The sequence below is a fragment of the Flavobacterium sp. GL_143 genome, assembly GCF_057834355.1.
The window spans coordinates 4,671,392-4,786,734 of record NZ_CM174401.1 but is presented as its reverse complement, the minus strand read 5'-3'; the positions used below and the strand labels follow the sequence as shown (position 1 = coordinate 4,786,734).

At 32.7% G+C, this 115,343-nt stretch carries 109 protein-coding genes and 1 pseudogene (2 of these 110 running past the window's edge); 54 read left to right on the top strand and 56 right to left on the bottom strand.

Translation table 11 applies throughout. The features are described 5' to 3' along the window. From AC3IPI_RS20145 to AC3IPI_RS20130, 4 genes are all read right to left on the bottom strand, one after another. On the bottom strand, positions 1-445 hold the 5' portion of the coding sequence (locus AC3IPI_RS20145; protein ID WP_489155260.1) for a GNAT family N-acetyltransferase. The gene continues 395 nt to the left of window position 1, outside the view; only the first 445 of its 840 coding nucleotides appear in the window; the start codon lies at positions 443-445; its stop codon lies beyond the left edge, outside the window. Between the two features lie 8 nt (positions 446-453). Continuing rightward, complete coding sequence (locus AC3IPI_RS20140) at positions 454-1,011, bottom strand: GNAT family N-acetyltransferase (RefSeq protein WP_489155258.1); 558 nt, start codon at positions 1,009-1,011, stop codon at positions 454-456. 65 nt (positions 1,012-1,076) lie between these two features. Next, complete coding sequence (locus AC3IPI_RS20135; protein WP_489155256.1) at positions 1,077-1,733, bottom strand: CatA-like O-acetyltransferase; 657 nt, start codon at positions 1,731-1,733, stop codon at positions 1,077-1,079. Positions 1,734-1,744: 11 nt separating this feature from the next. Next, complete coding sequence (locus AC3IPI_RS20130) at positions 1,745-1,972, bottom strand: aminoglycoside adenylyltransferase domain-containing protein (RefSeq protein ID WP_489155254.1); 228 nt, start codon at positions 1,970-1,972, stop codon at positions 1,745-1,747. A gap of 135 nt (positions 1,973-2,107) precedes the next feature. Here AC3IPI_RS20130 and AC3IPI_RS20125 point away from each other — a divergent pair, with 135 nt between their 5' ends. Further along, positions 2,108-3,007, top strand: a complete 900-nt coding sequence (locus AC3IPI_RS20125) for a helix-turn-helix transcriptional regulator (RefSeq protein WP_489155252.1) — start codon at positions 2,108-2,110, stop codon at positions 3,005-3,007. 20 nt (positions 3,008-3,027) lie between these two features. On the opposite strand, the gene AC3IPI_RS20120 is transcribed toward AC3IPI_RS20125, so the two are convergent. From AC3IPI_RS20120 to AC3IPI_RS20105, 4 genes are all read right to left on the bottom strand, one after another. Next, entirely contained in the window at positions 3,028-4,110 is a 1,083-nt protein-coding gene (locus AC3IPI_RS20120) for a DUF418 domain-containing protein (protein WP_489155250.1), read from the bottom strand. A gap of 73 nt (positions 4,111-4,183) precedes the next feature. Then, positions 4,184-4,756: a Crp/Fnr family transcriptional regulator gene (locus tag AC3IPI_RS20115; protein WP_489155248.1), complete on the bottom strand. Its 573-nt coding sequence runs from the start codon at positions 4,754-4,756 to the stop codon at positions 4,184-4,186. 88 nt (positions 4,757-4,844) lie between these two features. After that, positions 4,845-5,267, bottom strand: coding sequence for a GNAT family N-acetyltransferase (locus tag AC3IPI_RS20110; RefSeq protein ID WP_489155246.1), 423 nt, complete (start codon positions 5,265-5,267; stop codon positions 4,845-4,847). A 59-nt stretch (positions 5,268-5,326) separates the two neighbouring features. Then, the gene (locus tag AC3IPI_RS20105) at positions 5,327-5,905 is read right to left on the bottom strand and encodes a Crp/Fnr family transcriptional regulator (protein ID WP_489155244.1); all 579 of its coding nucleotides are present in this window, start codon (positions 5,903-5,905) and stop codon (positions 5,327-5,329) included. A 271-nt stretch (positions 5,906-6,176) separates the two neighbouring features. Between AC3IPI_RS20105 and AC3IPI_RS20100 the strand changes: the two genes are divergently transcribed. The 8 genes and pseudogenes from AC3IPI_RS20100 (at position 6,177) to AC3IPI_RS20065 (ending at position 12,032) form a co-directional block, all read left to right on the top strand. Then, positions 6,177-6,479, top strand: coding sequence for a thioredoxin family protein (locus tag AC3IPI_RS20100; RefSeq protein ID WP_489155242.1), 303 nt, complete (start codon positions 6,177-6,179; stop codon positions 6,477-6,479). A gap of 61 nt (positions 6,480-6,540) precedes the next feature. Further along, positions 6,541-6,840 (top strand): thioredoxin family protein, encoded by a 300-nt coding sequence (locus AC3IPI_RS20095; protein WP_489155240.1) that lies wholly within the window; start codon positions 6,541-6,543, stop codon positions 6,838-6,840. Between the two features lie 51 nt (positions 6,841-6,891). Next, a complete protein-coding gene (gene trxB / locus AC3IPI_RS20090; RefSeq protein ID WP_489155238.1) occupies positions 6,892-7,905 on the top strand; it encodes a thioredoxin-disulfide reductase in 1,014 nt (337 codons plus the stop codon). Further along, positions 7,902-8,912, top strand: a complete 1,011-nt coding sequence (locus AC3IPI_RS20085; RefSeq protein ID WP_489155236.1) for an NAD(P)/FAD-dependent oxidoreductase — start codon at positions 7,902-7,904, stop codon at positions 8,910-8,912. Before trxB ends, AC3IPI_RS20085 begins: the two co-directional genes overlap by 4 nt. A gap of 5 nt (positions 8,913-8,917) precedes the next feature. Beyond that, on the top strand, positions 8,918-9,418 hold the full coding sequence (locus AC3IPI_RS20080) for a DUF2938 domain-containing protein (RefSeq protein WP_489155234.1): 501 nt from the start codon (positions 8,918-8,920) through the stop codon (positions 9,416-9,418). 134 nt (positions 9,419-9,552) lie between these two features. After that, on the top strand, positions 9,553-10,041 hold the full coding sequence (locus AC3IPI_RS20075) for a GNAT family N-acetyltransferase (RefSeq protein ID WP_489155232.1): 489 nt from the start codon (positions 9,553-9,555) through the stop codon (positions 10,039-10,041). Positions 10,042-10,437: 396 nt separating this feature from the next. Continuing rightward, positions 10,438-11,099: pseudogene (locus AC3IPI_RS20070) on the top strand (IS6 family transposase). A 360-nt stretch (positions 11,100-11,459) separates the two neighbouring features. After that, positions 11,460-12,032, top strand: a complete 573-nt coding sequence (locus tag AC3IPI_RS20065; RefSeq protein ID WP_489155230.1) for a Riean_0653 family protein — start codon at positions 11,460-11,462, stop codon at positions 12,030-12,032. A 63-nt stretch (positions 12,033-12,095) separates the two neighbouring features. Here AC3IPI_RS20065 and AC3IPI_RS20060 read toward each other — a convergent pair whose 3' ends face one another. After that, positions 12,096-12,755: a carboxypeptidase-like regulatory domain-containing protein gene (locus AC3IPI_RS20060; RefSeq protein WP_489155228.1), complete on the bottom strand. Its 660-nt coding sequence runs from the start codon at positions 12,753-12,755 to the stop codon at positions 12,096-12,098. An 89-nt stretch (positions 12,756-12,844) separates the two neighbouring features. After that, positions 12,845-13,489: a carboxypeptidase-like regulatory domain-containing protein gene (locus AC3IPI_RS20055; protein ID WP_489155226.1), complete on the bottom strand. Its 645-nt coding sequence runs from the start codon at positions 13,487-13,489 to the stop codon at positions 12,845-12,847. 378 nt (positions 13,490-13,867) lie between these two features. On the opposite strand from AC3IPI_RS20055, the gene AC3IPI_RS20050 reads away from it, so the two are divergent. From AC3IPI_RS20050 to AC3IPI_RS20005, 10 genes are all read left to right on the top strand, one after another. After that, entirely contained in the window at positions 13,868-14,194 is a 327-nt protein-coding gene (locus AC3IPI_RS20050; RefSeq protein WP_489155224.1) for an SdpI family protein, read from the top strand. A 28-nt stretch (positions 14,195-14,222) separates the two neighbouring features. Beyond that, positions 14,223-15,239: an alpha/beta fold hydrolase gene (locus AC3IPI_RS20045; protein ID WP_489155222.1), complete on the top strand. Its 1,017-nt coding sequence runs from the start codon at positions 14,223-14,225 to the stop codon at positions 15,237-15,239. 307 nt (positions 15,240-15,546) lie between these two features. Further along, a complete protein-coding gene (locus AC3IPI_RS20040; RefSeq protein ID WP_039115345.1) occupies positions 15,547-16,380 on the top strand; it encodes a universal stress protein in 834 nt (277 codons plus the stop codon). A gap of 53 nt (positions 16,381-16,433) precedes the next feature. Then, a complete protein-coding gene (locus AC3IPI_RS20035) occupies positions 16,434-17,480 on the top strand; it encodes a 3-oxoacyl-ACP synthase III family protein (RefSeq protein WP_409416835.1) in 1,047 nt (348 codons plus the stop codon). A 61-nt stretch (positions 17,481-17,541) separates the two neighbouring features. Beyond that, positions 17,542-18,639 (top strand): sensor histidine kinase, encoded by a 1,098-nt coding sequence (locus AC3IPI_RS20030; RefSeq protein ID WP_409416834.1) that lies wholly within the window; start codon positions 17,542-17,544, stop codon positions 18,637-18,639. 1 nt (position 18,640) lies between these two features. Next, positions 18,641-19,396, top strand: a complete 756-nt coding sequence (locus AC3IPI_RS20025; protein WP_489155218.1) for a LytR/AlgR family response regulator transcription factor — start codon at positions 18,641-18,643, stop codon at positions 19,394-19,396. A gap of 407 nt (positions 19,397-19,803) precedes the next feature. Further along, positions 19,804-20,937, top strand: a complete 1,134-nt coding sequence (locus AC3IPI_RS20020; protein ID WP_489155216.1) for an efflux RND transporter periplasmic adaptor subunit — start codon at positions 19,804-19,806, stop codon at positions 20,935-20,937. A gap of 31 nt (positions 20,938-20,968) precedes the next feature. Continuing rightward, positions 20,969-24,121, top strand: a complete 3,153-nt coding sequence (locus AC3IPI_RS20015; protein ID WP_489155214.1) for an efflux RND transporter permease subunit — start codon at positions 20,969-20,971, stop codon at positions 24,119-24,121. A gap of 2 nt (positions 24,122-24,123) precedes the next feature. Beyond that, a complete protein-coding gene (locus AC3IPI_RS20010) occupies positions 24,124-25,533 on the top strand; it encodes a TolC family protein (RefSeq protein ID WP_323489362.1) in 1,410 nt (469 codons plus the stop codon). Positions 25,534-25,851: 318 nt separating this feature from the next. Then, positions 25,852-26,406, top strand: coding sequence for a fasciclin domain-containing protein (locus tag AC3IPI_RS20005; protein WP_039115355.1), 555 nt, complete (start codon positions 25,852-25,854; stop codon positions 26,404-26,406). A 443-nt stretch (positions 26,407-26,849) separates the two neighbouring features. Here AC3IPI_RS20005 and AC3IPI_RS20000 read toward each other — a convergent pair whose 3' ends face one another. The 5 genes from AC3IPI_RS20000 to AC3IPI_RS19980 form a co-directional block, all read right to left on the bottom strand. Beyond that, positions 26,850-26,990: a hypothetical protein gene (locus AC3IPI_RS20000; protein ID WP_039115357.1), complete on the bottom strand. Its 141-nt coding sequence runs from the start codon at positions 26,988-26,990 to the stop codon at positions 26,850-26,852. Positions 26,991-27,068: 78 nt separating this feature from the next. Further along, positions 27,069-28,517 (bottom strand): serine hydrolase, encoded by a 1,449-nt coding sequence (locus AC3IPI_RS19995; protein WP_489155211.1) that lies wholly within the window; start codon positions 28,515-28,517, stop codon positions 27,069-27,071. A 63-nt stretch (positions 28,518-28,580) separates the two neighbouring features. Next, positions 28,581-30,263: a M56 family metallopeptidase gene (locus AC3IPI_RS19990; protein ID WP_489155209.1), complete on the bottom strand. Its 1,683-nt coding sequence runs from the start codon at positions 30,261-30,263 to the stop codon at positions 28,581-28,583. A gap of 6 nt (positions 30,264-30,269) precedes the next feature. Then, positions 30,270-30,629 carry a BlaI/MecI/CopY family transcriptional regulator gene (locus AC3IPI_RS19985; RefSeq protein WP_035621639.1) on the bottom strand — a complete coding sequence of 120 codons (360 nt, stop codon included), beginning with the start codon at positions 30,627-30,629 and terminating at the stop codon, positions 30,270-30,272. 179 nt (positions 30,630-30,808) lie between these two features. Continuing rightward, entirely contained in the window at positions 30,809-32,029 is a 1,221-nt protein-coding gene (locus AC3IPI_RS19980) for an MDR family MFS transporter (protein WP_489155208.1), read from the bottom strand. 95 nt (positions 32,030-32,124) lie between these two features. On the opposite strand from AC3IPI_RS19980, the gene AC3IPI_RS19975 reads away from it, so the two are divergent. The 5 genes from AC3IPI_RS19975 to AC3IPI_RS19955 all read left to right on the top strand — a co-directional run bounded on the left by AC3IPI_RS19975 (position 32,125) and on the right by AC3IPI_RS19955 (position 36,021). Continuing rightward, complete coding sequence (locus AC3IPI_RS19975) at positions 32,125-32,727, top strand: DUF1684 domain-containing protein (protein ID WP_489155207.1); 603 nt, start codon at positions 32,125-32,127, stop codon at positions 32,725-32,727. Continuing rightward, positions 32,727-33,389, top strand: a complete 663-nt coding sequence (locus AC3IPI_RS19970) for a TatD family hydrolase (RefSeq protein WP_489155205.1) — start codon at positions 32,727-32,729, stop codon at positions 33,387-33,389. Before AC3IPI_RS19975 ends, AC3IPI_RS19970 begins: the two co-directional genes overlap by 1 nt. Before the next feature lie 34 nt (positions 33,390-33,423). After that, complete coding sequence (locus AC3IPI_RS19965; RefSeq protein ID WP_489155203.1) at positions 33,424-34,143, top strand: tRNA threonylcarbamoyladenosine dehydratase; 720 nt, start codon at positions 33,424-33,426, stop codon at positions 34,141-34,143. Positions 34,144-34,445: 302 nt separating this feature from the next. Continuing rightward, entirely contained in the window at positions 34,446-35,114 is a 669-nt protein-coding gene (locus AC3IPI_RS19960; protein WP_039115367.1) for an HAD family hydrolase, read from the top strand. 61 nt (positions 35,115-35,175) lie between these two features. Beyond that, positions 35,176-36,021 (top strand): DUF2911 domain-containing protein, encoded by an 846-nt coding sequence (locus AC3IPI_RS19955; RefSeq protein WP_489155201.1) that lies wholly within the window; start codon positions 35,176-35,178, stop codon positions 36,019-36,021. An 80-nt stretch (positions 36,022-36,101) separates the two neighbouring features. On the opposite strand, the gene AC3IPI_RS19950 is transcribed toward AC3IPI_RS19955, so the two are convergent. From AC3IPI_RS19950 to AC3IPI_RS19885, 14 genes are all read right to left on the bottom strand, one after another. After that, entirely contained in the window at positions 36,102-36,248 is a 147-nt protein-coding gene (locus AC3IPI_RS19950; protein WP_489155199.1) for a hypothetical protein, read from the bottom strand. A gap of 49 nt (positions 36,249-36,297) precedes the next feature. After that, complete coding sequence (locus AC3IPI_RS19945; protein ID WP_489155197.1) at positions 36,298-36,693, bottom strand: hypothetical protein; 396 nt, start codon at positions 36,691-36,693, stop codon at positions 36,298-36,300. Positions 36,694-36,736: 43 nt separating this feature from the next. Continuing rightward, on the bottom strand, positions 36,737-37,048 hold the full coding sequence (locus tag AC3IPI_RS19940; RefSeq protein ID WP_489155195.1) for a hypothetical protein: 312 nt from the start codon (positions 37,046-37,048) through the stop codon (positions 36,737-36,739). A 99-nt stretch (positions 37,049-37,147) separates the two neighbouring features. Then, complete coding sequence (locus AC3IPI_RS19935; RefSeq protein ID WP_489155193.1) at positions 37,148-37,786, bottom strand: hypothetical protein; 639 nt, start codon at positions 37,784-37,786, stop codon at positions 37,148-37,150. A 136-nt stretch (positions 37,787-37,922) separates the two neighbouring features. After that, positions 37,923-39,647 carry a sodium:solute symporter family protein gene (locus AC3IPI_RS19930; RefSeq protein ID WP_039114270.1) on the bottom strand — a complete coding sequence of 575 codons (1,725 nt, stop codon included), beginning with the start codon at positions 39,645-39,647 and terminating at the stop codon, positions 37,923-37,925. 121 nt (positions 39,648-39,768) lie between these two features. Then, complete coding sequence (locus AC3IPI_RS19925) at positions 39,769-42,300, bottom strand: PIG-L family deacetylase (protein ID WP_489155191.1); 2,532 nt, start codon at positions 42,298-42,300, stop codon at positions 39,769-39,771. A gap of 150 nt (positions 42,301-42,450) precedes the next feature. Continuing rightward, the gene (locus AC3IPI_RS19920; RefSeq protein ID WP_039118668.1) at positions 42,451-42,960 is read right to left on the bottom strand and encodes a hypothetical protein; all 510 of its coding nucleotides are present in this window, start codon (positions 42,958-42,960) and stop codon (positions 42,451-42,453) included. Between the two features lie 225 nt (positions 42,961-43,185). Beyond that, positions 43,186-45,009, bottom strand: a complete 1,824-nt coding sequence (locus AC3IPI_RS19915; protein ID WP_489155189.1) for a POTRA domain-containing protein — start codon at positions 45,007-45,009, stop codon at positions 43,186-43,188. 49 nt (positions 45,010-45,058) lie between these two features. Next, the gene (locus tag AC3IPI_RS19910; RefSeq protein ID WP_489155187.1) at positions 45,059-46,156 is read right to left on the bottom strand and encodes an AI-2E family transporter; all 1,098 of its coding nucleotides are present in this window, start codon (positions 46,154-46,156) and stop codon (positions 45,059-45,061) included. Positions 46,157-46,286: 130 nt separating this feature from the next. After that, on the bottom strand, positions 46,287-46,820 hold the full coding sequence (locus AC3IPI_RS19905) for a mechanosensitive ion channel domain-containing protein (protein ID WP_086894525.1): 534 nt from the start codon (positions 46,818-46,820) through the stop codon (positions 46,287-46,289). A gap of 11 nt (positions 46,821-46,831) precedes the next feature. After that, positions 46,832-47,416 (bottom strand): Maf-like protein, encoded by a 585-nt coding sequence (locus AC3IPI_RS19900; protein ID WP_489155184.1) that lies wholly within the window; start codon positions 47,414-47,416, stop codon positions 46,832-46,834. Further along, positions 47,409-48,335, bottom strand: a complete 927-nt coding sequence (locus AC3IPI_RS19895; protein ID WP_489155182.1) for a geranylgeranylglycerol-phosphate geranylgeranyltransferase — start codon at positions 48,333-48,335, stop codon at positions 47,409-47,411. Before AC3IPI_RS19895 ends, AC3IPI_RS19900 begins: the two co-directional genes overlap by 8 nt. 283 nt (positions 48,336-48,618) lie before the next feature. Further along, positions 48,619-49,146 (bottom strand): KdsC family phosphatase, encoded by a 528-nt coding sequence (locus tag AC3IPI_RS19890; protein ID WP_039114264.1) that lies wholly within the window; start codon positions 49,144-49,146, stop codon positions 48,619-48,621. Further along, positions 49,130-49,891 carry a Rossmann-like and DUF2520 domain-containing protein gene (locus tag AC3IPI_RS19885; protein WP_489155180.1) on the bottom strand — a complete coding sequence of 254 codons (762 nt, stop codon included), beginning with the start codon at positions 49,889-49,891 and terminating at the stop codon, positions 49,130-49,132. Before AC3IPI_RS19885 ends, AC3IPI_RS19890 begins: the two co-directional genes overlap by 17 nt. A gap of 142 nt (positions 49,892-50,033) precedes the next feature. Between AC3IPI_RS19885 and AC3IPI_RS19880 the strand changes: the two genes are divergently transcribed. From AC3IPI_RS19880 to AC3IPI_RS19870, 3 genes are all read left to right on the top strand, one after another. Then, positions 50,034-50,987 carry a hypothetical protein gene (locus AC3IPI_RS19880; RefSeq protein ID WP_489155178.1) on the top strand — a complete coding sequence of 318 codons (954 nt, stop codon included), beginning with the start codon at positions 50,034-50,036 and terminating at the stop codon, positions 50,985-50,987. A gap of 1 nt (position 50,988) precedes the next feature. Further along, a complete protein-coding gene (locus AC3IPI_RS19875; protein WP_489155176.1) occupies positions 50,989-51,948 on the top strand; it encodes a hypothetical protein in 960 nt (319 codons plus the stop codon). Positions 51,949-52,160: 212 nt separating this feature from the next. Then, a complete protein-coding gene (locus AC3IPI_RS19870) occupies positions 52,161-55,418 on the top strand; it encodes a cytochrome c biogenesis protein (RefSeq protein ID WP_489155174.1) in 3,258 nt (1,085 codons plus the stop codon). A 777-nt stretch (positions 55,419-56,195) separates the two neighbouring features. Here the strand turns inward: AC3IPI_RS19870 and arsB are convergent. Genes arsB through AC3IPI_RS19850 form a run of 4 tightly spaced genes read right to left on the bottom strand, consistent with a single transcriptional unit; the run spans position 56,196 to position 58,732 of the window. Beyond that, positions 56,196-57,254, bottom strand: coding sequence for an ACR3 family arsenite efflux transporter (gene arsB / locus AC3IPI_RS19865; RefSeq protein WP_489155172.1), 1,059 nt, complete (start codon positions 57,252-57,254; stop codon positions 56,196-56,198). Between the two features lies 1 nt (position 57,255). Next, positions 57,256-57,876: an arsenate-mycothiol transferase ArsC gene (locus AC3IPI_RS19860; RefSeq protein ID WP_489155170.1), complete on the bottom strand. Its 621-nt coding sequence runs from the start codon at positions 57,874-57,876 to the stop codon at positions 57,256-57,258. 18 nt (positions 57,877-57,894) lie between these two features. Next, complete coding sequence (locus tag AC3IPI_RS19855) at positions 57,895-58,380, bottom strand: DUF6428 family protein (protein WP_323489390.1); 486 nt, start codon at positions 58,378-58,380, stop codon at positions 57,895-57,897. 19 nt (positions 58,381-58,399) lie between these two features. Continuing rightward, a complete protein-coding gene (locus AC3IPI_RS19850; protein WP_039114258.1) occupies positions 58,400-58,732 on the bottom strand; it encodes an ArsR/SmtB family transcription factor in 333 nt (110 codons plus the stop codon). Between the two features lie 261 nt (positions 58,733-58,993). Between AC3IPI_RS19850 and AC3IPI_RS19845 the strand changes: the two genes are divergently transcribed. Continuing rightward, positions 58,994-59,635, top strand: coding sequence for a hypothetical protein (locus AC3IPI_RS19845; RefSeq protein ID WP_489155167.1), 642 nt, complete (start codon positions 58,994-58,996; stop codon positions 59,633-59,635). 226 nt (positions 59,636-59,861) lie between these two features. On the opposite strand, the gene AC3IPI_RS19840 is transcribed toward AC3IPI_RS19845, so the two are convergent. From AC3IPI_RS19840 to AC3IPI_RS19830, 3 genes are all read right to left on the bottom strand, one after another. Next, positions 59,862-60,242, bottom strand: a complete 381-nt coding sequence (locus AC3IPI_RS19840) for a DoxX family protein (protein ID WP_489155166.1) — start codon at positions 60,240-60,242, stop codon at positions 59,862-59,864. A 101-nt stretch (positions 60,243-60,343) separates the two neighbouring features. Continuing rightward, positions 60,344-61,132: an anti-sigma factor gene (locus AC3IPI_RS19835; RefSeq protein WP_039114255.1), complete on the bottom strand. Its 789-nt coding sequence runs from the start codon at positions 61,130-61,132 to the stop codon at positions 60,344-60,346. Continuing rightward, on the bottom strand, positions 61,132-61,662 hold the full coding sequence (locus AC3IPI_RS19830; RefSeq protein WP_039114254.1) for an RNA polymerase sigma factor: 531 nt from the start codon (positions 61,660-61,662) through the stop codon (positions 61,132-61,134). Before AC3IPI_RS19830 ends, AC3IPI_RS19835 begins: the two co-directional genes overlap by 1 nt. A 583-nt stretch (positions 61,663-62,245) precedes the next feature. Between AC3IPI_RS19830 and AC3IPI_RS19825 the strand changes: the two genes are divergently transcribed. Together AC3IPI_RS19825 and AC3IPI_RS19820 are read left to right on the top strand one after the other, a co-directional pair. Beyond that, complete coding sequence (locus tag AC3IPI_RS19825) at positions 62,246-64,459, top strand: TonB-dependent receptor (RefSeq protein WP_489155164.1); 2,214 nt, start codon at positions 62,246-62,248, stop codon at positions 64,457-64,459. Between the two features lie 145 nt (positions 64,460-64,604). Then, positions 64,605-65,192 (top strand): glutathione peroxidase, encoded by a 588-nt coding sequence (locus tag AC3IPI_RS19820; protein ID WP_489155162.1) that lies wholly within the window; start codon positions 64,605-64,607, stop codon positions 65,190-65,192. Between the two features lie 66 nt (positions 65,193-65,258). On the opposite strand, the gene AC3IPI_RS19815 is transcribed toward AC3IPI_RS19820, so the two are convergent. Next, entirely contained in the window at positions 65,259-66,401 is a 1,143-nt protein-coding gene (locus tag AC3IPI_RS19815) for a multidrug effflux MFS transporter (RefSeq protein ID WP_489155160.1), read from the bottom strand. Positions 66,402-66,502: 101 nt separating this feature from the next. Here AC3IPI_RS19815 and AC3IPI_RS19810 point away from each other — a divergent pair, with 101 nt between their 5' ends. The 8 genes from AC3IPI_RS19810 (at position 66,503) to AC3IPI_RS19775 (ending at position 80,160) form a co-directional block, all read left to right on the top strand. Beyond that, positions 66,503-67,270, top strand: a complete 768-nt coding sequence (locus AC3IPI_RS19810; protein WP_489155158.1) for an AraC family transcriptional regulator — start codon at positions 66,503-66,505, stop codon at positions 67,268-67,270. A 398-nt stretch (positions 67,271-67,668) separates the two neighbouring features. Next, positions 67,669-68,652, top strand: coding sequence for a helix-turn-helix domain-containing protein (locus AC3IPI_RS19805; RefSeq protein WP_039114249.1), 984 nt, complete (start codon positions 67,669-67,671; stop codon positions 68,650-68,652). Next, positions 68,652-69,656 (top strand): helix-turn-helix transcriptional regulator, encoded by a 1,005-nt coding sequence (locus AC3IPI_RS19800; RefSeq protein ID WP_039120060.1) that lies wholly within the window; start codon positions 68,652-68,654, stop codon positions 69,654-69,656. Before AC3IPI_RS19805 ends, AC3IPI_RS19800 begins: the two co-directional genes overlap by 1 nt. Positions 69,657-69,831: 175 nt before the next feature. Further along, positions 69,832-70,755: a PorP/SprF family type IX secretion system membrane protein gene (locus AC3IPI_RS19795; protein WP_489155156.1), complete on the top strand. Its 924-nt coding sequence runs from the start codon at positions 69,832-69,834 to the stop codon at positions 70,753-70,755. A gap of 30 nt (positions 70,756-70,785) precedes the next feature. Next, on the top strand, positions 70,786-72,723 hold the full coding sequence (locus AC3IPI_RS19790) for an OmpA family protein (RefSeq protein WP_489155154.1): 1,938 nt from the start codon (positions 70,786-70,788) through the stop codon (positions 72,721-72,723). Between the two features lie 35 nt (positions 72,724-72,758). Further along, the gene (locus AC3IPI_RS19785; protein WP_489155152.1) at positions 72,759-78,389 is read left to right on the top strand and encodes an Ig-like domain-containing protein; all 5,631 of its coding nucleotides are present in this window, start codon (positions 72,759-72,761) and stop codon (positions 78,387-78,389) included. 161 nt (positions 78,390-78,550) lie between these two features. Next, the gene (locus tag AC3IPI_RS19780) at positions 78,551-78,895 is read left to right on the top strand and encodes a hypothetical protein (protein WP_039114244.1); all 345 of its coding nucleotides are present in this window, start codon (positions 78,551-78,553) and stop codon (positions 78,893-78,895) included. Between the two features lie 29 nt (positions 78,896-78,924). After that, positions 78,925-80,160 carry a sensor histidine kinase gene (locus AC3IPI_RS19775; protein ID WP_323489399.1) on the top strand — a complete coding sequence of 412 codons (1,236 nt, stop codon included), beginning with the start codon at positions 78,925-78,927 and terminating at the stop codon, positions 80,158-80,160. A 729-nt stretch (positions 80,161-80,889) separates the two neighbouring features. Here the strand turns inward: AC3IPI_RS19775 and pip are convergent. From pip to AC3IPI_RS19760, 3 genes are read right to left on the bottom strand one after another with little or no spacing between them, the layout of a single operon-like run. Further along, entirely contained in the window at positions 80,890-81,807 is a 918-nt protein-coding gene (gene pip / locus AC3IPI_RS19770) for a prolyl aminopeptidase (protein ID WP_489155149.1), read from the bottom strand. A gap of 7 nt (positions 81,808-81,814) precedes the next feature. Further along, a complete protein-coding gene (locus AC3IPI_RS19765; protein ID WP_489155147.1) occupies positions 81,815-82,312 on the bottom strand; it encodes a GNAT family N-acetyltransferase in 498 nt (165 codons plus the stop codon). Between the two features lie 23 nt (positions 82,313-82,335). After that, positions 82,336-83,505, bottom strand: a complete 1,170-nt coding sequence (locus tag AC3IPI_RS19760) for a thioredoxin family protein (RefSeq protein ID WP_489155145.1) — start codon at positions 83,503-83,505, stop codon at positions 82,336-82,338. A gap of 135 nt (positions 83,506-83,640) precedes the next feature. Here AC3IPI_RS19760 and menD point away from each other — a divergent pair, with 135 nt between their 5' ends. The 8 genes from menD to AC3IPI_RS19720 all read left to right on the top strand — a co-directional run bounded on the left by menD (position 83,641) and on the right by AC3IPI_RS19720 (position 92,563). After that, positions 83,641-85,302: a 2-succinyl-5-enolpyruvyl-6-hydroxy-3-cyclohexene-1-carboxylic-acid synthase gene (menD, locus tag AC3IPI_RS19755; RefSeq protein WP_489155143.1), complete on the top strand. Its 1,662-nt coding sequence runs from the start codon at positions 83,641-83,643 to the stop codon at positions 85,300-85,302. 102 nt (positions 85,303-85,404) lie between these two features. Continuing rightward, on the top strand, positions 85,405-85,746 hold the full coding sequence (locus AC3IPI_RS19750; protein ID WP_039114238.1) for a DUF2853 family protein: 342 nt from the start codon (positions 85,405-85,407) through the stop codon (positions 85,744-85,746). 137 nt (positions 85,747-85,883) lie between these two features. After that, positions 85,884-86,738: a CvfB family protein gene (locus AC3IPI_RS19745; RefSeq protein ID WP_489155140.1), complete on the top strand. Its 855-nt coding sequence runs from the start codon at positions 85,884-85,886 to the stop codon at positions 86,736-86,738. A gap of 730 nt (positions 86,739-87,468) precedes the next feature. Beyond that, complete coding sequence (locus tag AC3IPI_RS19740) at positions 87,469-88,302, top strand: 1,4-dihydroxy-2-naphthoyl-CoA synthase (RefSeq protein WP_035681238.1); 834 nt, start codon at positions 87,469-87,471, stop codon at positions 88,300-88,302. 104 nt (positions 88,303-88,406) lie between these two features. After that, positions 88,407-89,369: a 1,4-dihydroxy-2-naphthoate octaprenyltransferase gene (menA, locus tag AC3IPI_RS19735; RefSeq protein WP_039114236.1), complete on the top strand. Its 963-nt coding sequence runs from the start codon at positions 88,407-88,409 to the stop codon at positions 89,367-89,369. Between the two features lie 27 nt (positions 89,370-89,396). Beyond that, a complete protein-coding gene (locus AC3IPI_RS19730; protein ID WP_489155137.1) occupies positions 89,397-90,074 on the top strand; it encodes a metal-dependent hydrolase in 678 nt (225 codons plus the stop codon). A gap of 140 nt (positions 90,075-90,214) precedes the next feature. Beyond that, complete coding sequence (locus AC3IPI_RS19725; RefSeq protein WP_489155135.1) at positions 90,215-91,417, top strand: tetratricopeptide repeat protein; 1,203 nt, start codon at positions 90,215-90,217, stop codon at positions 91,415-91,417. A gap of 102 nt (positions 91,418-91,519) precedes the next feature. Beyond that, the gene (locus AC3IPI_RS19720; RefSeq protein ID WP_489155133.1) at positions 91,520-92,563 is read left to right on the top strand and encodes an o-succinylbenzoate synthase; all 1,044 of its coding nucleotides are present in this window, start codon (positions 91,520-91,522) and stop codon (positions 92,561-92,563) included. Between the two features lie 138 nt (positions 92,564-92,701). Here the strand turns inward: AC3IPI_RS19720 and AC3IPI_RS19715 are convergent, their stop codons facing one another. Both AC3IPI_RS19715 and AC3IPI_RS19710 read right to left on the bottom strand, forming a co-directional pair. Then, positions 92,702-93,259 (bottom strand): hypothetical protein, encoded by a 558-nt coding sequence (locus AC3IPI_RS19715; RefSeq protein WP_086894502.1) that lies wholly within the window; start codon positions 93,257-93,259, stop codon positions 92,702-92,704. A 21-nt stretch (positions 93,260-93,280) separates the two neighbouring features. After that, positions 93,281-94,201, bottom strand: a complete 921-nt coding sequence (locus AC3IPI_RS19710) for an OmpA family protein (RefSeq protein ID WP_039120079.1) — start codon at positions 94,199-94,201, stop codon at positions 93,281-93,283. A 224-nt stretch (positions 94,202-94,425) separates the two neighbouring features. Between AC3IPI_RS19710 and AC3IPI_RS19705 the strand changes: the two genes are divergently transcribed. Both AC3IPI_RS19705 and AC3IPI_RS19700 read left to right on the top strand, forming a co-directional pair. Next, positions 94,426-94,902 carry a CYTH domain-containing protein gene (locus AC3IPI_RS19705; RefSeq protein WP_207621522.1) on the top strand — a complete coding sequence of 159 codons (477 nt, stop codon included), beginning with the start codon at positions 94,426-94,428 and terminating at the stop codon, positions 94,900-94,902. 5 nt (positions 94,903-94,907) lie between these two features. Beyond that, a complete protein-coding gene (locus AC3IPI_RS19700) occupies positions 94,908-95,879 on the top strand; it encodes a YpdA family putative bacillithiol disulfide reductase (RefSeq protein WP_489155130.1) in 972 nt (323 codons plus the stop codon). Positions 95,880-96,081: 202 nt separating this feature from the next. On the opposite strand, the gene AC3IPI_RS19695 is transcribed toward AC3IPI_RS19700, so the two are convergent. Both AC3IPI_RS19695 and msrA read right to left on the bottom strand, forming a co-directional pair. Then, the gene (locus AC3IPI_RS19695; protein WP_489155128.1) at positions 96,082-97,653 is read right to left on the bottom strand and encodes a protein adenylyltransferase SelO; all 1,572 of its coding nucleotides are present in this window, start codon (positions 97,651-97,653) and stop codon (positions 96,082-96,084) included. A 35-nt stretch (positions 97,654-97,688) separates the two neighbouring features. Further along, a complete protein-coding gene (msrA, locus tag AC3IPI_RS19690; protein WP_409416787.1) occupies positions 97,689-98,219 on the bottom strand; it encodes a peptide-methionine (S)-S-oxide reductase MsrA in 531 nt (176 codons plus the stop codon). 221 nt (positions 98,220-98,440) lie between these two features. Here msrA and AC3IPI_RS19685 point away from each other — a divergent pair, with 221 nt between their 5' ends. Next, entirely contained in the window at positions 98,441-99,928 is a 1,488-nt protein-coding gene (locus AC3IPI_RS19685; RefSeq protein ID WP_489155125.1) for an aminotransferase class V-fold PLP-dependent enzyme, read from the top strand. A 226-nt stretch (positions 99,929-100,154) separates the two neighbouring features. On the opposite strand, the gene AC3IPI_RS19680 is transcribed toward AC3IPI_RS19685, so the two are convergent. The 6 genes from AC3IPI_RS19680 to AC3IPI_RS19655 form a co-directional block, all read right to left on the bottom strand. Next, positions 100,155-100,604 carry a DinB family protein gene (locus tag AC3IPI_RS19680; protein ID WP_489155123.1) on the bottom strand — a complete coding sequence of 150 codons (450 nt, stop codon included), beginning with the start codon at positions 100,602-100,604 and terminating at the stop codon, positions 100,155-100,157. Further along, positions 100,604-101,074, bottom strand: coding sequence for a nuclear transport factor 2 family protein (locus AC3IPI_RS19675; protein ID WP_086894496.1), 471 nt, complete (start codon positions 101,072-101,074; stop codon positions 100,604-100,606). Before AC3IPI_RS19675 ends, AC3IPI_RS19680 begins: the two co-directional genes overlap by 1 nt. 60 nt (positions 101,075-101,134) lie before the next feature. Beyond that, positions 101,135-101,743: a hypothetical protein gene (locus AC3IPI_RS19670; protein ID WP_489155121.1), complete on the bottom strand. Its 609-nt coding sequence runs from the start codon at positions 101,741-101,743 to the stop codon at positions 101,135-101,137. A gap of 11 nt (positions 101,744-101,754) precedes the next feature. Beyond that, positions 101,755-102,231: a hypothetical protein gene (locus tag AC3IPI_RS19665; protein WP_039114224.1), complete on the bottom strand. Its 477-nt coding sequence runs from the start codon at positions 102,229-102,231 to the stop codon at positions 101,755-101,757. Between the two features lie 6 nt (positions 102,232-102,237). Next, the gene (locus AC3IPI_RS19660) at positions 102,238-102,915 is read right to left on the bottom strand and encodes a peptidoglycan DD-metalloendopeptidase family protein (RefSeq protein WP_489155119.1); all 678 of its coding nucleotides are present in this window, start codon (positions 102,913-102,915) and stop codon (positions 102,238-102,240) included. Between the two features lie 413 nt (positions 102,916-103,328). Then, positions 103,329-103,994 (bottom strand): spermidine synthase, encoded by a 666-nt coding sequence (locus tag AC3IPI_RS19655; protein WP_039114222.1) that lies wholly within the window; start codon positions 103,992-103,994, stop codon positions 103,329-103,331. A 62-nt stretch (positions 103,995-104,056) separates the two neighbouring features. Between AC3IPI_RS19655 and AC3IPI_RS19650 the strand changes: the two genes are divergently transcribed. Next, positions 104,057-104,608, top strand: coding sequence for a 1-acyl-sn-glycerol-3-phosphate acyltransferase (locus AC3IPI_RS19650; protein WP_039120091.1), 552 nt, complete (start codon positions 104,057-104,059; stop codon positions 104,606-104,608). A gap of 96 nt (positions 104,609-104,704) precedes the next feature. Here AC3IPI_RS19650 and AC3IPI_RS19645 read toward each other — a convergent pair whose 3' ends face one another. From AC3IPI_RS19645 to AC3IPI_RS19625, 5 genes are all read right to left on the bottom strand, one after another. Further along, positions 104,705-105,307 (bottom strand): PAS domain-containing protein, encoded by a 603-nt coding sequence (locus tag AC3IPI_RS19645; RefSeq protein ID WP_039114220.1) that lies wholly within the window; start codon positions 105,305-105,307, stop codon positions 104,705-104,707. Positions 105,308-105,380: 73 nt separating this feature from the next. After that, positions 105,381-105,725 (bottom strand): hypothetical protein, encoded by a 345-nt coding sequence (locus AC3IPI_RS19640; protein WP_489155116.1) that lies wholly within the window; start codon positions 105,723-105,725, stop codon positions 105,381-105,383. Between the two features lie 73 nt (positions 105,726-105,798). Beyond that, positions 105,799-106,656, bottom strand: a complete 858-nt coding sequence (locus AC3IPI_RS19635; protein ID WP_039114307.1) for an ATP-binding protein — start codon at positions 106,654-106,656, stop codon at positions 105,799-105,801. Between the two features lie 28 nt (positions 106,657-106,684). Further along, the gene (locus AC3IPI_RS19630; RefSeq protein ID WP_489155114.1) at positions 106,685-107,284 is read right to left on the bottom strand and encodes a TlpA family protein disulfide reductase; all 600 of its coding nucleotides are present in this window, start codon (positions 107,282-107,284) and stop codon (positions 106,685-106,687) included. 420 nt (positions 107,285-107,704) lie between these two features. Continuing rightward, positions 107,705-108,181: a helix-turn-helix domain-containing protein gene (locus AC3IPI_RS19625; RefSeq protein ID WP_086894493.1), complete on the bottom strand. Its 477-nt coding sequence runs from the start codon at positions 108,179-108,181 to the stop codon at positions 107,705-107,707. Between the two features lie 312 nt (positions 108,182-108,493). Here AC3IPI_RS19625 and AC3IPI_RS19620 point away from each other — a divergent pair, with 312 nt between their 5' ends. From AC3IPI_RS19620 to AC3IPI_RS19605, 4 genes are all read left to right on the top strand, one after another. Next, the gene (locus AC3IPI_RS19620; protein ID WP_489155112.1) at positions 108,494-109,648 is read left to right on the top strand and encodes a M14 family metallopeptidase; all 1,155 of its coding nucleotides are present in this window, start codon (positions 108,494-108,496) and stop codon (positions 109,646-109,648) included. A gap of 77 nt (positions 109,649-109,725) precedes the next feature. Then, positions 109,726-110,205 (top strand): Lrp/AsnC family transcriptional regulator, encoded by a 480-nt coding sequence (locus AC3IPI_RS19615; protein WP_007805990.1) that lies wholly within the window; start codon positions 109,726-109,728, stop codon positions 110,203-110,205. 96 nt (positions 110,206-110,301) lie between these two features. Continuing rightward, positions 110,302-112,887, top strand: a complete 2,586-nt coding sequence (locus tag AC3IPI_RS19610) for a phosphoenolpyruvate carboxylase (protein ID WP_489155109.1) — start codon at positions 110,302-110,304, stop codon at positions 112,885-112,887. An 11-nt stretch (positions 112,888-112,898) separates the two neighbouring features. Next, positions 112,899-113,414: a DinB family protein gene (locus tag AC3IPI_RS19605; RefSeq protein ID WP_489155107.1), complete on the top strand. Its 516-nt coding sequence runs from the start codon at positions 112,899-112,901 to the stop codon at positions 113,412-113,414. A gap of 516 nt (positions 113,415-113,930) precedes the next feature. On the opposite strand, the gene recQ is transcribed toward AC3IPI_RS19605, so the two are convergent. Beyond that, positions 113,931-115,343 carry the 3' portion of a DNA helicase RecQ gene (gene recQ, locus AC3IPI_RS19600; protein WP_489155105.1) on the bottom strand. 699 nt of this gene lie beyond the right edge of the window, so only the last 1,413 of its 2,112 coding nucleotides appear in the window; its start codon lies beyond the right edge, outside the window; it ends in the stop codon at positions 113,931-113,933.

Here is a 115,343-nt window from a genome sequence, read left to right as displayed (position 1 = left end):
GAGGTGTTTGTAGTTCACCTGAAAAACACAATAATTTGCGACGGATGGCGAATCCGTCTTTCTCATATGCACGAATGGCAGACTTGTTACTTTCAATTACTTCCAAAACGAGTTGATGCACCTGATTTTCTTCAAAATAAGGCTGGAGATAATCGTACATTTTCCCTACCAACCCTTGTCCTCGGTATTCAGGTAGCACTCCCGTTCCGGCATTGTATACTACGGTTTTGCCTTCTGATATCCGCATGCCGTGCATTATGAAAGCAATCAAACGGTCTGCTTCAAAAATTCCTACAGACCATTCCGGCAGAATATTTTCTGACATCATCTTAAATTGTAATTGCGTCGCATTCAGTTGAAACGGTACTATATAATCGGCAAAAGCACCGTTGATGGCATTTAATAAATCATTTGTATCTTGCGTTGTTAGTTTACGTATCTGCATTTTTACTTTTATTTAAGTATTTGACTATTCGTTGTTTTCTGTCGTATTTTTTCGTAAAATTCTTCTCGGGTAACGGTCATTTTATATGATGCCCAATTTTCATTGTTTACTTGTGTTGTTGCCTGATTGGTGTATATTTTTTTGAAACCAACGTTTTCATAAGATTTGATTGCGGAAGTATTGAAGTCATAAACGTTTAAATCAACAAAATTTGTGTTTAAGTTGTCAAAACTCCACTCGGTCAATATTTTTATCAAAATTGTTCCATAACCTTTACCACGAAAATTTTTGTCGCCAATAAGTATTCTGCAAAGCTTGCTATTTTGTTTGTCCGTCTTATACGCTTCGCAATGTCCTATTGTAGTATTTGTGTCGTTGTGAATAACTTTGAAAGCATGTCGTTTGGTATCTGTAAGATAGTTACGCAATTGTTCTCTTGTCAATGGGAAACTGAAAATTGGTCCAGCAAATTGAATAAGTTCCTTTTCCTCTTTAACCCAAGAAAGCAATGTGTCAAAATCAGTTTCAGAAAATTTTTCAAGTCTTATATCTTGGTTGTTGTTCATTCGTTTTGTTGTTTCGTTACAATGACAGCTAACGTTGCTAATGTACTTATCTGCATTTTTTATTTTTAAATTTCTTTAAATATTTGAATGGTAGCGCAATACTCCTGTAAGCTGTCTATCAATTTGGCTAAGTGAATTCCGTCGCAAACAGCATGGTGAACTTGTATTGCCAATGGCATCAGGATTTTGTTTCCTTCTAACTGGTATTTTCCGATGGTAAAACTGGGGGCAAAGTAGTCGGTAAAGTCAGCAATGTTTAGGTTAAAACTATCAAAATGAATCCATGGGAGTGCCGAAATATTAAAATGATTTCCGGGTGCTTTTTCCGGGAAGAAACTCCTATTGTTTATATTTTTTTGGAGCACCTCATTATAGCTATTAATAAAACTCATTAAGCTATCTGTATGTGATAAAGATAGTGCTGAAAAAGTTTCTGTGTCATTATGAAGAAGGGTATAAACCGGATTTACGTAATCCCAAACAATCAATTCGTTATCTTTCATCGCCATTTTGAATTCTGGATGTTGGTTCACTGCTTTTGTTATCAAATAAATCATCACGGGATAAAATTTATATCCTCGTTCTTTTATAAAAGGAATAACCTGTGAAATATCTAATTTGAAGGTCAAACTAAACCCACATTTTACCGCATCACGATAAACAGTAAAGTGCTCCTTTCTTTTCCACCCTTCTATATTTATTTTTTTATATCCTACATTCATTACAGATTGTTTTAAATTTTATTTTGTTCCATAAGCTGAATTAAATACTGAACGAATTCTGTTATTTCCTCATCTTTTCCTACCCAATTATCGTCACATTCGCCGAGATATGGACTTTTAGCCATTTGCAAAAGACCTTTAAACTGCACTGAAATTTTTGGAAGTAGCCAATCAGCTGCTTTATTTTTCGATGTGATTTTGCCCGTAACTACTATAAAATGCATTCGGGCTAAAGTCAAAATATCAAATACTAATTACAAAATTATAGAATTTTAAAGTGCTAGAATTTTCTTTTTATCGCACATTACATTCAATTTGTAATATTTATGTACATTTGAAATACTGTAATTGATAAAAACATTCATTTTGTAATCATGCCAACAACTCCTTCATTCTATAATTTAGATGACTTTTATAAAGTATATGAAATCGATTCTTCTTTAAAAATGGAAGGCATTGTAGTCGTAGATCAAACTTTTTCGGAAGAAGATTATTTTTCAGATTACAAGCAACAGTTTGAAGGGCTTTTGCTGGGCTTTATGTTAGAAGGTACAATGAATGCTCGTATTCATTTTATGGAATATGAAATAAGAAAAAATGAAGTAGCAATTGTTCTTCCACAATTGATCATTGAACCACTGAGGGCAAGTAATGATGCTAAAATGATTACTATAGGGTTATCAATGGATTTCCTCAGTGGGTTTCCGATATTACGCGAATTTATTACCAATGACCAGATTCGCTGGCAGCCCATTATTCGGCTTGGAGAGGAAGATCAACATCTACAACAAGAATTAGCCATATTATTGCAAAAGTTTTTTCTCAAAACCCGAAGCACTAAAAAGACAGAGGTCTTACAATATCTAATTTTTGCAATAATCACTTTTCTTTCAGAATCATATTCAGGTTTGGCTCAAAGTAAAAACCTACCCAAGAGTCGTAAGCATGAAATTATCGACAATTTTTATGTATTGATTTCAAAATATGCCAGCCAACAGCGAAATGTGAAATTCTATGCCGAAAAACTGTACTTAACCCCACAATATTTAACAACAGTATTAAAGTCGGAAACCGGAAAATCCATATTGCAGTGGATTGATCATGTGGTTATGATACACGCTAAATCATTTTTGAAATCATCAAATTTATCCGTGAAAGAAATTAGCAATGAACTTCATTTCGGAGATACGAGTTTATTTTGCAGATATTTTAAAAGACATACAGGTATTTCTCCGAAAGGCTTTCGAAATAGGTATTACAGTCAAAATAAATAGTACATTATCAGGCTATTCTGTTAATTTGATATTTTTCTCATCAACATTTCCATGGGTCCATTTTTATATTTTGTCACCCATATTTTACTAAAGTAATAACTTGCTGCAAAATATAAAATAGAGAAAGCTAGTATCCAAAATGGATGAATAGCATCTGTTTCATTAAGCTTTGCTGCATACTCTTTACCAGAGATTAGCGAAAAAATAATCATTCCTATCGTTAAGTGCGAAATATAATGGGTTAGGGTCATTTGTCCTGTCTTCGCTAAATTTTGAGCAAATTTACTGTCTGAAAAAAACTGACTGCAATACATAAAAGCTGAAATAAGCATCAAGCCAAAACCTATCGTGCTCAACAAAAACGGTAAAAGAGGAGGAAGATAATCTGCGGTAATGATATCAATAAGTTCTCTATTGGTAAAAATGCTTTGAGCAAAAATTTGCACTATGGTTACGGGTAAGAAAAGTGCAACTCCTAATGTGAACATTCTTTTTTTCGTAATCCATAATGTCCAGTTTAATCTACCCAAGTACATTCCGACAGTAAAATAGGCTACCCAAGGAAAAACACTATTCCACCCATTGTAAAATGTATTTCGAATAAATCCCGATATCGACCACAAATCGGTGTATTCAAGTGTTTCAAAGTTCCATCCTTTTTCGAATGGAACAATAAACAATAACACATGGAAAACTAAAATAGAAATAGTAGCAGCAATTAGATAGTATCTTTTGTGCAGAAAAAGAAGAAAGGTGGCAATGAGCATATATACTCCGTAGAAATGCAGAATATCTGCCGGCCACCAAATGCTTAGCAACAATCCTAAGACGAATAGAAATAATGCCCTTTTTAAAACGGTATTCCACAGCTTGTTCTTCTCTTCTGTGGTATAATTCGGTCTATTGGTCATTAATGCTATTCCCATTCCTGCAAGCATGACAAATACAGTACTTGAGTTTCCACTGAAAAGCGATAGAAATTTTCCGGCTAAACTTGTGTCGTTATAGCTACCAAACACCATATTAAAATTGACAATATACATCCCAAAAATGGCGTATGCTCTTGCCAGATCAAATCCAATAATTCTATTATTATTTCCCAAAATATTTAATGTTTAAATGAAAAAGCAAATTTCTCAAAATGAATCTGCTTTCCATTTGACTTACGTCAAATAATCAAATTTTGGATCTGATCCTACTCAGGGTTTCCAACGAAATACCCAAATAAGATGCAATATAGGTAAGCGGAACTTCAAGAATAATGTGAGGTTGTTGCTTGAGTAATTGTAAATATCTTTCGGTTGCATTAAGTGTACGAAAATCAAATAATCTTTTTTCGAGCCACATAGTATAATATTCTGTCATCATCAGATCAAGCTCAATGAGTTTTGGAAACTTGGCTTTAATTATTTGAAATGATTTTTCCTCGGTCTGGTAAACACTTACATCTGTGACAGCTTGAATGAATTCTTTACTTGGTACTTGAAGTACATAGCTATCAAATGAAACCGCAATATCATTTTCAAAAATAAGTTCTGTTGTGATATCTTTAGCATCATTCTGATAGAATTTTCGAAGAATTCCCTTTTCAATCCAGAAACTATATTTACACAGTTTATCTTGATGTAAAAGGAATTCCCCTTTTTTATAGATTTTTAATTCTCGAATACTTTCTAAAGCTAAAAGGGTTTCACGATCTAAATTCTGAATTAGTTCATCTATTTTTCTAAGCTGTATATTTCCGTTCATATTGATATTAATTTTAAAGTTACTTTGCACGCAAGCTCAACAATTAAACTACTATAAAATATAGTAAGGTTTTTTGCTAAAAGTAAAGTTATAATCCCATGTGCAAAATCGGATACTCTTTGCCTTGTTCATCAACTTCGGATCTTTTCAGTATCTGAAATCCTATATGTTTATAAAATCCAACTGCTTGTAAATTTTGTTCATTAACATCTACTTTGGAGATCTTTAAATGATCTATACCATGTATAATTAGTTTTTTTCCGATTCCCTTTCCACGAGAATTATGGTCAATAAATAACATTTCAAGATTTTCATTAGAAATTCCCATAAATCCAACTAAAGTTCCATCAACTTCATATCCAAATAGCTTAACGTGTTCAAAATAATTCGGAATGTTTTCCTTATAATAATTGAAATCCTCTACTTTTAGAAAATCGTGTGTGTTCAGTACAGCACTTTCCCATATTTTTACCAGAGTGGGATAATCTGTTTTTTTAATTTTTCTAATCATGACATTAAATTTATAAAAGCAAAACTCTGCTTTTTGTCACAATAATTACTGAACTTAGGTTAAAAAATACGCTTGCGTATTCTGCTTAGGGCTTGCGGGGTAATGCCTAGGTAAGAGGCAATATCTTTTAATGGTATAAAATTTAATACACTGCCATATTCCTCCATCATAAGTAAGTAATACTGCTCAGGTGAATATTTAATCAAGTCAATATTTCTTTTTAAGATTCTACTTAATAATATAGCCGTCATATCATCAAAAACTGATTTTAAGCGGGGAATTATTTCATAAATTTGGATTACTCTCTCATTGTCGATTCTATAAATTACACTATCTACAAGAGTTTGTACGTTGAAGTCCGATTTCTTTTTTAAGGTAAAAGATATATTCGACATGGAAAATGTTCCTTCTTTACAAAACCAAAAAGTTTGTTCTTCCCCCTTATCATTTAATGTCCAACAACGTGTAATTCCATCAAAAATAAAATAACTGTACTTTTCTAATTCCCCTTCCCTAATTAAGAAGTCGTTGCGTTTGACAAGTATTTTTTCAAAAGAGTTATCAAATAATTCAGATTCTTCTGAAGTAAACAAACTCATATCCACATTAAATTCCTTAAACAATTTTTCTAAAATCATAATTTGAAAATCTAAACGTGGCAAAGGTAGAACTTATTTTTTATGGATAGAAAAGACAAAAGTTATCTGTTGAAGTTTTAAATTATTAAAAATAAGATTTGATATTTATAATATTATAAAGCTCTATAAAAGATAAAAAATAGTGTTTAGATGCGGTGTGTATTTTTTCTCTCTTCTGCAGCACCTTTGATTTGTACAACTTTCCCAATGATATGTGTTACGTATGATTGGCTTTTACAATCTAATTTTGAAGTATTAAAATATTAGAATTATGACACACGGAAATACTAACGTTCAAGAACAAAACGATTCTTTAGTATTATTACAATTTTATGCCGATTGGTGCCAGCCATGCGGTCTGATGATGCCTATTGTTGAATCTATTAAACAGAAACAGTTTGATTGGCTTGTAATTAAACAAATTGATATCGATAAAGACTACGTGATCTCAAATCAATTTTATGTGAGGTCAGTCCCAGCATTCGTTGTGATGAAAAACGATAAAGAAATCTGGAGAAAAACTGGTACAATGTCTGAATATTCTTTTTCAGAAATCTTAGAATCTCTCAAGTAAGTAATTTTAAAACAAATTGGTAGTTAAAGTTTTTTAAACATTTTCAAAAAATAAAATCCTTATGAATAATTCAAATACATTCAAGAATATAGAAAGACCGTTACTTCTTCAATTTACTGCTACATGGTGCGGACCATGCAAGATGTTAGCACCAATTGTTAATCAGATAGAGCAAAAGATGAAGGAAGTTGCAGATGTGAAAAGAATAGACGTTGACAAACAAAGTGACCTTTGTACGGAGTTTTCGATTCGTGCTGTACCAACTTTAATTCTTTTGGATAAAGATGGTGCGATATCTTGGAGACATACAGGAGTGATATCAGAAAATGATCTTCTAGCGCAAATAGCACATCTTAAATAATGCAAGACTATTTAAGAATTTCTAAAAATTGATTAATAAAAATATAAGTCAATGAAAACAACAAAATGTTTAATAATAGGGTCGGGGCCAGCTGGATATACCGCAGCACTATATGCTTCAAGATCGGCATTAGATCCAATACTATGTTCTGGTCTTCAAATAGGTGGGCAATTAACACAAACAACAGCTGTGGATAATTTCCCAGGATATCCCAAGGGAGTTCAGGGACAGGATCTGATGGAGGATCTGAAGTCTCAGGCAGAAAGATTTGGAACAAGAATTGTAAATGAAGAAATTTTGAATATTGATTTTAGTGATCGTCCATTCAAAGTTACTGCAGGTAGTGGAAAACAAATCTTGACTGAAGCAATTATTATAGCCACTGGTGCATCTGCCAAATGGCTGGGGTTATCAAATGAAGCTAAGTATTTCGGAAAAGGTGTTTCTGCTTGTGCCACCTGCGACGGTTTTTTTTATAAGGATAAAGAAGTTGTTGTGGTTGGTGGTGGTGATACTGCTATAGAAGAAGCCCTTTTTTTATCAAATTTAGCCCAAAAAGTTTACGTATTGGTTAGAAAAGAAACATTCAAAGCTTCAAAGATAATGCAGGCACGTTTGGATGATATTGCCAATATAGAGGTCTTGTTTAATACAGAGCTGGTTGATATTCTGGGTGATGATCATCTTGTAAATGGTGCCAGAATATATGATAGTAGCACAAAAACAGAAATTATTTTACCAGTAGCAGGCATATTTATTGCGATAGGTCATATTCCGAATACCCAAATTTTTGGAAATGCTATTCTATTAGATGATATGGGGTATATAAAAACGATACCAGGCACATCAAAAACCAATATTTCTGGTGTATTTGCTTGTGGAGATGTGCAAGACCGTGAATATCGACAAGCTATTACAGCGGCTGGTTCAGGTTGTATAGCAGCAATAGACGCCGAACGCTATCTTTCCTCGAGAGTTATTAAAAATGGATTCTACTGTATTGGATCTAATGTAGGGATCTCAACTCTAGTATCAAGAAACGGAATTAACTGTATATATCAATGATTACGAGAAGAAAATTTATTGCACAAAGTAGTATTGTAGCCTCGGCGCTTGTTTTGCCTACTACACTTTTGTCCTTTGCCACTTTAGATACAGAAAGTGAAAGCCAAACTTTTGATGTGATTATCATTGGAGGAAGTTATGCTGGTCTTTCTGCTGCTATGGCTCTGGGACGTTCTCTAAGGAAGGTACTGCTTATTGATAGTGGATTGCCATGTAACAGGAAGGCCCCGCATTCCCACAACTTTATTACCCAAGATGGAGAGAAACCTAAAAATATCGCGAATAAAGCTAAGACACAGGTATTAAATTACCAGGCAGTATCTTTTCACGAAGATATTGCTACCAAAGTAAAAAACTATGGTAAAACATTTGAGCTCACCACTGAATCAGGACGAGCATTTAAAACAAAAAAAATCCTCTTTGCCACGGGATTGAAAGATCTTATGCCTTCTATTCCTGGATTTTCTGACTGTTGGGCAATATCAATTTTACATTGTCCTTATTGTCATGGTTATGAAGTCAAAAATCAAAAAACTGGAATCTTTGGGAATGGTAATCTGGCTTTTCATTATGCCCAATTGGTATCAAATCTTACCAACAAGCTAACCATTTTTACTGATGGAGTGTCAACCTTTAGCGAAGAACAGCTGGAATTGATTCATAAAAACAAGATCCATATTGAGGAACAAAAGGTTGTTGCCTTACAACATGAACAAGGGAATTTGTCCGCTATTGTACTAAAAGATGGTTCTGTACATCAGTTAAATGCAATGTATGCACGTCCGTCCTTTGAACAACATTGCAAAATTCCAATGGAAATGGGATGTGAACTTACAGAACAAGGTCTTTTAAAAATTGATAATTCTCAGCAGACTAATATTCCCGGAGTATATGCATGTGGTGATAACTCTGCTTTCCGTTCTATTGCAACAGCAGTTTCAACTGGTTCTCAGGCTGGCGCTGCTATTAATATGGCCTTATCTACAGAAATTTTTAATTATAAATAAAACAGATGAATACATTTTTTGAACTGATTATTTTTTCAATACTCATAGGCACTGGAGCCACAATAATTTTGGATATATATTCCTTACTCATGAGACTTGTTTTCAAAATCCCTTCCCTTGATATGGGTATAGTGGGCAGATGGATAGGTCATTTTAAGCATGGTGTATTTGTTCATCAAAATATTATAGAAGCCGAAAAGATTAAAGAGGAACGGATAATTGGGTGGATCGCTCATTATCTTATTGGAATTTCTTTCGCATTCCTACTTTTAATTATTTGGGGAATAGAGTGGGTATATAATCCAACGTTTTTACCGGCCCTAATCATTGGTGTTTTAACAACTATTGCACCATGGTTTGTAATGCAGCCTGCTTTTGGTTTTGGTATAGCTGCTTCTAAAACACAGAATCCTTCTCTAGCGAGGTTAAGGAGTTTAAAAGCACATACTATTTATGGAGTGGGATTATATCTGGCAGCTATTTTACTTAGCATTGTCATCTCATAATAAGATTACATTTCTTAATATAAAGTTACAAGAAGGGTAATTCAAGTTACGAAGAGCATCTCTGTCTAACAAATGAAACAATTGATAGAGCAGAAGGACGTAATATAAAAAAAATAAAAAATAAGTAATTAGCAATGAATAAAAACGAAATTACAATTAGAACAGATATTCGTCCTGGAGATATAGGGATGATTACTTACTTACATGGTATTTCATATAAAAAAGAATATAATCATGGGATTTCTTTTGAAGCAATTGTAGCGGCAGGTCTGAACGAATTTTATAGCTCGTACAATTCTGATAATGAGCGTATATGGATTGCTGAAGATAATAGCAAAATAATAGGATGCCTTCTCCTTAAAAACCGTGGGGAAACAGCTCAATTGAGATATTTTTTTTTAAAATCTGAATATAGAGGATTAGGTTTAGGTAATAGGCTAATGCAATTGTTTATGGATTTTGCGAAAGAGTGTAAGTATAAAAATGTATGTCTTTGGACCACGGATGAGTTAGACACCGCTCATCACTTGTATAAAAAAGCAGGATTTAAATTGACAGAAGAAAAGCCATCTAATCAATTTGGTAAACTTCTTATTGAGCAACGGTATGATCTTATTTTTTGATAAGACTAGAAAATTAATTGAAAAAATAATGCATGTAAAAACATCTTATTAGTGGAAAAAAAAGTGATAAAACGAGTTTTTATAATTTCTGGTGGTTAAAAAAAATAAAGAAATAAGGAAAAGCATATTTGGTAGTTTACGAATGTTGATTAAAAAACCCTTTGATATTTCAGAGGGTTAATTGCTTTGTGTCTAGCTCTTGATAGGGTGATTTTAAACTTCCAAGTTTAAATCTTATTCTTAAATACGACAGAACTCAGATAGAACACCTAAATTTTCTTTTCGAAAGGCAAAGAATTAAAAGTGATATTTATTTGAAATACTTATGTGGAGTTTCCCTGGTTCTGTCGCATCTGGGAATAACTTTTATCTTTAGAATTTTAAACCGATCAAAAGATGAATACTAAAGGGCATTGTTATCCAAAATACGTAATTCTTCAGGCAGTATATTTCAAACTAAGATTTACAGGTAGTTACCGGGATGTTGAAGAAATAATGAAAATTAGAGGAGTGATTGTGGATCATGCCACGATTAAGCGTTGGGTTTATAAGTTTATGCCTTTCATTGAGGCAGAGATGAAGAAGAGAAAAGCCAGAGTGGGGAAGAGTTGGAGAATGGATGAGACGTATATTAAAAAGGTATTTGGTGTTATTTGTATCGGGCAGTAGATAAATTAGGTCATACAGTAGGCTTTCTTTTGACCAGAAAAAGACAGAGAATGAGCACTCAGTCTTTTCTAATTAAAGCAATTATTGATAACTACCGGCCAAGAGTAATAAATATGGATAAAAGCGGTTCTAATATCGCAGCCATCAAAGTATATAACAAACGTTTATGCTCAAAGATTAAAATCCGGCAGTGTAAATATCTCAACAATATTGTAGAACAGGACCATCGATTTATAAAATGGCAAATACAAAACGGGTTAGGTTTTAAAAGTTTTGAATCGGCTAGGCGAACCTTGAGTGGAATTGAAGTTGTACATATGCTTAGAAAGAATCAGATGGTCAAACCAGGGATATCTATGTTTAAATCATTCTGCAAATTGGCGGGCTAATTTTTAAATTACTTACATTCTTATATTTGATTCTGACAGCTGCGACAGAACCAAACTAAGCCTGTCTAATAAAGTTTTAAATTGTTAGCTTTCAGAAAGGAAATATGTTCTTTCGTGAAATAAAATAATTATTTTGTTCCATATTTGTACCATTATTTTGTAATGTATTGGTAATCAGTTGTCGTTATTTTTGAAGAAGGTAAAATAATTTCTTTTAGATTATAGATTAAAGCCGAACTAGTAATAGTTCGGCTTTTTTTATGCGAAAAAATTATTCTAGAACTATTTTTTTAATTGCTTCATTAATGTTTTTTTATTAGGAAAAATTAGATTTAATTTGCCGAAAACTAACAAATAAATATGAAAAAAATTTTAGGAACAGGATTAGTGATTTTATCATTATTCTTTGCAGGATGTAATAGCGATAGTGGCGATGATACTAATGACGCAAACAATGCTAATAATGCAAACAATCAGGCTAGCTCAATTACTGCTACTATTAATGGTGCTGCCTGGACAGGTAAGGTTAATAGCGTAACATTAATTCGTGCAACAAGTACAAAAGAGCAACGTTTTGATATAAGTGCTCAGGATGCATCACAATTATTGTCTTTGACATTTTCTAGCGAATTAACGACTGATAATGGGATGCCTGTGCGTACTTATTCTTTTGATGAAGAAAGCGAAACAAGCGATGCATTATTTATAAATACGTATTTAATAGGGAATAGTACTTATACTGAGCATGCTCCTAAAATAGGGAAAATAACAGTTACCTCTATTGATAAAGAAAAGAAAACTATTTCGGGAACATTTAGTTTTACTGCTATAAAAGCTGGTTCGTTGCAAAATCAAATTGTAACTCCAGAAACGGTAGAAGTTAGCAAAGGTGTTTTTACAAATTTATCTTATAAGGTAATTACGATAGATTAATTATTCTAAAAGCATAAAAAAACCGAGCCAGAAATGACTCGGTTTTTTTATGCTTTATACTTTTTAAAATTCAATGTATTCGTCTTCTGGTTTTCTTAGAACTATTACACCTGTCATAATTAGAGTTTCATCTTTAGAAGCTGTAGTTCTTTTTAGATTAACTTCAATGTTAGGATTATTGGAAAGCTTGAGTTCTTTTTTTTCGAAAGTAATATAAGCTACTTGTAATATATCTCCTTTTTTTGCCTTTACAGAGAATTTACCATCAAAAGCAGTATGCATACTTCTTCCTTTTATCTTTATAGTTGCTCCAGGCATTGGTAGTTTTTCTTCGTCATAAACGGTTCCTGTATATGTAATTTCTTCTGATATTGTATCATTGAGCTGTTTTGTATCGGTTTGTTCCGTTTTTATTGCTTCTTGCGCTTTTGCGCTTTGATTTCCTAACCCTAAGAATGTTATTACGGATGCAGCCGCCATCATCCAGAAAGAGTTTTTTTCTTTTGGTGTTGTGATTTTTCGGTTAAGTTGCGTGCTATTAAAACGACCACATAAGGTATTATTCTTGGTATATGCTATAAGAATTTCTCTGTCTGATGCTTTTGTAAAATCAATTACATTTTTCTGGCAATTACTGCAAAATCTACCTTTTTCAGATGGTGTCATTTCTAGCCAGTTTTCGTGGCAAGGCTCGGGAATTGTTATTTGGATATTATTTTTCATTTTAATTTGAATTAAATTTTCATCAGACAAATAATATTATGGAGTACATTTTTGTGTGTGCCTAGCTTTTGTGAGTTTTAAAAATGTATTTAATCATCTTCTGTTTTTGCTGTAACGACTTCTCCTATAAAATAATAATTTTTCATTATTGGTTTAATTTTAATATCATTTTCAAGTTTAAATTCGGTGGTTAAAAAATCTTCATGTTGAAATATTAAAACTGCTCCTTTTTTTGCCTTTATTGTAAACTCTCCGTCAAAATTAGTTTTGGTTTCAATTTTGGTTCGTTTTACTTTAACATTAGCATCTGTTATTGGGTTATTTTGAGAATCATATAAAGTTCCTGTATAGGTTATGAGGTCTTTTTTAGACTTAACCTTTATATTGTTTTTAAGTTGTTTGCGGTCTGTTTGTTCTGTTTTTGTAGCTTCTTGTGCTTTTACACTTTGCTCTCCTAATCCTAAGAAAGTAATTATAGATGCCGCTGCTATCATCCAGAAAGAATTTTTTTCTTTTGGAACCATAATATTGCGGTTAAGCTGTGCATTATTAAAACGTCCACATAAGCTATTATTCTTGGTATATGCTATAAGAATTTCTCTATCTGATGCTTTTGTAAAATCAATCACATTTTTATGGCAGTTGCTACAAAATCTACCTTTTTCGGTTGGTGTCATTTCTAGCCAGTTTTCGTGACAAGGTTTTGGAATTGATATTTTGATATTATTTTTCATTTTAATTCAAATTAAATTTTCATCAAACCCATAATGTTATGTAGGCACATTAGCTGTTTAAAGATGCAATAAATATGACATATATACTTCTTTTTGTTCCAGATTGCTTTTACGAGTTTAAAAATAGGGATTAATTGATTAAGGATTTGAATATTTTTTTAAATGATTAAAATTTTATAGAGGTTAATGTCAAATTATCTTGTCAAGATTAATGAGAACTTGACTCAGGTTATCTTAGGGTTATACTATTTTATCCGATGTTGTTTTTAGTGTATTCTTTTAGCTAAAACATTGGTTTTCATTATTTTTTATTCTTTTTATTTGTAGCAAATCAGACATAAATAGTCTTTCATTTTTCTAACTTTAAAAACCATAATTATGTATTCAGAATTTTTAGTTTCAATACTTTTATTTGTTGTTTCAATGGTATTAATGCTTTTTCCTCCAAAAAACATTAACAGTTTTTATGGTTATCGAACTAAAAAATCGATGAAGAATATCGAGAATTGGAATTTTTCAAATCATTTTGCCTCTATTGCAATTTTTGTAATCTCAGTTGGTAATATTATAGGGTTTTGTGTTGCGTCTTTATTTGTAGATGGAGTTAATAAAATTGTTTTTGCTTTAATTTTATTAGCTGAATTGGGATTGGTTTTTCTTATTACTGAAAGAAAATTATCTGAATATGAAAAAATAAGTAAATAGGATGACATCTATTTTATTTTTAAAAAAAATGAAAGCACTATCATTGGTAGTGCTTTTTTGTATATCGGGATATTCACAAGAAGTTTTTACATATGAGAAAGAGATCAGTGAAATCGGAAAATATGACTCTACTGAGATTGAAATCGAACAAACCGAAGAAAAAATAAAACTTTATGGAACTTTAATTTGTCCTAAAACAGAATTTGATAAAGTAGTAATTATTATACCAGGTTCAGGTAAAGATTCCAGGAATAGTCATTATATTTTGGTAGAAGAGTTATTGAAGAATAATATTGCCGTTTTTAGATATGACGAAAGAGGTGTTGGGAAATCTGAGGGTAAATATAACATGGTTTCTTATTGTATATCTGACAAGATAAATGATGTTATTTATGCAATTGAACATATCAAAAGTTTACCATTCTTAAAAGATAAAAAAATTGGTGTAATTGCACATAGTGAAGGTGGTTTAGCAAGTATTGGAGCAATTGAAAAAGGAACAAATGTTGATTTTTTAGTCCAATGGGCCACACCAGTAGAAAAGCATGGAGCTTTCTTAAAATACCAAGTAAAAACTGGAGTAAATTTACAAGAGAGGAATCTTCAATATACAGATTTAGAAACTAAACTCGAGGTTATGGACTTGATCCATAAAAAGGTAGAAGAAAATAAAAATGATACTAACGATTTATTAAGAGAGAAAATTAAAATTTCATTAAAAGAAAAAGGCTTTAAGAAAAAAAAATTCGAATGGTATATTTCTTTTCCTACTCATTTGGATTTATTAAGAAAGAACTACGAAGACACGTATAGAGCCCTTCAAATACCTACACTTTATATAATTGGGAGCAACGATAAATTTGTAGATCCAGTATCGAATATCAATCTTTTAAAAAGCTTTGACAATGATAATATTGAGATAAAACTTTTTAATAACCTCAATCACTATTTGACTTATGGTGAAATAAAAGTAATGAATTTTCATTTATATGAAATAGATAATTTGGTGTTAGTAGAGATTATTACTTGGATTAAAAAGATTTAGTCATTTTTTTCTTAAAATAAAATAGGTGATTTTAAGGTGAATATTTGGTCTTTTATCCTTTAGAGAAAATAAAAAGCAAAGTAATAGTGTAAATAATTTTATAGCTTAAAAATTAAATTATAAAGGCAAATAATATTGTGATGACAACATTTTTACATTCGTATTTTACCGTATTTATGAGAGAAATCTATTTTCGGGAACTAAAAAATACGGTTGAGGTCTAAAAAATGATTCTTCGGTAGTTTTAGAAAGAATCTAAACAAATAATTAAGGAACTTTACTTCTATAATTATTTAATTGATATATTATGACTTCACCACTTACTATTATTGCAGCTACAAATTTTTCCGATATAGCAAATAACGCTGTTGCTTATGCAGCGGGACTTGCAAAAGCCACAAGTGCCAAGCTTGTTTTGTTTAATTCCTTCTCTTTGGGTTTACATAGCTCTAATGCCCATATTACTGCCGAAGCTATGCAAAAGCAAATTGAGAAAGCTACCGAGAAACTAGAAATTTTCGGGAAAGAAATAGCAGATCTTTATGCTATCGAAGTAAGTTGTTTTTGCAAATATTCTTTCCTGGAGGATCAGCTTACATCGATAATTGACGATACTAATGCTGAGTTAGTTGTCATGGGAATGGCAGAGCGATCTTTTGAGCAGGAACTATTAGGAAATTCAACAACATCGGTAATAAAGAACTTAAATATACCAGTATTGGCAGTTCCTAAAAATGCTAGTTTCCAGAACATACAAAAAATACTCTACGCTTGTGATACTTTAAGTTTCTCTTCGATAAAAAGATTTAGTTGGTTAAAAGATATTGTAGGTAATCTTGGTGCCGAGCTAGAGTTTTTTAGTGTAGATGAAAAAATAGACAATCTTAAGCAGGAGCAGGGGGTACAGCTATTAAATTCTTCGCTTGAAGAAGAGTTTAAAGAAGTTAAATATATTTATAAAACGGTTAAGTCTAATGCTGTAATTAATGAGATCAAGAAAGAAATCAAGAATTATAATGCAGATATTTTAGTAATGGTACCACAAAGGTATGGTTTTTGGGATTCTTTGGTGCATAAAAGTAAAACCAGAATTATGGCAGCAGGTTTAGATATACCCCTATTATCTTTTCCTAATTTCTGATGATATTTTTATTTTATATAAAAGCAAAGAAATAACAATATAATCGATTAAAAATGAATGCAACAATTACGGCTATAGGTGGCTTTGTACCGACTTCTATCCTTAGTAATGAGATGATCTCTGAAACGGTTAATACAACTGTTGAATGGATTGAAAAAAGAACTGGAATAAAAGAACGAAGACTAGCTACTGGCAAAGATCAGGCAACATCAGACCTTGCTTGTGCTGCAATTGAGAATTTATTGCAAAACTATGATGTTGACCCAAAGGAAATAGATGGTTTATTGCTGGCAACAACAACTCCAGACCATCTTTTAACTCCTACAGCAAGTAAAATATGCGAAATAAGCGGACTTACCAATGCATTTGGATTTGATCTTAACGCAGCTTGTAGCGGTTTTTTGTATGCGCTAGAAATGGCAACTACAATGATTGAAAGTGGTCGATATGAAAAAATTATTGTGGTTGGAGCTGATAAAATGAGCTCAATTGTAGATTACGAAGACCGTAATACCTGTATTCTTTTTGGAGACGGAGCAGGTGCAGTCCTTTTGGAGAAAACAGATTTAGAATATGGCATGATGAAAAGCATCTTGCGTACAGACGGAAGCGGCACATCAGCATTATTAGTGCCTGGAGGTGGCTCTAAACTTCCTGCTACAGTGGGAACTATTGTAAACCGAGATCATTATATTAAGCAAGAAGGGGCTTTTGTATTTAAAAAAGCTGTTGAATCTATGAGTAGTGTTTCTCAAGATGTTCTTGCTAGCAATGGCTTAAGTGTAGAAGATGTTGATTGGGTTGTGCCACATCAGGCTAACTTAAGAATCATTAACGCTGTAGGCGAAAGTCTAAATATTGGGACTGAAAAGGTTAAGGTGAATATTGATAAATATGGTAATACAACATCTGCAACGATTCCGTTATGTCTTTGGGATTTTGCAGCTGATTTTAAGGAAGGGCAAAATATATTAATTACTACCTTTGGAGCTGGTTTTTCGTGGGGAGCAACTTGTATAAAATGGGGAGTTATGCGAAAACAGAAACCTGTAAAGTCTTCAAAAAACGATAAAAAATCAGAATATGCTTTAACACATTAATAGAAATTTCAATTACTTTAATAATTTTCTTAATACAACAATTGTTCTTACTTATTAGCTTATGAATTCAAAAACACAAAATAAAACTAATGGTAAGAACTTTTTCTATAAATATTATAGGATTATTGTAATACCAGTTGTTTTTTTAGTGTACTTGTCTTCTTATTTTGTTTTAAATCCTTACAGAAGTTATGGACAAGATTCTTTATGGGATTTAGATTGGACTCTTGATATATTCTTGATTTTAGCATATTGTGCGATTCTTACTGAATTAAGTCTTTTTGTAGGACGTACTCTAAATCATTGGATTAGCTGGGAACAAAAGCCTATTTTTAGGGCTTTTGTACAATTTTTGTTTCTCATTATAGGTAACATTCTTTTAAATTATTTGTTTTCTTTTTTATGGCAATTTTTCTATCCCTGGACTCCGTTAAAAGAAAGTGAACTTCTGATTATATGGCAGTCAAATTTAATGGCAGCTATATTGTCACTTTTCATAAGTTTTATTCATACTAGTATATTTTTGCTTAATCGATGGCGCGTCACTTTGGATGAGGCTGCGGAGCTCAAAATTAAGGCTTCTCAACTTCAAGAAGCTGTAACCCGCTCAGAGTTAGAATCTTTAAAACTACAACTTGATCCCCATTTTACGTTTAATAATTTTAGTACTCTTACCGAATTAATTCATGAAGACCCGCTTTCGGCAGCTTCATTTTTAGAGAATATCACAAAGGTTTATCGCTATATGATTTCTAACCTTAATAAAGACACTATTACGGTAAGAGAAGAAATTGAATTTTTAAATGCTTATTTTTATCTTTTAAAAAAACGCCTTGGTGACAAGGTTGAATTGAAAATACAAGTGAATATAACTTGTCTAGATTTTCATTTACCACCTTTAACACTGCAATTACTGGTAGAAAATGCTGTAAAACATAACGTAGCTACGTTGTCTAATCCGCTTATAATTTCTATTTATTCAGATGTTGGAGATATTGTTGTTAGGAATAATTTGCAACCTACATCAGGTAAAAGTTTTGATTCTACAGGTGTAGGGAATAAAAATATTGAATTTAGATATAAAATATTATTTGATCGAATGCCTGTCTTTTCTGAGTCTAATGGTTTTTATTGTGTTCGTTTGCCTTTAATAAAATAGTATGAAAATTTTAATTGTAGAAGATGAAATTATCAATGCCAATCGTCTTAAAAGATTGTTGGAAGAATTGGAGCCAGATTGTAAAATTCTGGATGTCATAGATACGGTTCAAGGTACGGTAACATGGTTAAATACCAATGCCATGCCCGATTTAATTACAATGGATATTCGTCTGGCAGATGGTATAAGTTTTTCTATTTTTGAAGAGGTGAAAATTACTTGTCCCATCATATTTACTACTGCTTATGATGAATATGCAGTAAGGGCTTTTAAGGTAAATAGTATCGATTACTTAATGAAACCGATTGAAAAGAATGAATTACAAGATGCTTTAACTAAATTTAAGTCTTTAGCAAAAGCAAAACATAATACCGAGGATATTGCAGATATTTTAAAGAAATTTGTTCATAAACCTTCCTTTAGATTACGTTTTTTAGTTACTTACCGTGATGGATATAAAAGCGTGGTTGTTACTGATATTGATTTTATATATTCAGAATTTAAAACGTCGCATCTTTTTCTTAAAAATGGTACTATTATAGCCATTCCCCAAACTATGGAAGAGCTTGAAGAAGAACTCGATCCAGATATTTTTTTCAGAGCCAACAGGCAATTTTTTATACGGGTAGAAAGTATAAAATCTATTTCGAATTACTTTAATGCCAAGCTTAAAATACTACTTTACGGAGATTCGGAACGTGAGGTAATCATTAGCCGAGAAAAAGCTCCTTTTTTTAAGCAATGGATGGATCGCTAATACACTTAAAATTAGGTATAACTTACTAGTTTTATAGATACTACTCTTTTTTATTGCGGTAACTATTTATCATTTATTCAATGATTATTTAGTCTGTCTGCATTACAAATCCAAAAAATAAATTCAATTTTATTTCTTCATTGTAAATCAAACTAATAGCTCGAAAACGGATTGTAAACACAAATAACATAAACATTGCCCACGGTTTCAACCGTTGGAACGCAATTTATTATCGCAATCTGTACTGCACGGTTGAAACCGCGGGCTTAGTTCTTTTTTCCTTTGGTAACCTACGTATTCGTTTCAGTATTGAAAAATTACGGTTGGGTAATCTTCTAATAATTTATGAGGGGTTTGGGTTGTTATTTTGTCGTCAAATTCGATGTATTCATTCAAAACGAAATAAAATGACAAAACAGTTTTTCCAAAATAATAAAACACTCAGCAAAATGGTAGTTTTATTGATTATCATTAGCTTTTCTTCGTGTGGAAAAGGTGGCGCAGAAGCTTTAGAAGCTCCAAAACCAGAAGTAGATTTTTTCCAGGCTAAATCTATGACAGGCGAAGTTGAAAAAAAATACCCAGGAATTATCGAAGGCTCAGTTAATGTAGATATAAAACCTCAGGTTTCAGGATATCTTGAAGCAATTTATGTAAAAGAGGGAGAGTATGTAAGCAAAGGACAATCACTTTTTAAAATTAAAGCAGATGTTTTTGTAGAGCAGGTTAATAATACTCGTGCAGCGTATAAGAGTGCTTTGGCAAATCTTGCAAACGCCAAATTAGAGATTGAAAAAATTAAACCTCTTGTAGATGCTAAAGTATATTCGGATATGCAATTAAAAACTGCACAAGCCAATTATGATGCAGCAGTAGCGCAAGCAGCTCAGGCAAAATCGGCTTTGGGATCTTCACAACTTAATGCTGATTTCTCTTTGATTAAAGCACCGGTAAGCGGTTATATTAGCCGTATTCCTAATCGTGTAGGTAATCTGGTTACCCCAACAGATGCTGTTCCATTAACTATTCTTTCTGAGATTAATACTGTATTTGTGTATTTCTCTTTGAGCGAATCTGATTATTTGTCTTTTTCAAAAGATTCACAATTAAACCAATCTGTAAGTTTGATTTTGGCAGACGATAGCTTGTATGAACATCAGGGAAAACTAGAAGTTGCCAGCGGTAATATTGATCGTACTACAGGAACTATTGCATTAAAAGCAATTTTTCCAAATCCAAAGAAACAATTACGATCAGGAGGTTCAGCAAGAGTTGTATTAAATAGTAGTTTGTCTTCGGTAATTAGTGTTCCAATGGCAAGTGTAAAAGATATTCAGGATAAATTTTTTGTTTATGTTTTAAGACAAGCCAACAAAGTAGCGATGGTTCCTATTGAAATTACTGGTAGTGCAGGTGCAAATTATTTTGTAAAATCTGGTGTAAAATCAGGAGACAAGATTGCATTAAATACTATCGATGCACTTTATGACAATATGGAAGTAGTTCCCAAAGTAGCTGCAAAAGCGCTAAGCAATAAATAAATTTCGGTTTTAATATAAAATAACATTTTCCATGTTAAAAAAAATAATAGACAGGCCTGTACTGGCTACAGTTATCTCCATTGTATTGGTGATATTAGGTGTCATAAGTCTTACAAGATTATCGGTAACAAGGTTTCCAGATATTGCACCACCAACAGTAATGGTAAGTGGTACTTATCCCGGAGGAAATAGTGAAACCGTTATTCGTTCTGTAGTAACACCACTAGAGGAACAAATAAACGGGGTTGAGAATATGCAGTATATAAAATCTACTGCGAGTAATGATGGATCTTTTTCTATCAGTGTAATTTTTAAACAAGGTGTAGATCCTGATCAGGCTGCGGTAAATGTGCAAAACAGAGTACAACAAGCAACACCAAAATTGCCGCAAGAAGTTATCAGAATGGGGCTTACGACCTCTAAGCAGCAAAATAGTATGATTGTTATTTTTAATCTTTATACAGATGATAATAACAAATACGATGAGTTGTTTTTGCAAAATTATGCCAACATCAACTTGGTTCCGCAAATAAAGCGAGTTCCAGGAGTAGGTCAGGTTCAGATTTTTGGACAAAAAGATTACTCTATGCGAGTTTGGCTTGACCCACGCAAAATGGCAAATGCGGGCTTAGTACCATCAGATATAAGTCAGGCAATTGCAGATCAAAGTTTAGAGTCGGCTCCGGGAAAATTAGGAGAAGAATCAAAGTCGGCTTTAGAGTATGTTATCAGATATAAAGGAAAGAAAAATAAGCCAGAGCAATATGAAAATATTGTGGTTAAAACTGATGGGAATAATATTTTAAGACTTAGAGATGTAGCGAGAGTAGAATTTGGTTCAATTTCTTATAGTGGAGACAATAAGTCTAGCGGAAAAAACGCCGTTACAATGGCGATATTACAAACATCAGGTTCGAATGCAAACGACATTGAAATCGGGATTAATAAAGAAGTAGAACGTTTATCTAAATCTTTTCCTCCAGGTATTAAATACGTTAACGTAATGAGTACCAAAGAAAGACTTGACGAAGCAACAGGACAGGTAAAATCGACATTACTAGAAGCTTTTATTCTGGTTTTTATAGTAGTATTTATATTCCTGCAAGACATTCGCTCGACGATTATCCCAGCTATTGCAGTTCCGGTAGCAATTATAGGAACGTTTTTCTTCTTGCTCGTATTTGGATTCACCATAAATATTCTAACACTTTTTGCTTTAGTTCTTGCGATTGGTATTGTGGTCGATGATGCCATTGTGGTGGTTGAGGCCGTGCATAGTAAGATGGAAGAAGATTCTGGGCTTTCCGCCAAAGAAGCTACTCATAGTGCCATGACAGAGATTACAGGAGCGGTTGTATCGATAACACTGGTAATGTCGGCAGTATTTATTCCGATTGGATTCATGACAGGATCATCAGGGATTTTCTACACGCAGTTTGCTTATACACTTGCTATTGCAATTATCATTTCGGCAGTAAATGCACTTACGCTTACACCAGCATTATGTGCACTTTTGTTAAAGAACGACCATAATGGTAAACATGGAGGAAATGATCATAAATCAGGATTTAAAGAACGTTTTTTCGTAGGATTCAATACAGGGTTTAACAACTTAACGGGTAAATATATTAAAGGAGTTCGTTTTCTTATAGGCAGAAAATGGCTTGCAGGAGGATTAGTTGTTGGGATAAGTACTATTGCTATCGTAATGATGATGTCTACACCTAAAAGTTTTGTGCCAATGGAAGATGATGGCTTTATGCTTTACAGTTTATCGATGCCTCCGGGAACAGCATTAGATCGTACTACAGCAGTAGTTGAGAAGATTGAAAAAGAACTTTCGACAGTAGAAGCTATTGATAATAATACCAGTATTACAGGTTTTAACATTCTTAGTAATAGTGCCAGTCCTGCCTACGGATTAGGGTTTATAAAATTAAAGCCTAAAAAAGAGAGAGGAGCGGTTAAGGATATTGATGAAGTACTAAATATGGTTACGGGCAAATTATCGGGTATAAAAGAAGGTTCGATTATGGTACTCAGAATGCCTCCTGTAGAAGGATTTGGTGTAACAAGTGGTGCCGAGATTGTGCTTCAGGACAGAACAGCGCGTGATCCGGCTACATTAAAAGCGATGACTGATAAAGTGATTGGGCAAATTATGCAACAACCAGGAGTACAATACGCCTATACTACATTTAGAGCAGATTATCCGCAGTTTGAACTAGAAGTAGATGAGGAGAAAGCCAGCCAAATGGGAGTTAACATACGTGAACTTTTAAATAATATCCAGACTTATTTTGCAGGAGATCAGTCGGCAGATTTTACAAGATTCGGAAAGTTTTACCGAGTTAATGTTAAGGCAGATGGTATTTTTAGAACAGACCAAGACGCGTTTAATGAAATATTTGTTAGAAATGCAAAAATGGAAATGGTACCAGTAAAATCTCTTGTTAAGCTTCATAAAGTTTATGGGCCAGAATCTGTAAACCGTTACAATCTTTACAACTCGGTTAATATTACTGCGGTAGCCTTACCAGGATTTAGTAATGGAGAAGTTATGGGTAATCTGGAAAAAGTTCTGGATAAACTCCCATCTGATTATAGTTATGAGTGGACAGGATTAAGTCTTGAAGAGAAAGAGGGAGGAAATCAGACTATTGCCATATTTGGGTTATGTCTTCTATTTGTTTTCTTTTTATTAGCTGCACAATACGAAAGTTATTTATTGCCTCTTGCAGTATTGCTTTCTATCCCAACAGGTATATTAGGAGCTTTTGCGGGAGTTAAAGCAGTAGGGCTTGATAACAACATTTATGTTCAGGTTGGTTTAATTATGTTGGTCGGGCTTTTGGCCAAAAATGCTATTCTTATTGTAGAATTTGCGCTTCAAAGACGTTATGCAGGTCTATCTATTACAGAAGCGGCTATCGAGGGAGCCAGATCGAGATTGCGACCTATTATCATGACATCTCTAGCTTTTATTGCGGGTATGATACCATTAATGTTTGCCACAGGAGGAACAGCAGTAGGAAACAGATCTATAAGTGTAAGTGCGGCTATAGGAATGTTTAGTGGCGTTGTTTTGGGAGTTTTTGTAATTCCGTTACTTTTTATACTATTTCAATATTTACAAGAAAAAGTATCGGGTAAGAAGATTGTAATTAAAAATATAAAAGAATAATAATGAGAGTACTATATAAAATTGGAATTTCTTTATTTGCGGGTGTTTTACTAACATCCTGCGTAGTAGGGAAAAAATATTCTCGCACAGATTTAAATGTTCCCGAAAAATATCGTGAAGAGGTAACACTAACCGGAGATACTATTTTACATCCCTGGAAAAATTACTATAAAGATCCATTGTTGGTTGATTTGATAGAGAAAGCCCTCGTTAAAAATAACGAGGTGCTTATCGCTATAAAAAGCATGGAGCAGCTAGACCTTAATTACAAACAAGCAAAATTAGGTCTATTACCAACGCTTGATTTTGATGCAAATGCGAGCCGCAGTTATCAGTCTAAAAACTCACTTAATGGTTCTTTGAGCGCACAGTTTACCAGTAAGGATTATATGGACGATTATAATGCCAATATTCAGTTGTCTTGGGAAGCAGATATATGGGGGAAAGTAACGATGCAGAAAAGAGAGGCTAAAGCCAATTATTTTGCTCAAAAAGAGAATCTTTCGGCTTTAAAAACCAGAATTATTGTTCAGGTTGCGCAATCGTATTATAATCTTTTAGGATTGGATGAACAACTTAAAATTGCACAGAAAAACATCGAATTAAGTGATAACACTTTAAATATGATGAAGCTGCAATATAATTCGGGAGCAATTAGTTCCTTGGCACTTTATCAGACTGAAGCTCAGAAAAAAACAGCTGAGTTATTGGTTCCTTTAGCGAAAGCAAATATTGCAGTTCAGGAAAATGCATTGCAAATTTTATGTGGAGAATATCCGGATAGCATATTACGATCCGGAAATCTGGAAGTAGCAGAATTTGATGTTGTTTTGCCTTCAGGGATTCCAGCCTCACTTTTGAGTCGAAGACCAGATGTAAAAGCTGCCGAATACGCTGTTATGTCTGCTAATGCTAAAACAGGATTGGCAAAAGCTACCATGTATCCAACACTGAGTTTGAGACCTTCAATCGGAAAAAATTCATTTGAGTTTGATACTTGGTTTAATTTTCCAGGTTCAGTTACTAAAACTATTGCAGCTAATTTGGCACAGCCAATATTTAGAAAACGTGCTTTAAGAACTGCTTATGAAGTTGCGATTATAGAACAGGAAAAAGCAGTTATTCAGTTTAAGCAATCCTATATAACTGCTGTTGGAGAAGTAAATGATGCCATGTCTCAATTAAAATATGCCGATGAACGCATGGAACTTGCGACAGAAAAAGCAGTTTCTTTAGACAAAGCAACTTCTGATGCAACATTACTATATAAAAGCGGCATGGTAACTTATCTAGATGTTATTGTTGCCCAAAATGGTGCTTTACAAAATGACTTAGATGTTGTTAGTATAAAGTTAGAAAAACTAAATGCTGCAATAAATTTATATCGTGCTTTAGGCGGCGGAGTGCAATAGATAAGTAAGTCGAAAGTTTTAAAGTCATAAAGTCAAAAGGACTAATGTTAATTAAAATTGTTGAAAGTCAACGAATTAATCGTTTTTATTTTTTCTATGATTTTAAAATATGACATTACAATGTGATTGTTACTTAGTTGTTAGGCAAAAAATAATCCATCATCTTTATTATAATTTATAAGGATGATGGATTTTATTTTTCTCCCATTTTACAAGGGTTGCAGCGTGTTTTTGATTTTATTTGTTCAAATTTCAGCTATATTAAAAACCAAATCGAATGTTATGTCGTAAATGCTTTTATAACTAAAAAATTAAATCATGAAAACGAAAAGCATTTTAGCAGCAGCATTTTTTGCATTAGTATTTGGAGCAACTTCTTTCGCTCAAAAATCAGTTATGGTTGGTGGAGCAGCAATGTACCCAAACAAAAATATTATCGAGAATGCCGTAAACTCAAAAGACCACACCACATTAGTAGCAGCAGTAAAAGCAGCTGGTTTGGTAGAAACATTAGAAAGTAAAGGACCCTTCACTGTTTTTGCTCCAACAAACGAAGCATTTAATAAATTACCAAAAGGAACAGTTGAAACATTACTAAAACCAGAAAACATTAAAACGTTGCAAAATATTTTGACCTACCATGTTGTGGCTGGAAAAATGAATGCAGCCGATATTGCCAAAGCAATAAAAATGGGTGGAGGTAAAGCAACATTAAAAACTGTAAGTGGTGGGACACTAACAGCTTGGATGAAAGGAAAAGATTTGTATATAAGCGACGAAAGCGGTAATAAAGCTAAAGTGACCATCGCAGACGTAAACCAATCAAATGGTGTAATTCACGTAATTGATACGGTATTATTACCAAAAAAATAAAAGCACTGATTGTCCCAATAATCAAAAAAAGTCCTGTATGTTGTACAGGACTTTTTTGTATTTATTAGGAATGCATAGGTAATTGTCCCAATGAGGCATGTTGTTTACTGCAAATTTTTCAGGCATCCTCTCTGTTGTTTTTGGAATTTTTATAAATCATGATAGATAATTGCTCCAGCGGAGTAACATGTTTATAGCAAATTTAAAGAGGTTTGGGTAAAAGCTACAGCGTAGCGATATTTTGGGTTTTATTCAGATTGCTATATATGCCACCCCGATGGGGTTATTTTTGATTACAATTAAAATTGCTATAAATATAGCGTCCCGCTGGGACTTTTTTTATTAATATTTTTTTAAAAAAAAATAGATATTATTTCAATAAACGAAGAGCAGTCTATACTTTTCGAACGGCCTCTTTTTGTATTTATTAGGAATGTATAGATTTAATCTAAAGCACGTTTTGTAACGTAATAACGGTAACCAATTATTGCCATTTGCCATTTTTTGGCTTTTGTAATATCAAGTCCTCGCTTGGTAAAACTTGGTAAAATCAATTTGTTTATCTGAGCTAGAATTTTATACATAAGAGTAGGATTTTTTTCAAAGATATAAAAAAAGACTTTGTAGTGTTACAAAGCCTTCTTTCATTGGATTCTCAAATATTATTTTACTAAAAGTTTATCTATTTTGGTTAGCATTTCTTTTGCATTTGCATTTTCTGGCGAAAGCGCTAAAGCTTTTTGATAAGTCTGTTTAGAAATCTCAAGTTGACCATTATTAAAATAACTTTCGGCCAGGCTATCAAATGCATTTCCTGATTTAGGATTTTCTTTTGCATTTAATTCGAATACTTTTATAGCATCATTTATTCTTCCGTAATTCATTAAAGTATAGCCGACAACGTTTAATCGGTATTCAAAATTCCATTCAGGATGATTCTTTTTCAAGGCAAGATAATTTTGCTCAGATTTAGCAATATCTAATTTTAAAAAATCTTGTGTTGTCTTTTCGTCAGCCAATAAATAATCATCGATTAAGGTTTTATCTACAATTCCTGCTACATGATTAATTACTTGAGACTGTACATATAAATTGTCATATTTATGCCCATTGGATAAAAAGATAATTGTCATATCGTTTTTAACGAACTTTCTAAAAGCAGTTTCATTGCCTCCTGTAAAACCATATGAAAGAATTTTGTTTACAGGGTAAAAGTCCCATCCATATCCAAAGTTTTCATCACTTTTAGTGTATTTAAACGGCTCCCACATCGAATATTTTGTTTCCTTTTTTAAGAAAGTATTCTTATCCAGATTTTCATTCCAACGAATAAATTCTGGCAACGTTATATTTAAACCATTAGCAGAATGACCATCAGAACCACTGTTTAAAGTGTTTTTCACATACTTTTTAGTTTTACTGTCATAGTTATATCTAAACGCACTATTAGGAAAGCTTTTGCCAAAGTCTGATGAAAAATAAACACCTGATTTTACTCCTGGAAATTGATTTTTTAAGATGTATTCTTCAAAAGGTAAACCAGTTATTTTTTCAATAATCTTAGCAAGAAAAAAATAATTGGTTTGATTATAACTGTATTGTTCTCCTGTTGCAAATTCCATTGGTTTGGTTGATAATATTGCAATTTTTTTATCATAAGGTAAAGTAATCGGAATATCTTCGAACATTACAATATCTGGCAAACCAGAAGAATGAGACAATAAATTAGCAACTTTTATCCCTTGCCATTCTTTTGGGAGATTATCCAGATATTTTGATATTGGATCTTCCAGCGATAATTTTCCTTTTTCTATAAGTTGAAATATCCCAACATTTGTAATTAATTTTGTTGTAGAGAAAATCTTGAAAGCGGTGTTTTTATCTACTAGTTTATTATCCTCAAAAGAAGCTGTACCATAGTATTTTTCATAGATAACTTTTCCGTCTTTAATAACAGCCAGCGCCACTCCGGGAATTTCATTTATTTCGATTACTTCATTAATGTAAGTATCGATTTTTTGCTTTATTTCCTTTTGATTACTATCTGCTTTTTGACCAAAACAGATGCTAAAAACGAGTAGAAATATTGAAATTAAAAATGTTTCTTTCATAGTAACAATTAAGGGGTGATGCATATATTATTATGATTTTTGATTAGAGATGGATGGCGTTTTTTATTTGGATTTATTTTCCTTTTCAAATTTTCGCATTTCCTTTTCATGGTTCTTCATCTCTTTTTCATATACTTTCATCTCTTGATCGAAATTCTTCATTTCCTGATTAAAGTTTTCCATTTCTTGATTAAATTTCCCCATTTCCTTATCGTAAATAGCTTGACGTTTTGCCATTACGGCTTCTACTTCTTTTTCGTAAGCTGACATATTTGGTTCAAAAGCATCCATCTTCTTCTGAAATTCTGCCATTGCTTTGTTGAATTTTTGCATTGCTTTTTCATCATTTACATCTTTTGGATGTACAGGAGGTTTAGGCATTTTAGACATGTCAATATTTGCAACAGGCATTGGTCCTTCAGGAAATTCTGGAGCATCAGGTGGTGTTGGAGGCGTAGGAGGTGTAGGAAAATCTTCATCGTTATTATAACTTTCGGCTCCTTCTGAACTTTCACTTAGAGTTACAGGCTGATGAGTTTCTTTGCCAGTTTGCAAATTAATAGTTTCGGTACCATCTTCATTTTTTATTATAACAACACCAAAAGGTTTTATGGCTTCGTTACCGCTAGTTTGCATGATTTGCGATTTACCATTCTTTCTTTTTATGTCAACTCTTATTCCAGTTAATTCATTATCAGAATTTCTTGTTACTTCTGTAAATGCAACAATTACTTCATGATTTGCTTTTAATTTTTGTACAATTTCATCTAATTCTTTATCAGTTGTATTCTTTTTAATTTTGTACACAAATACATCCTTCGCGTCAGATTTTGTATTTATAACAATATCTTCTTTCGCTTCTTTTTGTTCTTTTTCCTGGGCAATAACTTTAACTTGAAATAAGAATACAAATGCTCCTAATACGGGAAGAACTAAGGCATACTTCCAGTAATTTTTCTTTTTTGATTGATTTTTGTTTAACATGACGATTCGTTTTTTGATTAATGATTGATAAAAGTGATTGGTGATTGCAACACAATTTTCATGTGTTGTTATTTTTAAAAGCGTGTATTGATACGCTTTTTTGTCGGTAATTTTTTTCAAAGCTTCAGCATCGGCAATGAATTCTAAGTTTTGCATAATAGCTTTCTTGTACAACCAAACGATTGGGTTAAACCAGAATACGATACAAAATATCCTAGTTATCAATACGTCGGTAGTGTGATTTTGTTCGCTATGAATTTTTTCATGTTCCAGAATATTCTCCAATTCGCTCGTATTGTACAGTGATGAGTTGTACACGATATAATTGAAGAAAGAAAACGGAGCAATATTCTCAGAAACATCTACAAACTTAAAATCGGCTTGGTTTTGAATGGTTTGTCCTTTAATAACCTTTCTAAGGCTATAAAAGTCGAAGGCAAATTTTAATAATAATAAAGTGATGATTGAAACATATAATATAACGAGACACAGGTTTAAATGTGTGTCAAACCAACTCTGCTCTACAGGAACTGTTTTAATTGTGGTATTTAAAGAAGAGGTAAAATTGGTACGAGTAGGAGCAACCCAAACTATTTTGGTGTAAACTACAAATGGCAATACAATCGATGTGATTAATCCCGATAATAAAAACCATCTATTGCTATTAAAGAAAGTTTCTTTTCGCAATAAAATGTAATACGCCAAATAAAACAAGGTGATTAGTCCGCTAGTTTTAAGAATATAGATAAAAATTGCTTCCATAAATTATTATTTTTTGTTTTCTATCATATCTAAGATTTCACGTAACTCATCGGCCGAAATTTTTTCTTCTTTGGCAAAAAAGGATACCATATTCTTATACGAACTATTAAAATAATTATCAATTGCGGTACTCATAAAGCGCTTGCTATATTCTTTTAGAGTTACTACAGGATAGTATTGGTGTGTGTTTCCAAAAGGAGTATGTGCTACAAAACCTTTTTCTTCTAAGTTTCTTACAATGGTCGATAGGGTGTTGTAATGCGGTTGATCCTCGGTAATTTCTGCTTGGATTTCTTTTACAAAAGCTTTATTCAACTTCCATAAAATGTGCATTATCTCTTCTTCTTTGTTGGTTAACTTTTGCATGTTTTCTAATTTTAATTCAAACTTACAACTAATTTTATAGTTACACAACTATAAATGTAGTTATTTAACTATTTTTATAGTTAGTTATAAAATAGATAGATGCAATTAGAAACGTATTTCAGGTTTAAGATATTGTTTTACAGTGATTTAATTTGTTTTCAGGAAAGGGTTTTGTGTTGTTACAAAATGCTATTTTCTTTTTGTAATTCTTTTTGAATCCAAATACAACATGCGGTTGCAGCCAATCCGATAGTTCCCATTATAAACCAATTAGACTGATATCCTAATCGGGTAATGAATTCAAAACCTACTTTAGAACTAATTATATGCGCCAGACTAAAACTCATGGTGTATAAGGCCATGTATCGCCCTTCTTGACCGCGAGGGGCTCTGCTTAAAGCAAAAGCATTAGAGAAAGGAAAATTCAATATTTCGCCCACCGAAACCATAATCATTGCAAACACAAGTACTCCAGCCCAAACATTAATTAATAATAGATAGAAACTAGAGGCCATAAGTAATGTTCCGTAGGTAATTATTTTTATTTTCGGGAAAGCTTTACGTTCTAAATAACTTACTAATGGCATTTCTAATGAAAATATCATAAGTCCATTTAAGGTCATTAATAGCCCCGTTTGTAATTCGCTTAAGCCAAATTTTTCATTGTGATATAAAGGTAAAGTGGTAAAAAGCTGGAAGAAAACCATTGCAGTTGCAAAACTCACAAATAAAAATACCCAGAATATCTTATCTCTAAATACCGATTTTGGTTCGCTTATTATATCATGGCTACTATCATAAACTGGTTTTTTCTTCTCTTTTACTAATAATGCAAAAATTGAAATCGAAAGAATACAAGAAGCTCCATCTACCCAAAATAATCCCTGATAACCAATTCCCATAATAATTAAACCTCCTAATGCAGGACCAGCAGCAAAACCAAGATTTACCGCAAGACGTACCAATGTTAAGGCACGGGTTCTATTTTCGGGTTTGGCATAAGCACTAAGGGAAACATACATTGCAGGGCGAAACATATCGGCAACAGTCATAATAGCAAACATACCCAAACACAATGACCAGAAAGTGGTTATGTATTGCAAAAAGAATAGGGCTACACCACTGGTAAATAAGCTAAATACCATTATTTTGTAAAAACCTATTTTATCGGATAGTTTACCACCAAGCCAGGAACCCAACATAGATCCTAAACCAAATGCTACCATAATCCAGCCCACTTCGTTATATGTAAACTGAAGATCTTCTTTTAAATACTTGGATAAAAAAGGGAGAACCATAGTTCCTGCACGGTTAATAAACGTAACAAGTGTAAGTATCCAAATCTCTCTAGAAAATCCTTTAAAATTATTAATATAGCGTTGAAAGGCGGTGATTAGCATTATAAATGGGTTATATATGCAAAGTTATAAAACTTTGTAACTTACAGACTTTGTTGCTTTGTTACTTTTAAACTATTTTTGCTAAAATTTATACGATGAAAAACCTAATTCTATTTTTGACGCTTTTGGCTTTAAATTTTGGTATTGCCCAAGAAAAATTTGATCGTGCTGCTGCCGAAAATTTCCAAAAGACAATTAATGGAGAATATGCAGATGCAAAGACGAGTCCGTTATTGCCAGAAGATTTAAAAACATTCCATACATTAGATTTTTATCCAATAAATGAAAAATATGCTGTTGTGGCTAAATTTGTGAAAGCCAAAAAAGAGAAACCTTTTGAGATGAAAACTTCTACAGCCAGAAAGCCAATGTATATAAAATACGGAACCGTATATTTTACCATTGATGGAGTAGACTTACAATTAAATGTATATCGCAACATCGACCTTTCTAAAAAAGATGAATATAAAGATTATTTGTTCCTTCCATTCTCGGATTTAACCTCTGGGAAAGAAACTTATATAGGAGGAAGATATATTGATTTAAAAATTCCAAAAGGAAATACAATCGTAATCGATTTTAATCAGGCATATAACCCATATTGCGCTTATAACCATAAATATTCTTGCCCGATTGTACCTTTAGAAAATGATTTGAACGTGGCGATTGAAGCAGGCGTTAAAAAGTTTCATGATTAATGCAATTTTTTAATTTCCATACACATAAATCAGCAAATCATCCAGATGTTCTGGATTTAGTAAATCAATATCCTAATGAATTTGACGCGACTATTCCGTTTTATTCTATCGGGATTCATCCTTGGTATATTATAGAAGATAGGGTTGAGGCTGAATTGGAAATTATAGATAAAAAACTGGCTGCAGCAAATTGTCTTGCCGTTGGCGAATGTGGTTTGGATAAGCGAACAGAAGTTTCGTTTGAATTACAGAAATCAGTTTTTGAAAAACAATTACTTCTAGCCGAAAAGCATCAAAAACCAGTCGTGATTCATTGCGTAGCAGCGTTTCAGGAAGTAATTGCTTTAAAGAAAAAACTAGGAATTACTGTTCCTATGATTATTCATGGTTTTTCTAAAAATCAGCAAGTAGCCAAGCAACTTCTGGATAATGGATTTTATATTTCTTTTGGAAAATATCTAATCAAGAACCCTGATTTGGAAGCGGTTTTTAAAAATATTCCCAATAATCGATTTTTTTTAGAAACGGATACAATCGAAGAAACGATAGAAATAGTGTATGCTTTGGCAGCAAAATATAAAAACATAACAATTGAAGAATTACAGCAGCTAATATCAAGTAATTTTGCAACTGTTTTTAATAAACAAAAATTGGATTTTTAAACTTCAATAACATTAAACTTTAAACAAAAAATATATGGCAGAGTGGACGGAAAGAGCCGAATTATTATTTAAAAAAGAAGGATTAGATAATCTTAAAAATTCACACGTTCTTGTAGTAGGATTAGGAGGAGTAGGGTCTTTTGCAGCAGAGTTTTTGGCAAGAGCTGGAGTAGGAACAATGACAATTGTAGATGGAGATGTAGTAGATATTACAAATATAAACAGACAATTGCCAGCATTACACTCGACAGTTGGGCAACCTAAAGTTACAATTGTTGGGGATCGTTTGATGGATATTAACCCAGAATTAAAACTAATACGTGTTCAGGAGTTTCTTTCGCCAGAGCGCGCTTTTGAGATAGTTACTGAGGAGTTTGATTATGTTTTGGATTGTATCGATAGTGTTACTCCAAAACTAAATTTGATTATTGCTGCCAAACGCAAACGTGTAAAAATTATTAGTAGCATGGGAGCAGGTGGAAAGATGGAAGCTGCAAAAGTGAAAGTAACAGATATTAGCAATACTGTAAATTGCTATTTTGCAAAAACTATCCGCAGAAGATTAAAAGAAGCCAAAATTGATAAATTGAAAGTAGTTTTTTCTTCAGAAATTCAGGATGAATCAAGTTTAAAAATGACTGACGGATCTAATTTCAAAAAATCATTTTATGGTACAAACAGTTATATGCCAGGATTATTTGGTTTATACGCAGCCGAAACCGTGATTCGTTATTTGCTTAAAAAGAGTAATTAAGTAATTAAGTATTAAGTATTAAGTATTAAGTATTAAGTATTAAGTATTAAGTATTAAGTATTAAGTATTAAGTATTAAGTATTAAGTATTAAGTATTAAGTATTAAGTATTAAGATGTTCATTAATTTACTTTGAGGTCTAATAAGAGATATAGTAAATAAGCTATCTCGTAGTAAATACTCTAAATAATATTTTAGCGTAATGTAAAACCTTTGAACCTATATAGACGCACTGCGGTGCGCCTCTACAGAAAACCTTTGAACCTTTGTTACTTAGTGCCTCAGAACCTTAGAAAAAAAGAAATGATAAAAACAGTAATTTTTGATATGGACGGTGTAATTGTAGATACAGAACCCGTACATTATTATGCTTACCACAAACAATTTGAAGAATTAAATATTGATGTAACCGATGAGGTTTATGCTTCGTTTACAGGATTTTCGACTCGAAATACGTTTCAGAAACTAAAAGAGACTTTTGTGATAGAGCAAGAGGTGGAAGATTTGATTCAGAGAAAAAGAACTATTTTTAATGATGCTTTCGATACCAAAGAAGATTTATACTTGCTAGATGGTGTTGAGGATTTAATTAAAGATTTATATGCCAATGGGATGCAATTGATTCTGGCTTCATCGGCTTCTAAAGTTACTATCGAACGTGTTTTTACTCGTTTTAATTTGTATCAATATTTTACAGACATCGTTAGTGGAGAAGATTTTCCTCAATCGAAGCCTAATCCGGCTATTTTTCTGCATGCAGCATCGTTGTCTAAAGCACCTAAAGAAAATTGTATTATTATCGAAGACAGTACAAATGGAGTAAAAGCTGCAAAAGGAGCAGGGATATATTGTGTGGGATATAATAGCGAGCATTCTAAAATGCAAGATTTATCTGATGCAGATATAATTATCAACCATTTTGATGAATTAAACTTTGAAAAAATAGTAAAAATTAAGTCTACCATTAGGTAATTATTAACAATTAAAACTAATTGAATTCGTAATTTTGAGGAAACAAAAAAACTATATATAAATGAAAAAAATACTTATTGCCCTAGCAATTGTTATTGCTCCATTTGTTGCCGAAGCACAAATGAAAACACCTCAATCGAGTCCTAAAGCTGTTGTAAACCAAATTGTTGGTTTGACAGATCTAGAAGTGGTTTACTCTAGACCTGGTGCTAGAGGTAGAGCAGTATTTGGTAATTTGGTGCCGTTTGGTAAATTATGGAGAACGGGTGCTAACGAAAATACAGTAATATCATTTAGTGATGATGTTGTAATTGACGGTAAAACATTGAAAAAAGGTAAATATGCTATTTATACTATTCCAAAAATTGAAAGCTGGGATGTTATTTTTTACTCAAAAACGGATAACTGGGGATTACCAGAAAACTGGAATGAAGCTGATGTAGCTTTAAAAACTACAGTAAAAGAAGAGGCTTTAAACAAAGCTGTTGAAACGTTTACTATCGGAATCAATAATTTAGATCCTAATTCTGGAACTATCGATATTGCATGGGAGAATTCTTCTGTATCAGTAAAATTTGAAGTTCCTACAGATAAAATTGCTTCAGAAAGTATCAAAAGAGTATTGGCTGGACCAACATCAAATGATTATTTTAACGCTGCACAATACTTTTTTCAAACTAAAGGAGGCGATATCGCTAAAGCAAGAGAATATGTTGACAAAGCATTAGAGTTAAGCGCTGATAAACCATTCTATTTTTACAGACTTAAATCATTAATCCAAGCGAAACAAGGAGACAAAAAAGGAGCTGTTGAAACTGCTAAAGTTTCACTTGCTGCTGCTGAAGCTGCTAAAAATCAGGATTACGTAAAAATGAATAAAGACAGTATTACTGAGTGGAGTAAATAATAATTTATTCTATCTTAATTTAAAAATCCCATTTCGGAAATATTCGAAATGGGATTTTTGTTTTGAGTGGTTAGATGCTTTTATTTATATAAAAGTTCTTGAGGATATTCTTCTATTAAATCACGTAAAATGTAATCATAATAAGCCTTTGAGTATTTAGGATTTTTCGCTTTCATGCTATCTATTTCCTGTAATGTTTTATCTCTGCCATTAAGATATAGTTTCATGATAAAATATTGTGTATACAGTAAGGAATCGTTGGGAGTACTTGTAATTTTATATTAAATCGATATTTTTATAAATATACTTTTTCGAAAGTTCCATATCTTTCTGATTGTTTAAAGACTTAATTAAATTACTGGTAATTTCTTTTTGATATTTATCGAGTATAGTATCCTCTTGTAATAATTTTTCTAATTCATCATATTTTTTCATGTACATTAATAGGGGTAAGACTAACTCTTTGTTATCGTTGGTAATACCTTCTTCCTTATAAATTGTATTCTCATTTAATGATTTATAACTCTTTTCGAGAAACTTTTGATTCTTTGTTTTATAATATTCAGTTAAATACTGATTTGCTATTTTAAGCGAATTAGTATCGTTTAAATTATCTTTTTTATTACACGATAATAGTATTACACAGCTTATTAAATAGATTAAATTTTTCATAGTTTATTTGTTAGTCTAAATAAATTTTTAGTCTATTTGATACTTACTTCTTTTTCTTTTTTAGAATTAAAAAAAGTAATAAGGTGATAATTAAAGCGGTTAAAAACACATAAAATCTAAGATTGGTACTAGTTGTTCCTCCTTCATTATCCCATGGCGCGCCTAATGTAATTGTAGTAAGAATTGCTTCTACAAGACCAATGAATATTCTACCAAATATCTCACTTATTCCTTTGCCACAATCTTTGCAAACAGAAAAACCATAAATAAATCCCGTTAATGGAAACGAAAATATAATACCTACAATTGCAGAAATAAAGAGTAATTTTCTTTCTGATGTTGTCTTTTTTTCCATCGATTAATTATTGTTCGAGTTACTTAATGGTTATGACTTATTAATGTATTGTGTTTGCTACGAAGTTAGGAGAGTTCATAGAGTAATCAAAATAATTATTTAATTATATGACAAATAGGCTTCTATTTTTTCGTGTGTTTTTGATTTAAAGCGCTTGAATTCGGCATAGTATTTACTTGTGCAACTTTCGTCCAGGAAAATCAGATAACTGAATTTCTTTTTTATTCCGTAATTGTTGTCTGTAAACTTTTCAAAATAGGTTGTTGCAATTGCTATAACTGCTTCTTTGGTAGTAAAATAATATTTTACGCCATTTTTAAGCGTAAACTCATCTCCAACTACTGGATAGTGAACGGTTTGATTGATAATGAAAGATTTGGGAACTGTTACCCAATAGTTTTGGTCTTTATCTCGATAACTGTATATAGCATTATCTGATACTGTAAATAAAGTACCATTATCGGTATCGAGAATGCATTTACGTTTAATATCTCGATTACTAGCAAAAACAGCTATTTCTGAAGTGTATTTTTGTGTCAGTAATTCGGTTACCTTTTTTTCTATTTGCATAATAATTACTTTAGGTACAGTTGATTGACTGTAAGGTTGAGGTAAAAATATGTTTAAGGCTGTTTGGTTGTAACCCAAATAAATTATAAGAATGATATAATAAGGTATTTTCCTGAAGTGAAAAATAGAAGTATGATTTTTAGGTTTTAGCCCTGATGGGAATGGCATCCTTTTATGGCAATCCCGATCCCGAAGCTTCGGGATGGGATGCTATAAAAGATATAGTGTACAGCAGGAAATAGCTCCAAAAAAAAATGCTATAAAACTAAGTCTTACAGCATTTTTATACTAAATGTGATTTATGTTAAGCTACTATGGCTTTTTGTTTTCTAAAGATTGTAAGTTGCATTAGTAAGGAAAGGAATATGGTTAATATTGCTCCGATAAAGTTGAGCCATAAATAACCTAATTTTTCTTGCCCGCTTGGATAAATCCAGATTGAGTAATAAAAGATGATAAATATGGTTATCTGGCTAATTAGTGCACTATAAAATACGGCTTTGGACTGTACGTGTTTGATATAAAAACCAACCAGGAATATTCCTAAAACTGTTCCGTAAAATATGGATCCGATGATATTTACTAATTGTATTAAATTCTCGAATAGGGTTCCTACACAAGCAAAAAGTATGGCGATAATTCCCCAGAATAGAGTAAAAAACTTGGTTGCATACAGATAATGCTTGTCTGATTTTTCGGTTTTAAGGTTACGTTTGTAAATGTCGATTGCTGTTGTCGATGCCAATGCATTTAGCCCTGAAGCGGTAGATGACATGGCTGCCGAAAGGATTACTGCCAATAACAACCCAATTAATCCTTTTGGTAAATAGTGCAGGATAAAGTGGAAGAATACATAATCTTTATCGTTGGTTTCGCTGTTACTGTCGGCTTTTATAATGATTTCTTTGGCTCGCTCGCGCAAATCTCTTTCTTTATTAGATAATGTTACCAGTTCTTTGCGTAAAATCGGATTGTCGTAATCCTGATTTAACTGATCAATGTATAATAAATTGATTACTTTTTTATCTTCAGAAAGTACGTTGAGTTTTTTCTCGAGCGCATGATATTCGTCTTTATACGCCGATTTCTCGATTATGACTTTGTTATTTGGATTAAAATTTAAAGGAACTGGATTGAACTGAAAGAATACAAATACCATTATTCCGGTTAACAGAATAAAGAATTGCATAGGAACTTTTAAAAGTCCGTTCATGATTAATCCCATTTGGCTCTCCTTAACTGATTTTCCTGATAAGTAACGACCTACTTGCGATTGGTCGGTTCCGAAATAGGCAAGGGCAAGGAAAAAACCTCCTGTGATTCCGCTCCAAAAAGTATATTTTTCTTCTGGGTTAAAAGAGAAATCTACGATATTCATTTTATCATTTGCTCCAGCAATATGCATGGCATTGGTAAATGTCATATCGTTTGGCAGGTAATGTAATATCAGGAAGAAGGTAATGAACATTCCCGACATGATGACAAACATTTGCTGTTTTTGGGTTACGTTTACTGCTTTTGTACCGCCTGAGAAGGTGTAGATAATTACCAGTAATCCGATCATGACATTCATTAAAGTTAGATTCCAGCCTAAAAGTGCTGATAGGATAATTGCTGGTGCATATATGGTAAGTCCTGTTCCTAAACCTCGCTGAACTAAGAATAGTATTGCTGCAAGTGATCGGGTTTTTAAATCGAATCGTTTCTCTAAGAATTCATAGGCTGTAAATACTTTGAATTTGTGGTATAAAGGTATAAAGGTTACGCAAATGACTATCATAGCAATTGGTAATCCAAAATAGAATTGCACAAAACCCATTCCATCATGATATGCTTGTCCCGGAGTTGATAAAAAGGTAATGGCGCTTGCTTGTGTTGCCATTACCGAAAGTCCTACGGTGTACCAAGGAGTTTCGTTATTGCCTAGAATAAAATCTTCGACATTTTTGCTTCCTTTGGTTTTCCAAGATCCGTAACCAACAATAAATAAAAGTGTAACTATGAGTACAATCCAATCAAATAGTTGCATATGTTATGAGTATAAGTGCATTATTAAATAAAAAATCAGAATATAGATGGCGTTGGCTACAAGTACATAAGTGTAGCTTTTTTTCCATGTTTTTATTTTTTTCGTTGCCATATTAAAGCTTTTAATTCTTAATTTCTTTATTTGGGATTTGTACTGGTTGTTTTAATGAGATTATATTCGATAATAATCGATAGGCTCCGGGAACTCCTTCGGGTAATTCTCTAAAGAAGCTTAAACCGGTGTAAATATAATATCCTTTTCCGTATGGGGCGACTAATAATGCGCCCTTTTTAGCCGATTCTCCTTTGTCATGGGAGGATAGGATAGGAGTGAAGGCTTTGTCGTATTCACTTGGGTAATATAATCCTTGTTCTTGTTTCCAACCTTCAAAATCTTTGGAAGTAATTTTATTAGGTGTACTTAGAACAGGATGATTTGGTGCCAGAAATGTAACTTCGGCATTTTCTTCGGTTACTCTATCTGAGGAAATTTTTAGAGGATATGGCGCAATAGTATCGGTTACAAGATCGCCTGCTGTATTGTATTGTACTATCATTGTTTTTCCGTTTTTGACAAAGTCAAATAATACAACTTGTTTATTAGCAAGTGCCTGAATGGTGTTGTAGGCACGGATTCCTGTTATTACGACATCAAAATTATCTAGTCTTGTTGGTGTAATTTCTTCGGGTTTTAAGATGGTTACTTTATACCCCATTTGTGCCAGGCTATTAGGAACTTCATCGCCAGCGCCCATGATATAGGCAATTGAATCTCCTGTTGTTTTTAGGTCAAATCGGATGCATTTGGCTTCTGCTGGGGCTAAAACCTGCTGTTTGGTGATATGACTGTAATCGATGATGGTTTGGTCTTTATCGTAGCGTTTATTGCCTACAATCGCTACGCTTTTTACTGTTGCGTTTTCTGGGTTTACTGGTGGTGTTACTTCAAAATAAACAATTTGTTCTATTCCTTTTTTGGCTAGGGTAAACGGAATTTGTTTCGGAGAAATTATCCAGCTTTTTGGTAATTCTAATTGTAAATTACCTCTTACACCATCTTTTCCTGCTTTTATTTTTACAGCAACTGTTTTGGTCTGAGTATCTTTAAATAGTAATACTTTTTCTAGAATTGTGGTTGTAACTTCGGGAACAATATCCAAGAAATCATACATTTCGCCTTTTACATCATCATTATATTTATAAACTACGGTACGCTCAAATGGAATTTCAACATTGTTTATCTTAATATTAAAAATAACTTTTACATCGCGAATAATATCTGGAACGCCTATGTTTTCCTGATTAGAAACGGTGTACATTCCTATAGTTGCTTTTTCGGCTAACCAATACGGTTGTGTGTAAGGAATTGTAGTTGGTAATTGAGTTTTTAAATTGATTTTTTGATCTTTATTATTAGTTAAATCAATGTTTTGAGGTGTTGTTTTTTGGTCAGGTAATGTTGTTATACTTACTAATTGCATAGGAACCGAAGTACGATTAATAGCTTCTAGTTTTAGGCTTACAGTGCTTCCTTGTGTTGTTTCTTGCTGTTGTGCAACTGCTTCCAGGTATAAACCAGAACAGGCTGCTATTATTTTTTTGATTTCTTCAGATTTTAATACTTTCCAATGATTTTCGTTTAATGACTGAATCATTGTGTAGGCTTTTACCAAATCGGGTATGCTTGCCGATGGATTATTAAAATTGTATTGTGTCAGGATTGTATTGATTAGTTCTCCAATAGGTTTTCCTCCTTTAATACGGTTCCAAGTAGTATCGATTCCGTCAAAAATATTAGATGGGTCTTTTGGTGTATCTCCGTTAATAAGTTCCAGATATTCGGTATCCTGACCACGGCTTCCAGTTGCACCAAAACCTTGTGATTGATGACGGCTGCGGCTCAAGGCTGCAATTTCCTGATTAGATTTTCCTATTCCGGGATAATAAACCCCAGTTTCTAATGTTGTAAATTTAGATTTATTGGCTGCTTCAAATTTTTCCTGACTGCCGTAAAACCACCAAGAAGTATTAAAGAATTGGCGCTTAGGTTGCCATGGCGTTACATATTTTAATTGTTCGGGATATATACTAGGATTATTGGCCAGATCAAAGCTCTCAACGCTTAACATTGCCGATGAGGTATGATGCCCATGTGTTGTACCGGGTGTACGATGATCAAAACGATTAATGATTACATCGGGCTGAAACTTACGAACTGTCCATATGATATCGGCAAGTACTTTTTGTTTATCCCAAAGAGTTAATGTTTCATCTGGTGTTTTTGAGTAACCAAAATCATTGGCACGTGAGAAAAACTGTTCGCCACCATCAACTTTTCTGGCTTCGATAAGTTCTTGCGTTCTAATTACTCCTAATAATTCTCTTAATTGTGGTCCTATTAAATTTTGACCACCATCGCCTCGGGTTAAAGATAAGTAGCCTGTTCTTGCATTTACTTCATTAGATAAATAAGAAATTAATCTTGTGTTTTCATCATCTGGATGTGCAGCTATATAAAGTACCGAGCCCAAGAAATTTACTTTTTTTATTTGATTGTAAATTTCAACCGAATTTGGTTTTTGTGGTTTTTGGGCAAAAGCAGCTTGTAAGCTAATAAGAACTAAAAGGATAATCTTTAGAAGGAGTCGGTGCATCTGAGAATTATTTAATTTTTTAAGATTGTTTTCAAAAATAGTAATAATAGAAACTGGTAATTGTTAATGACATGTAAAGATGTTAAAGTATTTGTTAAAAAAAAAGAGAGTGCCTGGATATGGCACTCTCTTTTAATTACGAAATGTTGTTTAGTGTCTTCCGTGTCCACGACCATGTCCTCTACCGTGGTCATCATCGTCGTCATGGTCGTCATCACGGTCATGTCTGTCATGACGATTGTGTTTGTCTTTTTTGTAGTAATCATTACGATCTTTTTTATAATAACCGTATGTTCTTTGCGGTTTACCACGATACCCTTTGCAATATTGAACTCTATGTCTGTCAAAATAAGCATACGGAGTTCTACCGTGATAATCATTTAAAACTACTTTGTATCCTCCGTACAAATCATAATTTCTATATTGTCTTGGCAAACTGGTTGATCTAATCCATCTTCCTCCACCAAAATAAATAAACTGTGTGGCACGAACGTCATAATAAGCCTCAACGTCTGGTAAATAATAATATTCTGTTTCAGCATATCCAACTGGTCCCCATTGTGGCGGTGAGCCTATGTTTACGTTTATCGAAACTTGAGAATGCATGGTACTTGAAATAAATAGAAATATTCCGAAAGTAATAATTTTTAGTGTTTTCATTTTTTCTGGGGTTTTGGATTCTTAATTTCAATATTGAAATGTTTGACTATTTCGATATCTGATTTGTGAAATCCAAAAGTTGTGCCACAAAAAGTTTTTAAAATGATAAAAAAAGACAATATTTATTTATTTAAAAATAAAAACGCTGATATATAAAGTGTTAGGTTGGTTTTTATTTTTAGTTTTTTTCTGAAAAATAAAATAAAATGAGGGAATATTCTGTGCCTATCTATACTCGACTAATCTTGGTTTAGCTAATTCAAAATTTTGTAATCCAAAATCGGTGGTTTCAAATGTGTTTGTTTTAAAAACATTATCGCCTTCAAAAGGAATTGTTGGGTAGTAAGAAATAGATAACTGAAAGGAACTAAAAACTAAATAGTCATTACTTATTAGTAATCCCAGAGTTATTTTAGAATATACTTTATTTCTCATCATTGCATCGCCAGTACTTCCTAATACTGCAGCGGTATAATTAAAAAAGGGATTCACACGAAAACCTACTACTGCATGTGGCGCATAGGTTTGGGTTTGTAATGACAATACCATTTTGCTAGTGCCATATATTGGACTGTTAAAACCTTGCAGACCATTATTTCCATTAATATTAAGTTGGTCACCGACAGTATTTTCTCGATTAGCACCAATAACTAATGCAGGTTTTACAAACTGTCTTAGTTTCCAGTTCCCTATTTTTACTAGGTTTGTAAAATAATTGGCTTCAAAAGCAAATGCACTTTGGTATGTTTTAGATTGATGAAAGAAAGTCCCAAATTCAAAATCGGCACTAAAAAATCCCCATTTATGATAATCTCCAAATGATGCCTGAGCGCCTATGTAAGGACGCCAAAATGTATTTTTATATTGATATCCGGCTGTTATTCCAAAGATTCTTCCTGTGGCTACATCTTCGGTAGCACCATTTCTAAATATATAATTGTCTTTAACAAACTCTCGGGTGTTGATTCCGATTCCAGTAAGCAATAATTTTTCGTCCGAATAAAAGCTAATAGGGTCGTATTGTGGCTCGGGAGATTCTATATAGTCTACATTTAAGATACGCCCTGAGATAATTAAGTTGGTTTTTCTTTCTTTTTCTTTAAAAATAGGAAATGCTTTTCCTAACCATGCATCTTGCGTATTGTATTTAAAATTCTGAAAGCTATACTTAAGATCAGGACCTTGCAAGGAATCTCTTCTAAATTGTTGCCCAATATATAATCCGCCTGCCCATCTTGTTAAAGGGGAGTAGAAAGGACGTTCTATGTTAATGCTTTTGTTGTAGTTGTTATCTAAATCGTTATTATACTTTGCAGTTACATTAATAAAGGTATTTTTAATGTTAGGAACGGTATAGGTAAAATCATTGGCGTTTTTTCCATCGCTAAAACGGTTTGTAAATTTATACTCTAATTGCTGACCTGTCCCGAAGAAGTTTTTATCTTTTAATCCTATACCAACCTGATTGCTTGATATAGAAAATTTAGGAATATAACTCCACGAATCCAGAACTCGAATTGTAACATCTACCGAGTCGGATTGTACATTGGGTAATTCACCTTTAATACTTACGGTATTTATATATTTTTGGGATCGGATGATACGCTCCGATTCTTGTACTTTGTAAGCATCGTAAGGCGTATTTTTTTTGAATAATAATAAATTACGTATTGCGAATTGTTTTGTTTTTAGATGAAGCCTATTTCCGGTTCTTTCTCCCCAATTTCTAGGTGTAATTGTTGAGTCACTCTCAGAATATCCAAAAGGATCTAGGGTTACAATGGTAATTTTGCGTATAATTTTTCCATCATAATTGATAGTATCTACTTTTTGGATTATTTCCTGATTTTTTTTTGGACGTGTAGTCCTAAAAACAAACCGGTGAAAGAAATTAGTGAACTTATGTTTCTTGGTATATGATTTAAGCTTAGAATACATTTCGGTACTATCTTTTTTAGGCTCATTTACCTGCGAAAAAGAACTAGTATAGCAAAAACATACTAGGATGAGTAATAGGTATGTTTTATATTGAAATAGTTTTATTATCAAGTTAGGTAATTTTTATGAATTCATTTTAAATAGTGTTTAAAACGGTATTCTATTCTTTTAATTTTGTTTTTTTTATTTTCCAACTAAATTTTTTCGGCAAATCATTCCCTATTAAATATCCCCAAGGCTCCAAGGATTCGATTCTATCAAAAATTATTTTAAGAATAGCCAGTAGAGGTATTGCCAGAAACATTCCTGATATTCCTGCAACTCCGCCACCAACAATAATTCCGATGATGGAAAATAGCGCATTTATTTCGACCTTAGTATTTATAATCAATGGTACAAGTACGTTATTATCTATTAGCTGAACAATTATATTTACTATCAGAATTCCCAGAATTATAGAAATTTCGGGAGTTCCTGTAAGTGATGCTAAAACGGTTAATACACCTGCAATAAAAATTCCTATGTACGGAATCATGTTTAAAATCCCTGTAATAAGACCTAATAAAACAAAATATTTCACCCCAATAATATAAAGGCCTAAACTTGTTAATACTGCCACTACAAGCATTTCTATAATAAGACCTACAATATAATTGTTTATCGATACTTTTATCTGAGTTAATATCTCTTTTAGTTTAGTATGATGTTCTTTCTTAAACAATTTAGCCAAGAAAAGGGTAAAGTGTTTTTTATATAAAAGAAACAAGAAGATAAAAATAGGTATTATAGTGCAATCCAAAAGAACATCTGAAAGAGATCCTAATGCTGTTCCTAGTTTTTCTCCTCCATTTTTTACAGAATCTGAAGTAACGTTTTCAATATATTTTTTTTGTTCTCCATTACTGATATTAAAATTTGCTTTTATAAAATTCTGCAAATCATTAAAAACGGCAATTGCATTTTTCTTAATTATAGAGAAATCATTGGCGATATCACTAATCTGATACGAGATAAATGTAAGGATCCCTATTATTACAAGTACAAAAATAAGGACAGTTACTATAGATGCAAGAAAATGTGGGAAACGTAACTTTATGTGTAATATTGAAAATAAGGGCAGTAATAATACCGAAAATAAAAAGGCTAATAGTACTGATGTTATGATGTCTTTACCAATAACAAATATAAAACCAATACAAATTATACTTATTAAAACACACACAAGTTTTACATAAAAAGGCAATTTAATTGATTCCATAACTAATTTGTTGAGGTTAAAAAGCTTTTATTGCCACTAATAAAAGCTAAGTTAAACAAATGTTATGCTTTATTCCTCTTTTTACGTTCTACATTTTTAAAGTTAGCTTATAAAATTCCCATAAAAGAGCTTAATCAAAAAATTCTTTATCTTCAAAATGAGCTGGTATAATTGAGATTCCTTTTTGCAGAAGCAAATTATTAGGATAGATTATTTTTTCTCCTTCTTTGGTTTTTAAACTTACGTGAAATGCATTTATATCTTCGATTTCGGCTTCGATAGGGAAATCTTTATCATGAATTTTTATTGAATCTCCTATTTTAAACGGAAAGGAAAAAAACAAAATAATTCCAGAAGTTATATTACTTAAGATAGACCATTGTGCAAACATTGCCACACCAATAACGGTTGCTATAGAAGATACGGTAAGGAAAATATCATCGGTTTGAACACCCCAAACCACAAATAAACCTATTATAAACAAGATATTGGTTAGTAAATGAATGTATTTGATTATCAGATTGGTTCTATGCTCTAAGAAATGCTCTTTTTTAGCGTATCGGCGTACCAATTGGGTAATAGTAACTCTTACCGCAGCCGTTATTACAATAAGGATTCCTGTTGCAAATATTTCTTTGGCGTAATCGGTAAAAAAAGCTGTCATAATTTTATATTTTAATCTAATGTACTTAAATATTCATAAACTCTGTGTGTAGGAAGCCCCATAACATTGGTATAAGATCCTTCCACTTTTGCAACTCCTACAAAACCAATCCATTCCTGAATACCGTATGCACCAGCTTTATCGTATGGTTTGTGATTTTTAAGATAATATAAAATGGCTTCATCGGTCAATACTGTAAAGGTAACCTTTGTAGTTTCGTTTATAACAACCGATTTTTCATTGGTCCTAAAACAAACAGAAGTAATTACATCATGAGTTGTATTCGATAAAGATTTTAATATATTAAATGCATCTTCTTCGTCTTTTGGTTTACCCAATGCTTTATCATTATGCCAAACAATTGTATCGCTTGTAATCAGGATTTCATTTGGTTTTAATTCACCTTCAAAAGCTGCTGCTTTAAGTTCGGCTAGGTAATCGGTAATTTCACTTCCTTTTAATTCTGGAGGAAAGATTTCCTCTACATCCTTTAATCTAATTTCGAAATCTAGATCCAGGTCTTTAAAAAATTGCTGACGTCTAGGTGAACCTGAAGCCAGTATTAAAGTATATTTTTCTAATTTTTGCTTAAGCATTGTATTTAATATTAAGATTGATGATTAAAATAGACAGGATTCCGAAGAATAAAATCCATTTTAAAACTGCGCTCAAATGATGAAACTCTTTATTTGTTTTGGCAGTGATTATTTTTGCTATAAAGTAAAATAGTGGTGCCAGCACAAATACAAACGCATATAATGTAGCGATGTACAGATTATAAGCTACAAAATAATTATTGATATAAATTAGTAATAAAACAATTGGAATAAGTGCAAGCGCAAAAACGACTTTGGCAGTTCGGCTTGTGCCAATTGCAATAGGTAATGTCTTCATCCCTTGATTATAATCGCCATTTGCATCTTCGATGTCTTTTACAATCTCACGTATAAAATTAATTATAAAAGCAAATACGGCATAATCTAAAAGAATAGAGAACATACTCGCCATTTGTGCTCTATTGCCCGCGTCTGTAGCAGGAAAAATATCAAAAACTCCGATTATTATAACACTAAAAGATAATACTAAGGCAACAACAACATTGCCCAAAATCATGATTTGTTTTAAAGTTGTAGAGTAAAAATAAAGACTGGCAGCAATTAGAATAAAAAGAGTTGCAAAACCTGGTCTCATAATTACATTAGATAAATAAAATCCAATTGCAACACCAGTAACATTAAGCGCTACGTATATGTTATAAGCAGCAGTTTCAGAAATACTTTTGCCAACTACAACATCGCTTGGTTTGTTAATTAAGTCAGTTTCTTGATCAAAAATATTATTTATAACATATCCAGCTGCCGCAATTAAAACAGTGCTTAAAACCAATAAACCATACTGCCAATCGGCTAATGCCAACGGGATATTTTGCAATTTTAAGAAACCATAACGAAATAGTATTTGCATAAATGCAAGCATTAATAGGTTTTGGTAGCGAATGAGTTTGAGGTATTTCATTTTTTTTTAAGGTGCTTTTTTGAGGTACTAAGGTTCTAAGTAACAAAGGTTCAAAGGTTCAAAGGTTCTTCGTAGAGACGCACCGCAGTGCGTCTTTATAAGAGATTCAAAGGTTACAATATTGTCTAAATCATGGGTATTTAGATTATACACTACATAAATCACAATAATAGATTATATACTACATGGTTTTGTTACGAAGTCTATAATGTAAAACTCAATTCTTAATGTGTAATACAGGTACTGCAGATTGATACTGAACACTGTTACTGTATACTAGACTCTAATCGTGTTTCCCGTTAAAATGCTCCATCCATTTCCCTTGTACTTTCATAACTTGTTCTATTACATCGCGTGCAGAACCTTTTCCTCCTTTTACGTGTGAGATATAACGACAAATTGTTTTTATTTCTGGGCTAGCATCTTGCGGGCAAGTAGGTAATCCTACCAGTTTCATTACGTGATAATCAGGAATATCATCACCCATGTATAATACGTGCTCAGGATTAATATTATATAATTCAGTATATTCTTTAAACGTTTCAACTTTATCCGGAGTTCCCAAATGAATATCTTTAATTCCAAGATTGCGTAATCGTACGCGTACGCCTTCATTGCTACCGCCAGAAATAATACATACATTATACCCACTTTCTACAGCCGCTTTCATAGCATAACCATCACGAATATTCATCGTACGAAGAATTTCTCCTTCATTGGTTACAAAAACCGAACTATCAGTAAGTACTCCGTCAACATCAAAAATAAAAGTAGTGATGTCATTCATTATTTCTTTATAACTTTTTGCCATTATTTTGTATAGATTTTGTTAGTAATGTATATATGTTTTTTTGATTTTCATCAGATAAATAACTCAAATGAGCCTTAATTGTTGTTGCATCTTTACGTTTTGCAGGTCCAGTTTGAGCATCAATAGGAGGCAGCGTATTTATTTTATTAGCTGTTTCGGCTATTAAAGGCTTAAGGATTTCGAAAGAAACGCTATGCTCCGTGCAAATTTCCTGTCCGATTTGGTATAGGTGATTGGTGAAATTATTTACAAAAACGGCAGCTACGTGCAATGCTTTTCGTTGTTCAGAATTGATGGGATATACGGCATTCGAAATGATCTTAGCAAGTTTTTCGAGTACTAAATAATCGGTTCTGTTTTCGGCTTCCAAACAAAGCGGAACCTCCTTAAAATTGACTTCTTTATTTTTTGTAAATGTTTGTAAAGGATAAAACACGCCACTTCGGTTTTTTATATTAATTGCTTGTAATGGAGCAGTTCCTGATGTATGAGTAACCAATTTGTTTTTAAAAGGTAATTGCTCCGAAATAGTAGAAATAGCATCATCAGAAACAGCAATAATATACAAATCGGCTTCTTTTAAAAGTGCCAAATCAGTTACAATTTTGCTAGAATCGAGTAGAGGAGATATCACTTTTTTTGTTCTGGAATACACCTGAATAAGTTCAATCGCACTACTTTTTGCGAAAGCATTTATTAAATGTTGGGACACATTTCCCGAGCCAATTAGTGTTATTTTAATCATATTGCAAAATTAGCATTTTTTTGAAGAGAATTGATCTTGATTTTTTGGGATTTTTTTTGTTTTATAATTTCAATTCATTGGATATATAAATACGTCACTTCCTTTTATTTCTATATTTGTAAGAAAAAAACAAAACAAAATAATGAAAAAAACAATTACTCTAATTGCTCTCTTGTTTATCGTTTCACATGCTTTTTCCCAACAAATAGGAGATGGACATGCTCCCATTATAAATGACTTTACTGTCCCTCTTAAGTCAGGAGTTTATACTGGGAAAAATGTTATTGGAGGAACTTCTGATATAGGTATTGGCTGGCAACATTTATTTTTAGTAAGGCATATAGATTCAAATAATAATTATCAATTACAGATTACTTCATCATATGTAGAAAATGATAGAATATTTTTTAGGAAAATTGCTAGTAATGATTTAACACCTTCAAATCCTGCATGGGTCGAACTTGCTACAAGAGGAACTAATGCATTTACAGGAAATCAAATTATTAATGGTAACGTGGGTATTGGTTCTACAGCGCCAATAGCGAAATTAGATATAAGTGGCAATTTAGTCTTGAGAAATTATGAAAATGTTAACGGCAAAGGCAATACAATTACTTTTACTTCCTATGGAGATAATTTATATGGACCCCAAATAAGAAGTTATTTAACTTTTGCTGGTCTTGAAAATTCTAGAACGGGATTAATGTTAAGCTCTTATTCAAAGGGATATAAAGACGAACTTTTTCTTATAGATGGTAATGTAGGTATTGGCACAACAAACCCAAATAATAAACTAGACGTAAATGGAACAATTCATTCCAAAGAAGTAAAAGTTGATTTATTAGGGTGGTCAGATTTTGTATTCAAAAAAGAATACATTTTACCAACGCTTGAAGAAGTAGAAAAACATATTAACGAAAAAGGACATTTAGAAAATATTCCTAGTGAAGATGAAGTTTTAAAAAACGGAATTAATTTAGGAGAAATGAATGCTAAGCTCTTGCAAAAAATCGAAGAGTTAACACTTTATATGATTGAAATGAAAAAAGAGAATCTTGAAATGAAAAATAGATTAATTAAACTTGAAAATAAATAAAATGATGATAAAAAATATTACTCTAATTGCACTGTTGTTTATAACATCATATACTTTTTCTCAACAAATAGGTGATGGACACGCATCTATGAAAAATGACTTTACAGTTCCTCTAATGTCGGGAGTTTATGTAGGAAATAACCTTACTGGAGGGACTCCAGATACGAGCTACGGTGGTTGGCAATATTTATTTGCAATTAGACATGCTAATTCAGAGGATAACCATCAATTACAAATTAGTTCATCATACACGGAGAATGATAGACTATTTTTTAGAAAAATTGTAAGTGACTTAACACCTAGAAATCCTACTTGGATAGAACTTGCTACAAGAGGAACGAATACTTTTACTGGAAATCAATTTGTGAATGGTAATGTTGGAATTGGGGTCGAAAACCCATCAGCATTATTAGAAATCTACTCCCCAAATTTTTCAATAGGTAGAAATGATACTCAGAAATGGTCATCGAGAAATGCAGAATATTACCTTAAATTGCAAACGATTTGGAATGAAAATGGAATTAATCAAGAATTTATTCAACGTTTTAATGGGGTTGATTATACATCATTGGCTTTTTATTATGGTAATGTAGGTATTGGTACTTCAACTCCTGACTCTAAACTTGCTGTAAACGGAACAATTCATTCAAAAGAAGTAAAAGTTGACTTATTAGGGTGGTCTGATTTTGTTTTTAAAAAAGAATATATTTTACCTACACTCGAGGAAGTAGAAAAACATATTAACGAAAAAGGACATTTAGAAAATATTCCTAATGAGGAAGAAGTTTTAAAAAACGGAATAAACTTAGGTGAAATGAATGCTAAGCTCTTGCAAAAAATTGAAGAATTGACATTATATACAATCCAGCAATCAAAAGAAATTCAGACTTTAAAGGAAGAAAATAAATCTTTTAAGTCGTTATCCGAAAGGCTTTCAAAATTAGAGAAACAACTTAAATAATTTTAATAACTTAATGCAAAACCAATCAATATATTTTTTTAAGGACTCCCGTTACAAAGTAAGTTCGTACAGAAAGTGTTTTTTGCAGGAAAAATAGTTCTTTAATGACTGTTGGAGTACTTTATTTTGGATATTATTAACAAATCCACGAATATCTGAATCAACATTTTTGAGTACTTTTGTGCCACTTTATAAAATGTAATTCCTCAATAATGGATAAAAAAATATTCTCCTTTTTGTTTTCTACACGATTAATGGCTGTCCTTTTTTTAACATTTGCAATTGCAATGGGAGTTGGGACTTTTATCGAAAGTAAATACAATACCGATACCGCTAGAATTTTTATTTACAATGCATGGTGGTTTGAGGTCATAATGGTCTTCTTCTTAATTAACTTCTTCGGAAACATAAAAAGATATCAATTACACAAAAAAGAAAAATGGGCTACCTTAATGGTGCATTTAGCTTTTATATTTATCCTTTTAGGAGCATTCATAACACGTTATATTAGTTACGAAGGAATGATGCCAATTCGCGAAGGCGCTGCCGAAAATCAAATCTATTCAGATAAAACATTCATTACCATTTTTGCCGATGGAGAGTACAAAGGCGAGATGAAACGCCGTGTTTTCGAGAAAAGCTTACTATTATCTCCAGTTGCCGATAACGATTTTAGTATTTCGGGTAAATTCAACGAAACTCCATTTGAAGTGGAGTATAAGGATTTTATCATGGGAGCAAAAGAGGTTATAAAACCAGATCCTAGCGGAATCGTATATTTAAAACTAGTAGAAGCTGGTGAAGGCGGACGTGAAGAGCATTTTCTTAAAGACGGAGAAGTTCAAAACATACACAATGTTCTGTTTGCATTAAACAAACCTACAGACGGAGCCATCAATATTAATACAACAGGCGAAACCTATACGATACAAACCCCTTTTGAAGGAGATTTTATGCGTATGGCCGATAAACTTAAAGGAAAAGTAACTAAGGATAATGTACAGCCATTAATGATGCGTTCATTATACAGCATTGGCGATATCCGAATTGTTTTCCCAGATCCAGCCGTAAAAGGAGTTATAGCTTACGAATCTAATAATGATTATAAAGCCAAAACCCATGAAGACGCATTAATTGTAAAATTAACAGCCGAAGGACAAGAAAAAGAAGTAACCTTATTAGGGTCTAAAGGTAAAATAGGAGACTTTAAAACAGTTAAAATCGGAAATATCGATTATACATTCTTCTACGGAAGTAAAGCTTATGTATTGCCATTTAAGGTTAAACTGAATGATTTTATTGCTCAGAAATATCCAGGAACTGAGAAAAGTTATTCTTCGTTCGAAAGCAAAGTTACCGTTATAGATTCAAGTAAAACATTTGATGCCAGAATTTATATGAACCATGTATTAGATTACAGAGGATTCCGCTTCTTTCAATCTTCATTTGATCCAGACGAAAAAGGAACAGTATTATCTGTAAACCACGATTTCTGGGGAACTAATATCACCTATTTAGGTTATTTTATGTTATTCTTCGGGTTAATGGCAATCATGTTTACCAAACATTCTCGTTTTGCCGACTTAAAACGCAAACTAGAAGTGGTAAAAAATAAAAAAGCAAAACTAATTACTATTTTAGTATTAATGTTGAGCTTTAGCGGATTTGCACAAGAGCAACATGATCACGACCATGACCACGATCATGCGGCACATAGTACAGACCCAAATCATGACCATGAGAAGGATCATAAACATGAACATGCACCACAAAGCACAGATCCAAACAATCATGCAAATCATGTAACAAGACCACCAAGTCAGAAACAACTTGATTCGTTAATAAATATCTATAAAGCGCCAAAAGAGCATGCTGCTAAATTTGGTCGTTTAATTATTCAGGATGCAGGCGGAAGAATGAAGCCTATTAATACTTTCTCATCAGAATTATTGAGAAAAGTAAGCCATGACGATACGTATAACGGAATGAATTCAGACCAAGTATTTTTGTCAATGACACAATACGCACAGGTTTGGATAGAGATCCCGATTATATACATAAAATCAGGAAATGATAGTATTCGTAAAATTATAGGAGTTGATAAAGATGCAGGATTTGCACCTTTTATTAAGTTTTTTGACGAAAAAGGAAACTATAAATTATCACCTTATTTAGATGCGGCTTATAAAGCAGCAAATCCGAATCAATTTGAGAAAGATTTTATCGAAACCGATAAAAAAGTAAATCTTATGGAATCGGCTTTAAGCGGAAGTATGCTTAAGATTTTCCCGATACCAAAAGATCCAAACAATAAATGGATTTCATACCTTGAGATTAGTAATGCTGGTTTAAAAGGAATGGACGAAACGTACGTAAAGCAAATACTACCAATGTATTTTGCTGCTTTAAACAACGCTTCGATAACCAAAGATTTTAAACAAGCCGATGAGTTACTAGAAAGTATTAATGGGTTCCAGAAGAAGTTTGGAAGTAAAGTACGACCAAGCGAAGAGAAAATTACATCAGAGTTATTGTATAATAAATACGATGTGTTTAAAAAGCTTCCGTATTGGTATATTACAGCTTCAATCCTGATGCTTATTTTTACAATTCTGAATATCTTCTTCGAGAAAAAGTCATTAAGAATAACAGTTAATGTTTTCCATATAATTATTGGAGCCTTATTTGGGTTGCATACACTAGGATTAATAGCACGTTGGTATATTTCGGGACACGCACCATGGAGTAATGCTTACGAGTCTATTATATATGTAGCTTGGGCAACAATGTTCTTCGGGTTGGCTTTTGACAGAAAATCTAAGCTTACCGTAGCATCATCTGCATTTGTAACAGCAATGATCCTAATGGCAGCATATATGAACTGGATTGACCCAGAAATAGCCAATTTACAGCCAGTTCTTAACTCATACTGGTTAATGATACACGTAGCAGTAATTGTTGCTAGTTACGGACCATTTGCATTAGGAATGATATTAGGATTTGTATCGTTGGTGTTAATATTCTTTACCAATAAGAGCAATAAAGCCAAAATGGATTTAAACATCCAGGAAATTACATACATCAACGAGATGGCATTAACAATCGGATTGATTATGCTAACCATAGGAAACTTTCTTGGAGGACAATGGGCCAATGAAAGTTGGGGACGTTACTGGGGATGGGATCCAAAAGAAACTTGGGCATTAATTAGTATCATGATTTACGCATTTGTAATTCACGCTCGTTTTGTACCAGCCTTACGCGGAAAATGGATATTTAACCTAATGAGTATGTTTGCGTTTATCTCAATCTTATTTACATATTACGGAGTAAACTTCCACTTAGTAGGATTACATTCATACGCAAGCGGAGAAGCACATTCACTAGACTGGATTTGGTATTCATTAGCAGCAATAACCTTAATAGGAGCCGTGACATACCCAAAATACCGCAAGTATTATAAAAAATAACAGATTATTAATTCACATAAAAAGGTTCAACTGCAAAGTTGAACCTTTTTTTATTTAGCATTTTTCTTAGTAACAGTACAGCTTTGCGAACTTTGCGTAAAAGCTTGCGTTCATTGCGGTAAAAAAAACTCAGTGCTTTTATTAATAAAATTTAGAAGCTATTTCCTGCTGTCCACTATATCTTTTTATTTTTAAAGAAAAAATAAAAAGGATGCCGTTCCCATCAGGGCTAGGACATCCATTTTCATGATAAAGCAAGCAATATAAATCTGCTCAATCAGCCAAATCTGCGAGAGTCATTGAGAAAGAGACTTCAGCGAAAGCTAACCGATGTAGTAATAGCTCTCCAAACTGTTTAGAGTTACGAGAGGAGACCCTTCCTCTGTCAGGGTGACAAGATTGAGAGACGCTGTGGTAAAACTAGTTGCAAAGTGTACAAAGATTTATACACAAACTAAGCAACCTTAGAACCTTTGCAACTCAGAACCTTAGTACCTTTTAAAAAAAATCCGTTTTTATCCGCGTTTTCGCCCAAGCGAATCAGTTAAATCTGCGTCCAAAACCAGAGTAAGTTGCTCTCCAAACTGTGTAGAGTTACTAGTGGAGACCCTTCCTTTGTCAGGGTGACAAGATTGAGAGATGCTGTGGTAAAACTAACTGCAAAGAGTGCAGGGATTTATGCAAAGTTCACAAAGAAACCTCACAAAGATTTATACACAAACTAAGCAACTTTGTCCCGAGGCTTCGGGATTGCAACTTAGAACCTCAGTACCTTTTTTAAAAAAACCTTTTCCTAAACCAAAAAGCAACATTAACCAAAGCAATCAAAGCGGGAACTTCGACTAATGGGCCAATTACGCCAGCGAAAGCTTGTCCGCTATTGATTCCGAAAACGCCAATGGCAACAGCAATCGCAAGTTCAAAATTGTTTCCAGTAGCTGTAAATGCAATCGCAGTAGCTTTAGAATAATCGGCACCAAAATATTTTCCTGTAAAAAAGCTAAATACGAACATTATTACAAAATAAAGAACCAGCGGAATAGCAATTCGTATAACATCCATTGGGATTTGTACAATTAATTCCCCCTTTAGGCTAAACATTATTAATATGGTAAAAAGCAAAGCAATCAATGTAATAGGGGAAATTGCAGGCACATATTTATTCTCAAACCAAGTGATACCTTTTAGCTTAATAAGAATATAACGGCTACCAATACCAAGTGCAAAAGGAATCCCTAAATAAATACCAACGCTTTCGGCAATTTGACCTATGGAGATATTTACATTAAAACCCGTATATCCAAAGTAAGGAGGTAAAACAGTAATAAAAAACCAAGCATAAATGCTATAAAGCAAAACCTGAAAAATACTGTTTAGTGCAATTAATCCAGCAGCATATTCACGGTTTCCATCGGCAAGATCATTCCATACAACAACCATTGCAATACATCGGGCTAAACCTATTAAGATTAAGCCAATCATATATTCAGGATAACCATTTAAGAATAATAAAGCCAAACCAAACATTAAAAAAGGACCTACAATCCAGTTAAGAAAAAGAGAAGCACCCAATACACGAGTATTTTTAAAAACTTCACCCATGAGTTCGTATTTCACTTTTGCTAGCGGAGGATACATCATAAGTATTAAACCAATTGCAAGCGGAATATTGGTAGTTCCGCTAGAGAAAGAATTGATAAAATCTCCGCTAGACGGAACAAAATAACCAATAGAAACCCCAGCTGCCATGGCAATAAAAATCCAAAGCGTTAAAAAACGATCAAGAAAACCTAGCTTTTTTCTTTCGATAGTAGAGGCGCAAGTATTTGCAGACATATTATTTGTTTATTTGTGAGAAAACATAAAACATTTCGGTAGCAATTTGCAAACTGCGCTCCTGATATTTCTCAAGTTGTAAAGGTGTATTATCAAATGCTTTTGGGTCTTCATAAGTAATCGGAATTCGCTTCTCGGAACCAGCAATAAATGGACAATCACCATCGGCTTGAGAGCACGTCATGATAGCTGCAAATTTGCTTACAGGATTAAAACTTGCATCAAATGATTTAGAAAATCCAATAATAGGATGTTCATTCGATGCAAATTTTATAGAATAAACCGGATTTTTACCTTCCGAAATAGTTTCGATTGTAAAACCAGATTTTTCTAATGTTTTTACTACCATTGGATACAAAGCTGTGGCTTCAGTTCCTCCCGAATAACTAGAAACGTTTTTTATGTCAAAATATGCCGCTGCAGTCTGCGCCCAAACTTGAGCCAGATGGCTTCTTCTCGAATTATGAGTACAAATAAAAACAAGCCTGATTTCTTGTAGCGTATTTACTCTATCTTGTATATAAACTATTAAAGGCTGCAAAACATTCTTTCGTTCATTGGTAATAGATTTAAAATCAAAAGAACGAATTGTGTTTTCGATTTCAGGAAATAGTATGCTCATATTTAATAGATTATGTGATTAGCAACAACTACCGCCTGGAGTACAAGAACTAGATTGATTTGATATATCCGAAAGACGAACTTTTGGTTTTTCAGATGGAATTCCGCATTGATCTTGAGCCAAGCAAGCCGTTTGTTTGTTTAGTAAAACAAAATCTTTACCATTAAAACCTAAATCATATTTGCCAATAGTAGTATCTTGATATTCAACTTCAATTTCAAAATCTTCGATCCCGATAGCTATCGGGACTAAAACCTTTTCCGAAAGTTCGATGATATGAACCAGTTTTTGAGGTTTTAATCTATGTTCATAATCATTGGCGTCCCAAAGTTGGAAGTTTACAACCGTTTCCTTGCGTACAGTTCCGCCACAATCGATAAAATTCTTGGTTATTAAACCAACTTCAGTTACGTGAAAATATTCGGGTACAAAAGTCCCATTTGGAAGCTGAAAATTAATAGCTTCAACTGTTTTTAAGATGTTTTTAATTTCTGAAAGTTTCATAATTTTTATTTTTTAATATTTAACAACATTCATTATTTCTTTTCTCCAAATGCGTTTCAACATGTTGGAAAAAGACTTTAATTTTTTCAAATCCCGATTCGTTAATGCAATAGCAAATAGCGTTTCCTTCGATATTACCTTTTATCAAACCTGCATTTTTAAGCTCTTTAAGATGCTGAGAAACCGTAGGCTGAGATAGAGGTAATTCGTTTACGATATCACCGCAAATGCATGCGTTAACCTTTAGTAAGTATTCTATAATGGCAATTCTTGCAGGGTGACCCAATGCTTTTGCCAGAATAGCAAGTTCGTTTTGGTTGTCTGTAAAGAAATCTGATTTAGTTGCTCCCATTGTTATATTTTTATATTGCAATATTACGATATAGATTTTAGAAAATAAATAAAATTAAGAAGAATTTATTATAATTGGTTTGTATTGATGTGTGTAGACTTAAAAAAAAGAGTATGAAAAACAGTATTCTTTAAATCGATTTTAGGCGATAATAGTAGTTATCCTGGGGAGAAATAAATTCTGAATTAAGTATTTTTGTTACAGATTTAAAAAGATCATTCGTAGACTAAAAAATATATAGATATTATTAATTCAAAAAATATGATAAGACAAATTGCCGAAAAATTATTAGGGCGTTTATTAACAAACAATGACGGATTTGATGTAGAAACAATTGAAAATGCAGAAACGAAACTAGGACAATCAATACCAGCAATATTGAAAGAGTTTTATATTACCGTAGGTAAATTGGATATTTTTATGTCTTCATTTCAGCGATTTCTAAAACCTGAAGATTTGTTTTATGAAGATGAAAAATTAGTCTTTCTAGAAGAAAACCAGAACGTATGTTATTGGGGCGTTAGTACAGCAGATACTTTAGTTTATCAAACTCAAAGTATAGATAATGCGGTATGGTATTCAGAAGAAATATTGCTTTCAGATTTTTTACAAATGATAATGTACGGACAATGTGCAGAAGGTGGCTATCCGTTTTCGGGTGCAATTTATGACATGGATCAAGATGAGTTATCAGAATTTATAGAAGAGATAACCACTAAAGATTGGCAAAAAGTTGTAGATCATAATAACTGGATTATTTATGAAAATGGCAGAAAACTAATTTGGTATTTTACAGATGATAATGGAAACTTATCAGAAGATTATCCCTTATTTGTCTCAACTCCAACCAAAGAAGACTTGTTGAAGATGGAAGAAGAGTTTGGTTTTTCAGATTTAGATTGATTTTTTTATAAGGTACTGAGGTACCAAGAGACAAAGGTTCAAAGGTTGCATAGTTTGTATAAAAAAATTAATCGCAAAGGGCACAAGGTTTTACGCAAAGTTCGCAAAGCTATTGTGATTATTTTATGTGCAAACTATGCAACCTTTGAACCTTTGTAACTCAAAACCTTAGCTCCTTTAAAAAACTTTGAACCTTTGTCTCTTGGTACCTCAGTACCTTTATTTCTCAGAACCTCCAAAAAAAACCTTTTGGAAACATAATTGCCAGTAAAACGCAAATCAGTAAAAAGTTATATTCCATTCCGTTTCTTCCACCGCCTACAACAAACCATCCTTCCTGAAAATGAACCAGAATAATCCCCATAATAAGTACGAAAATAGTAACGATTGCAGCAAAGTTGATATATTTATTGATAAGCAAAAGTACAGCAGCTACAATGTGCGATAATTTTATAGACCAAGCGAGGAATACACCAAAAGGAGCAAACCCAATTTGGTTTAAATAGAGATTTCCAAAATTATTAATGCCATTATCGAATATTCCAAAAACGCTGTGTGTAAGTAAGATAATCGCAACTGCAACTCTTAAGATTAATGTACTGTTCATAAATTGGTTTAGTATTGGTTAGTTTAGATTTTAAAAATAATAAAAAAACGCATATTAATTTGTTTTAATATGCGTTTTAAATTTTTATAATAAGTTGGTTTTTAAACCTTTCCTAAAGTATATAATTGATCCATTGTAGGACTTGGGCTTCCGCCTTCAGGTTCGAGTGTGATTCCAAAAGCTTCGGCATAACCAGTATTTTCTACCTTGAATATTTTTTGATTGTTAGAGTCAAATTCAGTCAACAAACCAATACTAGTAGGAGTAAGTACAGGACTTAATTTTAAAGCCCAAACCTGATATACTTTTCCTTTTGGAGGTTTTGGTAATCCAGCAGCATCAATATAAGTTACTTTAGTGTCTTTATTCCAATATGCTTTGGCAAAAGATTGTGGCGCAACAGCTTGTCCGCCTAGTGTAACTCCAGTGTTTTTTATATCCCTTACAATCGATAAGTTTTTCTCGGTGATTTTGCTTTCTTGGTCTAAGAGCGCATATTCACTTTTTAATTTATCTTTTTCACTACCTACAACTTCTATTGCTTGTTTAGTTTGGGTAAGTTGCACATACTGATAAGCAAAACCTAATAAGAAGAGTACAGCCGCTGCCCAACCAACATATTGAGACCAAGTAGAAGCTGGTTTCATATCGACAACTTTGCCGTGTTTAAGTTCTAGTTTAGCTTTAATTTTTTCAAAATTAGCTACCGAATGAAAAGGAGAAAAACTTGAAGACAATGCAACTATTGCTTTTTCAATTGCAATAATCTCATCATTAATTTCGTCATGTTTTTTAGCCATTGCGGCTACTTCTATGCTTTCGGACTCTGTAAGTAATCCGTAAACATAAAGCTCTAAAATTCCTGATTCTATATATTCTTTTGTTTCCATTATAATTTCAAATAAATTCGTAAGTCGTTAATACAATTTCTGTTTTGCGTTTTTATAGTTCCCAAAGGCATCGCAAGCTCTTCTGAAGCTTCTTGTTGCGTATATCCTTTAAAGAATAATAAATCGATTATTGCAATACATTTAGGTTTTAGTTTTTTTACAAACTCATGAATACCAATAGTATCTATTTTATTGACGAGTTTGTTACTGTCGTCAAGTAGATGTACGAAATTATCTGAAGAAAGGTTTTTTTGACTGTTATTGAAATTTTTTGAACGGAGTTTATCAATGGATGTATTCCTGGCAATATTAAGGATCCAGGTATAAAATCGACCTTTACTTTCGTGGTAAGAATCGATGTTTTTCCAAATTTTAACAAATACTTCCTGAAGCACATCTTCGGCTTCTTCTCTATTTTTTATAAGAACATTAATTACTGCAAATAAACTTTTGGAATACATATCGTAGAGATGTGTAAAAGCTTTTTCGTCTTTCTTATAAATTAATACTAATAACTCTTCTTGACTCATATTCTATAGATTTTGGGTGAATAAACACATGAACTTTAGTTTATAAATGGGGAATATTGGTAAAGTTGGTATAAATATAATTCAAAAATTTAAAGAAATTGTAATTTATTTCTAACAAGAAAACTTCCTAAATGCATGAAAAATAAAATATTACATTTTTTTTATTTTTTTAAAACCAAACTCAAACCAATCTCGTATATACAAAATAATGAAGGTCTGAATGGGGGATAATTTAGACTTAAATATTTGTTTTTAATCAGGGATAGGTTTCCATTCTAATGTATTTAGGATAGTAATGGTAAATATGGGGGATAATATTTTGCCATTTTCTACAGAGCAGACGAAGGAACGAATTCGGAAACCTTTTCCTAATTAAATTACATTTTACTTCAAAATTCCATTCACCAAAAGTTAGATTTAACCACAAAACGCTTAAAATTGAGTTATTAATGTCGTTTAAGGTTTTAAATTAAAGTTCGACTTGGCGATGAGTTATAAAAAGAATATTTTTGCCAAAAAAAATGTAAGAATAATCAATTCAAAATCTTGCATGCAAAAATAATTCAGATTATAAAATTCCCCAATGAAAAAATATTTATTAATACTCCTGATGACCTTTGGGTTAAAAAGTTACAGTCAAATTTTAAAAGGTATTGTAGTTGATGTAAATGGAAACACTATTGAAAATGCTTATATTTTTAATACAAAATCCGAAAGTCACGCACATACTAACGAAATTGGAAATTTTAGTATCGAGAAATCTACCATTGGAGATGTTTTAAAGGTTAGCGCTTTGGGATATAAAAAGACAACCTACACAATAACTGACTCAGATATCATAATTGCGCTAGAAGACGATAGTTTTAAATTAGATGAAGTTGTAATTCAGCCTAAAGTACTAGCTATGAATGTGATTTCGAAGATAGATTTGGAGGTAACTCCAGTAAACTCTTCGCAAGAAATTTTACGTAAAGTGCCAGGATTATTTATTGGACAGCATGCTGGAGGAGGAAAAGCCGAGCAAATGTTTTTAAGAGGGTTTGATATAGATCACGGAACCGATATTGCAATTACGGTTGACGGAATGCCTGTAAATATGGTTTCGCATGCACACGGACAAGGATACTCAGACTTGCATTTTGTGATTCCCGAAACGGTAGATAAAATAGATTTTGGTAAAGGAGCATATTATGCCAATAAAGGCGATTTTGCAACAACAGGATATGTTGATTTTAAAACCAAAGACAAACTAGAAAACAGTAGTATTGGTGTCGAAGTAGGACAGTTTAATACCTTTAGAACCGTTGGTTTATTTGACTTACTAGGAAAACAAAAAAAGCAAAGCGCTTATATTGCTACCGAATATATTATAACCGATGGTCCTTTTGATTCTCCTCAAAACTTTAATAGAGTGAATTTATTAGGGAAATATTCGGCTATACTTGATGATAATAGCAAAATATCGATTTTAGCCTCACGTTTTTCGAGCAAATGGGATGCATCAGGACAAATTCCGCAACGATTGGTAGATCAAGGGATAATTTCGAGATTTGGATCTGTAGATGATACAGAAGGAGGAAACACATCGAGAACAAACTTTAATGCTTCTATTCATAAAATAATTGACGAAAATACATTCTTAAAAGCCAATGCTTTTTATACTAATTATGAGTTTGAATTGTATTCGAATTTTACTTTTTTCTTAAATGACCCAATAAATGGAGATCAGATTAAGCAAAAAGAAAATAGAAATATTTATGGAATGAATGCCGAATTGAACAAGAAGGTTAAAACAGATAAATTAGATTTAGGATTTCAATGGGGAGTTGGATTTCGTAGTGACGCTACAACCGATTCTGAACTTTCGCATACACTAAACAGAAGAACCGTTTTAGAACAAATTAAGTTAGGAGATATCGATGAGTCTAATCTTTTTACTTATTTAAATTCTGAGATAAACATTGGAAAACTAATTATAAACCCAGCTGTAAGAGTCGATTATTTTAAGTTTAATTATCAGGATAAATTAACGATAGATTACAAAACACAATCAGAGAATAAAGTGAGAGTTTCGCCTAAGCTTAATTTTATTTATACTCAAAACAATAATTTGCAATATTATCTTAAATCGGGTATTGGTTTTCACTCTAATGATACCAGGGTAGTAGTGGCTAATAATGGAACAGATATTTTACCTATTTCTGTTGGAGCAGATTTAGGAACAATCTGGAAACCATTCCCTAATTTAATTGTAAACTCAGCTTTATGGTATTTATATTTACAACAAGAGTTTGTGTATGTAGGTGATGCAGGAATTGTAGAACCAAGTGGTAAAACCAGACGTATGGGAGCAGATTTAGGTTTGCGTTACCAATTAAACCAATGGTTGTATTTTGATTTTGACGGAAATTATACCTATGCCCGTAGTATTGATGAACCTAAGGGAGAAAACTATATTCCGTTAGCACCAGATTTTACTACAACAGGAGGATTAAGTTTTCATAAATGGAATGGATTTTCTGGAGGAATACGCTACCGTTATTTAAAAAATCGTCCTGCCAATGAAGATAATTCTATTGTTGCAGCAGGTTATTTTGTATGTGATATGAATGTGAATTATGATTATAAAAAATTCACTTTTGGAGTTTCAATAGATAATTTATTTAATACAGCATGGAATGAAACCCAGTTTGCAACCGAATCGAGATTAAAAAATGAGCCAGAAAGTGTCGAAGAAATACACTTTACGCCAGGAACACCCTTTTTTATGAAAGGAAGAATTATATACAAATTTTAATAAAATAATTTAATTTGTTTGTTAAAGAAGCCTAACGTTTATAGCGTTAGGCTTCTTTGGTTAATTAACAATTGTTCATCATAAAATAAAGTGAAGAACGAAATCAGGTAAATCAAATTTGATTAATTTTATAAAAAATTTAATTATGAAAAATATATTGTTTCTATTCTGTGGAGTTATGTTTTTATTTAGCTGTCAGAATCAAGCACAAACTAAAAAAAATAAAAACAGCAAAAGCGAAAACGTCATGGAAAAACAAACCATTTATCAGTTTAAAGTAGAAGACTTATCAGGAAATCCGTTTGATTTTGCTTCTTTAAAAGGAAAAAAGATAATGATTGTAAATACAGCTTCAAAATGTGGATTAACCCCACAATACAAGGATTTAGAAGCGATTTACAAAGAATATAAAGATAAAGGTTTTGTAATTGTTGGGTTCCCTGCAAATAACTTTGCATCACAAGAACCAGGTACAAATGAAGAAATTGGTGCTTTTTGCCAACAAAATTACGGCGTTACTTTTCCTATGATGGACAAAATCTCAGTAAAAGGAGATGATATGAATGAAGTATATAAGTTCTTGACTCAAAAATCTAAAAACGGAGTGCAAGATTCAGAAGTAGAGTGGAACTTTCAGAAATACCTAATCAACGAAAAAGGAGAATTAGTAAAAGTAATCTCTCCTAAAACATTGCCAACAGATCCAGAAATCATCAGTTGGATTAAAAGCTAATTAGCGTTTAAAATAAATAAAAAGCGATTTTCATTATTGAGAATCGCTTTTTTTATGGGTAAAAGTCTATTTATTTAAGTGATTTAGATTCTTATTTTTAATCGCAAACAAAATAGAAAGTAAGGATAATGTGATGAGTATTAAACCAAAATTCTGAACTAATCCAGAAATAGCCAACCCAATTCCTATTAGAACATAATACATTAGTCCAAATAAAGCACCAGCAGTACCTGCAACATCTCTGTATTTAATTAGAGCCTGACTTAATATATTTGGAATTGCCAGACCATATGCTACGATAATTAGCATCATAGGTATTAAAAAGTATAAACTTTGTTGTAATAATAGAACTCCTAAACTTCCTAAAGATGCAATTATTGTCGCAATTAGAATTAGACGATTAGCAGAAATGTTATTATGAATCAGTTTTTTATTTATCATACTACCTATAAAAGAGCTTATAGCTAAGATAATCCCACTATATCCAAACTGAGTTGAATTGTATCCTAATTTTTCAAAGATAAATGGAGTAAGCGAATAATAGCTAAATAACATTATGTTAAAGGCACTAACCAAAAAGGTGTTTAACCAAATAGATTTATCATTAAGTAACTTAATCAGGGTTATTTTGAAGTTAAGCTTGTTTGCTGATTCATTTTTTGTTTCAGGAAGAAATTTAAAGGACATTAAGCTCAATATAAAAGCTAGTAGCAGGAGAATTGAAAAAACTCCAATATGTCCATATTTTTCAGCAGCTATTCCTCCAGTTACAAGCCCAATGACAGGACTAATGGAAAGTGCGATTCCCACTATCGAAAATACTTTACTAAGTTCTTTTTTATCATAGATATCTCTGAGGATAGTTTGTGTTACTACAGAACCAACTGCTGCTCCAAAAGCTGATATTATTCGGGCAATTAGGATTATATTAAAATTGCTGGCTAATATGGCAAGAATTGACCCAATTGTGTAGATGATTAAGCCAGAAAGCATAGACTTCCGCCTTCCAATTTTATCTGATAGGATGCCCCAAAATACAACGCCAAGTGCAAAAGCGATAAAATATATTGATATGGTTTGGGATGCTTCTTTATTACTAACATCAAATTGCTCGACTATACTTGGTAGCGCAGGGCTATAAATTGTCTCTACAAATTGAGGAAACATTATTAAAACAATCAATATAGTTATAGTTGGTTTCTTTTTCATTGTGGTTCAATTGTAATTATTTTTTATTTTTAGCAAAAGTATCTTTATGATTTAGTATCTTATTAACGACATTGAGACTAAAAACATTAAAATAAGGACAAATGGCATTTATTTTAAAAGACAGTTATTTTAATCCTGATGATTTAGAGGCATCAGTTATTGGTATTGCATCAGATTTTACTAATCATGATTCGGGGTTGCATCAGCATGAAAAGGCGCAATTTTTATATGCTCCAAGTGGTTGTATTACAGTTATTAGTGAAAACAAAAAAAGTATTTTGCCTCCCACTATGGGAGTATGGCTTCCTGCAAATTTTCCACATAGAGTCATTACCCGAAATGTTGTGGCTTATCGCTCTATATATTTTGATACCGTTTTGTTTCCGGAAGTACCTGTAGGATTAACAATTTTGAATGTAAATAATTTATTAAAAGAGATAATAGAAAAAATCTCTTTTTGGGAATGGGATATGCCTTTTGATTTGCAAAAAAATGTATTATCGGTTTTTTGGGAAGAGTTTTATAGTGCAGCAAAAGAAAATCTAACATTAATAGTTCCTCAGGATTTAAGAATTAAACCATTTGTAGAACATTGGAATCTGGGAGAATCGTTACCACCTTTTTTAAAAAAATTAGCCATAGATGCTCTTGTAAGCGAAAAAACAATAGGTCGTATCTTTTTAAAAGAGACTGGCATGTCATATCAGGAATGGAGGCAACAATGGCGCCTTCAAAAAGCAATTGAATTACTGGCAGAGGGTAAAAATGTTGGCGAAACGGCTTATGCTCTCGAATTTTCAAGTGATAGCGCTTTTATCGAATTCTTCAAAAAATATTTAAGAGCAACACCAATGAAGTATTTTCAATAATCTTAATTTAATAATTTCGGTTATCAATAAAGTTTATTCTTCATGAATAAGAGGTGTTGTATTAGGTCATTACTTTAAGAGCTCTTGTTTTAAGGGCTCTTTTTTTATTGTAATACTTGTATGAATAATTTTTATATTTACGTAGTGCATTTAAAAAATGTCTTAATCTGATATTTTTTAAACATATTGAGCCGAAAATATTGTTTCATTTTGCAGTCTGGTTTTTTAGAAATAGAAGATAAATAACCAGATTAAGTAGTATTGACTCTATCATTGCCCCGCGATAGTTGATTAATAAAATACAATCCATTAGATTTTTCATTTAAATATGGAGGTTTTTTGAAATTAAATTAACGCAAAACCAACTTTGTTTTGTAAAAGGCTTAAGTAAAATATTCATGAAGAAAATCACACATCATTACGGGGTAGAGTTGGACTGGGTAGAGCCCCTGGCAAATCAACTTGAAGGAAAGGTTGATGGTAATTTTATTGTGGTACCAGATCATATTCATACAGGTTATAGGTATTTTTTAAGTTGTGACTTTGGAATCTCAGCACTTTATCTGGATGTTTTGTATCATTCAGACATTCATTACAGGCAAGAGAATAAAACAGATGATTTTATTGGTGTTTATTATAATCTTACCGAAGGAGAAGCTGTTTTTGTATCAAATGGTTTATCGAGTCCTATTGGCAGGTGGAATTATAATTTAGCTTTTGTAGACAGTAGCTTATATCATGATTACTTTGTTAAATCAGGTAGTCAGGTGCTTTCGCTTTGTATTTTTATAAAAAAAGAAGTGATAAAAGGGTATTTTAAAAACAATCCTTCTATAAAAGATCATGCAGATGATATTTTTAATCCAGAGCTTAATACGATAGTTAAATTAACAAGGATGACTAATGAAAGTTATAATCTTTTGATGAATTTAAAGGCTCAGAAGCCTGAGGATGGATCTTTTGAGCTACACTTAAGAGGTACGGTACAAAATCTTCTGGCAGAATATATAGAAAAAATGATTCTGGATGAGATTGTAGTCGACACTGTCAATGAGATTGATTTGGGTAGTATCATAAAATCACAAGCCTATTTAATCGAAAACTTAAATCACACTTTTCCAAGTATCAATTTCTTGGCGCAAGAGGCAAATATGTCAGAATCAAAGTATAAAAGCTTATTCAAGAAGATTACAGGAATGACTCCTAATTCTTTTTTCTTAACCAATAAACTCTTAGAAGCCAAACGACTTTTACATGAAAAACAATTAACGATAGCTCAAGTTTCACATGAATTAAATTTTACCAACAATTCTTATTTTACTGCTAAGTTCAAGGAATTATTCGGAATGTCTCCAAAGGATTTTATTAAACAACTGCAATAATGATCGAAATTAGTCACACTTATACTTTAACATCTGTATGGCAAAAACAACTTGTAAAACAACTTATTGAGCAACTTGGAGCAGAGTTAATAGATGATAAATTCTTGCAGATGCCTAAAAAAGTTGGAGATGGAGGTTTTTACTATACCGAGGTTGTTCCTGGACTATCTGTTGTAATTTGGGATTTAATATTTAAAGAAACTATTCTTATAAGAAAACTTAAATCCGATGAGGCTTTATATATAATTCATTATGATTTTAGCGATGAGATGAATCTAATTCATATTCAGGGGATAAAACATAAAATAGGATATAAAGCAAATTTAGGTTTAGGAGTATTTGATAATGCTATAGATAAGGTTTTTCAACCTGTTGTGGGAGAAAGGGTTTTTGCGATGCGATTATTGGTTGCCAAAGATTTATTAAAATTTTCGGTAGTAAACGGAGCTATAAAAGATGTTAATAAGCGTAAAATAAAAAGCGGAAAAAACACACTTTTTTTTTATGATCATATAGATAGTGAAAGCAAGGTCATTATGCACGCTATTAAAAGTAAATCCTTTCTGGATCCTGCTTTTGAAATATATTTACGAGGAGTAGCGCTTAGATTACTGGCAACATTTATCGATCGGTATTCTAATCTTGCACCCATGCTTCATCATATACCAGAAAGAGAGGCGGAAATTTTGAATACTACCAAAGATTATTTGTTGGATAATTTATATACAGGGTTTGTTGGGGTTGATTTTTTGGCTGATATGGCAGGAATGTCAGTTTCAAAATATATGTCTTTGTTTAAAAAAATGTTTATTAGTCCCCCGAATAATTTCTTTGTAAGAGAAAAAATGATTCTTGCCAGTGAACTTCTTAAAAGCGGCAAGTTTGATTCATTGCTGGATATTTCTCAAGAACTAAATTATACCAAGCTAAGTTATTTTACTTCAAAATATGCTCAGCAATTCGGAAGGAAACCTTCTGAAGATTTTGTTAAAGCCTCTTATTAAATCTTTTTATTCGACTCTGTTTTACTACTTCTTTTTGTTTAATAAATAATTCGCATTTATTTGATATTTAGACGCTTGTTGTTTACTGAATATTCAAAGTATGTCTTATTCTGTTACTTTTTAAACATATTGTGTCAAAAAGTTTGTGTCATTTTGCATTCTAAATTATTTAGTAATGGGAAATAAAAGAATAAGGCTAATACTAGTAGCACTATTGGCATATAGTGGTGCTTGGGCACAGCAAGATTCGCAATACACACAATACATGTACAATACAACAAGTATAAATCCTGCATATGCGGGTTCACGTGGCGTAATGAGTATTTTTGGTTTGCATAGGAATCAGTGGGTTGGGTTAGATGGCGCTCCGCTTACCAATGTCATATCTTTTAATACGCCTATTAACAATAGTAATGTTGGTTTAGGAATATCGGTTATCAATGATCAGATAGGACCAATGACAGAGAATGATATTGCGGCCGATTTCTCTTATACAATTAATACTTCGGTTAACTATAAATTATCTTTTGGGTTAAAAGCTACGGCAGGTTTACTTAATGTCGATTACACCAAACTAAATATTTATGATCCTTTAGATCCCAATTTTCAAGATAATATCGATAATAAGTTTTCTCCAAATATTGGAGCAGGAGTTTATTTACACTCAGATAAATTTTATGTTGGATTATCGATTCCAAAAATATTAGAGAATAGTTATTTTGATAAAAGTGCCTATAGTTATGTTGCCAAAGAGCGCATAAACTATTATTTAATGGCAGGATATGTTTTCGATTTAGACTACAATTTAAAATTCAAACCCTCCTTATTGACAAAAATGGTTGATGGAGCTCCTTTACAAGTGGATATATCGGCTAATTTTTTATTCGATGATAAATTCACCGCTGGAGTTGCTTATCGCTGGAGTGCAGCTTTAAGTGCGATGGTAGGTTTTCAGGTATCTGATGGTTTGTTGATTGGCTATGCTTATGATGCCGAAACAACCAGGTTGGCAAATTACAACTCAGGTTCACATGAGATTTTTCTACGGTTTGAGCTTTTTAAAAATTATACCAGAATCGTTTCTCCTCGATTCTTTTAAGATCCAATTTATTACAAAATAGAACTACATATGAAACTAAAATTACTATTTATATTTCTGTTCAGTATCAGTATTGCTTTTGCTCAAAAGAGAGAAGTTAAAACAGCAGATAAAAACTATGATCAATTTGCTTATATCGATGCTATAAAGGTTTACGAAAATATAGCCGGGAAAGGATATAAATCGACGGACTTATTTCAGAAACTAGGAAATGCATATTATTTCAATGGTGAATTGGCCAAAGCCGAAAAATGGTACACAGCACTTTTTGATTTAAAAGAAACCATACCAACAGAGTATTACTATCGTTATGCACAAAGTTTAAAAGCGATTGGAGATTATAAAGAAGCTGATGCAATACTGGATCAATTCAGCCTGAAATCTGGTCAGGATAGTAGAGCTCAATTGTATAATAAGCAAAAGGACTATCTGGAAGTGATTAAGAAAAACTCTGGAAGATATACTATAGAGAATGCAGGAATCAACTCGGAATACTCGGATTATGGAACTAGTTTTCTAGGTAATCAACTGGTTTTTACTTCGGCAAGAGATACAATGGGATTTGTAAAGCGCAGAGATAAATGGACAAATCAATCGTTTACCAATTTATATGCTGCAATTATTGATGATAATGGACATCTAAGTACTCCGAAACGATTTTCGGAAGTAATAACCACTCATGTAAACGAGTCAACTCCGGTATTTACCAAAGATGGGAAAACGATGTATTTTACCCGAAATAATTTCTTGGACGGGAAGAATCAAAAAAGCAAAGACAAAACGATTCTTTTAAAAATATACAGAGCAGTTTTAAAAGATAATAAATGGACAAATGTTGCCGAATTGCCTTTTAACTCCAATGAATATAGTGTAGCACATCCGGCGCTTAGTCCAGATGAGAAAACACTTTACTTTGCTTCGAATATGCCCGAAACCAAAGGGGATTCGGATATATTTAAAGTATCGATTAATGCTGATGGAAGTTTTGGAACCCCAGAAAATTTAGGAGATAAAATTAATACTGAAGGAAAAGAAACATTCCCTTTTATCTCGGAGGCAAATGAATTGTATTTTGCTTCGAATGGGCATCCTGGATTAGGCGGACTGGATATTTTTGTATCTCCATTAGAAAAAAACAATACCTACCAAAGAGTATTTAATATTGGGGCACCAGTAAATAGCAGTAATGATGATTTTGCTTTTTGGATTAATTCGCAATCAAAACAAGGATTTTTCTCGACAAATAGAGAAGGCACTTTGGGTTATGATGATATCTTCAAACTAAAAGAGAAACTTCCCTTAACCTATAATTGTGACCAAGAACTTGTAGGTACTATTACCGATGATGTTACAGGGATGCCTTTGGCTAATGTACAAGTACAATTATTCGACTCGAAATTTAATTTATTAAAAGAGGTTTATTCCAATGATAACGGAGCATATACTCATGAAGTTGTATGCGAAGAAAATTATTATGTACGTGTTTTACAGAAAGACTACGAAACAAAAGAAGTTAATGTTACGACTTCTCAAATTACAGGAAAAACACAACAAGATTTTGCTCTAAGTAAAAAAGTAAAAACAATTATTACAGGTGATGATTTAGCAAAAGTTTTTGGGATTTCTAATATTCATTTCGAATTGGATAAATCGAATATTAATCCAATTGCAGAGCATGATCTAGCCAAGATTATAGCTGTTATGAATGAATACCCAATGATGAAAGTTGACATTCGTTCTCATACAGACAGTCGCGCAAATATAGCTTACAACCAAAAGCTATCAGAAAAAAGAGCGCAGGCTACGATGAAATATATGATTAAAAATGGGATTGATAAAAGCCGACTAACGGCAAAAGGATATGGAGAATCACAATTGATAAATGGTTGTAATGATGGCGTATCGTGTACAGAAGAGCAACATCTAGCCAATAGGCGTAGTGAGTTTATTATAAATATGGGTAAATAGAAATTATTTAGTTCAAAGAATTACAATATAAAAATATGAAGAATATAAAATTACTAATATTGCTTTTGGGTTTTCTGCCATTAGTAGGAGGAGCTCAAGTACTTGATTTTACGACAGTGAGTACACCAGCCTTTTGTGTAAACGATGGTTCGATTACAGTAACGGCGACTAATGCAGTTGGAAGAGTACAATATGAACTGGTAGATTATAAAGTAACCCGATCAGTAATTGGTACTCCCCAAGATGATCCTGTTTTTTTAAATTTGGCACCAGGTACTTATACTGTAGGAGTATATGATGACAACAATGCATCGACTCCAATAATCAAAGAGGTTATTGTACCAGATTATGGATCAGGAAGGACATTAACAATAAATAATATTTATTCTAACCGATTGGCTTATTGTGCTACGGATACAAATCCTGGGTCAAGATTAACAGTTGTTCCCAATGGAGGTGCTGTTCCTTATACAATAACAATATTAGATACTAATGATGTAATAGTAAGAGAAGAAATTTCATATAGTAGTTATAATTTTCAAGGTATGCCTGCTGGCACTTATAAAATAAGAGTAAAAGACAATTGCGGGACAATTGTAAACAGTAATAGTCCTTATGTTATTGCCCCAAATATTGTTTATAATTTTACTGTTACTACGCCTACCTACTGGTATTGGGACAATAATGTTAAAGTTGCTCATGGTGGTGCAGGAACAATATGTGACCCTGTTACTGATGCTTATTATGATTTTAGTTATTCTGGTGGGATTCCTGTAATTACAGGTAATGATGTGTTTCCTATTTCGCAAGCACCAGGAATGACAAGAATGTATGCTGTAGAATATGATGGTGTAAAAACGCCTTATATGACTTATAATGAGCTTATAGCTTATAAGCAACCTTTGCCATTGGATATAAATGCGTGGAAACCTATGACTTTGTGGGTTTCTATTTGCGGAATAGAAAAATCGACTATTTATAACCTGCCATCTCGTAAAAATGAATTTTTGCCTAAGCTTATCGCAAATGCGGGATTAACATTTTACTTAGCCGATGATAAAGCAAGTACGCTTTGTACCCCAACAGGTTTAGTCACATTATCAAGATTATCATTACTTTCGGGTTTTTGTGATCCACTTACTTTAACCATTACTGAAAAAAATGGAGTAGTACCTCCAAAACAATACACTATAACGGCAGCAAACCAAAATGATTTTGAAGCACAGTTAGCGATAGGAAATACTTATACTTTTAAACTTACAGATATTAATGGAAGTGAATTAAACAGACTTTCTTTTGTAAACGTAACAAGAGGGCAATGGATAAACATGAATTCAAGAACAGAAGTGTTTATAGATCCAGCTAATTTTCGTTACTATAATCAAGATGAATTACCGCTTGAATTGGCTAGTATGGCCGATTTTAAAAACTTTGGTAAGAGTCAGCTTGGTATTAAATTAGATTATTATATGCCAATGCCTTATACTATAGCAGTTACAGGGCCCAATGGCTTTTATCTAGAGAAAACGGTTAACACGATGAGCTATAGTGGTACATTGATTAGCGATAATCTGGAAGTGGGCAATTATTCTGTTCATATTACTTCGGCAACAGGATGTTATGACAGGACTTTTACAACAACGTTAGATAGAGTAATAGATAGTATTTCGGTTACTTCAACCATTACACCAGATCCTGTATCTTGTGATCGTTATATAAAAACATTTAATTATAAAATTAGTAATCAGGGATTATTAAGACCTTATCCCAGTACGAGTTTTGAATCTATGTTCAATGTTCCCCAAATAGGTTTTAAAGTAATTGATGGTCCAGCAGGTTATACTGAAACTAATGCAATAGTAGATAGTAGTTATAGTTGGCCAATGTCTTTTCGCGAAACTGTAACAGCAGCTTTTCGAGGCGATATTACAGGACTTTATAAAATAAACCTGGTCGATTATTATACTCCAACAAATGTGTATGGAGGACCTTGGGAACTTGATGTAAAATCAGAATTTCCTGTGTTTGACATGAATGGATCAGGAGGAGTAATTTGTACTGGATTTACAACGGGGACACTAAGTGTTGTGGTGAAAAATGCAACATCGCCAATGTATTATTTAAAAAAGACAACCGATACCAATTATCCAGCAACAGGACAAAGCTCACCAGATTTCCCTAATCTTACCGCAGGTGATTATATGGTAAAAGTAGAAACAGCTTGTTATCCAACAGCATTGGAAGCTTCTTTTAAAATGGATTATGTTAGTAATTTAGGGCATGTTATTACGGGAACCAATGTTTTATGTGATACAGATACATTGAATTTATCTGTTAAATCAATAGGTCCGATAACTAGTACCGAATGGAGGCTGCCAGATGGAACTACTCAAACTTCTAATACTTTGGTACTTGATAATCCTCAATCTGGAGAATATACGGTAAATATTATTACTCGTTCTGGATGTATTGTAACAGATACGGTAGAGGTAAAAATAAACAGGAGAGCCACTGCAGCCGATATTACTGGAGCTTCTAATTCAACAATCTGTGAGGGAACTGGAGTTGATATGCTTTTATTCTCCAGTATTACTAATCCAATATTTACTTGGTATAGTGATGCTGCCTTGACAGATGTAATTGCGACAGGCGAAAATTATGGTGCAATGCCAACTGTAACAACTTCATATTATGTAACCGTACGAGGAGATAATGTTTGTGAAAATTTACCAGGCACAGCCAAAGAGATAGTTATAACAGTGAAGCCAACACCAGCAATACCAACGGGAGATGCCGTACAGGAGTTTTGTACAGTCACTACAGTAGGTAACATTGTAACTAATGAAACTGGGGTTGTTTGGTACACAGCAGCAACAGGAGGTACTGCAATACCTAATAATACATCTTTAATAAATGGAAGAACATATTATGGGGAGCTACAATCGGGTATTTGTGCTAGTCTTTCTCGATTAGCTGTAACAGTTACAATAAATCGATTAGCAGTTGCTGCTGATATTAGTATTCTTGACCAGACGATATGCCCGGGTATAGGTATTACGTTGCCACCTTACACAACAATAAGCAATCCTATTTTTACTTGGTATGATGATGAAGCGCTAACAAACCCAATAGGTACCTCGCCAATATGGTTAGAACCTCTTGTAACAACAACTTATTATATAACCGTAAAAGGAGATGGTGTTTGTGAAAATTTGCCGGGTACAGCTAAACCGTTTACAATTATTGTAAATCCACATCCTGATACGCCTATTGGAGATACCAATCAATCCTTTTGTGAAGCAGCTACAGTTGCCGATTTAGTAGTATCGGGGATTAATGTTGAATGGTATGATAGTCCAGAGTTTGGTAGGTTTGTTACGCCGAATACTCCTTTGGTTAATGGAACAACTTATTACGCAGCTTCACATGTTTACCCACTTTGTGAAAGCGAAATTCGTCTTGCAGTAACGGCAACAATTTATCCTGCTTTGGTTGTAACGCCACCAGTTCCACAAATATCAGGCAACCAATGTATTTTTCCTGATATTAATTTTGATAGTAATGATCCCGGGACTTTATATGTTTGGAGTGTTGATGATTGGAGTATAGGTTTAGAAGATAATTGGATTTCAAGCCCTAATATACCCTCTTTTAAAGCAATTAATAGTGGAACAAAGCCCGTAACAGCAACAGTAACGGTCCATCCAATTGGGACTGTTTGCGGAACGGGGTCTTTTACATTTACCATTACTGTAAATCCAGATATAATCTTGACTAAACCAACTGATAAAGAGGTTTGTACCAATAATATAGTTTCAGAAATTGTTTTTGATAGTAATATAACAGGAACTACTTATGGTTGGACAAATGATAATCCTAGAATTGGTTTAGCTGCTGTTGGTACAGGAAATATACCTGCTTTTACAGCGATTAATACTAGTGATTCTACAGAAATTGCTACAATTACAGTAATACCTACAGCTGCTGGCTGCACAGGTATTCCAGTTGTATTTACTATTAAGGTAAATCCTGAAGGAGTAATAGATAAAATTGAAAACCAGAAAATTTGTGTAGGAGAAACAGCAGTATTAACAGCAAGTAGTTCTACAGTTATCAATCCAGTATTTACTTGGTATAGAGATGCAGCTTTGACAGATGTTTTAGGCGTTGGAGTTAGTTTTACTACACCTGTATTAACAGCTGATAAAATTTATTATGTAACAGTTAAAGGTGATAATGCATGTGAAGCGAATACAGGTATGGCAGTGATGGTAACTGTTAACGAAACAGTACCTCCAACTGGAGATGTTACTCAGGAATTTTGTTTAGCATTTAATGCTACAGTTTCAGATTTAGTTACTAATGAAAACAATGTCATTTGGTATGATGCTCCAATTGCAGGGAATATAATTCCGACAGGAACAGCATTAATAAATGGAACTATTTATTACGGATCCTTAACCGTTGGAACGTGTGAAAGTGCCACACGTTTAGCCGTAACGGCAATAATTAATGATGCAAGAACACCAACAGGAGATGCTACACAAGAATTCTGTTTAAATGAAAAAGCTACAGTTGGCGATTTGGTTACTAATGAAAGCAATGTTATTTGGTATGATGCTCCAATTGCAGGAAATATAATTTCGACTAAAAGAGCATTAAATCATGGAGCAATTTATTATGGTTCGTTAAGAGTTGGAGCTTGTGAAAACGTAGTGCGTTTAGCTGTAACAGCTATTATTAAAACCGATTTACCAGGAGAAACCATTGGTTGGAATACTACAGCATGTATTGGCGATGAGGTAACCTACAAAACAACAGTTGCGATGTCCGATTATAATTGGATTGTTACAGGAGGTGTAATTAAAGCAGGAGGACAATTAAATGATGATTTCGTGACTGTTACATGGACAGCTGCAGGAAATGGTTCAATCGGAGTAGAGTTTATCAATGTTTCTAATTGTAACCCGATTGTTACGATACATTTTCCAGTAACAATAGCAGTTTGTTCAGATATAGCAATAGGAAAAGTGGTAAACAATCCAACACCAACAATTGGAGAAAACGTAATATTTACAATAACAACAACCAATATTGGAACAGGTGATTTTAAAAACGTAAGCATCGACGAAATGTTACCATCGGGGTATAGTTACGTAATGGCAACAACTACTTCAGGCAATTATAATAGTGTCAATGGTGTTTGGAATCTTCCAGTTTTAGCTGCGGGAACAACCGAAATATTAACGCTAACAGCAAAAGTACTGGAAACAGGAGATTATCTTAATGTAGCCTATTTAAAGGATTCAACACCTACAGATCCTAATCCAGATAATAACCGTGCAGAAGCAGCAGTTGTTCCTACAGGTGTAGTGATTTATAATGCAGTTTCTGCCAATGGAGATGGGTTAAATGATTATTTTAAAATAGAAGGGCTGCAGCATTATCCGGACAATACCGTAGAGATTTATAATCGCTGGGGAGTAAAGATTTATGAAGCTAATGGATACGGATTAAACAATAATGTATTCCGTGGTATATCTGAAGGAAGATCAACGGTTAAAAATGGAGATATCGTACCAGCTGGAACGTATTTTTATATTCTGCGTTATAAAACAAATACAGAATCAAGAATTGAAAAAAGCGGGTATTTATATATTAATTAAGCCCAGCAATAAGATTAGATTACAAAACAAAAATTGTTCAATAAATGATTTTGGACAGTTTTTGTTTCTCAATTTGTATTGATAAGTAAGGATACAAATCAATACTATAAGAATATAATAACAGTTTTGGGTTTTGCTCAGAGCTAAATTATTAGGAAACGATGAAGAAAAAAAGAGGATTGGTATATGATAGTCAGAAATGCTTTTCGAGATTCTTAAAATATGAATTCAAAGAACATTTTGCATTCGATGTATATAAAAATTTTAAAAACTTCGATGGAGAAGTAGAAGAATATGCCGTAATGTTATTTGTGGTTTATTCGGATAAAGAGTTAATAGATTTAATGCAAATACATAGAAGAGGAGTTCCATTGATAGTTTCGACCCTAAATGAAGAAATGAAATCAAAACTTGAAAAAATAGAGGATATACTATTATTTGATCCAACCAAAGTTAAATCAGAAATGAGAGCTGAATTAAAGTTCTATCTAAATATAGTTGCATAAAAGGGGTTATAATAAAGTAAAAAACAAGTATGCCGTTACTCTTTGATAAAGTTAAATACAGAAATACTAATTTATATAAAATAAAGCTTGATAAGCTAAAAGCTATATACCTATTTATAGATAAGTTTTTATCTAAAAGAATCCCCAAAGCAATTGCTTTAAGAAAACAAAAAGCAAAATTTAAACTATCAGAAGAGCATTTTCAATTTGCATTAGAAGCGTCCTCCATAGGAGTTTGGGACTGGGATATAAGAACAAATACCGTTTTTTATTCGTCGCAATCAATGAAAATACTCGACTTAAAATTGACAGATACTTTTGATAATTCACAACGTTGGGATAAAATAGTCCATCCAGATGATTTAGAAAAATATTATGCAACCATTCAAAAACACTTTGATAAGAAAATACCCTTTTACGAAAATTACCATCGAATAATAACTTCAGATGGAGAGTATAAATGGATTCTGGACAAAGGTAAAGTTATAGAACGGGATATAAACGGGAGACCATTAAGAGTTATAGGAACTCATATTGATATCTCTTCCCAAAAAGAGAAAGAATTAGAATTAAAAAATAAGATAGAATTATACCGCAAGCAAAAACATCGTTTGTTGAATTTTTCATATATAGTTTCACATAATTTAAACACCCATATAAGTAATATTAAATTGCTTTTGGATATTAATGAATTAAAAGGAAATAAAAACGATATCGAAACTTTAATGAATCTGCGAACAGTTTCTAATGACTTAAACGACACATTAACCGATTTGTCTCAGATAGTTAATATTCAGAATAACCTAAACATAGTGGTTAAGCCATTAGATATAAATTTTTATTTCATGAAAGTTTTGTCTTTAATTAATGGATACAATCATAAAAACAAAGTAGCTATAGAAAACAATATTCCCGTAGGAACTGTTGTTAATTTTAATCCAGCCTATTTAGAAAGTGTGTTGTTGAATTTTTTTACAAATGCAATTAGATATGCACACCCCAATCGTTTTCCGATAATTAAATTAAACTTCTTTATAGAAAACGAAAAAAAAACGCTGACCATAGCCGATAACGGTTTAGGAATTGATCTGGATAAATATGGAGATTTATTATTTGGAATGTATAAAACATTTCATAGACATAAAGACGGACAAGGATTAGGTTTATATATTGCAAAAAATCAAATCGAAGCCATGAAAGGGCAAGTAAGTGTAAGTAGTAAAGTAGGTGAAGGAGCAACTTTTAAAATTGTATTTAATGATTGATTCTTCAGAGATAAAAATATAAATGTAGTAAGATGAGTATTATTATAAAACCAATAGTAGATCACGAAAAATATATGGTCAATGAACATTTAGTCTATAGAGACAGGCTCTGGAACTGGTCCTGCAAAGATGATTTGTCAAACAAAGAACTCCAAGCTTTTAAACTCTATGAAAAATTGATTATAAAGAATTCAAGAATAAAAAAACATATTAAAGCAGTATATAACATCAATAATGTAAAAAACAGGTTCTAATTGAACAGTTTGATACTAATTCAAACAAACTTTTTTAAATGAATGAATTAGTAAAAATTGGTAACAGAAAATTAACCGCAAAGACCACAATCCCGACGTTCAATGTTATTAAGTTAAGGGAAAATAGAGAAAAATGATTGATGATTTTTGATTAACGTCCCGAAGCGTCGGGATTGATTTCAGATGAATGAAACCTAAGAAAAATCGACAATCTTACTATTTACAAACACCATACCTTCAATCTGAAATTTCTTAACTTAATGACATTGAGTGTCAGGACGAGAGAAAATCCGTGTTTGTCTGTGTTTTCGCTTTAGCGAATCTGTGTCATCCGCGTTCCCTTATAGACAATCTTTGTCGAGAATACAATTAACCATAATTGGCTAAAAAAGAGCTTAACTTAATAACATTGAACGTCGGGATATGCAAAGGTCACAAAGTTTATAATTAGTAAAAATTAGTGGCTAACTTCTTTTTAGTTGTTTAAAAATGTAATAATTCTATTTTCAATTGCAGGTTCAGTATCAGAATGCCCCGCATTTTCAATATATAAAACAGAATTATTTAATTTTTCATGTAGTTCCTGAGCATATTCAATTGGGCAAATTACATCGTTTTCTCCGTGAATTATAGTTATTGGTATACTATCTAGTTTATCCACATTTTTAGTAATATAGCCTTCTTCGATAAAACAACTATTACCAAGATAGTGTGCTTCTAATATTGAAAGAGAATGATAAGGAATTTGTTTTACAATAGCATCGATTTCCTTATCTGATAATTCTTGTTTAAAAATAGATATTTCGTAGAATGCCCATTCGTAACAATAGAATTCTTTGTTTTCGGCTGTTCCGTTTAACATCTGTGATAGATAATATTCAGATATTTTTTGTCTAGAGTTTACGGTGACATTATTTTCAAACCGATTCCATTCTTTTGGGTACTTATCTTTGATACCGCCATTAGTAAAATGGTCAATTGATTTTTTATCCCCCAGAAAAACAGCTCTAAGCAATAGACTTTTAGTTTTTTCAGAATTCTTAATGGCATATACAAGACTTAAAGTTGTTCCCCATGAACCTCCAAAAATGTTGATTTTATCAATATTCAGATGATTTAAAAGTGTATTGATATCATCAACTAAATGTTGAGTGTTATTTTCTTCTATACAGCCAAAAGGTTCACTTTTAGAAGAGCCCCTTTGGTCAAAAAAAATCACTTTATGTTTTTTAAAATCAAAAAAGCGCTTGTCATTTTCAGAAAATCCTGCACCAGGCCCTCCGTGAACAAATAAGTATGGATCTCCATTTATATTTCCGCAAACCTCATAATATATTTTATGAAGTTTACTGACCTCAAGAAAACCTTTTTCGATAATGTAGTTTTGTTCCAATAGATTTCTATTTAAGAATCAATTGCATGAAAACTAAATCCAGCCAATGGTCGAATTTATATCCAACTTCACGAATAGTTCCAGTTGCTACAAATCCGAATTTCTCATGAAAAGTAATACTTCCTGCATTGTCGGCATCAATTGCACCAATCATAACGTGATATCCTTGTTCCTTGGCAAGCCGAATTAATTCAGTCAATAATTTAGAACCAATACCTTTGCCAATAGTGTTTTCTGTAACGTACACAGAATGCTCTACGGTGTATTGATAGCCAATTTTTTCTCTAAACGGACCATAACTACCAAAACCAATAACTTCACCGTCTAGCTCGGCTACAATAACAGGCAGGTTCTTGGCATTTTTATCCTCAAACCATTTTTGCTGAACATCAATAGTCTGAATTTCGTAGCTATAATTAGCCGTAGTATGTAAAATAGAATAGTTAACAATATCAAGAATTTTTTCTAAATCCTGAGAAGTGGCTTGTCGAAGTGTAACAGACATATTGAGTTGTATTATTTGTAGTTTTATTTAAGTTCTGCAAGTAAAGCATCGGCATCTTTAGAGTCCCAATCCATTTCCTTGCAAATAGCTTTTGCTTTCTTAGCATATACCAAAGCCGATTTTTTGTCTTTAATTTTAATATAAAGGCGGGATAACAGTAAATTACCATCATAAGAATCATTTAGTTCTAACGAACGTTTTACCCATTCTATAGATTTTTTAAGACTTTCTATATCTGTAATGTTTTTTAAGTATACTTCACCGATTTCTTTTAAGATACTTGGAGTATTCCATACATATTTTTGAGTTCCATCTAAAGTTGTTTTCTTATAATATCCCCAATTAGTACTTCTTTCTGCAATAGTTAAATCATAAGAAAAAATAAGAGAATCAGTTTTTTGAAGCTTAATCGTCTTAGCAATTTCCCTTTGTTTGTAGTAATTAATAGTATCCAGACTTTCGGTATAAGGACGAAGCAATTCGGTAACGATATTAACTATTTTTTTCTCTACACGATCAGCAGAAGCAACAGTTCCGAACTCTTTTTGGTGTTGCAATACATATTGAAATTCATGTGACTTGATATCACTCACACCATTGGCAATAATGCGCCAGTTCATTTCGGTAAGCAATTGAGCGTCTGATTGTGTGGCAAGATAAGTATGAGTAGCTTTAGATAAATCGACTCTTTCACGGCCTTTTCTTAACGTATTTAAATAAGCCAAACATTTATTAGCATTACTTGGATCAGCCATAAAAACAGACTCCAAATAAGGCAATTGCATTTTTGGATTTAAAGCATTTTTAATTTCGTTTAAAAATTCAGCAGTTTTTATTTCACCTTTCAAATTATATAGAACAGTTTCATTAGCATCAACAATCAAAAAGCTAGGCAATGATTTAGTGTCAAATTTGGTTTTTAGAGCAAGACCTTCCTCTTTTTCGATATCTTTCCAAACACAAATATAATTCTCCTTTAAAAAAGCCATTACAGTAGCATCCTGAAAAGTACTATTCTTCATGGCATTACAATGTGGGCACCAATTAGCATAAAGCATAATAAAAACAGGTTTATTTTCTTGTTTGGCCTTTACCAATGCATCTTTATAAGTAATATCATCATGAACAAATTGTTTTTGAGCATTTCCGGTATGAATAAAAAGGATAAGTAAGGATAGATAAATAAAACGCATGATTCTACTGTTTTTAGTAAAGATAATAGTTACAAATATATTTCCTTTTTCTATAATTAGATGGTAATATATTGTTATTTATACCCTAAATCATTTCTGAACTTACTAACTTTGTACTTTATAATTTCCAAGAAAATGATTTACCCCAAAATACCTCTGGCTCAGAGTATCATTCAGATTTGTTTAGAAAAAGGAATCACCAACATAATTATATCTCCAGGATCACGAAATGCACCTTTAACCATAGGATTTGTTAGTAATCCGGCTTTTCAGTGCTATAGTATAGCCGACGAAAGGTGTGCTGCATTTTTTGCATTAGGAATTGCACAACAAACCGGGCAACCAACAGCCTTAGTATGTACTTCGGGTTCAGCATTATTAAATTATTATCCCGCTTTTGCAGAAGCGTTTTATAGCCAGATTCCACTTATTGTAATCTCAGCAGACCGTCCGCAAAGCAAGATAGATATTGGCGATGGGCAAACCATTCGTCAGGAAAATGTGTATATAAATCATTCTATATACAACGCTAATTTACACGAAGATGTTTCGCTCGAAAACGATAAGAAAATAAACGAAGCAATAGATACAGCCAGAGCTCAAAAAGGGCCAGTACATATTAATGCACCTTTTGAAGAGCCATTGTATGAAACCGTTTCAGAACTTGCCGTAAAACCAATAATAAACACTTACGTAAAAGAAAACCAGCCAGAAACAATCGGAGATTTAGCCGATATGATTGCTGCTTGGAACAAATCGGCTCGTAAGATGGTTCTTGTGGGAGTAAATGAGCCAGACACTATTAATAAAGATATAATCGAAGGATTGGCAAATGATAAATCAGTAGTAGTTTTAACCGAAACAACGTCTAATTTACATCATCCGAGTTTTATCAATAGCATCGATACCTTAATTACCCCATTTACAGCCACTGATTTTGAAGATTTTCAGCCTGAAATTCTGGTAACTTTTGGAGGAATGATCGTTTCTAAACGTATAAAGGCGTTTTTAAGAAAGTACAAACCAAAACAACATTGGCATATAGATACATTAAGAGCTTATGATACATTTGGAGCTTTATCAAAGCATATAAAAACAAACCCAAATGATTTCTTTCAAGTCTTTTTATCAGAAACAAAATCTATAGAGAGCGATTACTTCTTAAGAATTAATAAAATAAATGATTTAAGAAAAGTAAGAGCAAAGGAATATTTAAGTAAAATTCCGTTTTCGGACTTTAAAGTATTCGAAAAAGTAATAGAATCATTGCCTAAGGATGGTCAGTTACAAATAAGCAACAGTTCAGCCATTCGATATGCACAATTAATAGACATCGATTCATCTATTAGTGTATTCTGTAATCGTGGTACAAGTGGTATCGATGGTAGTACATCGACAGCCATAGGAGCAGCGGTTGGCAATTCTAAACCAGTAGTTTTTATTACAGGAGATATTAGTTTCTTGTACGATAGTAACGCTTTATGGAACAGTTATATCCCTAATAATTTTAAGATTATAATCATAAATAATGGAGGAGGAGGAATCTTCCGTATTTTGCCAGGACATCAGGAACAACCAGTGTTTAATACCTTTTTTGAAACATCACATCATTTAACCGCCGAGCATTTGGCAGTAATGTTTAAGATGAATTACATAAAAGCAGACAATGAAAGTTCGTTACAATCAGGACTAGAAACACTGTATAATGTAAATGAGGCACCAGCTATTTTAGAAATCTTTACACCAACAGTCGAAAACGATAAAATATTACTTCAGTTTTTTAAAGAGTTATTGTAAGTTTAATTTTCATAAAAATTACTTAAAATAAAGTCTTGTATAGAATAAATGCTTAAATTTGAGAATATAAACTAGTATTAATCAAATATTAAAATTTTATTTATGAGCGCAAGAGACGAATTAATTGTAAAGTATGCTGCTGACTTAAAAGATAAATGCGGCGTAACTCCGAATATGGATTTATTGACAAAAGTAACCATCGGTTGTGGGCCGTCAATATATAACGCAGATGCAGCTACAGTTGCAGGAACTCAAAAATCGGAATTAGATACTGTAAAGAATAATTTTTTAATCAAAAAATTAGGCTTGCCAGATGGTCCCGCTTTAGATGCAGGAATTGATGCAGTATTAGAAAAATACGGGCGCTCAAACAAACATAAATACAGAGCAGTAGTATACTACTTATTAACGCTACACTTTAAAAAAGAAAGTGTTTATAAATAGTATTTAAACTTCCAAATATAGAAAGCGCCTTAATGGCGCTTTTTTTAATAGAATAATTTTTATGCTTCTCATTTTCAAACTTCGTACCTTTGCGACTTAGAAACTTGCTTAAATAGCAATACAGAACTTTAAAGAAGATGATTGAAATAGGAAAATACAACACCCTAACTATATTACGTGATACCAAAGTAGGATTGTTTTTGGGTAACCCCGAGAAAGATCCAGAAGGAATCCACGACATACTATTACCAAACAAATATGTTCCAAACGAATTTGAAATAGGCGAAGAACTTATCGTTTTTGTTTATTTAGATCACGAAGAACGTCCAGTTGCAACAACCCTAGAACCATATATTTTGTTGAATGAGTTTGCTCTTTTACGAGTAAATTACATTAACCAGATAGGTGCTTTTATGGATTGGGGAATGGAAAAAGATATTCTTGTTCCGTTTAAAGAACAAGCGCGTCCTATGGAAAAAGGAAAGCGTTATTTGGTTTATTTATACATGGACGAAAAAACCAATCGTTTGGTAGCTTCAAGTAAAACAAACCAATTCTTAAGTAATGATAACCTAACGGTAGAAAAAGGCGAAGAAGTAGATTTAATCGTTTCGCATATTACCGAGATAGGAATCAATGTAATTATTAATGAAAAACATAAAGGATTATTATACAAAGATGAGGTTTATGATGATGCCATTCGTACGGGAGACCGTATGCGAGGATATATCAAGACTGTACGTCCTGATAATAAAATAGATGTTTCATTACAAGTGCAGGGATACCAAAGTATCGAACCAAATGCCGAGAAAATAATGGACGAATTAAGAGCAAGTCGTGGTTTTTTAAGACTTACAGACAACTCACATCCAGAAGACATTAAAACGGTGCTTAAAATGAGTAAGAAAACATTTAAGAAAGCGATTGGAGCTCTATACAGAGAGAAACTAATCGAGATAAAAGAAGATGGTATTTACTTGGTAAAAGAGTAATACTAAGCTACTACAACAAAAAAGGCTAATCATTACGATTAGCCTTTTTCTTTTTATTCTAGTTTTATAAAAAAATTGTAATTAAAAAAAAACAAAAATAAAAATAAATCTACTTTCATCACGAAAAGTGAATAGAATCACATCTTATATAATACTGTACTTAATCTTGTTGCGTGTGACTTACTACTTCTTCAGATGGGTTTGTCTTGAATGGGATAACAATTTCTTACATGCTGAAATTGATTTCACGGCAGAACCTTTGGTTTATTTTTAATATTTTTAAAGATGATTAAACAATAATAAGTACCCATTTGTAGAGTAGTTTAATATATCTTTCTTGTTAACCGTAGGTGTTACTATCTCTTTTTTGCAATTTCGACAAATGCTAATCTCATTTGCTCTTTGTCTAAAGGTTTTAAATTTAAAACCATAGAAAAATGAGCGACAAATTTTTTAAATTTTCTCAAAAAATCATTTTTTAGGTTAATAAATCAGTGAAAGAAAATCAATCTTAAATGTGTACGAAAAATAAATGTATCACATTGATTAATAGAGGGTAAAGATAAATATAAAAAACAGAATACACTATAAAATGATTGCAGTTTTTAATTGAAAAACAATATTTAACATTTGATCAGATTTTTTTTAGAATAGACTTCATGATGATTGTATAGTCTAAAGTGTAAAAAATGATTTATTTTTACACTATAATTAATTAAAAATACATCTAATGGATTGGATTACTGCCAGAGAATTTGAAGATATAACCTATAAAAAATGTAATGGAGTTGCAAGAATAGCATTTAACAGACCTAATGTACGCAACGCTTTCCGCCCAAAAACAACATCCGAATTATACCAGGCATTTTACGATGCACAAGAAGATACCTCGATAGGAGTAGTTTTATTATCTGCCGAAGGACCTTCGACCAAAGACGGAGTATATTCTTTTTGTAGTGGTGGAGACCAAAACGCAAGAGGACATCAAGGATATGTTGGAGAAGATGGACAACATCGTTTAAATATTCTAGAAGTACAACGATTAATTCGTTTTATGCCAAAAGTAGTCATAGCCGTAGTTCCAGGTTGGGCAGTAGGTGGCGGACATAGTTTACATGTAGTTTGCGATATGACATTAGCGAGTAAAGAACACGCTATTTTTAAGCAAACAGATGCCGATGTAACTAGTTTTGATGGCGGATATGGATCAGCTTACCTTGCCAAAATGGTAGGACAGAAAAAAGCACGTGAAATTTTCTTCTTAGGACGCAATTATTCAGCTCAGGAAGCAATGGATATGGGAATGGTAAACGCCGTTATTCCTCATGATGAACTAGAAGACACTGCTTACGAATGGGCGCAAGAGATATTACAAAAATCGCCTACATCTATAAAAATGCTAAAATTTGCTATGAACCTTACAGATGATGGTATGGTAGGGCAACAGGTTTTTGCTGGAGAAGCAACCCGTTTAGCGTATATGACCGAAGAGGCCAAAGAAGGAAGAAATGCCTTTTTAGAAAAAAGAAAGCCTAATTTTGGCGAAAATAAATGGTTGCCATAAACTAGTTTGCAGTATCGGTTTTCAGTTTCAGTTTTAACTGAAATACAGTGACTGAGACTGAAAACTTTTTTTATAACAAACTTTAAATTAAATAAAACATAAGAATGAAACATTGGATTGAAGCCGCTAGATTAAGAACATTACCCTTATCAGTTTCTGGGATTATCGTCGGTAGTATGTATGCTTTGGCAAATCCCACAGAAAACGTTTATACGCCTACAGAAGTTTTTAATTGGAAAATTTTTGGTTTTGCACTTTTAACAACGCTAGGATTGCAGGTATTATCCAATTTTGCCAACGATTATGGCGATGGAGTAAAAGGAACCGATAACGAAGACAGAATAGGGCCAAAACGTGCTATACAAAGCGGAGTAATAACGCCACAAGCCATGAAAAAGGCTATAATAATTACTTCGTTGTTAACTTTATTATCAGCAGTTACATTGATTTATTTTGCCTTTGGCGAGACAAATTTTGTGTATTCAATCTTTTTCTTACTATTAGGGATTGCAGCAATTGTTTCGGCAATACGTTATACAGTAGGAAACTCAGCTTATGGATATAAAGGCTTTGGAGATATATTTGTATTCGTATTCTTTGGTTTAGTAAGTACATTAGGCGTTAACTTTTTATACTCAAAAGAAATAGATCCACTTTTAATCCTGCCAGCAGTAGCGATAGGATTATTAAGCGTAGGAGTTTTAAACCTAAACAACATGCGTGACGAAGCCTCAGATAGAAAATCGGGCAAAAACACAATTGTAGTAAAAATGGGCGGACAAGCTGCAAAAAAATACCATTACTTCTTAATTATAACAGCAATGATTTCAGTAGTTGCATTTGCTATTTTAAGCGATTATAACTTTGATCAATACTTGTTTTTATTGGCTTACATACCATTAACCAAACATTTAATTGTTGTTTATAAAAACCAAGAACCTAAATTACTAGACCCAGAATTAAAAAGAGTAGCACTTAGCACATTTTTGCTTTCAGTATTATTGACTTTGTGCATGATATCATTAATTTCAGACATTATTGTAAACCTCTTCTTAGGAGGAAGATAATTTATTAAACTTTAAAATTGTATCAATATGAAAATTACATTTTACGGTCATGCATCATTAGGAATCGAAGTAGGAGGAAAGCACATTCTGGTAGATCCTTTTATCTCAGGTAATCCATTGGCATCACATATCGATATTAACACATTAAGAGCCGATTATATCTTGCTAACGCATGCGCATGGGGATCATATTCTGGATGCCGAAGCAATTGCAAAACGTACCGAAGCAGTAATCGTGTCTAATGCCGAAATTGCGAGTTATTTTGCCCAAAGAGAGCTAAAAGCACACCCAATGAATCACGGAGGCAGCTGGCAATTTGACTTCGGAAAAGTAAAATATGTAAATGCCATACATTCAAGTTCATTTCCCGATGGTAGCTACGGAGGGAATCCAGGAGGATTTGTAATCGAAGGTGAACACAAAAATATCTATATCGCAGGAGATACAGCACTTACGATGGATATGAAATTAATCCCGATGCGTACCAAGCTAGATTTAGCGATTTTGCCAATCGGAAATAACTTTACAATGGATGTAGAAGATGCCATTATAGCATCAGATTTTATCGAATGTGATAAAATTCTAGGGTATCATTATGATACCTTCGGATATATCAAAATCAATCATGACGAAGCAATACGTAAGTTTTTTGATAAAGGAAAAGACCTAATGCTTATAGAAATTGGAGAATCTATTGAATTGTAAATAGCGTTATTCTAAGAGAAATTGAAGAATTAGGAGCTATTTCCCGCCATACGCTTTATCTTTTCCTGTCCGCCGCGGCGGACAGGAAAAGGATATCGCTGCTGTCAGGGCTAAAAAAAAACACACATCCAGTCAAGAAAATGAAATCTAAAAAACTGATTTTAGTACTTTTATTAAGTTCGTTTTATTCAGCTTTTGCACAAAAAGAAGGATATTGGGACAAAGAACGATCCACTACAAAAGAAATAATCGTTTCAGCCCGCGACAGAATCATCATTCCAACCGAAGATTTACCATTAGGAACCACCGAAGTGATATATAGAATCACTCTGCTGGACGAAAACCAACAATTGGCAAGTAGCTTAGTCTCGGTATTAAAATCGATTCCAGACCCATCAGGAATTAGTCAGGGATCAGCCGGAGCAGTATTCCTAATGTCAAAAATATCAGGAGATGATAAGTGTAAATATGCCTTGTTTACCGATCAGGCAATTGCCAAAAGTTATGTACAAACAGGAAAAACCGATAAAGCCTGTTATGCACAAGAAGAACCAGTAAGCAAAGACGCAAAACGATTATCATTAGATAAAACCAGCTGTTTGCAACCAAATGTAAATACAATTTGGTTTGGATTCGAAAGCAAGAATTGGCTTTTAAAACAAAAAATAGTGCTAGAAGTAGTGCCGTGGGTTGATGTAAAGCTAAGCCGTGGTTGGAATCAGGAGAATAAAAAAGAAATTATCAGCCAATGTAAGACCTCAAATCTGGCACAGAAAATGGCAAGTTCTGATGAATTTTGCGTTTGTATCCTCGAAAAAATCCAAAAGCAATACCGTTACACAGAGTTTGATAAACTATTGGCAATGGAAAAAATCAAAGCCTATAAAGATTATGGGAACACCTGTTATAACGATACTAGTATCTCTAAAAACATTTATAGCGATTTAAGAAATCAGGCTTCTAAATTAATTAAAAGTCAGAAATATGGTGAAGCGATAACATTGTTAAACACTGTAATTGCTGACAAAAAGGCTACAGCACTAGATTATAGCGCTATTGGATATTGTTATATAATAACCAAGCAATACGAGAAAGCGATTAAGTTTTTAAAAGAAGGAGAAAAACTAGATGAAACAGAGTTGCAATTAAAACTCAACCTAGCTCATGCTTATTTGGTAAGCGACGATTATAAAGACGCCAAAGCCATTTATAAAAAATACCAAACACAAAACGTTACTGATAGTTTAAGCTGGATTCAAAAAGTAAAACTTGATTTAGCAGCTTTTAAGAAAGCAAATTTACCTTCAGCAAACTTCGATAGAGTTTTAGACCTTTTTAATTAATAATTAATCCTATAAGTGATGCAAGCAAATATAAATTGTATTTTCTAAATGCTTTATTATATGAACTTATATCACTTATATGTTTAAAAAAAGTAAATCACATTGAAAGCCACTTACCACAAATATATTCTCAATTTTAAGCGCCCATCGGGAACTTCCAGAGGCGTAATGAACGAAAAAGAAACTTGGTTCATTGTTATTGAAGAAAATAATAAAAAGGGAATAGGCGAGTGCGGAATCCTCAGAGGACTAAGCGCAGACGATCGAGACGACTACGAAGAGAAATTGCAATGGAGTTGCGATAACATACATCTTGGCGAAAAAGTCCTTTGGGAAGCCTTATTAGAGTTCCCTTCAATACAATTTGGTATAGAAATGGCTTTCCGTTCATTGCACAGTAAAACGCCCTTTTTACTCTTTCCTTCACCTTTTACTACGGGAGAGAAATCTATTGCAATAAATGGGTTAGTCTGGATGGGAGAACCAGAGTTTATGAAACAGCAAATAGAAGAGAAGCTAGCCACAGGTTTTCGTTGTATAAAACTTAAAATTGGCGCTATCGATTTTGATAAAGAGTTGGAATTACTGGGTTTTATCCGCAGCCACTTTAGCCCGGAAGAAATAGAAATACGAGTAGATGCCAATGGAGCTTTTAGTTTAGATACAGCTTTAAATAAGCTAATTCAGCTTAATGCATATAAGTTGCATAGTATCGAACAGCCAATAAAACCAGGCAATACACAGGTTATGGCTAGTTTATGTGAGACAACACCTTTTCCTATAGCACTAGATGAAGAATTGATTGGAGTGTTTACATTACAGGAAAAAGAAAAATTACTGCAAAATATAAAACCACAGTATATTATTTTAAAACCAAGCTTTATAGGCGGTTTTCGAGGGACTCAGGAATGGATTGCATTGGCAGAGAAATATAATATCGGTTGGTGGATAACATCGGCTCTGGAAAGCAATATAGGTCTTAATGCAATTGCACAATGGACATTTTTGCAAAATAATACTATGCCGCAAGGTTTAGGAACGGGAGCATTATACACGAACAATTTCGATTGTCCGTTAGAAGTTACACAAGGACAATTATGGTATAACCCAGATTTAAACTGGGAAATAGATATTGATAAGTTTTAATCTAGAAGAAAAGGACAACGCTTTTATCTTTGTCAAAGTTCAAAACTTGGACAAAGATTCTCACCAATAGGTTGTCTATAAAATTAGAAATAAAAAAAACTGGCATAAAGCCAGTTTTTAAATTTTAGAGAATAAAAATTATTCTTTTCCGCCATCTAAGACATCTTGCCAATCTTTTAATTCTTTCCATTTTCCTTCATAAGCCAACTTAGCTTGTCTTGCCCAAGTTCCAGGATTATGAATCGCATAGTTTTCACCAGCATTATCTAGAATAGTTTGAGATTTTTCTGTTGGTGTTTCCGATAAAGCCAACCAGGTTTTGATTCCAGCCTGATGATACAGCTCTTCGATTTTAGGACCAATTCCTTCGATTATCTTCAAATCATCTTTCTTTATTTTTTTGCCAAATACTGTTGCTGCCAATGCAGCATCAAAAGCAATTTCTGGAATTGTAGTTTTACCCACAAATGATTGTGCAGATGCCGAAGCATTATTTAATTTAGCTGCTAAATCTGCTTCAAGCGAAGATATTTTGGCATTTAAGTTCTTAGTATTAGCTCTGCAAGCGTCTAAATCAGCTTGTAAAGAAAGCAAATCAGAATCGTTTCCTTTCGAAGCCATTTTTCCTATCAAGTAACCTAAAATTCCACAGATTAACCCAACTAAAGCTGGTATTAAGATACAAGGTATATTCATAATATTATTTTTTTGGATTAATTATTTTATTGTAACTACAGTTCTACGATTATTTGCTTTACCGTCGGCGGTTGTATTATCTCCTACAGGTTCATCTGGACCTTTTGATTGAGTTTCGATTTTACTACCATCAATGCCATTTTTAGACAAATAGTTTTTAGTAAAGTCAGCACGTTTTTGGCTTAACACAACATTCGATTCACGGTTTCCAACATTATCAGAATGTCCAACAACCAATAATGCGCCATCATTTACATGAAGAATGTAATACGAGATGTCTTTAATTTTCTGACGATCGGCAGCATTTAGATTATTATTGGATTTATTGGTATTAAAATGAAGAACCAAAGGATCAGCATTTATTTTGGTTTTTAAAGCAGCAAAATCTTCACCATCTGTTTTTGTTGCAACCGAATCCGTCGAAGTATTAATTTCGAAAGAAACTGGACCTAATAGCGTATCTCCACTTGTTTTCCAGCTATCGATTATTTCGCCATTAGTATTAAACTTTCCAGCCGATAGTCCTTTTGATACAAAATAATTTTTAACATCATTTGCCCTTGCAATACCAAGATTAGGGTACGTTGTGGTGTTCTTTTCATCGGTAGTCGCATATCCAGTTATTGTAACCTTTTGCTCTGGATTGGCATCTAAGAAAGTTTTCAGTTTTTCAATACCAATATTAACAGAGTCTTTAACTGGCATAATCACCGAAGCACTATTCTTCAGGAACTTCAGATTGTCGCTACTGCGGTAGTCAATACCGGTACCATTAATTACAAAAGGAACAATCTCCGTGACCGTTTCTTTAATAACAACTACTTTTTCGATATCGTCTGCGGGTTCTTTCGTACAGCAATTGCAGCAAAATTTCAGATACAGGAATGTACCTAAGATAATTGTGACTACAATGCCTAAGAGATAAAGTGTTTTTTTAGACATAATTTTTATGAGTTAAAATTCTCTCAAATTTAACAAAAAAATAAATGCAAAACGTTACTAATCAGTTATTTTAATATTATTGTTAAAAAAAGCTGTTTTTTATGTTTAAGAATTTACTTACTTTTTAAAATTAACAATTAATTTGAATAATTGTAAGGAGAAAATCTTAATTCGCCAATTAATTAAAATGAGTAACTTGCTAACTGAATTTAGTTATGGATATGATGGTCGAAATAGAAAGAAAATTTTTAGTTAAAACAACCGATTTTAAAGAACAGGCTTTCGCCAAAAATCGAATTGCTCAGGGATATTTAAGCTCCGAACCAGAGCGAACAGTACGTATACGTATAAAAGGCACGAAAGGGTTTATTACTATAAAAGGAATAGGAAGTGATAGTGGAATGTCACGATTTGAGTGGGAAAATGAAATTCCGCTGGACGAAGCACAAGAATTATTGAAATTGTGCGAGAAAGGTAAAATTGAGAAAACACGATTCGAAATAAAATCAGGAAACCATGTTTTTGAAGTAGATGAGTTTTATGGAGAAAATGAAGGATTGATAATTGCCGAAATCGAGCTTGAATCAGAAACAGACACGTTTGATAAGCCTGATTGGTTAGGAGAAGAAGTAACCAGTGATCCAAGATATTATAATTCTTATTTAAGCAAGCATCCGTTCTCAGAATGGAATAAAGAATAATGTTTATGACAATTGAAGAATATGATTTGATTATAGTAGGAGGAGGACCAATAGGTTTAGCCTGCGCAATCGAAGCACAAAAGAAAAATTTAAAGTATTTAATTATAGAAAAAGGAGCAATTGTAAACAGTATTTTTAATTATCCGCTGTATATGACGTTTTTTTCTACAGCCGAAAGACTAGAAATAGGAGATATACCTTTTAATTGCCTGGCTCCCAAACCAGGCCGACAAGAAGCATTGGAGTATTATCGCAATATTCACCGTTATTTTGACTTCTCCATTCATTTATTCGAAAATGTGACCCAAGTTATCAAGCAAGAAAATTCGCTTTTTAAAATAACCACAAATAAGACATTGTATGAAGCCAAGAATGTAATTATTGCAACTGGCTTTTATGATATTCCGATTTATATGAATGTAAAAGGCGAGGAGTTGCCACAAGTGCGCCATTATTATAAAGAGGCACATGAATATGCTTTTAGGAATGTTCTTGTTGTAGGCGCAAATAATTCATCTGTAGATGCAGCCTTAGAATGTTGGCGAAAAGGAGCTAATGTTACGATGGTAATTCGCAAAAGCGAAATTAACAATCGTGTAAAATATTGGGTTAAACCAGATATCGAGAATAGAATAGCCGAAGGAAGTATAAAAGCTTATTTTGAATCTAATATTACCGAAATCAGAGAGAATGAAGTTGAAATTGATACTCCAAACGGAAAAGTGACTATCGAAAATGATTTTGTTTTGGCACTTACTGGTTATAAGCCAGATTTAACGTTTCTGGAAAAAATGGGAATTCAATTATCTGATGATGAAAGAAAAGTACCAACATACAATCCTGAGACAATGGAAACCAATGTTGCAGGATTGTTTTTGGCAGGTGTTGTGTGTGGCGGAATGGAAACTCATAAATGGTTTATTGAGAATTCCCGTGTTCATGCCAATATGATTGTAGATTGTATTACTTCGAAATAGAAAAATATTGCCATGATCCGAGCGCAATGTTATTAAGTTAAGCTTTTTGGGCTATAATTTTACTCGCAAAGCCGCAAAAGCGCAAAGTTTACACATTCTTTCTTTGCGTTTTTGCGACTTTTCGGGAGATTTAATTTGACAAAGCATTATAAATATTCCCTTTTATTTAATGAAATTGCGCTCGGATCGTGGCAAAAAATAGCTAAGAACTACAAGAAAGCATAGAACAGCCTACTTTGTCTCTCGCCCAATCTGGACGTTTGGCAAACCATTTTTCGTATTCTGGTTGTTCATCGTAAGGATTTTTAAGTAATAAATGTAATTCCTCTATTAGAGAATAATTACCTTCATCGGCAGCATCAATACTTAGTTGCGCCATGTAGTTACGCAATACATATTTAGGATTTACTTTGTTTTGGTTTGCAGCACGTTCTTCGTCGGATATTTTTTCAGTATTTAAACGCGTTAAATACACCGAGAACCATTCTAGCCAAGTATTTAAAATCGTGTCTTTAATTTCTTCTGGTTTATAAAAAGCATCCTGAATGCAAGCAAATGCTTCTTCTGCAGATTGTTCTTTTTTGATTTTATTTAAATTTCTGAAAAAGATAGTCATATCTGTTTCAGATAATTGCAAGTTAGTTTCTAAATCTAAGATGATTTTGTTATCAATTTCTTTTGATGTATAAATTCCTAATTTGCTTAACATCATTTCTTTATATTCTTCATCAAATGAATCAGAGAATGATTCTAATATACTCTCTAAACCTTCGGCTTCATTGATTAATGGGTATAATGCATTTGCTAATTGAAATAAATTCCATTTAGCAACATTAGCCTGATTGCCAAAACGGTACCTTTTATGTTGATTATCGGTAGTATTTGGTGTCCAATTCGGATCATAATCTTCTAACCAACCATAAGGTCCAAAATCTATTGTTAAGCCGTGAATCGACATATTATCGGTATTCATAACCCCGTGTACAAAACCTACACGTTGCCAATCGAGAATCATCTTACGGGTTTTATCGGCTACAGCCTTAAAAAACTGGATATAAGATTTCTTAGGATCTTCCTCGGTTATCTCAGGATAATAATACTTGATCGTATAATCGGTAAGAGATTTAAGATTTTTAAGCTCATTACGTGCCGTTAGCATCTCAAAACTTCCAAAACGAATAAATGACGGTGCTACACGACATACAATTGCCCCTTTTTCATAAGCAGGATTACCATCATATAGTTTATCACGCAATACTTCGTCACCAGATAACATTAAAGCAAGGGAACGAGTGGTAGGAACTCCTAGATAAAACATGGCTTCGCTACATAAATGTTCTCGTATAGAGGAACGTAAAACTGCTAAACCATCGGCAGTTCTCGAATAAGGTGTTTTCCCTGCTCCTTTAAGCTGTAAAGTGTAAAACTGGTCATTGTGTTCAACCTCGGTTAAATTAATCGCTCTGCCGTCTCCTAATTGTCCCGCCCAATTCCCGAATTGATGCCCTGCATAACACATGGCGTATGGATGCGTGGTTGGTAAAACTTCTTTACCCGAAAAAACATTCAGAAATGATTCCGATTGAATGTCTTTTGGCGAAAGCCCAATTAATTCAGCCACAGCTTCAGAAGCGTGAATTAATTTAGGTTCAGCAGGAATTCGTGGGTTAACATAAGAGAAACAAGTATTTAAAACCTGCCTTATTTCGTTAGTACTTAGTGGATCTTCGGGTAGTTCGGCTGTAAACCGATTATGTATATTTAATTTTTTCATTTTATTTAATTTCAATAAAAGTAATACGTGCTTGTTTATGCGAGTTTATCGGCATACATTTTTCTTAATTTTTGCACTTTAGGGTCGATTACCATTCGGCAATAACCAGCTTCCTGATTATTGTTGTAATAATTTTGGTGATCTTCCTCAGCTTCATAAAACACTTCAAAAGGTTTTAATTCGGTTACGATTGGATCAGCATAAAGAGGTTTTACAGCTTCAAATACCTGTTCTGCAATTGCTTTTTGTTCCTCATTATGGTATAAAATAATAGAGCGGTATTGTGTCCCTCTGTCAGCTCCTTGTTGGTTTAATGTCGTTGGGTCATGACTCGTCATAAAAATGGCAATTAAGTCATGGTATGAAATGATTTCTGGATCGAAAGTTACCTGAATAACTTCGGCATGACCTGTTCTCCCAGTACAAACCTCGCGATAAGCAGGGTTTTTGATATGACCATCGGCATAGCCCGATTTTATTGATATTATCCCCTTTAGGCGTTGAATAACTGCTTCGATACACCAGAAACAGCCCCCTCCAAAAGTAGCTATAGATAAGTTTTTCATAATATATAATTTAAATAATTATTGTTCTTTGTTGATAATGAGTAACATATTTAAAATAGATACTCAAATTTAATTCTAATTTGTTGGTTTTGCTAAAAAGAAACCTGTTTAAGAGGTGTTTATTTAAAAATAACAGAAATTGTAGTACAGTTTTCACTTAAGTATTAACAAATTCACAATTATATAAAAAATATATACCTTTGTCATCAAATCAGTTTATAATGAATATCAAAAACAATACCACGGCTTTAGAAGCTTATTTCCAAGATTTTCGTAAAAATATCATTGGAATCGACCAGGAATTTACCTCTCCTTATGGTAAAAAACAGATAATTTATACCGATTGGACTGCCAGCGGACGATTATATAGACCGATTGAAGAGAAAATTATAAACCAATTTGGACCTTTTGTCGCAAATACGCATACTGAGACCACTGTGTCAGGTACTGCCATGACAAAAGCGTACCATCATGCCAGAAATATCATTAAGCGTCATGTTAATGCCAATCAAGATGATATTTTAATTACTGATGGAACAGGAATGACTGGTGTTGTTAATAAATTTCAGCGTATTTTGGGTTTGAAAATCCCTGAAAACCTAAAGGATTTTACAACTATACCAGCTGATAAAAAACCAGTTGTTTTTATATCTCACATGGAGCACCACTCAAACCAAACGAGTTGGTTAGAAACGATTGCCGATGTCGAAATTATTCCTGCTTGCGAAAAAGGACTTTTTAGCCTTGAAAGCTTAGAAATTTTATTAGATAAATATAAAGACAGAGCTTACAAAATAGCTTCAATCACTTCATGTTCTAACGTAACAGGGATAAAAACACCCTATTATGAAGCTGCTAAGTTAATGCACCAGCATAATGGAGTTTGTTTTGTAGATTTTGCGTGTTCTGGACCGTATGTAAAGATAAATATGCACCCAGAAGATCCAGAAGCGTATTTGGATGCGATTTTCTTTTCTCCGCACAAATTTTTAGGAGGTCCTGGAACTTCGGGAGTTTTAGTTTTTAATAAAAAATTATATAAAAACATGATTCCGGATTGTCCTGGAGGAGGAACTGTAAGCTGGACAAATCCTTGGGGTGAGCATAAATATATCGATAATATCGAAGACCGTGAAGATGGCGGAACTCCTGGCTTTTTGCAAGTTATAAAAACTGCTTTGGCAATTGAGCTAAAAGAACAAATGGGAGTAGATAACATGTTACAACGTGAGCATGAAATCGTAGATTATGTGTTTAATGAGCTAAATGATATCCCGAATATTAAAATCTTAGCAAGACAACATCAGGAACGTTTAGGAGTAGTTTCGTTTTTTATCGAAGATTTACATTTTAACTTAGGTGTGAAAATTTTAAATGACAGATTCGGAATCCAAACCAGAGGAGGTTGCAGTTGTGCAGGTACTTACGGACACTTTTTGTTACATGTTGACCAAGAAACGTCTAGTAAGCTGATTGACCAAATCACTATTGGAGATTTAATCCGTAAACCGGGATGGATAAGAATGTCGATACATCCTACTACTACCAATGAGGAGATTGCTTTTGTTTGCGAAAGCATCAAAGAATTAGCCAAAAACCATAAAACATGGGCCTTGGATTACGAATACAATAAAGAAACCAATGAGTTTATTCATGAAAATGTAACTTCATTTGAAGATGAATTAGTCGCAGGTTGGTTTGCATCATAAAACAAAAAAATAGCTTCAATTGAAGCTATTTTTTTTTGATTTTTTTTAACCATTAAGATATTAAGGAAAATTAAGAATGCTATTAGAAAGGCAAGTTTTGATTATTGAATCTCGTAAAGCAGCCAAGTCGCAGTTTTTAAAGAACATTTTAAGAAATTTAAAATAACAGTAAAAGCTTAATTTCTCTTAATTTCTTAATGGTTTAATTTATTATCGATCAACCATTTTACGCGTCTAATAATCGGCGGTGATAGTTTATTTGCCCTAAATGATAGGCGAGGTGAGTGGTGAGATGTGTTAGGATAAAATCGGTAGAATTTTTACCTTCAAGAACAAATACAGGAAATTCATGTTCCAAATCTTCTTCTGATAAATTACTTAAAGCGGTATCAACAACAGTAATTGTCTCTTCAATTTTAGCTATTAATTCTGCTTTTGGGATGTTTTTTAGAGAAAACTCTAATTCTCGATGTCTTATATAACCAGAATTACCCAATGCAGCGCCTATATAAGTGTTTAAATTGCCAATTAAGTGCAAACATAGATTACCGCCCGAATTTAGAATTTGTTCGCTTACGAGCCAAATTTTAGCTTCGTTTTGATAAGATTCTATTTCGAGTTTTAATTTATTAAGATCTCGGCTAAAAAGAGCTCTTAAGGTCTCGAGATGTGCCATTATTTCTTAGTTTGATAATTATGAAGTGATAATAAAGCCTGTTCTTGTATTTTTTTCTGAAAAAAACCTGTCCAGCCCAATAAGTATCCTGTAATACCAAATGCTTGTTTTGACCATTTCCAGACATCAAAAGTATCGGTATGTTTGATGATTAAGCCATCCTGAAACTGAAATTCGGCAGAAATACTATTGATAACCCTTCTGTTTGTTTTGCTAAAGTTGTAAGTAGCAACCCAATGTGCTGAACCTACAAAATCATCGGCTTTTACATCCGAGAATTCTATTTTTATGTTTCCTTTGCTTTTTTTAAGTAGCATTTCCCACATTTTAGAAACCTGATTCTCTTTTAATAAACCAAAAGCAGGATCACGAAATTGTACTTTAGGATGGTAACATTCGCTCATTTTGGCTGCGTCGGCATTGGCAAATGCAGTATAAAATTTCGTAATTGTGGCTTCGTTTGCAGTCATTTTTAATCTAATTAGAATATAAATGTACAGAATTATTGACTATTTACTCCAAAAATAAGCTTATAAACCCTGAATTTCTGTTGCGGTATCAAAGCTTTTTTTAGTTTTGTCAAATTTGGTCGAAAAATAAGACTTCTTATTTACGGCAGTAAAATTACCAATTTGGCTACTAAACTTATTTGCAGTCCCTGTTATATTGAATCTAATAGATTGTATATCAGTTTTCTTTAGTTTATTGATTTCAATAGCCGAAAGATTGTAATAATTTGCCGTTTTATTTTCGGCAGCTTCAGTATTTTTTTTATCAATACATACAATAATCGTATTGTCTACTAAGTAAATATAGGCAACGCCTGTAATTTGTAATTTAGGATCTGTTGTGGCAACACTAAGTTTTAAGAGACCTCCCGTTTCTGTTTTTGCAATTTGCACATTGGCTTCGCCAGATAAAGCATAATTTTCGCAGATAAAATCCCAAGATTGGGTAGCTGGATATGTTTTTCCTTTAAAATTAAGCGACTCCTGAGCATTAACCAAAATGGATAAGAAAAAAAAGGGTAAAATCAGTAGTGTTTTATAATTCATATGTAGATAGTATTTGTTTTTTAAAGGAATATGGAATTCGCATATCTTCATTGGTATTTGCGACCAATTTTCGGTAATGCTCATTTCATAAGGTTTTATTTTTCAATTAAATTTGACTCGAATGTTTCGTCCCAGTCCAACGATTTTATGGCAGAAATCAGATTGTCTTCATTTACATACACGCGAAGTTCTTTATTGGCTACTTTTTTTTCATATAAAGCTCTGTATCTGTAGATGGTTTCATGTTTGGTTTTATAAACACCATCTAATTTAAGATCTTTAAATGCTCCGTACCATTGTCGGAATTTCTGGCATGTTTTTGTCAATCGCTCTTCTGTTGTATTTGCCATAACCGATGGCGTAACTTCAGTTTCGTTAAAAGGCTTAAATTTTGAGGTATTACAAGTCAATAAAACTCGTTTTCCTAAATCGTAGGCCTTTTTTTGTTGGCTATTATCTACTTCTGTAGGTAAAACTTTTGATATTTTTAAATCCTCTGTTTTGTTTCCTCCTGTTTTAGATTTGCAACCAATCAACAGAAGCAAACTTAGAATAAATAGTACTTTTTTCATCGTTCTTTATGTTATTTTTAATACTAAATTGGGATTTGGGCAGTTGTTAGCATAATAATCTGCGTCGATTTTACTGCAAACACCTGGATAATCGCCAAAATTATCTCCAATATTTTTTATAATCTGAAAGTGCAAGTGTGGTGCATAATCCCCATTTACATTTGATTCTCCTAAAGTGCCCAAAATTTGTTCTTGAATAAAAACATCTCCAACTTTAAGATTCTCTATACTTTCTAACGATAAATGCCCGTATAAAGTATAGAAAATATGATTTTCGATATCATGTTTCAGGATAATTGTAGGGCCATAATCACCCAAACCAATATTGTTTTTAAAACTATGCACTGTCCCGTTAAACGCTGCCAATACTGGAGTTGAGGCTTTTATCCATAAATCGACACCAATATGAATATTACGTTCTGGTGCATCAGAATTATTGAAATTTTCACTTCGTTTGTATAGATTACGTTCCTCTAAATATCCGCCAAAAGCAACTTTTGCATTGGCATGAGCTAATAAATTATCGATATAATTCTCAAAATCGGCAGCGGTTTGTGGCTTGTTGTTTGCTAAATCCTGATTTGTGATTGATAAATCCAAAGGCATATACTGAGCATAACCGATTGTAGCATCGATTACTTTTGCTGGAGTTAATTTTTTTAAAGTAGTTTCTAATGAGGGCATATGTTTTACTTTTTTTAATATTCTATCTAATACTTTGTGGAAGGAACGCGATTCTGAAGCATCGGGACGGATTTTCCTCCGTTACTAAGCTTAATTTCATTGAGTTAAAGAAACATATGCTATGCTATGTCGAATAAATCTTTCGTAAAGGCTCCAAGCGTAGAGTAAATACTCTAAATGTTATTTTTTTTCTCAATATTGTCATTTCGACAGAGGAGAAATCTCCACGAGTAGCTCGCTAATTTTTTTTAAAAACTATGAGTTAGTTTCTTGCGAAGATTTCTCCTCTGTCGAAATGACAAGTTTATGGAGTTTCTTCGCAAAGACGTAAAGAAATCATGTTTAAACTTGGCGACTCGGCGTCTTTGCGAGAAAAATTATAATTAAAAAAACTTAACTTAATAAATTTACCGCTAAGCTAGTTTTTCAATAATTATCAATTCATTGTGTTCTTCGATTCGAGGAAGCATTTTTACAGTATGTTGGTTATTGTTTATCTCCGAAATATATTTTTGGTTTCGTACATTATGCTTCTCATCCAGAATCATGGTATTAAAAAGTACAAAACCATTATTTTTTAAAAGATCACAAACCCTATTACTGAAGAAACTTTCAAATAAAAAATTTGGCATCGTAGTATCCTCAAAAACATCAATTATTATCAGGTCATATTTTTTATTTGTTTTTAGTACAAATTCAAAAGCATCATCAATAATAACTTCGAGTTGTTTTATTTTATTTAGATTAAAATATTTATTGGCAACCTGAATCATTTCGGGATCAATTTCAACTCCGGTGATTTTGCCTTTGTATTTTATTTCATCGACCAATGTTTTGATTACACTTCCTCCGGCAACACCAAGGAGTAAAATGTGTTTCATTGGAGTTATCTTTTCGAAACCAATATTTTTTAAACCATATCTTAGAATGCGTTGCAAACTTCCGTAAGAGTAATTGGTATTTTCGGAATCTAGGACTAATTCTCCGTTTGCCCAAGTGACTTCAATTGCTTTACTGCGGGCAGATTTTTTTTCAAATATTTTTATAGGAACCAGGTAACTGAATATTTTCTTAATCATTCGTATGCGTTTTTACCAAATTTAAGATTTAAATTATTTATTTTGCAGGTTAAAATAAAATAATGAAGAAACAATTATATAAATTCATCTTTCTGAAGTTGATGGGATGGAAAATTGTAGGGGTTGAAAATGCTGAGGTTAAAAAATGTGTATTAATGGTAATGCCACATACAAGTAACCATGATTTTTATTTAGGAATTTTTACCCGAGGTATTTCAGGATTAGAAATGAATTGGGTTGGAAAGAAGGAATTATTTAAATTTCCTTTTGGATATTATTTTAGAAGTGCAGGAGGAGAGCCGCTGGATCGTTCAGGAGGTTTGAACAAAGTCGATTCTATTGCAGCCATTTTTGATAGAAAAGAAACTTTTCGATTAGCAGTTGCTCCAGAAGGAACTCGCAAAAAAGTTTCGGAAATTAGAACAGGATTTTATTACATCGCTCTAAAAGCAAATGTGCCTATTGTTCCTGTTGCTTTTGATTGGGGTAAAAAAGAGGTTAATCTCGGAAAACCTTTTTATCCGACAGGAAATTATGAAGCTGATATGGAAGTTTTAAAACAACATTATAAAGGCGTAGTGGGGAAAATTCCAGAAAATGGATTTCAATTATAAAAAAATGCTCAGTGGGCTTTCTTTTGGATATAAAAAAAACACAATTTTCTTTAGTGGTATCGGAAATTGTGTTTTTTATTTACACGAGGTGCTCGTTTATTTTTTTTTGACGTCTTTTTTCTCAAAAAAGCCTTTAAAAAAGCCTTTTTTCACTTTTTCTTTATCGTCTTTTCCAGTAGCTACAAGATGATCTACATATTCCATGTACGTTTTGTTGCGTTCCTCCAGAAAACCTATTAAATATTCTTCAGAGGCTTTAACTCCGCTAGCTTCCTCAATATGTATTAACTTTTTATACAAAGGCTCTATAAACTTTACTATAATGGCTTCAGGAACAGATTTTCTTGTTCCAAAGAATCCCGCAATTTCTCCATCTGAATCGGCAATTATTTTAAAATCGGTAATTACCCAATAGTATCTACCGGTTTTAGACATGTTTTTGATAATAGCATGTATGTTCTTGCTTGCTCTAATATTATCCCACAAGAATTTAAAAATTACTTTAGGCATATCGGGGTGTCGTATAACATTGTGAGGTTGCCCAATTAGTTCAAACTCATCATAACCCGACACGTCTATAAAGGCTTCATTTGCATATAAAATCGTTCCTTTTGTATCTGTTTTACTTAGCAGTACTTTAGTTTTGTTCCAATCAACTTCTCTATCAGATGGAGTCGGGCGAGTAGTTCTTGTTTCCATAAATTTTTATTTTAAGTTAATATATGAGTTGGTTTTTTTTATAAAAGGTGTGATATTTTTTATAAAGTAGTGCTTAGTTAAATTCTTTTTCTAAAGTTGCTAATAGGTCATTTATTTTCTGGAAAACCGTACCTAATTCATCTTCTAGCCAATCAGGCAGCGTATCATCATTTACCAATCTCAAATGTTGGATATCGCTTGCAATATGAATGATTTTCTTGTATTGAAAGTCCAGGTTTTTAACGGTTGCATTGGTGCTGTGTTCACTTAATAATTTTTCAACTTCTTTGCCAAAACCAGTTTCTGATACTACCATATCCCTTGGATTTAGCGCGATGTTGTTTTTTAAAAAATCATCAAAAGATTTTTTCCAGGTAATCAGTGTTTTATTTGCTGATTGAAAATCATATTCTGCCATAAAATAGAGGTTAAGGTTACTAATTGATTTTGGGGGAAATAACAAATACGCCTAAAATTTGGAAATAAAAAGTTTAATTCGCCATATGGTTTGCCGATTTACCGTGGATATCATTGACCAAGCCATCTATTTTTTTTGTATTTTCTTTAATCATTTCAAAATACCCAAGAAGTTTCTCATTGTCGGTTTGCCCTTTAGAAACTTCGATTAAAGTGAGTACGGAGTGTACAGGTGATTTTAAATCTTGTGACGTTTTATAAATAAAACTATTAAATTCATTGTTTGCAGAGAGAGAACTATATTTTGCCGATGCCAATTTGATATTTTCCAATTCGTATTCATCAGAAATTTTAGAAATATGATTTTCACTATGTTCTTTAAAATAATAAGACCAATAGCCATTCATAAAAAATACAACAGCAGCAAGGACAACGTGAATGATAAAAGTTTCTATATCAAAATTAACTTGCGAAAAATATATTTGAGGACCATTAGCATCATTGTAAACAAAATTTTGCAAGTAAGCCAAAGCTCCATGATGAAGTACAACTAAAAGCGTAAGCGGAATTTGTAATTTCCAGTTCTGATAAATAATCAAAATCGTACTGGCGATGAATACTGTAAAATGCATTTCGAACAAACCATGCATTTGGTAAATATACTGCGCCATAAATATAGCCAGAACTACAGAGAGAACGTATTGGTAGAATTTAGATTTTTTGAGAAAAAATTTTGCTGAATAGTAGGCGATGAGATTAAGTGCTCCAACACCGACTCCAATTTCCCATGTATCATATTTAAATGCCAAAGCTATTCCGAAGAGGAAATAGAACGCAAGAACATAGTTGATAATGGTATCAGATTTTTGTGTCATCGTAGACATAAAATTGTGCAGGTAATCTCGTTCATTCAAACTTGCTTTTGTTTTCATAGTAATTAGAAATTGGTTAAGGTTAGATTTATTTAGTACATTTAGGTAATGAACATCCATAAGCTTTAAGAGCCAAAGCATCAAAAGAAGGTTTGTTGTTTTGGATTAATAAAGAATCAATTGCCATTTGTGCATAATTAGTATTTGCATCAGTGCAATATCTTGTCTTGTTATAATTTCCTCGATAATATAAATTTTGGGAAGCATCAATAAGAACCGCTTGAGGTGTAGAGAACACACCACATTTATCAGCAATATCATTATCAAAGAAAACGGGAACCTTAGAATCAAATTTGTCTTGAATTTCTTCTACTGTGAAATTTTTTACTTTGTTGAGAACTACGATATTGAAATTAATCTTATCTCCATATTTTTTTATTAATTCACTTACATGTGGCACGTTAAAACGGGAGCATGGACAATCGGGATTAAAAAAATGGATGAAAACAGGTTTATTTTTAGTAGTAAACTGTTTTCCTAGATTAATGTGAGATCCCATAGCAATATCGTGATGATTTTTTGGGACGGGTGTAGGTAAACTGTATTGGTATTCATTTTGCCAGAACAAAACTAAGATGGCACCGAAAAGAAATGAAAACCACACGGCAAGAAGGAATTTTTTCCTCATAAATTGGTTGTTTTTTTGGTTGAAAATACAGAATTAAACACTTGTTAATTATTTTCATTATAAAACACATTTAGCTAATATGAATAAAAATATCATATTTAAATACTATTTAAATAGATAATAATAAGATATTATTGTTAAAATATGTTTTTCTTAAGCCGTATCAATGTTACAAATAAAATCGATAAACAACAAATAAAATGGACAAATTGCGACAAAAAAAGCAATATGTAAGAATAGGATTAATTATAGGAAAATATCGTACAATTTTAGGTTAAACAAAAATTACTTTGTTTTAGAAGTAGCTTTTGCAAACAAGTCTTGATTTTGCAGTAATAGTTTGAGAGTAAGACAGAAGAGAGGTAGTGTAGAGGATGTTTTTTTCTGTCTTACAAAAATCGAAAAGGGCTCGCTTATTTTTTAAGGAGTGTAAATTTTAAAAGTTCCATTTTTATAAAAAAGCACAATTTTTTCTATTTCTTCGGAAGAAGAAGAATTAGGAATTACGTTTTTTATTTCAGGAGTATTTTTTTCAATTGGTTTTTTCTCCGTTGGATTTTCTATCTCTAAGAATAGATCTTCGGGGATAAAGCTTTTAGTTGGAAAAATAGGAGCGATGGGTTTTTCAATTTCTTGTGGAATTGAATTTGTAACAACTTCGATATTTTCACTTTTAGGAAAAGTACCTTTTCCGTTCAAGACCCAATACAAATCTACATCGGGAAAAATCTCAATAATTTTTAATATAAAATCTAAGCTAGGTTTGTTTCTGCCAGAAAGTAGGTGAGACATACTAGAGCGTTGCACTCCAATTTTGTCTGCAAAAGAAGAAGCATTTAAACCATAATAATCTAGGATGGTTTCCAATCTTTTTATAAAATCCTCGATGTTTACCATTGTAAATTGTTTTTTAAATTAAGATGGTTTACAAATGTAACTAAAATATACCGAAGCACCAATTATACAATTGTAAATTGCCTAATTCTAGCTATTTTACTGATTATATGACTTCATGTAATGTTATATAAGTTGTTAGTATTTAGTGTTGTAAGTGTGTTTTTGTAAATAGGTAACAAATGTCACCAAAACCAAGGGAAATGGAGGTTATTTCGAGAAAATAAGCGTTTACAAATGTAGATTATGGCAAAATTTAATTGTTTACAATTGTAAAAATAAAGATGTTTACTTTTGTAAACCAAACAATACGACATGAATTTAGAAGAATTATTTAGCTTACATAAAGAACAAAGTATTCAAGGAAGGTATCTTACACTAGATGCAATTACTCCCTTATTAGACAAATTAAATACTAATAATCAAGTTAAGATTATTGGTAAATCGGTTTTGGATCAACCTATATATAGTTACGAAATTGGGTCTGGTAAAACACGAATTTACCTTTGGTCGCAAATGCATGGAAACGAAAGCACGACCACAAAAGCCTTATTTGACTTTATTAATGTCTTAAATAGCGGTTCGGATTTTGCAAATAAAATGCTAGAAACCTTTACTTTTTATTCCATTCCTATACTAAACCCCGATGGTGCGAAGTTATATACCCGAGAAAATGCTAACAAAGTCGACTTAAATCGTGATTCGCAACAGTTAACACAACCAGAAAGTAAGGTATTAAGAGCTGCTTTTGAAGCGTTTAAACCTCATTATTGTTATAACCTGCATGATCAGCGTACTATTTTTGGCGCAGGAAACACAGGGAAGCCTGCTACGGTTTCATTTCTGGCACCTGCATATAATGAAGAGAGAGAGATAAATGAGTCCCGTACAAAGGCTATAGATCTGATTGTTGCTATGAATGATGTTCTGCAGCAATATATCCCTGGGCAAGTAGGGCGTTTTGATGATTCTTTTAATATTAATTGTATAGGAGATACATTTCAATATCTGGGAGTGCCTACAATTTTATTTGAGGCGGGGCATTATCCGAATGATTATGAAAGAGAAGTTACTAGGAAGTATATATTTTTCGCCTTAATTGCTGGATTTAAAGCACTAAGCGAAAACGATATAGTTGTCAATGGAATTAATAAATATTTGAATATTTCACAAAATAAAGTCGTTTTTTATGATTTTATGTATAAAAACATCAAAATAAATTATGATGGTATCGAAATAATCACGAATTTTGCCGCACAATACAAAGAAGAATTGATTGAAAATAAAATTTGTTTCACTGCTTACATTACCGAAGTTGGTGAATTAGAAAATTATTACGGTCATTTTGAATATGATGCTAAAGGGGCAACATATACTGATGATTTTAATAATATTCCGAAAACAAGTCAGAAAGCAGATTTTTATTTAGATAATAACATAAAATTTGTTAATGGATTGATAAAAAGTTAGTTTTTTTGTCATTTTGTTATTTTTTATATATATTTTTATACTTTGTAATAGCAATTAGTAATATTAATTAAAGAATTATGAGTAAATTTCGTTTGGATGAAGTAGATCACCAGATTTTAGACATGTTGATAGACAACACAAGAGTACCGTTTACTGACATTGCAAAAAAATTATTGATATCTGCAGGAACAGTACATGTAAGGGTGAAAAAAATGGAAGATGCCGGAATAATAATGGGATCTTCATTAGCCTTGGATTATGATAAATTAGGATATTCATTTATAGCTTATGTAGGTGTTTTCTTGAATAATACATCTCAAACAAAATTTGTTTTAGAGCGTATTAATCAAATTCCATTCGTAACAGTAGCATCTGTAACTACAGGAAAATTCAATATTTTCTGTAAAATAAGAGCAAAAGACACGAAACATGCTAAAGAAGTTATCTTTATGATTGATGATATCGAAGGAGTTTACAGAACAGAAACTATGATCTCGTTAGAAGAAAGTATTAATGATAAGAAGCGTTTGATGCATACTATTTTTAAAAATATGTAATTGATCTTGAATGCTATATTGAATATAACCTCAAGTTTTTCTTGGGGTTTTTTTATGAAAAATTAACTATTAACAACCAACCAACTATAACACATTATGTATACGCTTCCTAAAATTGAACGTTTTAATCAAGACGTTCTTTCTAAATACCATATTTACAATAGTGTCTTTATTACATTACCATTTGATTCTATTGATAATACTGGGGTTTTACTTCCTTTATTTACCGAAGTTTGCGAAACAGGCTTCAAAAAACAAGAAACACCTAAAGAAATTGTGAATTTTTTCTCAGGAAAGTATTTAAATAATGCTTCCGAGAAAGATAAAATCGACTTAATGTTTCGATTTATTCAATATATCGAGCGTCAAATTGTATTGTTTGATGCTATCGAAGACGCAGCTTTTCCTACTGTAAACAATATGGAAGGAAGAGGATCGCTTCGTGATATCAAAGAAAAGTCTGATGCTAAAGAAAAAGAAGATGATTTAGTAGAGTTTTTAGAAGACTTTAATGTTCGTACCGTTTTAACTGCACATCCTACACAATTTTACCCAGGGCCAGTATTAGGTATTATTAATGACCTAACCGATGCGATTCGTGCAAATGATTTGCTTAAAATCAAGAAATTACTTGCTCAATTAGGGAAAACACCATTTATACAAAATGAAAAACCAAATCCTTACGACGAAGCAGTAAGTTTAATTTGGTACTTAGAAAATGTATTCTATGAAACTTCGGGCGAAATAGTACATTATCTTCAAAGGAATATCTTTCACGGAAAATCAATTCAAAATCCATTGATAAAACTAGGATTTTGGCCAGGAGGAGACCGTGACGGAAACCCATTTGTAACCACTGCAATTACCTTAAAAGTTGCTGAACGTTTGAGAACTTCGATTCTAAAATGTTATTATGTAGAGATACGCAACCTGAAAAGGAAACTGACTTTTGCGGGAGTAGATACATTAGTTTCAGATTTAGAGTTTAAATTATATCGTTCTGTTTTTTATTCAAAAGGGGAAATTTACATCACTTTAGATGAGTTTAAAACACAATTAAACAAGATAAAAGATATAATTATCGATAAGCACCAGTCGTTGTATTTAGACGAATTAGAGGCGTTACTTATAAAAATTAACTTGTTTGGTTTCTATTTTGCAACACTAGATATTCGCCAAAATAGTAAAATACATGATGCTGTTTTTAAAGATGTTGTAACGTATTACTTAAAGTCTGACTCTACAGTTTTTCCTGCTAATTATTATGATTTATCAGAGAACGAAAAGATAACAATCCTTTCAAAAGTAAAAGGGGATCTTAACTCTAATGTGTTTGAAAACGAAATTACAAAATCAACAATAGAGTCAATTCAAGCTATTAAAACCATACAAGAAAATAATGGCGAGTATGGAGCAAATCGCTATATAATCAGTAATAACGAAAGTGCGCTGAATGTAATGGAGACTTTTGCATTGATTAGATTAAACAATTGGGAAAGTCCAACGGTTGATATAATCCCACTTTTTGAATCTGTTGATGATTTACAAAAAGCCCATAAAATTATGGAGCAATTGTACACAAATCCAGAATATGCAAAACACCTTGTAGAGAGAGGAAACAAGCAGACTATAATGTTAGGATTCTCAGACGGTACAAAAGATGGAGGGTATTTAATGGCAAACTGGAGTATATACAGAGCTAAAGAAGCGCTTACTGAAATCTCAAGAAAATACGGAATTAAAGCTATTTTCTTTGACGGACGTGGAGGACCACCAGCTCGTGGAGGAGGAAAAACACATAAGTTTTATGCTTCATTAGGTCCGAAAATCGAGAATAACGAAATTCAGATTACAATACAAGGGCAAACAATTAGTTCAAATTTTGGAACATTAGATTCTTGTCGCTATAATTTAGAGAATTTATTAAGTGCTGGAGTTACAAATCAGGTATTTAGTAAAGGTAAAAATGAGTTGACTGTAGATGAAAAAGATATATTAGATCAACTAGCAGAACTAGGGTATCAAGAGTATTTAAGCTTTAAGAATCATCCTAAGTTTATTCCTTATCTGGAAAAAATGAGTACTTTAAAATATTACTCTAAAACAAATATAGGTAGCCGACCATCAAAAAGAAGCAAGTCAGAGAATCTGGATTTTGCCGATTTACGTGCTATTCCGTTTGTAGGTTCTTGGAGTCAGTTAAAGCAAAATGTACCAGGTTTCTTTGGGGTAGGTTCAGCTTTAAGACATTTTGAAGAAACAAACCAATGGGAAAAAGTTCAGGATTTATATGATAATTCATTATTCTTTAAAACCTTGTTAGAAAATAGTATGATGTCATTGGCAAAATCATTTTTACCATTAACAGCTTACATGAGGAAAGACCCTGAATTTGGAGAGTTTTGGCAAATTATCTACGATGAATTTTCGGAAACTAAACGCCTTTTATTAAAAATTGCAGGACATAAAGAGTTAATGGAGAATTATCCTGATGGTAAAGCATCAATTCAGATAAGAGAGCGTATAGTATTACCATTGTTAACAATACAACAATATGCTTTGTTAAGAATTAACGAATTAAACAAGCAGGATAAAGTCGATGAAGACCTAATCAAAGTTTATGAGAAAATAGTAACGCGTTCGCTTTTCGGAAATACAAACGCAAGTAGAAATTCAGCTTAAATTTAATTATTATGTTAGGATCACAATTATTAGAAAACGAGTATTCTGGCGGATTTACAACTTATATCCGCGAAGCAGGAGATGTAAATTTGATTGAAGAACTAGAGATTTCTTTGCATGATTTTATAAAGTTTGTTCAGAATATTCCAATGGATAAATTTGATTATCGTTATGCCGAAGGAAAATGGACAATCAAAGAAATCATTCAGCACATAATCGACACCGAACGTATTTTTGCATATCGTGCTTTACGTTTTTCTAGAAACGATAAAACAGGATTGCCAAGTTTTGATGAAAATGATTATGTAGATAATACGGATGCAAACGCAAGAAGCATTCAGGATCTATTAACGGAACTTTCTGCAGTAAGACATTCGAATTTATTGTTCTATAAAAATTTATCAGAAGAGCAGCTTAAACGAATTGGTACAGCATCAAATAATCAGATATCAGTTAGAGCTTTAGGTTTTGTAATTATTGGTCACCAAAAACATCATCAAAAAGTTTTTCAAGAAAGATATTTGTAGCTAATAAAACGCTACAATTAAATATTAAAAGTCCTGTGAAATAGTAATTCACAGGATTTTTTTTTGAAGCTATTCCTGCTGTTTACTATATCTTTTTATTTTTAAAGGAAAAATAAAAAGGATGCCGTTTCCATCAGGGCTAAGGATTATCCTAGTTTCTAAAAGATTTTGTGATTAAAGTTTCAAATTTGTCCTCCTGAGTCGAGTCGAAGAGTAATTGCAATTTGTCTTGTTTTTGTTGATATGCGAGTAGTTTGTGTCCTTCGATTCCGCTAGAAAGTCTTAAAGGAACGCAGATGATACGGATTTGCTAAAGCAAAAACGTTGATAAAACGGATTTTTTAAACGAATAAAAATAGTATTCGTCTCAATTTTGATAGATAATTTTCTGCAAACTTGCTTTTTTGAGTGCGATAAATCTCTGTAAGAAACACAATAATCTTTGTCAAAGTTCAAAACTTTGACAAAGATTTAGAGGTGTAATATCGTTTAATGAGTACGTGAATTTATCATATTTTAATAATTCTTCTCGATAATCGCCAGGCCTAAACGTATTTTATCATAAGAAATTTGCTCTTCAAAAAAGTCATAATAGGGCTTTAGTGTTTCAGGATTTTCAAGTTTTACTTGGGCTTTTCTTATCTGGATAACTTCGGCATCAGAGACATAATCAGATAAATTAATATCATGCCCATCAACATATAGCTTGGCTAAGTGAGATGCAATTGTCGAAATACCAAGTTTTCTTTTTGCTGCGATAGCCTCAATAGAAATTCCTTCCTGAAATAACTCTAAGGTTACTTTATATGTGCTGCTTTCCTTTTTAGATTTTGCCTTTGGAGCTTTTTTGTTTTTGAAAAAATCGATTATAGCATTTACAAAATCGGAACCATACTTCTCGAGTTTGGCTTTTCCGACTCCGTCAATTGCGATAAGTTCATCATCGCTCATTGGGCGTAATAATTCCATTTGCCTTAAAACAGCATCGCTAAAAATTACATAAGCCGGAACTTCTTCTTCTTTAGAGATTTTGTAGCGCAATTGTCGAAGTATTTCAAAAAGAGAATTTGGCTTAGCTTTAGTAGCTTTTTCTTGTATTTCAATTTGCTCAATAGCTTTCTTAACTACTGTTGTAAGCTGAACTTTTTCTCCTTCAAACAATACTTTTTTAGCAAAAGAAGTCAGTAAAATTTTATTGTGTTGGTGAAAAGCAATTTCGCAATAGCCTAAATTGATCAACTGAATCAAATATTGATTCCAATCGTACCAAGAAATATCGGCGCCAATACCATAAGTTTTTAAATTCTGATATTCGTTTTCGTAAATATGAGCGTTTTTAGAACCTCTAAGAAAGTCGACAATTACTGCTAAAGTTTCTTTTTCTTGTAAACGTGTAATGGCTGATAGTGCTTTTTGAGCAATAACGGTTCCATCAAAAAACTTAGGAGGGTTTTTGCAAATATCACAGTTACCACAGTTTTCATTTACTAATTCGCCAAAATAAGAAAGTAATATTTTTCTGCGACAGCTTAAAGCGTCCGCATATTGTTTCATTCGTTCTAATTTTGCAAGTTGTACTTCGGCGTTTAAACCTTCAGAAGCAAATTTTTGCAACTGAATAACATCGCTGTAACTTTCGAACAAAATAGTTTCTGATGGCAAACCATCACGACCAGCTCTTCCGATTTCCTGATAATAACCCTCTATATTTTTAGGTAAATTGTAATGAATTACCCAACGAACATTTGATTTATCGATTCCCATCCCAAAAGCAATTGTGGCACAAACAACCTGGCAATCGTCGTTTATAAAATCATCCTGAGTTTTAGAACGTAGTTTATTATCTAGACCGGCATGATATGCTTTGGCATTAATTCCTCTTTTCTGTAATTTTCCTGCAAGTTCTTCGGTTGTTTTTCTGCTTAGGCA

What these genes read in the sequence shown, in the direction of transcription:
- AC3IPI_RS19650 (WP_039120091.1), top strand. Translation starts at nt 104,057, where the DNA reads ATGAAGAAACAATTATATAAATTCATCTTTCTGAAGTTGATGGGATGG.
- AC3IPI_RS19845 (WP_489155167.1), top strand. Translation starts at nt 58,994, where the DNA reads ATGATAAGACAAATTGCCGAAAAATTATTAGGGCGTTTATTAACAAAC.
- AC3IPI_RS19810 (WP_489155158.1), top strand. Translation starts at nt 66,503, where the DNA reads ATGGCATTTATTTTAAAAGACAGTTATTTTAATCCTGATGATTTAGAG.
- AC3IPI_RS19795 (WP_489155156.1), top strand. Translation starts at nt 69,832, where the DNA reads ATGGGAAATAAAAGAATAAGGCTAATACTAGTAGCACTATTGGCATAT.
- AC3IPI_RS20035 (WP_409416835.1), top strand. Translation starts at nt 16,434, where the DNA reads ATGAATGCAACAATTACGGCTATAGGTGGCTTTGTACCGACTTCTATC.
- AC3IPI_RS19745 (WP_489155140.1), top strand. Translation starts at nt 85,884, where the DNA reads ATGATTGAAATAGGAAAATACAACACCCTAACTATATTACGTGATACC.
- AC3IPI_RS19700 (WP_489155130.1), top strand. Translation starts at nt 94,908, where the DNA reads ATGACAATTGAAGAATATGATTTGATTATAGTAGGAGGAGGACCAATA.
- AC3IPI_RS19665 (WP_039114224.1), bottom strand. Translation starts at nt 102,231, where the DNA reads ATGAAAAAAGTACTATTTATTCTAAGTTTGCTTCTGTTGATTGGTTGC.
- AC3IPI_RS20020 (WP_489155216.1), top strand. Translation starts at nt 19,804, where the DNA reads ATGACAAAACAGTTTTTCCAAAATAATAAAACACTCAGCAAAATGGTA.
- AC3IPI_RS20045 (WP_489155222.1), top strand. Translation starts at nt 14,223, where the DNA reads ATGAAAGCACTATCATTGGTAGTGCTTTTTTGTATATCGGGATATTCA.
- AC3IPI_RS19920 (WP_039118668.1), bottom strand. Translation starts at nt 42,960, where the DNA reads ATGAAAACACTAAAAATTATTACTTTCGGAATATTTCTATTTATTTCA.
- AC3IPI_RS19760 (WP_489155145.1), bottom strand. Translation starts at nt 83,505, where the DNA reads ATGCGTTTTATTTATCTATCCTTACTTATCCTTTTTATTCATACCGGA.
- AC3IPI_RS19710 (WP_039120079.1), bottom strand. Translation starts at nt 94,201, where the DNA reads ATGTCTAAAAAAACACTTTATCTCTTAGGCATTGTAGTCACAATTATC.
- AC3IPI_RS19970 (WP_489155205.1), top strand. Translation starts at nt 32,727, where the DNA reads ATGCAATTTTTTAATTTCCATACACATAAATCAGCAAATCATCCAGAT.
- AC3IPI_RS19680 (WP_489155123.1), bottom strand. Translation starts at nt 100,604, where the DNA reads ATGGCACATCTCGAGACCTTAAGAGCTCTTTTTAGCCGAGATCTTAAT.
- AC3IPI_RS19685 (WP_489155125.1), top strand. Translation starts at nt 98,441, where the DNA reads ATGAATATCAAAAACAATACCACGGCTTTAGAAGCTTATTTCCAAGAT.
- AC3IPI_RS19890 (WP_039114264.1), bottom strand. Translation starts at nt 49,146, where the DNA reads ATGGCAAAAAGTTATAAAGAAATAATGAATGACATCACTACTTTTATT.
- AC3IPI_RS19870 (WP_489155174.1), top strand. Translation starts at nt 52,161, where the DNA reads ATGGATAAAAAAATATTCTCCTTTTTGTTTTCTACACGATTAATGGCT.
- AC3IPI_RS20125 (WP_489155252.1), top strand. Translation starts at nt 2,108, where the DNA reads ATGCCAACAACTCCTTCATTCTATAATTTAGATGACTTTTATAAAGTA.
- AC3IPI_RS19790 (WP_489155154.1), top strand. Translation starts at nt 70,786, where the DNA reads ATGAAACTAAAATTACTATTTATATTTCTGTTCAGTATCAGTATTGCT.
- trxB (WP_489155238.1), top strand. Translation starts at nt 6,892, where the DNA reads ATGAAAACAACAAAATGTTTAATAATAGGGTCGGGGCCAGCTGGATAT.
- AC3IPI_RS20065 (WP_489155230.1), top strand. Translation starts at nt 11,460, where the DNA reads ATGAAAAAAATTTTAGGAACAGGATTAGTGATTTTATCATTATTCTTT.
- AC3IPI_RS19695 (WP_489155128.1), bottom strand. Translation starts at nt 97,653, where the DNA reads ATGAAAAAATTAAATATACATAATCGGTTTACAGCCGAACTACCCGAA.
- AC3IPI_RS20055 (WP_489155226.1), bottom strand. Translation starts at nt 13,489, where the DNA reads ATGAAAAATAATATCAAAATATCAATTCCAAAACCTTGTCACGAAAAC.
- AC3IPI_RS19990 (WP_489155209.1), bottom strand. Translation starts at nt 30,263, where the DNA reads ATGGAAGCAATTTTTATCTATATTCTTAAAACTAGCGGACTAATCACC.
- AC3IPI_RS19945 (WP_489155197.1), bottom strand. Translation starts at nt 36,693, where the DNA reads ATGAAAAATTTAATCTATTTAATAAGCTGTGTAATACTATTATCGTGT.
- AC3IPI_RS19615 (WP_007805990.1), top strand. Translation starts at nt 109,726, where the DNA reads ATGAGTAAATTTCGTTTGGATGAAGTAGATCACCAGATTTTAGACATG.
- AC3IPI_RS19645 (WP_039114220.1), bottom strand. Translation starts at nt 105,307, where the DNA reads ATGGAAACAAGAACTACTCGCCCGACTCCATCTGATAGAGAAGTTGAT.
- AC3IPI_RS20050 (WP_489155224.1), top strand. Translation starts at nt 13,868, where the DNA reads ATGTATTCAGAATTTTTAGTTTCAATACTTTTATTTGTTGTTTCAATG.
- AC3IPI_RS20105 (WP_489155244.1), bottom strand. Translation starts at nt 5,905, where the DNA reads ATGATTTTAGAAAAATTGTTTAAGGAATTTAATGTGGATATGAGTTTG.
- AC3IPI_RS19925 (WP_489155191.1), bottom strand. Translation starts at nt 42,300, where the DNA reads ATGCACCGACTCCTTCTAAAGATTATCCTTTTAGTTCTTATTAGCTTA.
- AC3IPI_RS19815 (WP_489155160.1), bottom strand. Translation starts at nt 66,401, where the DNA reads ATGAAAAAGAAACCAACTATAACTATATTGATTGTTTTAATAATGTTT.
- AC3IPI_RS19630 (WP_489155114.1), bottom strand. Translation starts at nt 107,284, where the DNA reads ATGAGGAAAAAATTCCTTCTTGCCGTGTGGTTTTCATTTCTTTTCGGT.
- AC3IPI_RS19960 (WP_039115367.1), top strand. Translation starts at nt 34,446, where the DNA reads ATGATAAAAACAGTAATTTTTGATATGGACGGTGTAATTGTAGATACA.
- AC3IPI_RS19820 (WP_489155162.1), top strand. Translation starts at nt 64,605, where the DNA reads ATGAAAAATATATTGTTTCTATTCTGTGGAGTTATGTTTTTATTTAGC.
- AC3IPI_RS20010 (WP_323489362.1), top strand. Translation starts at nt 24,124, where the DNA reads ATGAGAGTACTATATAAAATTGGAATTTCTTTATTTGCGGGTGTTTTA.
- AC3IPI_RS19825 (WP_489155164.1), top strand. Translation starts at nt 62,246, where the DNA reads ATGAAAAAATATTTATTAATACTCCTGATGACCTTTGGGTTAAAAAGT.
- AC3IPI_RS20030 (WP_409416834.1), top strand. Translation starts at nt 17,542, where the DNA reads ATGAATTCAAAAACACAAAATAAAACTAATGGTAAGAACTTTTTCTAT.
- AC3IPI_RS20060 (WP_489155228.1), bottom strand. Translation starts at nt 12,755, where the DNA reads ATGAAAAATAATATCCAAATAACAATTCCCGAGCCTTGCCACGAAAAC.
- AC3IPI_RS19775 (WP_323489399.1), top strand. Translation starts at nt 78,925, where the DNA reads ATGCCGTTACTCTTTGATAAAGTTAAATACAGAAATACTAATTTATAT.
- AC3IPI_RS19640 (WP_489155116.1), bottom strand. Translation starts at nt 105,725, where the DNA reads ATGGCAGAATATGATTTTCAATCAGCAAATAAAACACTGATTACCTGG.
- AC3IPI_RS20095 (WP_489155240.1), top strand. Translation starts at nt 6,541, where the DNA reads ATGAATAATTCAAATACATTCAAGAATATAGAAAGACCGTTACTTCTT.
- AC3IPI_RS19895 (WP_489155182.1), bottom strand. Translation starts at nt 48,335, where the DNA reads ATGAAATACCTCAAACTCATTCGCTACCAAAACCTATTAATGCTTGCA.
- AC3IPI_RS19750 (WP_039114238.1), top strand. Translation starts at nt 85,405, where the DNA reads ATGAGCGCAAGAGACGAATTAATTGTAAAGTATGCTGCTGACTTAAAA.
- AC3IPI_RS19985 (WP_035621639.1), bottom strand. Translation starts at nt 30,629, where the DNA reads ATGCAAAAGTTAACCAACAAAGAAGAAGAGATAATGCACATTTTATGG.
- AC3IPI_RS19875 (WP_489155176.1), top strand. Translation starts at nt 50,989, where the DNA reads ATGATGATAAAAAATATTACTCTAATTGCACTGTTGTTTATAACATCA.
- AC3IPI_RS19660 (WP_489155119.1), bottom strand. Translation starts at nt 102,915, where the DNA reads ATGCCCTCATTAGAAACTACTTTAAAAAAATTAACTCCAGCAAAAGTA.
- AC3IPI_RS20000 (WP_039115357.1), bottom strand. Translation starts at nt 26,990, where the DNA reads ATGTATAAAATTCTAGCTCAGATAAACAAATTGATTTTACCAAGTTTT.
- AC3IPI_RS20075 (WP_489155232.1), top strand. Translation starts at nt 9,553, where the DNA reads ATGAATAAAAACGAAATTACAATTAGAACAGATATTCGTCCTGGAGAT.
- AC3IPI_RS19670 (WP_489155121.1), bottom strand. Translation starts at nt 101,743, where the DNA reads ATGAGCATTACCGAAAATTGGTCGCAAATACCAATGAAGATATGCGAA.
- msrA (WP_409416787.1), bottom strand. Translation starts at nt 98,219, where the DNA reads ATGAAAAACTTATCTATAGCTACTTTTGGAGGGGGCTGTTTCTGGTGT.
- AC3IPI_RS20080 (WP_489155234.1), top strand. Translation starts at nt 8,918, where the DNA reads ATGAATACATTTTTTGAACTGATTATTTTTTCAATACTCATAGGCACT.
- AC3IPI_RS19780 (WP_039114244.1), top strand. Translation starts at nt 78,551, where the DNA reads ATGAAGAAAAAAAGAGGATTGGTATATGATAGTCAGAAATGCTTTTCG.
- AC3IPI_RS19975 (WP_489155207.1), top strand. Translation starts at nt 32,125, where the DNA reads ATGAAAAACCTAATTCTATTTTTGACGCTTTTGGCTTTAAATTTTGGT.
- AC3IPI_RS20115 (WP_489155248.1), bottom strand. Translation starts at nt 4,756, where the DNA reads ATGAACGGAAATATACAGCTTAGAAAAATAGATGAACTAATTCAGAAT.
- AC3IPI_RS19725 (WP_489155135.1), top strand. Translation starts at nt 90,215, where the DNA reads ATGAAATCTAAAAAACTGATTTTAGTACTTTTATTAAGTTCGTTTTAT.
- AC3IPI_RS19605 (WP_489155107.1), top strand. Translation starts at nt 112,899, where the DNA reads ATGTTAGGATCACAATTATTAGAAAACGAGTATTCTGGCGGATTTACA.
- AC3IPI_RS19950 (WP_489155199.1), bottom strand. Translation starts at nt 36,248, where the DNA reads ATGAAACTATATCTTAATGGCAGAGATAAAACATTACAGGAAATAGAT.
- AC3IPI_RS19675 (WP_086894496.1), bottom strand. Translation starts at nt 101,074, where the DNA reads ATGACTGCAAACGAAGCCACAATTACGAAATTTTATACTGCATTTGCC.
- arsB (WP_489155172.1), bottom strand. Translation starts at nt 57,254, where the DNA reads ATGTCTGCAAATACTTGCGCCTCTACTATCGAAAGAAAAAAGCTAGGT.
- AC3IPI_RS20140 (WP_489155258.1), bottom strand. Translation starts at nt 1,011, where the DNA reads ATGAACAACAACCAAGATATAAGACTTGAAAAATTTTCTGAAACTGAT.
- AC3IPI_RS20015 (WP_489155214.1), top strand. Translation starts at nt 20,969, where the DNA reads ATGTTAAAAAAAATAATAGACAGGCCTGTACTGGCTACAGTTATCTCC.
- AC3IPI_RS19800 (WP_039120060.1), top strand. Translation starts at nt 68,652, where the DNA reads ATGATCGAAATTAGTCACACTTATACTTTAACATCTGTATGGCAAAAA.
- AC3IPI_RS19835 (WP_039114255.1), bottom strand. Translation starts at nt 61,132, where the DNA reads ATGGAAACAAAAGAATATATAGAATCAGGAATTTTAGAGCTTTATGTT.
- menD (WP_489155143.1), top strand. Translation starts at nt 83,641, where the DNA reads ATGATTTACCCCAAAATACCTCTGGCTCAGAGTATCATTCAGATTTGT.
- AC3IPI_RS19840 (WP_489155166.1), bottom strand. Translation starts at nt 60,242, where the DNA reads ATGAACAGTACATTAATCTTAAGAGTTGCAGTTGCGATTATCTTACTT.
- AC3IPI_RS19995 (WP_489155211.1), bottom strand. Translation starts at nt 28,517, where the DNA reads ATGAAAGAAACATTTTTAATTTCAATATTTCTACTCGTTTTTAGCATC.
- AC3IPI_RS19655 (WP_039114222.1), bottom strand. Translation starts at nt 103,994, where the DNA reads ATGATTAAGAAAATATTCAGTTACCTGGTTCCTATAAAAATATTTGAA.
- AC3IPI_RS20100 (WP_489155242.1), top strand. Translation starts at nt 6,177, where the DNA reads ATGACACACGGAAATACTAACGTTCAAGAACAAAACGATTCTTTAGTA.
- AC3IPI_RS19900 (WP_489155184.1), bottom strand. Translation starts at nt 47,416, where the DNA reads ATGCTTAAGCAAAAATTAGAAAAATATACTTTAATACTGGCTTCAGGT.
- AC3IPI_RS19905 (WP_086894525.1), bottom strand. Translation starts at nt 46,820, where the DNA reads ATGACAGCTTTTTTTACCGATTACGCCAAAGAAATATTTGCAACAGGA.
- AC3IPI_RS19880 (WP_489155178.1), top strand. Translation starts at nt 50,034, where the DNA reads ATGAAAAAAACAATTACTCTAATTGCTCTCTTGTTTATCGTTTCACAT.
- AC3IPI_RS19930 (WP_039114270.1), bottom strand. Translation starts at nt 39,647, where the DNA reads ATGCAACTATTTGATTGGATTGTACTCATAGTTACACTTTTATTTATT.
- AC3IPI_RS19955 (WP_489155201.1), top strand. Translation starts at nt 35,176, where the DNA reads ATGAAAAAAATACTTATTGCCCTAGCAATTGTTATTGCTCCATTTGTT.
- AC3IPI_RS19850 (WP_039114258.1), bottom strand. Translation starts at nt 58,732, where the DNA reads ATGGGAGCAACTAAATCAGATTTCTTTACAGACAACCAAAACGAACTT.
- AC3IPI_RS19610 (WP_489155109.1), top strand. Translation starts at nt 110,302, where the DNA reads ATGTATACGCTTCCTAAAATTGAACGTTTTAATCAAGACGTTCTTTCT.
- AC3IPI_RS20085 (WP_489155236.1), top strand. Translation starts at nt 7,902, where the DNA reads ATGATTACGAGAAGAAAATTTATTGCACAAAGTAGTATTGTAGCCTCG.
- AC3IPI_RS19705 (WP_207621522.1), top strand. Translation starts at nt 94,426, where the DNA reads ATGGTCGAAATAGAAAGAAAATTTTTAGTTAAAACAACCGATTTTAAA.
- AC3IPI_RS20110 (WP_489155246.1), bottom strand. Translation starts at nt 5,267, where the DNA reads ATGATTAGAAAAATTAAAAAAACAGATTATCCCACTCTGGTAAAAATA.
- AC3IPI_RS19860 (WP_489155170.1), bottom strand. Translation starts at nt 57,876, where the DNA reads ATGAGCATACTATTTCCTGAAATCGAAAACACAATTCGTTCTTTTGAT.
- menA (WP_039114236.1), top strand. Translation starts at nt 88,407, where the DNA reads ATGAAACATTGGATTGAAGCCGCTAGATTAAGAACATTACCCTTATCA.
- AC3IPI_RS19980 (WP_489155208.1), bottom strand. Translation starts at nt 32,029, where the DNA reads ATGCTAATCACCGCCTTTCAACGCTATATTAATAATTTTAAAGGATTT.
- AC3IPI_RS19885 (WP_489155180.1), bottom strand. Translation starts at nt 49,891, where the DNA reads ATGATTAAAATAACACTAATTGGCTCGGGAAATGTGTCCCAACATTTA.
- AC3IPI_RS19965 (WP_489155203.1), top strand. Translation starts at nt 33,424, where the DNA reads ATGGCAGAGTGGACGGAAAGAGCCGAATTATTATTTAAAAAAGAAGGA.
- AC3IPI_RS19785 (WP_489155152.1), top strand. Translation starts at nt 72,759, where the DNA reads ATGAAGAATATAAAATTACTAATATTGCTTTTGGGTTTTCTGCCATTA.
- AC3IPI_RS19740 (WP_035681238.1), top strand. Translation starts at nt 87,469, where the DNA reads ATGGATTGGATTACTGCCAGAGAATTTGAAGATATAACCTATAAAAAA.
- AC3IPI_RS20135 (WP_489155256.1), bottom strand. Translation starts at nt 1,733, where the DNA reads ATGAATGTAGGATATAAAAAAATAAATATAGAAGGGTGGAAAAGAAAG.
- AC3IPI_RS20025 (WP_489155218.1), top strand. Translation starts at nt 18,641, where the DNA reads ATGAAAATTTTAATTGTAGAAGATGAAATTATCAATGCCAATCGTCTT.
- AC3IPI_RS19620 (WP_489155112.1), top strand. Translation starts at nt 108,494, where the DNA reads ATGAATTTAGAAGAATTATTTAGCTTACATAAAGAACAAAGTATTCAA.
- AC3IPI_RS19940 (WP_489155195.1), bottom strand. Translation starts at nt 37,048, where the DNA reads ATGGAAAAAAAGACAACATCAGAAAGAAAATTACTCTTTATTTCTGCA.
- AC3IPI_RS19805 (WP_039114249.1), top strand. Translation starts at nt 67,669, where the DNA reads ATGAAGAAAATCACACATCATTACGGGGTAGAGTTGGACTGGGTAGAG.
- AC3IPI_RS19830 (WP_039114254.1), bottom strand. Translation starts at nt 61,662, where the DNA reads ATGAGTCAAGAAGAGTTATTAGTATTAATTTATAAGAAAGACGAAAAA.
- AC3IPI_RS19935 (WP_489155193.1), bottom strand. Translation starts at nt 37,786, where the DNA reads ATGCCATTCCCATCAGGGCTAAAACCTAAAAATCATACTTCTATTTTT.
- AC3IPI_RS19635 (WP_039114307.1), bottom strand. Translation starts at nt 106,656, where the DNA reads ATGAAAACAAAAGCAAGTTTGAATGAACGAGATTACCTGCACAATTTT.
- AC3IPI_RS20005 (WP_039115355.1), top strand. Translation starts at nt 25,852, where the DNA reads ATGAAAACGAAAAGCATTTTAGCAGCAGCATTTTTTGCATTAGTATTT.
- AC3IPI_RS19855 (WP_323489390.1), bottom strand. Translation starts at nt 58,380, where the DNA reads ATGAAACTTTCAGAAATTAAAAACATCTTAAAAACAGTTGAAGCTATT.
- AC3IPI_RS19730 (WP_489155137.1), top strand. Translation starts at nt 89,397, where the DNA reads ATGAAAATTACATTTTACGGTCATGCATCATTAGGAATCGAAGTAGGA.
- AC3IPI_RS19715 (WP_086894502.1), bottom strand. Translation starts at nt 93,259, where the DNA reads ATGAATATACCTTGTATCTTAATACCAGCTTTAGTTGGGTTAATCTGT.
- AC3IPI_RS19910 (WP_489155187.1), bottom strand. Translation starts at nt 46,156, where the DNA reads ATGGAATCAATTAAATTGCCTTTTTATGTAAAACTTGTGTGTGTTTTA.
- AC3IPI_RS20040 (WP_039115345.1), top strand. Translation starts at nt 15,547, where the DNA reads ATGACTTCACCACTTACTATTATTGCAGCTACAAATTTTTCCGATATA.
- AC3IPI_RS19765 (WP_489155147.1), bottom strand. Translation starts at nt 82,312, where the DNA reads ATGTCTGTTACACTTCGACAAGCCACTTCTCAGGATTTAGAAAAAATT.
- AC3IPI_RS19625 (WP_086894493.1), bottom strand. Translation starts at nt 108,181, where the DNA reads ATGGTAAACATCGAGGATTTTATAAAAAGATTGGAAACCATCCTAGAT.